At 66.4% G+C, this 115343-nt stretch carries 94 protein-coding genes and 2 tRNA genes (2 of these 96 cut by a window edge); 63 read left to right on the top strand and 33 right to left on the bottom strand.

All coding sequences use genetic code 11. The features are described from left to right. On the top strand, positions 1-686 hold the 3' portion of the coding sequence (locus tag HT136_RS03830; protein WP_214198008.1) for a TolC family protein. 580 nt of this gene lie to the left of the window's left edge; 686 of the gene's 1266 nt are visible here — the last part of the coding sequence; its start codon lies off the left edge, out of view; its stop codon occupies positions 684-686. A 13-nt stretch (positions 687-699) separates the two neighbouring features. On the opposite strand, the gene HT136_RS03835 is transcribed toward HT136_RS03830, so the two are convergent. Continuing rightward, entirely contained in the window at positions 700-1989 is a 1290-nt protein-coding gene (locus HT136_RS03835; RefSeq protein WP_214198010.1) for an MgtC/SapB family protein, read from the bottom strand. A 201-nt stretch (positions 1990-2190) separates the two neighbouring features. Here HT136_RS03835 and HT136_RS03840 point away from each other — a divergent pair, with 201 nt between their 5' ends. Continuing rightward, positions 2191-4977 carry a DUF3857 domain-containing protein gene (locus HT136_RS03840; protein WP_214198012.1) on the top strand — a complete coding sequence of 929 codons (2787 nt, stop codon included), beginning with the start codon at positions 2191-2193 and terminating at the stop codon, positions 4975-4977. Positions 4978-5031: 54 nt separating this feature from the next. Here HT136_RS03840 and HT136_RS03845 read toward each other — a convergent pair whose 3' ends face one another. Continuing rightward, positions 5032-6147: a zinc-binding metallopeptidase family protein gene (locus HT136_RS03845; protein ID WP_214198014.1), complete on the bottom strand. Its 1116-nt coding sequence runs from the start codon at positions 6145-6147 to the stop codon at positions 5032-5034. 235 nt (positions 6148-6382) lie between these two features. Between HT136_RS03845 and HT136_RS03850 the strand changes: the two genes are divergently transcribed. The 4 genes from HT136_RS03850 (at position 6383) to paoC (ending at position 12691) form a co-directional block, all read left to right on the top strand. Beyond that, entirely contained in the window at positions 6383-8659 is a 2277-nt protein-coding gene (locus tag HT136_RS03850; protein ID WP_214198016.1) for an FdhF/YdeP family oxidoreductase, read from the top strand. Positions 8660-8886: 227 nt separating this feature from the next. Then, on the top strand, positions 8887-9534 hold the full coding sequence (gene paoA, locus HT136_RS03855) for an aldehyde dehydrogenase iron-sulfur subunit PaoA (RefSeq protein WP_214198018.1): 648 nt from the start codon (positions 8887-8889) through the stop codon (positions 9532-9534). Next, on the top strand, positions 9531-10487 hold the full coding sequence (locus tag HT136_RS03860; RefSeq protein WP_214198020.1) for an FAD binding domain-containing protein: 957 nt from the start codon (positions 9531-9533) through the stop codon (positions 10485-10487). The genes paoA and HT136_RS03860 overlap by 4 nt, the downstream gene beginning before the upstream one ends. Then, a complete protein-coding gene (gene paoC, locus HT136_RS03865) occupies positions 10484-12691 on the top strand; it encodes an aldehyde oxidoreductase molybdenum-binding subunit PaoC (protein ID WP_214198028.1) in 2208 nt (735 codons plus the stop codon). The genes HT136_RS03860 and paoC overlap by 4 nt, the downstream gene beginning before the upstream one ends. Before the next feature lie 69 nt (positions 12692-12760). Here the strand turns inward: paoC and rlmN are convergent, their stop codons facing one another. Continuing rightward, entirely contained in the window at positions 12761-14074 is a 1314-nt protein-coding gene (gene rlmN, locus HT136_RS03870) for a dual-specificity RNA methyltransferase RlmN (protein WP_214198030.1), read from the bottom strand. A gap of 253 nt (positions 14075-14327) precedes the next feature. On the opposite strand from rlmN, the gene HT136_RS03875 reads away from it, so the two are divergent. Next, the gene (locus HT136_RS03875) at positions 14328-14999 is read left to right on the top strand and encodes an outer membrane protein (protein WP_214198032.1); all 672 of its coding nucleotides are present in this window, start codon (positions 14328-14330) and stop codon (positions 14997-14999) included. A gap of 75 nt (positions 15000-15074) precedes the next feature. Here HT136_RS03875 and HT136_RS03880 read toward each other — a convergent pair whose 3' ends face one another. Both HT136_RS03880 and HT136_RS03885 read right to left on the bottom strand, forming a co-directional pair. Next, positions 15075-15587 (bottom strand): hypothetical protein, encoded by a 513-nt coding sequence (locus HT136_RS03880; RefSeq protein ID WP_246543323.1) that lies wholly within the window; start codon positions 15585-15587, stop codon positions 15075-15077. 3 nt (positions 15588-15590) lie between these two features. Then, a complete protein-coding gene (locus tag HT136_RS03885; RefSeq protein WP_214198034.1) occupies positions 15591-16079 on the bottom strand; it encodes a GreA/GreB family elongation factor in 489 nt (162 codons plus the stop codon). Positions 16080-16206: 127 nt separating this feature from the next. On the opposite strand from HT136_RS03885, the gene HT136_RS03890 reads away from it, so the two are divergent. Beyond that, a complete protein-coding gene (locus tag HT136_RS03890) occupies positions 16207-17595 on the top strand; it encodes a glycoside hydrolase family 27 protein (protein ID WP_214198036.1) in 1389 nt (462 codons plus the stop codon). Positions 17596-17616: 21 nt separating this feature from the next. Here the strand turns inward: HT136_RS03890 and HT136_RS03895 are convergent, their stop codons facing one another. Next, positions 17617-19581, bottom strand: a complete 1965-nt coding sequence (locus tag HT136_RS03895) for a lytic transglycosylase domain-containing protein (RefSeq protein ID WP_214198038.1) — start codon at positions 19579-19581, stop codon at positions 17617-17619. A gap of 101 nt (positions 19582-19682) precedes the next feature. Here HT136_RS03895 and dapA point away from each other — a divergent pair, with 101 nt between their 5' ends. The 6 genes from dapA (at position 19683) to recA (ending at position 26292) form a co-directional block, all read left to right on the top strand. After that, a complete protein-coding gene (gene dapA, locus HT136_RS03900; RefSeq protein ID WP_214198040.1) occupies positions 19683-20564 on the top strand; it encodes a 4-hydroxy-tetrahydrodipicolinate synthase in 882 nt (293 codons plus the stop codon). Between the two features lie 149 nt (positions 20565-20713). Then, on the top strand, positions 20714-21196 hold the full coding sequence (smpB, locus tag HT136_RS03905; RefSeq protein ID WP_214198042.1) for an SsrA-binding protein SmpB: 483 nt from the start codon (positions 20714-20716) through the stop codon (positions 21194-21196). Continuing rightward, a complete protein-coding gene (locus HT136_RS03910) occupies positions 21193-21774 on the top strand; it encodes a DUF2062 domain-containing protein (protein ID WP_214198044.1) in 582 nt (193 codons plus the stop codon). Before smpB ends, HT136_RS03910 begins: the two co-directional genes overlap by 4 nt. After that, entirely contained in the window at positions 21771-22370 is a 600-nt protein-coding gene (locus HT136_RS03915; RefSeq protein ID WP_214198046.1) for a DUF2062 domain-containing protein, read from the top strand. The genes HT136_RS03910 and HT136_RS03915 overlap by 4 nt, the downstream gene beginning before the upstream one ends. Next, positions 22367-24814: a hybrid sensor histidine kinase/response regulator gene (locus HT136_RS03920; RefSeq protein WP_343222099.1), complete on the top strand. Its 2448-nt coding sequence runs from the start codon at positions 22367-22369 to the stop codon at positions 24812-24814. Before HT136_RS03915 ends, HT136_RS03920 begins: the two co-directional genes overlap by 4 nt. 404 nt (positions 24815-25218) lie before the next feature. Continuing rightward, positions 25219-26292, top strand: coding sequence for a recombinase RecA (gene recA / locus HT136_RS03925; RefSeq protein ID WP_214198048.1), 1074 nt, complete (start codon positions 25219-25221; stop codon positions 26290-26292). 111 nt (positions 26293-26403) lie between these two features. Here recA and HT136_RS03930 read toward each other — a convergent pair whose 3' ends face one another. From HT136_RS03930 to HT136_RS03945, 4 genes are read right to left on the bottom strand one after another with little or no spacing between them, the layout of a single operon-like run. After that, on the bottom strand, positions 26404-26658 hold the full coding sequence (locus tag HT136_RS03930) for a hypothetical protein (RefSeq protein ID WP_214198050.1): 255 nt from the start codon (positions 26656-26658) through the stop codon (positions 26404-26406). Between the two features lie 17 nt (positions 26659-26675). After that, positions 26676-27653, bottom strand: coding sequence for a threonine ammonia-lyase (locus HT136_RS03935; protein ID WP_214198052.1), 978 nt, complete (start codon positions 27651-27653; stop codon positions 26676-26678). Between the two features lie 15 nt (positions 27654-27668). Further along, positions 27669-28313: a class I SAM-dependent methyltransferase gene (locus tag HT136_RS03940; RefSeq protein ID WP_425516876.1), complete on the bottom strand. Its 645-nt coding sequence runs from the start codon at positions 28311-28313 to the stop codon at positions 27669-27671. Between the two features lie 5 nt (positions 28314-28318). Continuing rightward, the gene (locus HT136_RS03945) at positions 28319-29569 is read right to left on the bottom strand and encodes a BtaA family protein (protein WP_214198054.1); all 1251 of its coding nucleotides are present in this window, start codon (positions 29567-29569) and stop codon (positions 28319-28321) included. Positions 29570-29794: 225 nt separating this feature from the next. Between HT136_RS03945 and HT136_RS03950 the strand changes: the two genes are divergently transcribed. The 3 genes from HT136_RS03950 (at position 29795) to HT136_RS03960 (ending at position 33912) form a co-directional block, all read left to right on the top strand. Further along, positions 29795-31006, top strand: coding sequence for a saccharopine dehydrogenase family protein (locus tag HT136_RS03950; protein WP_214198056.1), 1212 nt, complete (start codon positions 29795-29797; stop codon positions 31004-31006). Positions 31007-31083: 77 nt separating this feature from the next. Continuing rightward, a complete protein-coding gene (locus HT136_RS03955) occupies positions 31084-32286 on the top strand; it encodes a carboxynorspermidine decarboxylase (RefSeq protein WP_214198058.1) in 1203 nt (400 codons plus the stop codon). A 396-nt stretch (positions 32287-32682) separates the two neighbouring features. Then, positions 32683-33912, top strand: coding sequence for a type III PLP-dependent enzyme (locus HT136_RS03960; RefSeq protein ID WP_214198060.1), 1230 nt, complete (start codon positions 32683-32685; stop codon positions 33910-33912). Between the two features lie 414 nt (positions 33913-34326). Here the strand turns inward: HT136_RS03960 and HT136_RS03965 are convergent, their stop codons facing one another. The 3 genes from HT136_RS03965 to murI all read right to left on the bottom strand — a co-directional run bounded on the left by HT136_RS03965 (position 34327) and on the right by murI (position 38028). Beyond that, entirely contained in the window at positions 34327-35433 is a 1107-nt protein-coding gene (locus tag HT136_RS03965; RefSeq protein WP_214198392.1) for an NADH:flavin oxidoreductase/NADH oxidase, read from the bottom strand. A 196-nt stretch (positions 35434-35629) separates the two neighbouring features. Then, complete coding sequence (gene hemA / locus HT136_RS03970) at positions 35630-36844, bottom strand: 5-aminolevulinate synthase (protein WP_214198062.1); 1215 nt, start codon at positions 36842-36844, stop codon at positions 35630-35632. A 329-nt stretch (positions 36845-37173) separates the two neighbouring features. Further along, positions 37174-38028 (bottom strand): glutamate racemase, encoded by an 855-nt coding sequence (murI, locus tag HT136_RS03975; protein WP_214198063.1) that lies wholly within the window; start codon positions 38026-38028, stop codon positions 37174-37176. A 146-nt stretch (positions 38029-38174) separates the two neighbouring features. Here murI and plsY point away from each other — a divergent pair, with 146 nt between their 5' ends. From plsY to HT136_RS03995, 4 genes are all read left to right on the top strand, one after another. Beyond that, positions 38175-38756 (top strand): glycerol-3-phosphate 1-O-acyltransferase PlsY, encoded by a 582-nt coding sequence (gene plsY, locus HT136_RS03980; RefSeq protein WP_214198065.1) that lies wholly within the window; start codon positions 38175-38177, stop codon positions 38754-38756. 19 nt (positions 38757-38775) lie between these two features. Beyond that, the gene (dprA, locus tag HT136_RS03985) at positions 38776-39912 is read left to right on the top strand and encodes a DNA-processing protein DprA (RefSeq protein ID WP_214198067.1); all 1137 of its coding nucleotides are present in this window, start codon (positions 38776-38778) and stop codon (positions 39910-39912) included. Between the two features lie 141 nt (positions 39913-40053). After that, positions 40054-42714, top strand: a complete 2661-nt coding sequence (topA, locus tag HT136_RS03990) for a type I DNA topoisomerase (protein ID WP_214198069.1) — start codon at positions 40054-40056, stop codon at positions 42712-42714. Between the two features lie 204 nt (positions 42715-42918). Next, complete coding sequence (locus HT136_RS03995; RefSeq protein WP_214198071.1) at positions 42919-43098, top strand: hypothetical protein; 180 nt, start codon at positions 42919-42921, stop codon at positions 43096-43098. A 57-nt stretch (positions 43099-43155) separates the two neighbouring features. On the opposite strand, the gene HT136_RS04000 is transcribed toward HT136_RS03995, so the two are convergent. From HT136_RS04000 to lepB, 4 genes are read right to left on the bottom strand one after another with little or no spacing between them, the layout of a single operon-like run. Continuing rightward, positions 43156-44208 carry an SGNH/GDSL hydrolase family protein gene (locus tag HT136_RS04000; RefSeq protein ID WP_214198073.1) on the bottom strand — a complete coding sequence of 351 codons (1053 nt, stop codon included), beginning with the start codon at positions 44206-44208 and terminating at the stop codon, positions 43156-43158. A gap of 40 nt (positions 44209-44248) precedes the next feature. Beyond that, positions 44249-45172 carry a GTPase Era gene (gene era, locus HT136_RS04005; protein WP_214198074.1) on the bottom strand — a complete coding sequence of 308 codons (924 nt, stop codon included), beginning with the start codon at positions 45170-45172 and terminating at the stop codon, positions 44249-44251. Continuing rightward, positions 45169-45837, bottom strand: coding sequence for a ribonuclease III (gene rnc / locus HT136_RS04010; protein WP_246543324.1), 669 nt, complete (start codon positions 45835-45837; stop codon positions 45169-45171). The genes era and rnc overlap by 4 nt, the downstream gene beginning before the upstream one ends. Before the next feature lie 2 nt (positions 45838-45839). Then, the gene (gene lepB, locus HT136_RS04015) at positions 45840-46730 is read right to left on the bottom strand and encodes a signal peptidase I (RefSeq protein ID WP_214198076.1); all 891 of its coding nucleotides are present in this window, start codon (positions 46728-46730) and stop codon (positions 45840-45842) included. Between the two features lie 198 nt (positions 46731-46928). Between lepB and pgi the strand changes: the two genes are divergently transcribed. The 12 genes from pgi (at position 46929) to HT136_RS04075 (ending at position 61797) form a co-directional block, all read left to right on the top strand. Beyond that, positions 46929-48449: a glucose-6-phosphate isomerase gene (gene pgi / locus HT136_RS04020; protein WP_214198078.1), complete on the top strand. Its 1521-nt coding sequence runs from the start codon at positions 46929-46931 to the stop codon at positions 48447-48449. 222 nt (positions 48450-48671) lie between these two features. Beyond that, positions 48672-50018, top strand: a complete 1347-nt coding sequence (gene gorA / locus HT136_RS04025; protein ID WP_214198087.1) for a glutathione-disulfide reductase — start codon at positions 48672-48674, stop codon at positions 50016-50018. A gap of 321 nt (positions 50019-50339) precedes the next feature. Next, entirely contained in the window at positions 50340-51866 is a 1527-nt protein-coding gene (locus tag HT136_RS04030) for an acyl-CoA carboxylase subunit beta (protein ID WP_214198088.1), read from the top strand. An 88-nt stretch (positions 51867-51954) separates the two neighbouring features. Beyond that, complete coding sequence (locus tag HT136_RS04035) at positions 51955-53136, top strand: acetyl-CoA C-acyltransferase family protein (RefSeq protein WP_214198090.1); 1182 nt, start codon at positions 51955-51957, stop codon at positions 53134-53136. Beyond that, on the top strand, positions 53136-53576 hold the full coding sequence (gene mce / locus HT136_RS04040) for a methylmalonyl-CoA epimerase (protein ID WP_214198092.1): 441 nt from the start codon (positions 53136-53138) through the stop codon (positions 53574-53576). Before HT136_RS04035 ends, mce (HT136_RS04040) begins: the two co-directional genes overlap by 1 nt. Further along, entirely contained in the window at positions 53573-54022 is a 450-nt protein-coding gene (gene mce / locus HT136_RS04045) for a methylmalonyl-CoA epimerase (RefSeq protein ID WP_214198094.1), read from the top strand. Before mce (HT136_RS04040) ends, mce (HT136_RS04045) begins: the two co-directional genes overlap by 4 nt. Next, entirely contained in the window at positions 54022-54801 is a 780-nt protein-coding gene (locus tag HT136_RS04050; RefSeq protein ID WP_214198096.1) for an enoyl-CoA hydratase-related protein, read from the top strand. The genes mce (HT136_RS04045) and HT136_RS04050 overlap by 1 nt, the downstream gene beginning before the upstream one ends. 1 nt (position 54802) lies before the next feature. Continuing rightward, positions 54803-56950: a methylmalonyl-CoA mutase gene (gene scpA / locus HT136_RS04055; RefSeq protein WP_214198098.1), complete on the top strand. Its 2148-nt coding sequence runs from the start codon at positions 54803-54805 to the stop codon at positions 56948-56950. 30 nt (positions 56951-56980) lie between these two features. After that, a complete protein-coding gene (locus HT136_RS04060; RefSeq protein ID WP_214198105.1) occupies positions 56981-57790 on the top strand; it encodes a heme-dependent oxidative N-demethylase subunit alpha family protein in 810 nt (269 codons plus the stop codon). Positions 57791-57798: 8 nt separating this feature from the next. Then, positions 57799-58851, top strand: coding sequence for a biotin synthase BioB (gene bioB / locus HT136_RS04065; RefSeq protein ID WP_214198107.1), 1053 nt, complete (start codon positions 57799-57801; stop codon positions 58849-58851). 65 nt (positions 58852-58916) lie between these two features. Next, positions 58917-60938, top strand: coding sequence for an acetyl-CoA carboxylase biotin carboxylase subunit (locus HT136_RS04070; RefSeq protein ID WP_214198109.1), 2022 nt, complete (start codon positions 58917-58919; stop codon positions 60936-60938). A gap of 64 nt (positions 60939-61002) precedes the next feature. Further along, positions 61003-61797: a thioesterase family protein gene (locus tag HT136_RS04075; protein ID WP_214198111.1), complete on the top strand. Its 795-nt coding sequence runs from the start codon at positions 61003-61005 to the stop codon at positions 61795-61797. A 13-nt stretch (positions 61798-61810) separates the two neighbouring features. Here HT136_RS04075 and HT136_RS04080 read toward each other — a convergent pair whose 3' ends face one another. The 3 genes from HT136_RS04080 to HT136_RS04090 all read right to left on the bottom strand — a co-directional run bounded on the left by HT136_RS04080 (position 61811) and on the right by HT136_RS04090 (position 64965). Then, on the bottom strand, positions 61811-63199 hold the full coding sequence (locus tag HT136_RS04080) for a peptide MFS transporter (RefSeq protein WP_214198113.1): 1389 nt from the start codon (positions 63197-63199) through the stop codon (positions 61811-61813). 81 nt (positions 63200-63280) lie between these two features. Then, positions 63281-64396 carry a 3-dehydroquinate synthase gene (aroB, locus tag HT136_RS04085; protein ID WP_214198115.1) on the bottom strand — a complete coding sequence of 372 codons (1116 nt, stop codon included), beginning with the start codon at positions 64394-64396 and terminating at the stop codon, positions 63281-63283. Further along, positions 64387-64965, bottom strand: a complete 579-nt coding sequence (locus tag HT136_RS04090) for a shikimate kinase (protein ID WP_214198117.1) — start codon at positions 64963-64965, stop codon at positions 64387-64389. Before HT136_RS04090 ends, aroB begins: the two co-directional genes overlap by 10 nt. A 58-nt stretch (positions 64966-65023) precedes the next feature. On the opposite strand from HT136_RS04090, the gene HT136_RS04095 reads away from it, so the two are divergent. The 3 genes from HT136_RS04095 to HT136_RS04105 are packed head-to-tail and all read left to right on the top strand — an operon-like array spanning position 65024 to position 67994. Beyond that, a complete protein-coding gene (locus HT136_RS04095; RefSeq protein WP_214198119.1) occupies positions 65024-65176 on the top strand; it encodes a hypothetical protein in 153 nt (50 codons plus the stop codon). Further along, positions 65173-67065, top strand: a complete 1893-nt coding sequence (locus HT136_RS04100) for a hypothetical protein (RefSeq protein ID WP_214198120.1) — start codon at positions 65173-65175, stop codon at positions 67063-67065. The genes HT136_RS04095 and HT136_RS04100 overlap by 4 nt, the downstream gene beginning before the upstream one ends. A gap of 35 nt (positions 67066-67100) precedes the next feature. Beyond that, positions 67101-67994 carry a tyrosine recombinase gene (locus HT136_RS04105; RefSeq protein WP_214198122.1) on the top strand — a complete coding sequence of 298 codons (894 nt, stop codon included), beginning with the start codon at positions 67101-67103 and terminating at the stop codon, positions 67992-67994. A 250-nt stretch (positions 67995-68244) separates the two neighbouring features. On the opposite strand, the gene HT136_RS04110 is transcribed toward HT136_RS04105, so the two are convergent. Together HT136_RS04110 and HT136_RS04115 are read right to left on the bottom strand one after the other, a co-directional pair. Beyond that, a complete protein-coding gene (locus tag HT136_RS04110) occupies positions 68245-68418 on the bottom strand; it encodes a Flp family type IVb pilin (RefSeq protein WP_214198124.1) in 174 nt (57 codons plus the stop codon). A 128-nt stretch (positions 68419-68546) separates the two neighbouring features. Then, on the bottom strand, positions 68547-68726 hold the full coding sequence (locus HT136_RS04115) for a Flp family type IVb pilin (RefSeq protein ID WP_246543325.1): 180 nt from the start codon (positions 68724-68726) through the stop codon (positions 68547-68549). Positions 68727-68812: 86 nt separating this feature from the next. Here HT136_RS04115 and HT136_RS04120 point away from each other — a divergent pair, with 86 nt between their 5' ends. The 5 genes from HT136_RS04120 (at position 68813) to HT136_RS04140 (ending at position 74010) form a co-directional block, all read left to right on the top strand. Continuing rightward, positions 68813-69280, top strand: coding sequence for a (deoxy)nucleoside triphosphate pyrophosphohydrolase (locus HT136_RS04120; protein WP_343222101.1), 468 nt, complete (start codon positions 68813-68815; stop codon positions 69278-69280). A 49-nt stretch (positions 69281-69329) separates the two neighbouring features. Continuing rightward, positions 69330-69406 (top strand) — tRNA-Arg (locus HT136_RS04125). Positions 69407-69457: 51 nt separating this feature from the next. Next, positions 69458-69534: transfer RNA gene (locus HT136_RS04130), tRNA-Arg, on the top strand. 635 nt (positions 69535-70169) lie between these two features. Further along, positions 70170-72569: a TonB-dependent receptor gene (locus HT136_RS04135; protein ID WP_214198128.1), complete on the top strand. Its 2400-nt coding sequence runs from the start codon at positions 70170-70172 to the stop codon at positions 72567-72569. A 49-nt stretch (positions 72570-72618) separates the two neighbouring features. Further along, positions 72619-74010 (top strand): sulfatase-like hydrolase/transferase, encoded by a 1392-nt coding sequence (locus HT136_RS04140; RefSeq protein WP_214198130.1) that lies wholly within the window; start codon positions 72619-72621, stop codon positions 74008-74010. A gap of 33 nt (positions 74011-74043) precedes the next feature. On the opposite strand, the gene HT136_RS04145 is transcribed toward HT136_RS04140, so the two are convergent. Both HT136_RS04145 and HT136_RS04150 read right to left on the bottom strand, forming a co-directional pair. Then, a complete protein-coding gene (locus HT136_RS04145; protein ID WP_214198132.1) occupies positions 74044-75348 on the bottom strand; it encodes a chloride channel protein in 1305 nt (434 codons plus the stop codon). A gap of 250 nt (positions 75349-75598) precedes the next feature. Next, a complete protein-coding gene (locus HT136_RS04150) occupies positions 75599-76177 on the bottom strand; it encodes a hypothetical protein (RefSeq protein WP_214198134.1) in 579 nt (192 codons plus the stop codon). A gap of 468 nt (positions 76178-76645) precedes the next feature. Here HT136_RS04150 and HT136_RS04155 point away from each other — a divergent pair, with 468 nt between their 5' ends. Both HT136_RS04155 and folE read left to right on the top strand, forming a co-directional pair. Next, complete coding sequence (locus HT136_RS04155) at positions 76646-78229, top strand: phospholipase D-like domain-containing protein (RefSeq protein ID WP_214198136.1); 1584 nt, start codon at positions 76646-76648, stop codon at positions 78227-78229. Then, entirely contained in the window at positions 78226-78834 is a 609-nt protein-coding gene (gene folE / locus HT136_RS04160) for a GTP cyclohydrolase I FolE (RefSeq protein WP_214198138.1), read from the top strand. The genes HT136_RS04155 and folE overlap by 4 nt, the downstream gene beginning before the upstream one ends. 81 nt (positions 78835-78915) lie before the next feature. Here the strand turns inward: folE and HT136_RS04165 are convergent, their stop codons facing one another. From HT136_RS04165 to HT136_RS04175, 3 genes are all read right to left on the bottom strand, one after another. After that, complete coding sequence (locus tag HT136_RS04165; RefSeq protein ID WP_214198140.1) at positions 78916-79395, bottom strand: peroxiredoxin; 480 nt, start codon at positions 79393-79395, stop codon at positions 78916-78918. A 159-nt stretch (positions 79396-79554) separates the two neighbouring features. After that, positions 79555-80853, bottom strand: coding sequence for a methyl-accepting chemotaxis protein (locus HT136_RS04170; RefSeq protein ID WP_214198142.1), 1299 nt, complete (start codon positions 80851-80853; stop codon positions 79555-79557). 25 nt (positions 80854-80878) lie between these two features. Continuing rightward, positions 80879-81766, bottom strand: a complete 888-nt coding sequence (locus tag HT136_RS04175; RefSeq protein ID WP_214198144.1) for a SphA family protein — start codon at positions 81764-81766, stop codon at positions 80879-80881. 228 nt (positions 81767-81994) lie between these two features. On the opposite strand from HT136_RS04175, the gene ahcY reads away from it, so the two are divergent. From ahcY to trxA, 8 genes are all read left to right on the top strand, one after another. Next, complete coding sequence (gene ahcY / locus HT136_RS04180) at positions 81995-83413, top strand: adenosylhomocysteinase (protein WP_214198146.1); 1419 nt, start codon at positions 81995-81997, stop codon at positions 83411-83413. 179 nt (positions 83414-83592) lie between these two features. Next, positions 83593-85947: a sensor histidine kinase gene (locus tag HT136_RS04185; protein ID WP_214198148.1), complete on the top strand. Its 2355-nt coding sequence runs from the start codon at positions 83593-83595 to the stop codon at positions 85945-85947. Positions 85948-85952: 5 nt separating this feature from the next. Continuing rightward, positions 85953-86411 carry a tRNA (adenosine(37)-N6)-threonylcarbamoyltransferase complex ATPase subunit type 1 TsaE gene (tsaE, locus tag HT136_RS04190; RefSeq protein ID WP_214198402.1) on the top strand — a complete coding sequence of 153 codons (459 nt, stop codon included), beginning with the start codon at positions 85953-85955 and terminating at the stop codon, positions 86409-86411. Continuing rightward, positions 86408-87406: an aminoglycoside phosphotransferase family protein gene (locus tag HT136_RS04195; protein ID WP_246543326.1), complete on the top strand. Its 999-nt coding sequence runs from the start codon at positions 86408-86410 to the stop codon at positions 87404-87406. Before tsaE ends, HT136_RS04195 begins: the two co-directional genes overlap by 4 nt. Next, positions 87403-88128 (top strand): nucleotidyltransferase family protein, encoded by a 726-nt coding sequence (locus HT136_RS04200; RefSeq protein WP_214198150.1) that lies wholly within the window; start codon positions 87403-87405, stop codon positions 88126-88128. Before HT136_RS04195 ends, HT136_RS04200 begins: the two co-directional genes overlap by 4 nt. Continuing rightward, positions 88118-91165 carry a PD-(D/E)XK nuclease family protein gene (locus HT136_RS04205; RefSeq protein WP_214198153.1) on the top strand — a complete coding sequence of 1016 codons (3048 nt, stop codon included), beginning with the start codon at positions 88118-88120 and terminating at the stop codon, positions 91163-91165. Before HT136_RS04200 ends, HT136_RS04205 begins: the two co-directional genes overlap by 11 nt. Further along, positions 91162-94662 carry a double-strand break repair helicase AddA gene (gene addA / locus HT136_RS04210; protein WP_214198155.1) on the top strand — a complete coding sequence of 1167 codons (3501 nt, stop codon included), beginning with the start codon at positions 91162-91164 and terminating at the stop codon, positions 94660-94662. Before HT136_RS04205 ends, addA begins: the two co-directional genes overlap by 4 nt. A gap of 79 nt (positions 94663-94741) precedes the next feature. Further along, positions 94742-95062, top strand: coding sequence for a thioredoxin (trxA, locus tag HT136_RS04215; RefSeq protein WP_214198157.1), 321 nt, complete (start codon positions 94742-94744; stop codon positions 95060-95062). A 64-nt stretch (positions 95063-95126) separates the two neighbouring features. Here the strand turns inward: trxA and HT136_RS04220 are convergent, their stop codons facing one another. From HT136_RS04220 to argJ, 3 genes are read right to left on the bottom strand one after another with little or no spacing between them, the layout of a single operon-like run. After that, the gene (locus tag HT136_RS04220) at positions 95127-95936 is read right to left on the bottom strand and encodes an inositol monophosphatase family protein (protein WP_214198158.1); all 810 of its coding nucleotides are present in this window, start codon (positions 95934-95936) and stop codon (positions 95127-95129) included. A 22-nt stretch (positions 95937-95958) separates the two neighbouring features. After that, positions 95959-96582 (bottom strand): glutathione S-transferase family protein, encoded by a 624-nt coding sequence (locus HT136_RS04225; protein WP_214198160.1) that lies wholly within the window; start codon positions 96580-96582, stop codon positions 95959-95961. Between the two features lie 5 nt (positions 96583-96587). Continuing rightward, complete coding sequence (gene argJ, locus HT136_RS04230) at positions 96588-97814, bottom strand: bifunctional glutamate N-acetyltransferase/amino-acid acetyltransferase ArgJ (protein ID WP_214198162.1); 1227 nt, start codon at positions 97812-97814, stop codon at positions 96588-96590. A gap of 96 nt (positions 97815-97910) precedes the next feature. On the opposite strand from argJ, the gene HT136_RS04235 reads away from it, so the two are divergent. Next, entirely contained in the window at positions 97911-98219 is a 309-nt protein-coding gene (locus HT136_RS04235) for a hypothetical protein (RefSeq protein WP_343222102.1), read from the top strand. Between the two features lie 130 nt (positions 98220-98349). Then, the gene (secA, locus tag HT136_RS04240) at positions 98350-101088 is read left to right on the top strand and encodes a preprotein translocase subunit SecA (protein ID WP_214198164.1); all 2739 of its coding nucleotides are present in this window, start codon (positions 98350-98352) and stop codon (positions 101086-101088) included. Between the two features lie 116 nt (positions 101089-101204). Here the strand turns inward: secA and HT136_RS04245 are convergent, their stop codons facing one another. Further along, complete coding sequence (locus tag HT136_RS04245) at positions 101205-101798, bottom strand: hypothetical protein (RefSeq protein WP_214198166.1); 594 nt, start codon at positions 101796-101798, stop codon at positions 101205-101207. A gap of 656 nt (positions 101799-102454) precedes the next feature. Here HT136_RS04245 and HT136_RS04250 point away from each other — a divergent pair. The 3 genes from HT136_RS04250 to HT136_RS04260 all read left to right on the top strand — a co-directional run bounded on the left by HT136_RS04250 (position 102455) and on the right by HT136_RS04260 (position 105966). Next, on the top strand, positions 102455-103438 hold the full coding sequence (locus tag HT136_RS04250; protein ID WP_214198168.1) for a sterol desaturase family protein: 984 nt from the start codon (positions 102455-102457) through the stop codon (positions 103436-103438). Positions 103439-103585: 147 nt separating this feature from the next. Continuing rightward, positions 103586-104215: a hypothetical protein gene (locus HT136_RS04255; protein WP_214198170.1), complete on the top strand. Its 630-nt coding sequence runs from the start codon at positions 103586-103588 to the stop codon at positions 104213-104215. 176 nt (positions 104216-104391) lie between these two features. Continuing rightward, the gene (locus HT136_RS04260; protein WP_214198172.1) at positions 104392-105966 is read left to right on the top strand and encodes a tetratricopeptide repeat-containing sulfotransferase family protein; all 1575 of its coding nucleotides are present in this window, start codon (positions 104392-104394) and stop codon (positions 105964-105966) included. Positions 105967-106075: 109 nt separating this feature from the next. Here the strand turns inward: HT136_RS04260 and HT136_RS04265 are convergent, their stop codons facing one another. Then, positions 106076-108505, bottom strand: a complete 2430-nt coding sequence (locus HT136_RS04265) for a TonB-dependent receptor (RefSeq protein ID WP_246543327.1) — start codon at positions 108503-108505, stop codon at positions 106076-106078. 216 nt (positions 108506-108721) lie between these two features. Beyond that, the gene (locus HT136_RS04270) at positions 108722-109678 is read right to left on the bottom strand and encodes a sterol desaturase family protein (protein WP_214198176.1); all 957 of its coding nucleotides are present in this window, start codon (positions 109676-109678) and stop codon (positions 108722-108724) included. Positions 109679-110179: 501 nt separating this feature from the next. On the opposite strand from HT136_RS04270, the gene HT136_RS04275 reads away from it, so the two are divergent. The 7 genes from HT136_RS04275 to HT136_RS04305 form a co-directional block, all read left to right on the top strand. Beyond that, the gene (locus tag HT136_RS04275; RefSeq protein WP_214198178.1) at positions 110180-110701 is read left to right on the top strand and encodes a CopG family ribbon-helix-helix protein; all 522 of its coding nucleotides are present in this window, start codon (positions 110180-110182) and stop codon (positions 110699-110701) included. Positions 110702-110837: 136 nt separating this feature from the next. Then, the gene (locus HT136_RS04280) at positions 110838-111920 is read left to right on the top strand and encodes a putative urea ABC transporter substrate-binding protein (protein ID WP_214198180.1); all 1083 of its coding nucleotides are present in this window, start codon (positions 110838-110840) and stop codon (positions 111918-111920) included. A 58-nt stretch (positions 111921-111978) separates the two neighbouring features. Continuing rightward, positions 111979-112794 (top strand): ABC transporter permease, encoded by an 816-nt coding sequence (locus tag HT136_RS04285; RefSeq protein ID WP_214198182.1) that lies wholly within the window; start codon positions 111979-111981, stop codon positions 112792-112794. Next, on the top strand, positions 112791-113558 hold the full coding sequence (locus tag HT136_RS04290) for an ABC transporter ATP-binding protein (RefSeq protein ID WP_214198184.1): 768 nt from the start codon (positions 112791-112793) through the stop codon (positions 113556-113558). The genes HT136_RS04285 and HT136_RS04290 overlap by 4 nt, the downstream gene beginning before the upstream one ends. A 27-nt stretch (positions 113559-113585) precedes the next feature. After that, positions 113586-114065 carry a CopG family ribbon-helix-helix protein gene (locus tag HT136_RS04295; protein WP_214198186.1) on the top strand — a complete coding sequence of 160 codons (480 nt, stop codon included), beginning with the start codon at positions 113586-113588 and terminating at the stop codon, positions 114063-114065. Continuing rightward, positions 114062-114886, top strand: a complete 825-nt coding sequence (locus HT136_RS04300; protein WP_214198188.1) for an urea amidolyase associated protein UAAP1 — start codon at positions 114062-114064, stop codon at positions 114884-114886. Before HT136_RS04295 ends, HT136_RS04300 begins: the two co-directional genes overlap by 4 nt. Positions 114887-114900: 14 nt before the next feature. After that, positions 114901-115343: the 5' portion of an urea amidolyase associated protein UAAP2 gene (locus HT136_RS04305; RefSeq protein ID WP_214198190.1), read on the top strand. Its footprint extends 193 nt past the window's final position; the window shows 443 of its 636 coding nt (coding positions 1-443); the start codon lies at positions 114901-114903; its stop codon lies off the right edge, out of view.

Consider the following 115343-nt stretch of genomic DNA (forward strand, 5'->3'; position numbering starts at 1 on the left):
GCGCGCAGCAGTCCGAGGGGCGCGAGGCGCTTGCCCGCGCGCGCCTGAAGGCGCAGTTTCCCGATCTGCCCCTGACGGACAGCGCACCGCCGGTGCCTCGGCCCGCATTGCCCGCCGAAGGCATCGCCGCGCTCGGCGAGAAAGTGATCCTCCATAGCCACGAGATCGCGGCGGCCGAGGCGGCGGCCGGCGGTGCAGACGCCTCGGCCGAGCGCGTGCGCGCCGATCGGCTGGCGGATCCCTCAGTCGGGGTGCGGTTGTTTTCCGAGCGGGGCGGGGACGAGAGGGGCGCCGGACTGCTCTTCTCGATGCCACTGGGCGGCGGGCATCGTTCGGCGCTCGCCGACCAGGCCGAGGCGGAAGCCGGGGCCGCGCGGGCAGAGGCCATGGCCACCCGCTTCGCCGTGCGCGAAATGGCCGAGGCCGACATGTCCGAGGCGCGCTATCGCCATGCCGCCTGGGCCAGCGCACGCGCCGGCCTCGATGCGCAAATGGCTGCGCTGGCCAAGTTGCGGCTGGGCTACAAGGCGGGCGAGATCGACCTCTCCGACGCGTTGCTCGGGGAGCGTCAGGTCCACGAGGCCTTCCGGATGGAAGTGCAGGCACGGACCGAGGCGATGCGCGCGCTCACTCGGCTGCGGCTCGATTCGCACGCGATCTGGATCGGCGACCCCGACGATCTGTAGGGCGCAAACGTCATCAGCCGATGAGCGGGACCGCAGCAAGGGCGAGCGAAACCAGCAGGACCACGAGGCTCGAGGTGAGCGCGAGGCCCGCACGGCGACCGGCCGCAAGCCCCGCGTTGACGAAGACGATGCCTGTCTTGAAGGCCATGTTGCTGGCCACCGTCCCGGCCAGCGCCAGCGCGGCGATGGCCTCGGCGACCGAGCCCTGTGGCAGGGTCGAATAGGCGACGAGCGCGGCGTCGACGTCGAAGCTTCCGGCCAGGAACAGCGAGAAGCCTCCGCCGGCCCCGCCGAATTCGGCCTGAGCCCAGCGCACCAGCAACGCGGCTCCGGCGACGGCGAGAAGGAAACCCAGCGCGGGGAGGAGTTCGAAGGGCTTGCCAGAGGCCGCCTCCGACTGCCCCCTTAGCGCGCGTTCCTGGCGCCAGACGAGCGCTGTGGCGATGCAGGCGGTAACCAGCGCGGGCCCCAGCAGCAACGCCATACGCGGCGCGATGTCGGGGGTCAGCAGCAGAGCCAGAATCAGCACGCGCACGTACATGACCGAGGAAGCGAGCGCGACACCCGTGGCGAGGGGGCCTTCGCCTCCCTTGCCCAACTGGCTGGCGAAGGCAGCGGTCACGGCGGTCGAGGAATAGGCGCCCCCGATCACCGCGGTCGTCAGCGTGCCCGCGCTCGCACCGATCACGCGTCGCGCGATGTAGCCCGCGATCGAGAAGCCGGTGATGAGGATCACGACGAGCCAGAGCTGGAAAGGGTTCCAGGCCTCGTAAGGGCCGAACCGGGCATCGGGCAGGAACGGCAGCACCGCGACGGCGATGACCGCGAAGCGCACCAGCGCGCGCAACTCTTGCGGGGTGAGTGCCTTGAGCGTGGCATGGGCTTGCTGGCGCAGCGAGAGCAGCAGCGCGACGACGGCCGCCAGCGCGAGGGCGAGGGCGGGCATCCCCGCGCCTGCCACCATGCCCAGCGCGGCGGTGCCAAGTGCGGCGACGGGTGTGGTCGCGTCGACCACGCGGCCTTTCGGGCGCGAGCGGAAGAAGGCGCCAAGCAGCAGTGCAAGCAGTCCGGCCAGCAGGATCGCGCCGAGCGCGCCCGAGATCTGTTGCGTTACGAGCGCGACGAGCCCGCCGACGACGCCGATCAGGCCGAACGTGCGCAGCCCCGCGACGCGCATGCCGTCGGCCGCCTCGCGCTGGCGCCAGCCGCGCTCGATGCCTACCAGAAGCCCTGCGGCCAACGCAGCGAGCAGGTCGCTCGCGATGCCGAGCTGATCCATCCAGTCGCCCGCATGTGTCGGCACTTGCGCAACCTTTCCCCGTCAAATCCCTCAAAAGGCTCTAAGCCGGTTTCGCATGGCGGGGGAAGAGGGGTTTTGCGAGAGGAGGCGGGCGCTTGCCCGGGCACGGCTTACAGGTTTTTCATGGTCCTGGTCCGGCGCGCGCCATTGCCTTGGCACAGTGTTGTTGCCAGAAACGGGGCGAGAGAGATTTCAGGGGGTAGAATGCGCATCGTTTCACTGTGCCTTGCGGGGGCATCCTTGCTGGCGGCGGGCACGGCCATGGCGGGCGAGGAGGTGCTCTATGCGCCCGCGCCGGGCTGGGTCGAGGAATACAAGTCGGCCGATATCGACACCGCGGCCAAGACGCCGCTCGCGCTCTACGACGTGCAGCAGAGGCTCGCGGACGGCACGCTTTCGACATATGTCGACCGGGCCTTCAAGCTCGACGCACCGCAGGCGCTGACGCAGGCGGGGACCAGCAGCGCGGCCTGGCAGCCGGGGCAGGGCGACCTTACCGTGCACCGGGTCGAGATTCTGCGCGCAGGCAAGGTCATCGACGTGCTGGCCGGCGGGGTGAAGTATACCGTCCTGCGTCGCGAGACCCAGCTCGAGCAGCGCTCGCTGGATGGCGCGCTGACCGCGACGCTGGCTGTTCCAGGGCTGCAACTGGGCGACATCCTGCGCATTTCCTATACGCAGACGATCCACGACCCGACGCTCAAGGGCAAGGTGCAGGTGAGCAACGCGCTGATCGCGGCGCCGCTCGAGGCCGGTTTCGCGCGCGAGATCGTATCCTGGCCGAAGGGCGATCCGGTCCGCTGGAAGGTGTCCCCGGCTGCGGTCACGGTCAAGGAGACGGACGTGGGCGGTGACCATCGCCTGACGATCGCGCTGCCGCTCGCCAAGCCCGAGGACATGCCCGAGGACGCACCCTTGCGCTACCGTAGCGGCTCGACCCTGCAGGCGGGCACCTTCGCCGATTGGGCGGACATCTCGCGCACGTTCGCGCCGCTCTACGCGACCTCGGGGCTGATCGGTGCGGGCAGCCCGCTTGCATCCGAGGTCGCCCGGATCAAGGCCACCTCGAGCGACCCCGTGACCCGCGCGGCGCTGGCGACGCGACTGGTGCAGGACAAGGTCAGCTACCAGTTCAACGGCATGGCCACAGGCAACTACGTGCCGCAGGCGCCGGACCAGACCTGGCAACTGCGCTATGGCGACTGCAAGGCCAAGACCCTGCTGCTGCTGGCCCTGCTCGACGGTCTCGGCATCGAAAGCGAGGCGGTTCTCGCCCATTCCACGATGAGCGATGCGCTTCCCGGGCTGCTGCCGATGCCGGGCGACTTCGACCACGTGCTGGTGCGCGCGACGATCGCGGGCAAGGAGTACTGGCTCGACGGCACGTCGGCGGGCACGCGCACGGCGAACATCGCCGATACCCCGCCGTTCCGCAACGTCCTGCCGCTGCGCGCCGAAGGAGCCGAACTTCTCGCCGTCGCGCCGCGCGTGCCGGGTGTCGCGCAAGCCGAGGTCCAGCTTACGTTCGACGAGCGCGGCGGGGTCGATCTTCCGGCGATCGTGCGGGCCAGCGCCCACCTTTCGGGGGTGATCGGGGTGAACGTTGGATCGGCGCTGAAGCAGATGGGCGAGGAGCAGAAGAAGCAGTTCATCGACCAGTTCGTCAATTCGACGCTCGAAGGCCTGGCGGTGACCACAAGTGCCGTCAGTTTCGACGAGGAGCGGGGCGTTGCCCGGATCGACGTCGAGGGCATCCGTACCAGTGGCTGGCAGCGCCAGGGCGCCCTGAAGCGGCAGAACTTCGGCGATCTGCCGAGCCAGGATGTCGCGTTCAGCCCCGACCGCGCGCGCCCGGCCTGGCGCGACCTGCCGGTCGACACCGGCTTTGCCAGCCTCCAGCAGACCGAACTCACCGTGCTCCTGCCCGAGGATGAGGAGGGCTATGCCCTGCGCGGCCGGGCAGACCTCGACATGTCGTTTGCCAACACCCGTTTCGTTCGCAAGGCGGCGCTCTCGGGCCATACCTTGACGGTGAGCGAACGCGTCGAGGCGCTGGGCGGTGAGGTTCCCAGCACGGCGATCGCGGCCGAGAAGGGCAAGGCCGCGCGCATCGCCAATTCGGCGGTCTACCTGCTCTCGCCCGCCAAGGCGGTGCGCCAGTGGCAGCTTGGTGACCCCAAGTACCGCGCCCGCATCGCGCCTTACGAAGCCGCCTACGCCAAGGCGATCGCGCGTGATCCCGACGAAGCGGCCTCCTACCTCAATCGTGGGCGTTTTCGCTGGGGCACCACCGACCTCAAGGGGGCGCTCGAGGATTTCGACAAGGCGATCGAGCTCGACCCGGCCGCCGACACCTACCGCATGCGCGGCGCGCTGCGCATGTCGCTGGGGCAATTCGACGGGGCTCTTGAGGAATACCGCAAGGCTTTCGAACTCGATCCGTCCGAGAGCTCGGCGATGGCTCTCGCCGGGGCGCTGGGTCGCACCGGTCACACCGACGAGGCGCTGGCGCTGGTCGACGAGTTCGACGACATGGGCAAGGAGCACCCGACCTACGTGCAGATCCGTGCCGAAGCGCTCGGCTTCGGCGGGCGTGCGCAGGAAGGGCTCGCCGCGATCGACGACCTTATCGCCGAGCGGCCCGATCAGGGCTATCTGCTCAACGCTTCGTGCTGGTACCGCGCGCGGTTCAAGGTGGGCACGCAGGCCATGATGGAAACCTGCGACAAGGCCGTGGAGCAGGCCGGGATGGGGGCCGCCTCGCTCGACAGCCGCGCGCTCGCCTGGCTGCAACTGGGCAAGCCCGACAAGGCCCTGGTCGATGCCAACGCCGCGCTCGCGCTTGCACCCGACCAGACCTCGACGCTCTACTTCCGTGCCATCGCGCTCGAGCGCATGGGCGATACCAGCGGCGCTGGCCTGATCGCCTATCTCGACCGGATTTGGCCGGGGCAGGCGCTCGATTACGCACGCTACGGCCTGAAACCCTGATCGCCGCGCGGGCCCTGCCACGGCCCACGCGGCCAGGGGTAAGGCTGACAGGGATCAGGCCGACAGGGGCTCCGCGGACATCGAAAGGGGCGGCGTGGCCTGACGGTTGGCGGCGACGAGACGTGCGATGAAGGCGAGCTTCGCGACGATCGCGTCGGAAAGGCGGAAGGGGTAGGCATCGCTCTGGCCCATCGAGCGGTTCATGCAGTTGAGCGCGAAGGCGAGCGGCTCCATGTGGCGAACAAGCGTCGCGGCGCTGGCGGTGTAGGGATCGAAGCGGACCTCGATCTCCTCGCTATCGGGGGCTTCGGGCAATTGCAGCGACAATTCGAGGCTTCCGGCGGTCGCGAGCAGGTCGACCATGTGCAGGTAGTGCGCCCAGGTCTCGGCGAAGTCCTCCCAGGGGTGCGAAGTCGCGTAGTAGCTGACGTAGGCTTCGGTCCAGACCACGTTCGAGTCGCCGTTGTAGTGGTTTTGCAGGGCCTGCTGGTAGTCGGCGCGTTCGTCACCGAAGATCTCGCGGAATTCCGCGAGCGCGGATGGGTCGTTCTCCACCAGCCGCGACCAGTAGTGGTGTCCCACCTCGTGCCGGAAATGGCCGAGAAGCGTACGATAGGGTTCGCCCATGGCCGCGCGGGTGCGTTCGCGTTCGGCGTCGTCGGCCTCGATCAGGTTCAGCGTGATGAGGCCGGAGTCGTGCCCGGTCATGACTTGCGGCCTGCCCTCCTTCTCCGCTGCGGGATCATAGAGGAAATCGAAGGCGAGGCCCTGGCGTCCCGGCGCCTCCTCGGCTTTGGTCTCGAGCGGCAGGAGCAGCTTCAGAAGCGTGTGGATCATGCGCCGCTTGGCCGCCTCGATCCGCGCCCAGCGCGGGGGCACGGAAGGTTCCGCAAGGTCGGGGATCGTGCGGTTGTGCCGACAGGCACGGCACAAGTGGCTGGGTTCGTCGGGTTCGACCAGCCAGTTGCAGATCGCGTGGTCGTCGTTGTTGGCGCAGACCACCACGTCGCGGGTTTCGCCCTGCGCGTCGCGCCAGAGGGTGGCCTCGTCGGCGAGGAAGCGGAACGCATCGGTCATTGGGTCGAAGCCGAGCGTGGCACCGCAATGCGGGCACAGGCGCGCTTCGAAATGGATTGGACGCTGGCAATTGGGGCAGGCGAACGCGTGCATGCTAGGTCTTCCTGATCGGGTGCTCACACCCCCTCGGTGGAGGTGCGGTCCCGATAACGCACCAAGACGCGGGTTGGTTCGCGTCTTGCGCACCGAAAAAACCACCCTCACGTCTTTCGGCAAGGGTGGAACTGCGTCTACCATTGTAACGGTTACCTCTTGCAGGTCCTTGCCGAAAGGTGGAACCAGCAGGGGGCGCTGCGCATTTTGCCCAAGGAATTACGGGAGAAAGTCGATGTCCAAGAGCCCCAAGGTCCAGAGCTACAAGGGATCGGCGGGGGGCTGGGGATCGCTCAAGGGCATTTCGCGCATCGAAAAGTCGCAGAAGGCGGGCCCCTCGGTGCTCGACACGCTGCGCCAGCTCAACAAGCCGGGTGGCACGATGTGCACCTCGTGCGCGTGGGTGAAGTCGGAAAAGCCCAAGCCCTTCGAATTCTGCGAGAATGGCGCCAAGGCAACACTCTGGGACCTCACCACCGACCGTTGCACGCCCGATTTCTTCGCCGCGCACAGCGTCAGCGAGCTTGCCACCTGGTCGGACTACGAGCTGGAGATGGAAGGGCGGCTGACCCATCCCATGCGCTACGACGCGGCCAGCGACCACTACGTTCCGGCGACCTGGGACGAGGCTTTTGCGGCAATCGGGGCCAAGCTGCGTACGCTCGATCCTAAGGGGGTGACCTTCTACGCCAGCGGCAAGGCCGCGCTCGAGCCGAGCTATCTCTACGCGCTTTACGCGCGGATGTACGGCAACAACAACCTGCCCGACAGCTCGAACATGTGCCACGAGACGACGTCAGTCGGGCTCAAGAAGGTGACCGGATCGCCCGTCGGTACCTGCCAGATGGACGATTTCGAGCACTGCGATGCGATCTTCTATCTCGGCCAGAATCCCGGCACCAATTCGCCGCGCATTCTTCATCCGCTCCAGAAGGCGGTGAAGCGGGGCTGCAAGATCGTGGTCTTCAACCCGCTCAAGGAAAAGGCGCTCACCGAGTTCCGCAGCCCGCAGAGCCCGGTGCAGATGACCTTCGGCAAGGCCACCCGCATGAGTCATCTCTACCTGCAGGTGCGCCCGGGCGGCGACATCGCGGCGCTGATGGGCACGATGAAGCGGGTAATCGAGCGCGACGAGCAGGCCAAGGCGCGGGGCGCGCGGCGTGTTCTCGACACCGCGTTCCTGGAACAACACACGCATGGGCTCGAACCCTTCCTTGCCAGGCTCACGGCTACCTCATGGGAGGAACTCGAGGAAGCGAGCGGGGTGACCCGTGTCGAGATGGAGGCGGCGGGCGACATCTACGCCGATGCCACCAAGGTCATCGGCATCTACGGCATGGGCCTTACCCAGCACGTGCACGGGAACCAGGCGATCGGCCTGCTGGTCAACCTGCTGCTGCTGGGCGGAAACATCGGGCGCCAGGGGGCCGGGTGTTCGCCTATCCGTGGCCATTCGAACGTGCAGGGCCAGCGCACCGTTGGGATCACCGAGAAAGTCGCGCTTGCCCCGGTCGAGAAATACCGTGAGATACTGGGGCTCGAAACCCCGCCAGAGGATGGTCATACCACCGTCGAGTTCCTCGAGGCGCTGCTGGCGGGGACCAACACCGGGTACATCGGCCTTGGCGGCAACCTCGCGCGCGCCATCCCCGACCACGACCGGGTCTACCCGCATTGGCGCGGCATGGAACTGACCGTCCACATTGCCACCAAGCTCAACAAGACGCATTGCATGCCCGGCAAGGAAGCCTGGCTGCTGCCATGCCTGGTACGCGCCGAGGAGGACATCCAGGCGACGGGCAACCAGTGGGTCTCGATGGAGGACAGCTTCAGCCACGTCTCGGCCTCGAAGGGCAAGCGCAAGCCCGCGAGCGAGCACCTGATGAGCGAGACCGCGATCATCTGCGAGATGGCCAAGGCGACCCTTGCGCCCAATCCGCGCTGGAAGTGGGATGCCTGGCGGGGAGACTATGCCCGCATCCGCGACCTGATCGCGCGTACGTATCCCGAGCAGTTCTACGACATGGATAGCCGCATGCACGAGGCGGGCGGCTTTTACCGCGGCAATGCGGCACGCGAGCGAATCTGGAAGACCGAAAGCGGCAAGGCCGAGTTCACCACACCCAGTGTCCTCAACGCCTGTGGCATCCGCGGCAATCCGGGCGGAATGCATCTCGTCACGCTGCGCTCGAACGACCAGTTCAACACCACGATCTACGGCTTTTCGGACCGTCTGCGCGGGCTCGAGGGTAATCGCATGATCGTGCTGCTCAGCCCTGACGAGATCGCGCGCCTGGGCCTTCGCGAATATCAGGAGGTTTCGCTGGTGACCGAAGTCGGCGACAACGTCGAGCGGCGCGTCTCGGGCCTCTCGGTGCGCGCCTACGACCTGCCCAAGGGCACTGTCGTCGGCTATTTCCCCGAACTCAATCCGCTCGTGCCGCTGTGGTACCATGACGAATTGGCCAAGACCCCGGCGAGCAAGGGGATTCCCGTTCGTATCGAGGATTGAACTTTCGCGCAGGGGTGGACACCCCGTCGCTGCGCGGGCAAACTGAAGGCACTTCGAAAAAATCACGACCCGATTTTGGCGCGATGCGGAACGCAGGCGCCCTTGAGGGCTTTCAACAGGGATGGGGGCACCGGAACGGCAAGGTTCTCGGGGCCCTTTCTCGTTTTGGGCAATGCGCCAGTCGGCGCGCCAGGTGCGACACACAGGACAAGAGAAGGTTTCTTCCCATGGATGAGCCCGGTTATTTCGCGGTTTCCCGGCGCGGGGTGCTGCAGAGCGGCGCGGCGGGGTTCGCTGCCGGCACGGTGCCCGGGGCCAGCGTGGCCTTCGCGGCGGAAAACAAGGCGGGCGCGATCGCCGTGTCGCGGATGCCGGTTCGGCTCGAGGTCAACGGCGAAGGCCATGACCTCACGCTCGATACGCGCACCACGCTGCTCGACGCGCTGCGCGAGCACTTGCACATGACCGGCACCAAGAAGGGCTGCGACCACGGCCAGTGCGGGGCCTGCACGGTGATCGTCAACGGCGAGCGGATCAATTCGTGCCTTTCCCTCGCGGTCATGCACGAGGGCGATGCGATCACCACCATCGAGGGGCTCGGCACGCCCGAGGCGATGCATCCGATGCAGGCCGCTTTCGTCAAGCACGACGGGTACCAGTGCGGCTATTGCACGCCGGGCCAGATCTGCTCGGCGGTTGCGGTGCTCAAGGAGATCGCGGCCGGGGTGCCCAGTCACGTGACCGAGGACTTGGGCGCACCAATGCAGGCCTCCAACATGGAAATGCGCGAGCGCATGAGTGGCAACATCTGCCGCTGCGGGGCCTATTCGAACATTGCCGAGGCGATGGCGCAGGTCGCGGGAGAAAGTGCATGAAGCCGTTCACCTTCGAGCGCGTCTCCAGCCCGGCGCAAGCCGCGGCTGCCGCCGCGAAGAGCCGGGGCGCCCGGTTCATTGCGGGTGGAACGAACCTGCTCGACCTCATGAAGCTCGAGATCGAGGCGCCCACGCACCTCATCGACGTGACGCAGACCGGGCTTGGTGAAATTTCGGCGACGGGTGATGGGGGGCTGCGCATCGGCGCGCTCGTCACCAACACCGCGCTCGCCGCGCACGAGCGGGTCAAGCGCGACTACGGCGTGCTCAGCCGCGCGATCGTCGCGGGGGCCTCCGGGCAACTGCGCAACAAGGCCACGACGGGCGGCAACCTGCTCCAGCGCACGCGTTGTCCCTATTTCTACGACACCAACATGGCCTGCAACAAGCGGGTGCCCGAGAGCGGCTGTTCGGCGCGCGGCGGCGTGAGCCGCCAGCTCGGCATCGTGGGCGTGAGCGAGGCCTGCATCGCGACCTATCCCGGCGACATGGCAGTGGCGCTGCGCGTGCTCGACGCGGTGGTCGAGACGGTCCGTCCGGACGGTTCGGCGCGGACAATCCCGATTGCCGAATTCCATCGCCTCTGGGGCGATACCCCGCATATCGAAACCGCTCTCGAGCCCGGTGAGATGATCACCGCGGTCGTCCTGCCCGCGCCGCTTGGCGGCACGCATCTCTACCACAAGGTGCGCGACCGGCGCTCCTATGCCTTCGCGCTCGTCTCGGTGGCGGCCGTGCTCGACGCAGAGGGGCGTGGCCGGGTCGCCGTAGGGGGTATTGCTCCGCGTCCCTGGCGGGTGGAGGCGGCCGACGCGGCCTTGCCCGACGCCGCCGCCGCCGCACGCGCTTTGACGCAAGGGGCGAGCCCCACCGACCAGAACGCCTTCAAGATCGCCCTCGTCGAACGCACGCTGGCCGGCGTTCTTGCCAAGGCTCGGGGAGAATTCGCATGAAGTACGTCGAACCCGTCGGCGAGACGCCGATCGACCGTCAGCGCGTGGTCGGTCGCCCGACCCCGCGCATCGAAGGGCCGCTCAAGGTCACCGGCCGCGCCCACTATGCCTATGAGCGCCACGATGTCGTCGAAGACCCGCTCTACGGCTTCGTCGTCGGCTCGGCGATCGCGCAAGGGCGCGTGACCGGCTTCGATTTGGCCGAGGCCAAGGCGCAGCCGGGCGTCGTCGAGATCCTCACCACGACCGAGATGGAGGCGCTGCCGCTCGGGCTGGGCAATTCCACAACGCTGTTTGGCGGCGATGTGATCCACCACTACCATCAGGCGATCGCGCTGGTGGTCGCGCGCAGCTTCGAGGAGGCGCGCGCCGCCGCCTCGCGGGTGCGGGTTTCCTATGCGCGCACGCCCGGGCACCACGATCTGGCGTCGATCGCCGACACCGCGCCCTTCGCCAAGGACGGCGACAAGGGGCCCGACGTCAGTGCGCTGGGCGATTTCGAGGCGGCCTACGCCAAGGCGCCGGTGCGCATCGACGCGACCTACACGACGCCCGACGAAAGCCATGCGATGATGGAGCCGCACGCGACCACGGCGCACTGGCAGGGCGACAAGCTGACCTTGTGGACCTCGAACCAGATGATCAGCTGGGGCAAGGATTCGATCGCCAATGTCCTTGGCCTGAAGCCCGAGAACGTGCGTCTGGACTGTCCCTATCTCGGCGGTGGTTTCGGCGCCAAGCTGTTCCTGCGCGCCGATGCCGTGCTGGCGGCGCTGGGCTCGAAGCGGACGCAGCGCCCGGTCAAGGTCATGCTGTCGCGCCCGCTCGTCTTCAACAACACCACGCACCGCCCGGCAACGATCCAGCGCCTGCGTTTCGGGGCGGACAAGGACGGGCGCATGACCGCCTTCTCGCACGTTTGTACCTCGGGCAACCTGCCCGGTGGCGACATCGAGAACGGCGTGTCGCAAAGCCGCCTGCTCTACGCCGCGCCTAACCGCTACACCGCGCACCGTCTTGCCGAACTGGACCTGCCCGAAGGCGCCTCGATGCGCGCGCCGGGCGAGGCGGCAGGCATGATGGCGCTCGAAGGGGCGATGGACGAACTGGCCGAGGCGCTCGGCATGGACCCTGTCGAGCTGCGCATCGTCAACGATACCCAGGTCGATCCCGAGAATCCGGAGCGCAAGTTCTCCAACCGCAAGCTGGTCGAATGCTTGCGCCGGGGGGCCGAGGCCTTCGGATGGGACGCGCGCAACACGACGCCGGGCGGACGGCGCGAGGGACGCTGGCTGATCGGGCACGGCATGGCGGTAGGCTTTCGCAACTCGATCCCGCGCAAGTCCGCGGCGCGCGTGCGTCTGTCAGGCAACGGCCAGGTCACCGTGGAGACCGACATGACCGACATCGGCACCGGCACTTACACGATCCTCGCCCAGACGGCGGCCGAAATGCTGGGCCTGCCGCTCGAGGCGGTTTCGGTGACGCTGGGCGATTCCGACCATCCCGCCGCCTGCGGATCGGGCGGGCAGTGGGGCGCGGCCAATTCGACCTCGAGCGTCTATGCGGCCTGCGTGAAAGTGCGCGAGACCGTGGCGACGCGCCTGGGCTTCGATCCGGCCAAGGCCGATTTCAGCGACGGTTCGGTGCACCAGGGAAGCGAGAGCCGTCCGTTGGCGGATGCGCTGGGCGCGGGCGAGATCGTTGTCGACGAATCCATCGAATACGGCGACTTGGCCGAGAAGTTCCAGCAGTCGACCTTTGCGGGCCACTTCGTGGAACTGGCCGTCGATGCCTATACCGGCGAGACGCAGGTGCGCCGCATGCTCGCCTGCTGCGAGGCGGGGCGCATCCTCAATCCGGTCTCGGCGCGTAGCCAGGTGATCGGGGCGATGACGATGGGCGTGGGCGCCGCATTGACCGAGGAGCTCGCGGTCGACACCCGTTACGGCTTCTTCGTCAACCATGACCTTGCCGGCTACGAAGTTCCGGTCCACGCCGACATCCCGCACCAGGAGGTGATCTTCCTTGAGGAGCTTGATCCCGTGGCTTCGCCGATGAAGGCGAAGGGCGTGGGCGAACTGGGCCTGTGCGGAGTGGGCGCGGCCGTGGCCAATGCGCTTTACAACGCGACCGGCGTGCGCGTGCGCGAATATCCGCTCACGCTCGACAAGTACCTCGACAAGCTGCCCGCCATCGCCTGACAACAGCAAAAAGGGCGGCCGGAATGTACGTCCGGCCGCCCTTTTCGTAGTCCTTGCCTGCGCTGTGCGTCATTCGGCCGCGGCGGCGAGTTCCTTGTCCTTTTCCGCGTAGAGGCGGTCCATCTCGGCGCGGCTCTTCTTTTCGGCGGCAGTCTTGAGCTGGCCGCAGGCGGCATCGATGTCGCGCCCGCGCGGGGTGCGCACAGGCGCCGAGATGCCCGCCTCGAAGACGATGTTCGAGAAGGCCTTGATGCGCTCGGGCGTCGAGCATTCGTAGGCGGCGCCGGGCCAGGGGTTGAACGGGATGAGGTTCACCTTGGCGGGCAGCTTGTAGTGCTTGAGCAGGCGCACGAGTTCGCGCGCGTCGGCGTCGCTGTCGTTCTTGTCCTTGAGCATCACGTATTCGAAAGTGATGCGCCGGGCGTTGCTGGCGCCGTGGTAGTTGGCGCAAGCCTCGAGCAGGGCCTCGATGCCGTACTTCTTGTTGATCGGCACGATCTCGTCGCGCACGTCCTTGGTCACCGCGTGCAGCGAGACCGCAAGGTTCACACCGATTTCCTGGCCGCAGCGCTCCATCTGCGGGATCACGCCCGAGGTGGAGAGCGTGATGCGCCGGCGCGAGAGCGCCAGGCCGTCGCCGTCCATCACGAGTTTCAGGGCATCGCGCACGTTGTCGAAATTGTAGAGCGGCTCGCCCATGCCCATCATCACGATGTTGGTGAGCAGGCGCCCGTCGGCCGAGTAGGAACCTTCATCCTCATCCTCGTCGAGCCCCGCCATCGTGGCCAGGCGGGTGTCGGAAGCGGACTTGGGCCATTCGCCCAGTGCATCGCGCGCGAGCATGACCTGGCCGACGATCTCGCCCACGGTCAGGTTGCGCACGAGGCGCATGGTGCCGGTGTGGCAGAAGCGGCAGTTGAGCGTGCAGCCGACCTGCGAGGAGACGCACAGCGTGCCGCGGTCCGCATCGGGGATGAAGACCATCTCGTAGTCATGGGCGTCCGCGGTGCGCAGCAACCATTTGCGGGTGCCGTCGCTCGAGTGCTGGGCTTCGACGATTTCGGGACGGCCCACGACGAAGCGCTCCGCCAGCCAGGGCCGCATGGTCTTGGCGATGTCGGTCATCGCCTCGAATTCGGTCACGCCACGGTGGTAGAGCCAGTGGTAGACCTGCTTGGCGCGCAGCTTGGCGGCCTTGGCATCGAGGCCAGCCCCCTCGAACAGTTCGGCGATGCGTTTCTTGGGCAGGCCGATGAGGTCGGTGCGGCCATCGGCGCGCGGCGTCACGCCATCGACGAGCGTCGGGCGGGGAACCGGCATCGGTTCGTTCGGACCGGGGATCGTCATGATCCCCCCGGCGGGCAGGGAATTCGTGTCTGTCATGATTGGCGCTGCCTATACGCGATTTTCGCCGGAAACGAAAGATGGGCCCGCCTTGGCGCGCGCAAACGTCGCGCAGGGCCTCTGCGTTCCCGCCACTCGTCGCGTGGAACACTCGGTGTGTCGTGCGAGTGTGGCAAAAAAACATCAATGATTTCGTTGTCTTACGTTCATGAAACTCCGGTCGAGGGCTGGGCATTTCACTGGTCCATGCCGGGTCGCAACCCTGCACACAAAAACAAGACTGGAGTTTGAGATGAAGAAGATCCTGTTCACACTTGCCGCCGGTACCGCGATCGCAGCCACGCCCGCGATGGCGCAGGACGTGGGTCCGGTCGGCCCGTTCGACGGCTTCCACGTCGAGGCCCTGGGCGGCTACGACATCACCCAGGCGGGCAGCAGCGTCGATGACGATTCCTCGATTGACAACGATCAGTCGATCGACGGCTTCACCTATGGTGTCGGCGCGGGTTACGACTTCAAGGTCGGTGACCGCTTCGTGGTCGGTCCCGAAGCCGAAGTGACCTGGTCGACCGCCAAGACCGAATTCAACGACGGCGACTGGGAAGGCTTCGGCATCGGCAACGTCAAGACCAACCGTGACCTCTACGTCGGCGCGCGTGCCGGCTACATCGTCGGGCCCAAGACCATGCTCTACGTGAAGGGCGGTTACACCAACGCCAAGTTCGACGTGAACAACGGCACCGACGGAACGCGCTACGGTCGCGACATCGACGCCGACGGCTGGCGCGTGGGCGCGGGTATCGAGCAGGCGGTGACCAACAACGTCTTTGCCAAGCTCGAGTACCGCTATTCGAACTATGAGAAGGGCGAAGTCGACTACACCGCCGACATCCCCGATAGCCAGCGCTTCGACCTCGACCTCGATCGTCACCAGATCATGGCTGGCGTGGGCGTGCGCTTCTAAGCGCCTGCGGTCTTCAACGAACCGAGTGGGAAGGGCGGGGCTGATGCTCCGCCCTTTTCGCGTGCGGTGTACGGCTTAGCGCAGGCGCGCGCAGCCCAGCAGCGCCGCGTCGATGGCCGAGGCCGCACCTGAAAGTTGCCAGGTGTTCGAAAAACGCCCGCCCTTGGCATCGCGCGCGCTCACGGTCATCGAGCTCGCCGAGCGCATGGCCGCGATGATCGCCGCGTTCTGCCGGTCGTCGAGAGGCCAGGCATCGCCGCCGCCGCCGGTCAGGGCAAAGCGCTCGCGCCCGATGCGCAGCGAGATCGGGCTCCCGGGGGCCATCTTGCGCGAGACGCGGAAATGAAGCTGGTTGCGCCGGTCGCGCCGCGGCCAGGTTCCGATCGCGGCAAAAGGCTGGTAGTCGCGCCACATCTGGCTGGGCGCCGCCTCGGCGATGGCATAGCAGCGCGGCACCACCGGATCGCGAAAGACACCCCAGTTCTCGTAGAGCCCGAGGCTCTCGCGCGCCTCGAGCGAAGGCGCGCCGATTGGAGCAAGGGCGAGGAGGCTGGCAAGGCCGGCGCACCACAGGCGGGGATGGCGCATTGGCTAGCGGGCCTCGGGATAGGTGATCGCCATCACCTCCCATTCCTTTTCGCCCGAGGGCAGGTGGACCTTGCGCAGATCACCGATGGCGGCGCCGCGAAGCGCCTTGGTGAGCGGGGCGCTCCAGCCGATGCGGCCCGCGCCCGCGTCCTGCTCGTCGTCGCCCACGAGCGTTACCACCTTGCGCGCGTCGTCCTCGTCGGCAAGTTCGACCGTCGCGCCAAAGAACACCTTGCCGCGCTCGACCTGCCGCGATGGGTCGATCACGCGCAGCTTCTTCATGCGCCGCGCGAGATAGCCCAGTTCGCGGTCGATCTCGCGCATGCGCTTGCGACCGTAGAGATAATCGCCGTTCTCCGAGCGGTCGCCGTTGCCCGCGGCCCACGAGACGATCTCCACGATCTCGGGGCGCTCCTTGCCGAGCAGGTGGTCGTAACGCGCGCGCAGCGCGGCAAATCCGGCGGGGGTGATCGGTGGGCCTTCGGGTTTCATTGCCCTATCCATATGCCGCCCCACCGGGCCCGCCAAGTGCACACAAGCGCCTCTCCCCGACTTGCGGAGGAGCATTTAGTCCGACAAAAGGGGCGCGAGAGAAAAACCGGGATCGAGGACCTGCCCCATGACCGACCAGTCGTTCCATCTATCGCGCCGCCAGACTTTCCTCACCGGTGCCGGTCTCGCGGGCGCCGCGCTTTCAGCCGGGGCGCTTGCCGCCGCGCCGGCTTCCACCGTGGCGCCAGCCGCGCCCGGTGCTACGCTCGCACCGCGGCCGCCGATGGGTTGGAACAGCTGGAACAGCTTCGCTGGTACGATCAACGAGGCGCAGGCGCTCGAGACGGCCCAGATCATGGCGCAGAAGCTGCTGCCCTTTGGCTATGACGTCTTCACCGTCGACATCCAGTGGTACGAGCCCGAGGCTTCGAGCTATACCTACAATCCCAACCCGGTGCCCGCGCTCGACGGTTTTGCGCGGCTCGTGCCCGCGCCCAACCGCTTTCCCTCCTCGGCGGGCGGCAAGGGCTTCGCGACGCTCGCCGCGAAAGTCCATGCGCTGGGCCTGAAGTTCGGCATCCACGTCATGCGCGGGATCGCGCGCCATGCGGTCAAGCTCGACCTGCCGATCGCGGGCACGAAATACACCGCGCGCGACATCGCCGATACCTCCAGCATCTGCCCGTGGAACCCGGATATGTACGGTGTCGACATGACGAAGCCCGGTGCCCAGGACTATTACGACGGGCTCTTCCGGATGTACGCCGAATGGGGCGTGGACTTCGTCAAGATGGACGACATGAGCCGTCCCTACGACGCCCACGCGCCGGAGATCGAGGCGGCGGCCAAGGCGATCGCGCGCTGCGGCCGGCCGATCATGCTCAGCCTCTCGCCGGGCGAAACCCCGGTGCCGCGTGGCGACCATGTCCGCCGGCACGCGCAGATGTGGCGCATTTCGGACGATTTCTGGGATGACTGGAAGCTGCTCGCGGCCCAGTTCACCCGGCTCGAGAACTGGAACGTGTGGATGGGGCCGGGCTCCTGGCCCGACGCCGACATGCTGCCGCTCGGGCGCCTTGCGCTGGGGGATCGCGACACCAAGTTCACGCCGGACGAGCAGCGGACATTGATGACCTTGTGGTCGATCGCGCGTTCGCCGCTGATCATGGGCGGCGACTTGCGCCACCTCGACGCGGCGACGCTTGCGCTGCTGACAAATCCGGAAGTCCTTGCCGTCAACCAGGCCGCGACGGGCGCCTGCCCGCATTTCCTGGCGGATGACCTCCGGGTCTGGACCGCGCGCGATGCACGGGGCTTCGCGAGCTACCTCGCGCTGTTCAACACCGCCGACACGGCGCGAGAGGTGTCGGTCGGGCTCGGCGCACTGGGCCTTGCGGGCAGTTTCGTGCAGCGCGATCTGTGGGCGCGGGCCCAGCTTGGCGACGTGAAGGGGCAAGTGACGGCCACGTTGCCCCCCCATGGATGCGCGCTCTACAAGCTCACGCCGCTCGTCTGAGACGGCGCGCGCCGGGGATCATTACCCCGGCGAACGCTTGCCCATCAGCTTGCTGAGGAGATTGGGGCCTTTGTAGTCGGCCTTCTCGGGGTGCATCGCGTCGTAGACGGTCGCGTTCTCGAGCACGCGCATGACGTAGTTCTTGGTCTCGTAGAACGGGATCTGCTCGATCCAATCGATCCAGTCGACCGAACCGGTGCGCGGGTCGCCATTGGCCGAGAGCCACTTGTTCACGTTGCCCGGCCCCGCGTTGTAGGCTGCGATGGCGAGCGGGCGCGCGCCGCCGTAGTAGTCCATCATGCGCGCGAAGAACCCGGTGCCCAGACGCACGTTGTAGGTCGGATCGGTGATCAGCGCGCTCTGCGAATAGGACAGGCCGAGTTTTCCCGCGGTTTCGCGCGCGGTCGCCGGCATGAGCTGCATCAGGCCGCTGGCGCCGGCGTGGCTGACTGCGTTCTGGGCGAACTGGCTTTCCTGCCGGGTGAGGGCATGGGCCATCGTCCAGTCGCTGCCGGCGGGGACGGGCATCGTCGGGAAGGCGATCTCGCCGAATTCGCCGTAGCCTTCGCCATGCGCGCTCTGGCCCAGGATCACGGCAAGGTCACGCCGGCCCAGTTCGCGGGCGAGGTCGGCGACAAGGACGTAGTCGGCCTCGGTCTCGGCCTGGTCGGCAATCTCGCGGAAGAACTGGACGCCCGTGCGCCAGTCGGCGCCGCGGGCGACATCGCGCACGGCCTTGGTGATCGGCTTGGCCAAGAAGGCAGAGCGCTGGGCGGGAGTGGGCCTTGCGGATGGACGCGTATCGAGATCGGGGAGCGGGCGCCCCAGACGCTCAAGCGAGAGCTGGCCGTAGAAGTAGTGGGGGTACTGCGCGGCCATCTCGAAGTAGCGCCGTGCGCCGCTCTCATCGCCAGCCTTGGAAAGCGCGCGGCCGGCCCAGTAGAACCCCTTGGAACGGGTGCCGGGCGTCTGTGCGGCCGCGCCATAGCGGTAGAAAAGCGGCGCGGCGCGGCGGGCATCGCCCAGTTGCCACAACGCCTTGGTGCCGCCCAGCCAGACCAGCGAGGTGTAGTCGTCGCGCAGGCGATAGGAGAGGCGACTGATGTCGGTTCCCGGCGCGAAGGCGTCGTCGATCGAGGCGGCGATCTGGACCGCGTTCGAGGCGCTTGTGCCGCGCGCGGCGGTCAGGAGTTCACGCACCCACTTCTCGGGCTCGGGCACGGGTTCGCGCAAGGTGGGGCGGCTGACGAGATAGGCGATGGCGCCGGGCAGGTTGCCGTTGCGCCGTGCTTGCGAGACGCGGTTGTAGACGTAGCCAGGGTCGGTGTTCACGCTGGTGGGCAGGTCGAGCCCGAGCGAGCCGGGGGCGGTGCCCTGAAGCATCGCCAGGCGCTCCATGAACACGGCGCGGCGCGCGGGCGAGACGAACGAGATCTCGCGCTCGGCCTGCGCGGTCTGGCCCTGCCAGAGCAGCGCGTTCATGCGTGCGTCGTGGTCGGCCTGGGTGAACTGGCTCTGGTAGAGCGAGAGCAGTGTTGCCTCGGCGTTGTCCGAGAGGCTGCCGCCGCGCCAGGCCGCGCGCGCCTTCTCCAGCGCGTCGCCGCGGCGGACCGAGGACAGCGCGGTGGCGTAGCGTCCGGCGGCGTCGTTGCCGAGCGGCGGGAAGCGGTCGAAAAAGGCGATCACCGTCTGCGGGGAGGGCGACTCGCGCAGCATTGCCTTTTCGGCGTAGCCGCGAATCTTCTCCTCCTGCGGATAGCCGGGATAAGTGAGCAGGAAGCCGGCATAGGTGTCGAAATTGAGTCGGTCGGTGGCGACCAGGCGGCTCCAGGTGTCGATCGACTGGTGCACGCGCGGGTCCATGCTCTGCGCCTGCTGGGCCCGCGCAATGTCCCATTCCCGCGCCTCTTGAGCCATTGCCGGGGTGGTCAGCGCCGCCAGCGCCACACTCGCCAGGAAAGAAGAAACACGTAACATACTGGACATCGTGGAGGGAGGCTCCTTATCAGGCGCTGAATGTAAGGCGCGATGAGGACGCATGTTCCCTCGCCGCTCCGGACAATTGCGCATCACTAGGGGTAAAGTCCATGTTCTCGGGTTCCATTCCGGCACTTGTCACACCGTTTCGGGACGGTGCCTTCGATGAAGCGGCGTTCCGCCGCCTGGTCGACTGGCAGATCGAAAGCGGTTCGTCGGCGCTTGTTCCGTGCGGGACCACGGGGGAAAACTCCACGCTTTCCAACGCCGAGCACCACCGCGTGATCGAGGTTTGCATCGAGCAGGCGGCGGGCCGCGTGCCGGTTATCGCGGGCTGTGGCAGCAACGATACGATGAACGCACTTCTCCACATGAATTTCTCCAAGAAGTGCGGGGCAACCGCCGCCTTGGTGGTCGCGCCCTACTACAACAAGCCCAGCCAGGAAGGCCTGCTGGCGCATTTCTCGTACCTCGCCGAGCATGCCGACCTTCCGATCCTGCTTTACAACGTGCCGGGCCGCACCGTGTCCGATCTCAAGCCCGAGACCGTGTGCGAACTCGCGCGACGCTACCCGGACAAGATCATCGGCATCAAGGATGCAAGCGGTGACCTGAGCCGTGTGACCGACCACCGCATGGGCATCGCCAAGGACTTCTGCATGCTCTCGGGCGATGACGAGCTGGCGCTGCCGTTCAACGCGGCGGGCGGCACGGGGTGCATCTCGGTGACGGCCAACGTCGCGCCCGCGCTGTGCGCCGAATTCCAGGCGGCCTGCGCGGCCAACGACCTGGCCAGGGCGCGCGAGCTCAACGACAAGCTCTACCCGCTGCACTATGCGATGTTCGAGGATTCCTCGCCGGGCCCGTGCAAGTACGCGCTTGCGCAAGTCCACGACTGGATCGAGAACGAGCTGCGCCTTCCGCTCGTGCCCTGCAACGAGCGCGCGCGCACCGCGGTCGACGAGGCGCTGGTCCACGCCGGACTGCTCTGAGCCCGGCGGCCGGGCGCCTTTTCCAAGGGCCCGGCGTCGCGCGCAGGCTGATCCAAGGGGAAGCGGCGGGGCGAGCAGTGCGACAATGTCGCTCATGTCGTTTTCAGCCGTTTCCTTTTGCGCTGCGGATCACTACATGCGCCTACATCATGGCACGTCCGCAACGCACAGAATTCGAAAAGACCAAGACCGTCGCCGAAAATCGCCGGGCCCGCTTCGACTATCACATCGAGGATAAGTTCGAGGCCGGGATCGCGTTGACCGGGACCGAGGTCAAATCGCTGCGCTTCGGCGAAGGTTCGATCGCTGAATCCTACGCCGAGATCAGCGGCGGCGAATGCTGGCTGATCAACGCCAACGTGCCCGAATTCAGCCATGGCAACCGCTTCAATCACGAACCCAAGCGGCCGCGCAAGCTGCTTCTGCACGAGCGCCAGATCGCCCGCCTGCAGGGCGCTGTGGAGCGCAAGGGCATGACGCTCGTCCCGCTCTCGGTCTATTTCAACTCGCGTGGGCGGGCGAAGGTCGAATTGGCCCTTGCCAAGGGCAAAAACGCGGCGGACAAGCGCAACACGGTCAAGGAGCGTGACTGGAAGCGCGAGCAAGGCCGGCTTTTGCGAGAACACGGATGAGCACGGCCTTCGGGCGTCTGGCAAGCTGGCTGCACCAGCAGATGCCAACCCATCAGCAGATCGAGGCGAACCGCTTCACCGCTCCCCTGGCGCGGCGCGGGGAGCTGTTCCGCTTCACGCGCCGGTCGGTTCCACGCGGCGTGGCGGCCGGTCTGTTCGTGGGAATCTTCGCGCTCATCCCGGGGGTGCAGATCATCGGCTCGGCGCTGACCTGCGTGCCGGTGCGCGGCAATATCCCGCTCGCGGTGGCGATGACCTTCGTGAGCAATCCCTTTACTACGCTCTTCGTGATCCTCCCGCTCGCGGTGACCATCGGCAACCTGTTCGGCTTCCACGCCGATATCGGCACGATCACGGTGATGATGGAGCACCACGCCAGCCTCGGCCAGTGGTGGCACTGGGTGCTGTCGGACACCGCGCCGGCGATCGTGCTCGGGCTGTTCCTCCAGGCCGTCGTGGCCTCGGTGCTCGGCTATGGCGTCGCGGCGGGCCTGTGGCGCCTGCGCATCGCGGGCAAGCACCGGCGCCGGCTTGCCCGGTCGGCTTCAAGCCCAGCCACGCAAAGCGTCGAGGCATGAGCACGCGTACGCTCCTCCAACGGATTTCGGGCGCGCTCCACAAGCGCCTGCCCAGCCGTGAGGACGTCGCCGCCAACAAGTGGCTGGCCCCGGTCGCGGGCCGTGCGCTCAGTCCCGAACTCTGGCGTTTTACCCGCCGCTCGGTCCCGCGCGGCGTGGCGCTGGGCCTGTTCGCGGCCTTCATCGTGCCGCTGGGGCAGATATTCCTCGCCTGCCTGCTGGCATTTCCGGCGCGCGCGAATGTCGCGGTCGCCGCACTGCTGACCTTCGTCACCAATCCGTTCACCTTGCCGTTCTGGTTCGTCGTCGCGAACCGTGTCGGGCATTTCTTCCTGCGTCCGGGAAGCGGAGACGAAATCGTCCAGTCGGCCGCGAACGGCAGTGCGGTGTGGAACGACATCAACTGGTTCGCCCATTCGGCGGGGCAGGCGGCGCTCGGCTTCGTGGTGCTCGCACTGGTCAGTTCGGCGCTCGGGCATCTTGTCGCGGGGTGGGTCTGGCGGTACTGGATCGGACACAAGCACCGCGAGCGGCGCCTGCGGCAGTCGCAGCCCCGGGTCGCCGCGGTTTCGGAAGGGACGGATAAGGGCGAGTGATCGGATCGGACGAAGCATCGCAACCTGGCGCGTCCAGGGCCTTTTCCGATCCGCTGGTCGTCCTGCTTGCCCTGGCGGCCAGCCTCGCGCTGGTGTGGGGCGTCTCGCGCGATCCGATCCTGACGGGCGTCTACGGCGCGGCGCTGCTGGGTCTGGCGGCGCTGGCCTGGTACCATTCGCGAAGGCGCGAGGACACCGTTCACCCCGACTTCGCGCCGCCGGACTGGTCGGTCACCGTGGCCGCGATCGACCATCCCGACGTTGCGGTCGCGATCACCGACAGGGCCGGGCGCCTGACGTGCGCCAACGCCACCTTCGAGGGGACGTTCGGCGTCGTCGCGGCACCGCCTGCGCTGGGTTTCGCGCCCGCCGTGCAGGACCGCCTCTCCGACGTCACCCGCATCGCGCAGCGCGACGGGCAGGCCTCGTGCGAAGTCTCGGACGAGCAGGGCACCTGCTGGCGTGCCGACGTACGCCGGGCCGGGCGCGGCGACGATTTCCTCGTCTGGAGCTTCACGCCGCTCTCCGCGCCAAATCTCGTCGATGACCTCATCGCCCGCCTTGAAGGTGGTCTCGGCCGAGCGCTGGCGCGCGCCGAGATCGCGGCCGCGCTGGTCGATCCGGACGGTACGATCCGCGCCACCTCCGCGCTTTTCGCCGAACGTGCCGCGGGGCAGGCCGAAGCCGTGCTCACGGGAACCGATTTCGTCGCGCTGCTCGCGCAGGACGAAAACGGCGGCATCGGCTGGGCCCGCGAGGGCGGGCATGGCGAACCACTCATCCTCTACCACGTGCCGGTTGCTTCGCCCGAAGCGCCCGATCCGCTCGACGAGGCGACCACGCCGTCGCTGATGCTGGCAGTCTCGGCGTCGCAGGGGATCGGGGCCGGCAGTGGCGCAAGCAGCGCCTCGCCGCATCTCGAGGCGCTGCTGGGGCAGCTTCCGCTCGGCCTCGCCATGGCCGATCGCGACGGCCGCCTGCTGTTCGCCAATGCCGCCTTCCTGCGCGCGGCGGGATGCGAGGGGCAGGACGCGCCGACTTATCCCACCGACCTCGTCGTGCGCGACGACAAGCGTGCGCTGTCCGAGGCGATCCGCCGCTTTGCCCAGGGCCCCGCGACGGCGGGCGACATCGCCGTGCGGCTTACCGCGCAGGCCGAGGATCCGGTCTCGCTCAGCCTTGCCGGTGTGCGCGGGCTTGGCGATGCCGCGGTGCTGCTCGGCCTGACCGACAATTCGGAGGAGACCCGGCTCAAGCGGCAGGTCGCGCAGGCCACCAAGATGCAGGCGGTAGGTCAGCTGGCGGGCGGGGTCGCGCACGATTTCAACAACGTGCTCACCGCGATCCTGGGCACCTGCGACCTCATGCTGATGCGCCACACGCCCGGCGATTCGGACTACGACGACATCCAGCAGATCCGCGCCAATTCGAACCGCGCGGCCTCGCTCACACGCCAGCTCCTGGCCTTCTCGCGCCAGCAGACGCTGCGCCCCGAAGTCATCCAGCTGCCCGACGTGGTGGCCGACGTCGCGCAGATGCTTCGCCGCCTGATCGGCGAGAAAATCGAGCTGGTGGTGAAGCACGACCGTGATCTGGGTCCGGTGCGCGCCGACCCGACGCAGCTCGAACAGGTGATCGTCAACTTGTGCGTCAACGCGCGCGACGCGATGCAGGCGCGCGGCGACGGTTCGGGCAAGCTGACCTTGTCCACGCGCAAGGTGGCGACCACCGAACTGCGCGCCCAGCGCAGCGAGATCATCCCGGCGGGCGACTACACCGCGCTCATCGTCGAGGACACCGGCGGCGGCATTCCGCCCGAAGTGGTAGGCAAGATCTTCGAGCCCTTCTTCACCACCAAGGAGCAGGGCAAGGGGACGGGGCTGGGCCTCTCGACGGTCTATGGCATCGTCAAGCAATCGGGTGGCTTCATTTTCGTCGAGAGTGAAGTGGGCAAGGGCACCCGCTTCATCGTCTATCTGCCGGTACATCACCTGGCCCCGGGCGCGTCGGCAGCGCCGGTCGCCGAAGCGGAACCCGAGGCGGAGCCCAGCCAGTGGGCCGGTGGCGGGCGCGTGCTGTTGGTCGAGGACGAGGTCACCGTGCGCATCATTGCTGAACGCGCGCTCCTGCGGCAGGGCTACGAGGTGACTTGTGCGCAGGACGGCGAGGATGGCCTTGCCATCGTCGAAGACGTGGTCGCGGCCGGCGGCGGCTTCGATCTCGTCGTATCCGACGTGGTCATGCCCGGGCTCGACGGACCCGGGATGGCGCGGGCGATCCGGGGCATCGTGCCCGGGCTGCCGGTGCTGTTCATGTCGGGCTATGCCGAGGAACAGCTGCGCAAGGAGATCGGCCTTGCCAACGCCTGGTTCATGCCCAAGCCCTTTTCGGTCCAGCAACTTTCCGAGAAGGTCGGCGACGTCCTGGCGAAGGCCGCGCGCTAAGGCTCGCGGCTGTGCGCGACGCATCGAAACAGTGGAAAAACGCTTAGGGCCTGCGGGCCGGGACAGGCAGGCCTTCTCGCCTGCTCAGGTGCGCATGCGCGCGTGGCGATCGTGATTGCGAGGTGGCGCGTCTAGGTGCTTTCGGGGCGGGCCCCGGGTGGCTTCATAGTGAACCCGCAAGGGCTGGTTCCCGCGCCCGCTGAGGCTTTTGCGTCGGTCATGCGGGGTGCGCGCGGACTGTGCCCCGCCGGGCTGCCAGCCTTGGTGCAGGGCGGTGCCGGGGGCGGGGATTAAAAATTGTCCATTCCTGCATGTTCTCATCTTGTTCACGTGGAACAAATGCGATACATGGCTCCCGGTGACGTTGACCTTTCCGGTCAGCCCGGTAGCAAAGGGGAAGTTTTATGGCTGCTCAGCTCAAGCTGATCCAGGAAGGCAAGGAAAAGGACGCAATGGACCGTCAAAAGGCGCTCGATGCGGCGCTCGCCCAGATCGACCGCGCGTTCGGCAAGGGTTCGGCGATGAAGCTGGGCTCGAAGGAGACGATGCAGGTCGAGGCGATCTCGACCGGCTCGCTCGGGCTCGACATTGCGCTTGGCGTGGGCGGTCTGCCCAAGGGCCGTGTGATCGAGGTCTATGGCCCGGAAAGCTCGGGCAAGACCACGCTCGCGCTCCACGTCATCGCCGAGGCGCAGAAGAACGGCGGCACCGCGGCCTTCATCGACGCCGAGCACGCGCTCGACCCGGTCTACGCCAAGAAGCTGGGCGTGGACATCGATGAACTGATCGTCTCGCAGCCCGACACCGGCGAACAGGCGCTTGAGATCACCGACACGCTGGTGCGCTCGAACGCGATCGACGTCCTGGTGGTCGACTCGGTCGCCGCGCTCGTTCCCCGTGCCGAGATCGAGGGCGAGATGGGCGACAGCCACGTCGGCCTGCAGGCCCGCCTGATGAGCCAGTCGCTGCGCAAGCTGACCGGTTCGATCAACCGTTCCAAGTGCATGGTGATCTTCATCAACCAGCTGCGCATGAAGATCGGCGTGATGTACGGCAACCCCGAGACGACGACGGGCGGTAACGCGCTCAAGTTCTATGCCTCGGTTCGTCTCGACATCCGCCGCACCGGCCAGATCAAGGACCGCGACGACATCATCGGCAACGCGACCCGCGTGAAGGTGGTGAAGAACAAGGTCGCGCCCCCGTTCAAGCAGGTCGAGTTCGACATCATGTACGGCGAGGGCATCTCCAAGATCGGCGAGATTCTCGATCTCGGCGTCAAGGCCGGCATCGTCGAGAAGTCGGGTTCGTGGTTCAGCTACGATTCGATCCGCATCGGCCAGGGCCGTGAGAACGCCAAGACCTTCCTTAAGGAAAACACCGAGGTCTGTGAGCGCCTGGAAAAGGCGATCCGTGGCCAGACCGAGGGCCTGTCCGAAGAGATGATGGTCGGCCCCTCGGCGGAAGACGAGGATTGATCGATCGGCAGATGCGGGAATGAGCCTGGTTTCGTTCCCGCTGGCCCCACGAAAAAGCCCCGGACGCAAGTCCGGGGCTTTTTCGTGCCGGTTGCCGAAGAACGCTGGAGCTCAGGGCGCCCGGTCGAGCAAGTCGAGGAAATTGCGCGCGGCCTCGCGCTCGGCCTCGTCCTTGAAGGCGACGTCGAGATCGGGCGCAACGCCGAGCATGTACATCAGCGCCCAGAGCGCGAAGCGCCGGCCGGGGTCCTGCTCGAGCCCGAAATCGACGCGCATCTTCTCGGTCGCGCTTTCGAAGGCGGCGGGGCTGATCGTGGTTGGATCGTCGGTGCCGAAATAGCGGCGCAGCTGGTCGTTGAAGTCCATGGGGCGGGGCTGGACGCTCAGCGGACCGGGGTCAAGACTTTTGCAAAGGCAGCCGCATCGGTGTTGCCGCCCGAAAGGATCACCGCAGTGCGTGCCGTCACTTCGAGCTTGCCCGCAAGAACAGCCGCCAGTGCCGCCGCGCCGCCCGGTTCGACAACTAGCCGCAGCTTCTCGAAGGCGAGGCGCTGGGCGGCGGCGACTTCGCGCGGAGTGACGACGAGGCCGAACGGGCAGCGTGCGGCGAGCACGGCGAAGTTGATCGGATGGGTGGCGGGCGTCTGCAGTGCGTCGCATGCGGTCGGCGGGGCGTCGGGAGCGACTGTCTGGATGGCGCCGGCTGCGAGACTGCGACAGACGTCATCCCAGCCTTCCGGCTCGACCGGCACGATCGCCGCGTCGGGACAGGCGAGCGCAAGTCCGGCGGTCAGCCCGCCGCCGCCGCAGGGCGAAACGACGAGGTCGGGGCCAGAGCCAGTCATGTGTTCCATCTGCCGGGCAAGTTCGATACCCGCCGATCCTTGGCCCTCGATGACCCAGGGATCCCCGAAGGGGTGCACCAGTGTTGCGCCCTTGTCGGCGCACAGGGCCTGCGCGACGGCATCGCGGTTCACCCCGCCGGGCCGGTCGTAGAGCACGACTTCGGCGCCAAGCGCGCGGGTGTTGGCGAGTTTCACCGCCGGCGCGTCGACGGGCATCACGATGGTGGCTGCGATGCCGAGCCGGCGCGCTGCCCAGGCGAGGCCCTGCGCGTGGTTGCCGCTGGAAACTCCGACCACGCCGCGCGCGCGTTCGTCTGCATCAAGCGCGCTCAGCCGGTGCCAGGCGCCGCGAATCTTGAACGCGCCGATCGGCTGCAGGCATTCGGCCTTGCACCAGATCGTGCGCCCCTCGATCTCCAGCGCGAGGAGCGGCGTTGCGGGCAGGATCGCCGCGACGGCGCGCGCGGCCTCGAGAACGCCGTCATGGGTGGGCGTGCGAAGTGGGGTCCGGGTCATCCCCCGTCCATAGCCTCAGCGGGTGAGCCGCACCAACTGGTAATAGCAGGCTGGGCCATGCACGACTTCGCAGCGCAGCCCATGGGCATGGGCGTAGCGCTGCGCGACCGAGGCGAGATCGGTGCGCGGGGTCACGTGAAAGCGCCTTAGCCACCCGAGGAGTGCGTTCCGGGCGGGACCCGGCAGGCCGCGCAAGTCTCCAAAATCGACCACCTGGAGCGATCCCCCCGGTGCGAGTGCGGCGCAGGCCTGGCCAAGGCAGGCTGGCCAGTCGGGGATCATCGAGATCGCGTAGGATAGGACGATGCGATCGAAGACGGCGCCGCCGAACAGCGTGCGGGCCTCAAAGCGCGTCGCATCGCCCTGCGCCAGCAGGACCTCGCGGGGGAGCCGTGCGCGCGCGGTCTTGAGCATTTCGCTGGAGATGTCGAGCCCGTGGCACTCGACGCCCGGCCAGACGCGCGCGATCGCGGCGAGGTTGCGCCCGGTGCCGCAGCCCAGTTCGAGGACGCGCATGCCCGGCTGCACGTCGAGCTCGCGGATCAACCGGTCGCGGCCGAACAGGTAGTACTTGCGCGTCAGGTCGTAGATCGGGCGCTGCCAGCGATAAATCGCGTCCATCAGCCCGGCGTGATCGCTCGTGGAAATCGGGCTCGCCACGTGGATCAGCCCTTGCGTACGTAAAGGTGGACGCCGCCGTAGATTGACGAGCGGTCATCCTGGGTCGCGCGGCGCGATTCGGCCTCGCGGTAGTCCCAGCCCTCGAGGATCGCCTCGGGGACCCGGCCGGGGAGGAGCGAGGGCGCGGCGGCGGTGCGGAACAGGACACGTGCGCCCGGACGCGACACGCGGGTCAGTTCGGCCCAGAGGTCGGTGAGTTGCCCGTCGCTCATCCAGTCCTGCGCGTCCAGCAGGATGAAGCGGTTGAACGCGCCGTTGTCGCTCGATCGCAGAACTTGCGTGAAATTGGCGTGGCGCACGGTGAGGCGTCCGAGCCGTGCGCGCACGCCGTCGATCTGGCCTTGCTGGAGGTAGGGGGGCAGCGGGGCCTCGTGGCCGCGCCCGTAGCCACGCGCGAAGGCCTGCCAGGCAAAGTAGTTGTCGTTGACCGGAAAGTCGCAGGCAAGCTTCTCGAGCCGCTCGCGCAGCACGTCGACCATGCGCTGCTCGCCGGCGAGCGCATCGTATTGCGCAGGAGGAATGCCGAGGCCGAACAGCGAGGCGGGATGGTTGGTCAGCCAGCGCACCAGACGGCGCTCGAAGACAGGGGCGAAGCGCGCCTCGAACAGGCGGCGTTGTTCGTCGAGGCTGCCCGCGCCCAGGATTTCGGCCGGGTCAAGCTTGTAGAGCCGGGCGATCACGTGCGCCGCGCCGATGAAGCCGCCGAGCAGACCCTGCTTGTAGATTCCACGCGTGAAGGCACGGATGCGGCGCCGGCCGACGAGGTCGCGGCCCTCCCAATAGCGGCGCGTGGTCTCGTCGAGGTGGGGCGCGATCCGTTCGCGGTAGAGCGCGAGGTTGCCGGGATGATCGGCCTCCGCGATGAACTGGCGCAATTGCGCGTAGTCGGTCAACTCGCGCAGCGCGACATGCTTGAGCTTGTTGAGCGCGATATGCGCGGTATTGAGATCGACCACGGTAATCGCGGCCGGATCGGCGGTGAGGTAGGAAAGGGCGTTGCACCCACCGCTCGCGATGGTGAGCACGCGGCTTTCGCCGTCGAGCGCGAGCGCGGCCATGTCGGCCACGGGGTCTTCCCAGATCTGCGCATAGACCAGCCCCTTGAAGGCGAGCGCGAAGGCCTTGTCGAGCAGCCGCGCACCGGTACGTGCCTCGCTGCGCACCACCGCGCGCTGGATCAGCTTTGAACCATCTTCGTGGCCGCGTCCGGCGCGTCTCGCCTGGTTGGGAAACATGGCTGCCTTGTCCTTCGTTCCTGCACTCGTGTGCTTTGGCGAAATGCCTCGCGCGCGTGACCGCGCAATGACGTCTCGATGGCAGTTTGTGACACTCTCGGAGGTGAGGCGCAGGCGTGACAGATGTGCACATCCCGGCCGCTGCGGGTCTCGCCGGAGTTGAGTTGTCACACAGGACCCCTATATGCGGTCCTTTCCCGAGAATTGGGCGCAGGAGACGAATTGGTGAGCAAGGTTCTGGTGATCGGCGCGGGCGGCGTCGGCTCGGTCGCGGTCCACAAGATGGCCATGAATCCGGATATCTTCAGCGATATCCATCTCGCCAGCCGCACGGTTTCGAAGTGCGAGGCGATTGGCGAATCGGTCAAGCAGCGTACCGGCGTCACGATCAGCACTTATGCGATCGATGCCGACGACGTGGCGGCGACTTCGGCCCTTATCCGCGAGATCGGCCCCGAACTCGTCGTCAACCTGGCGCTGCCCTACCAGGATCTCGCGATCATGGACGCCTGCCTGGCGACCGGCGTCAACTACATGGACACCGCGAACTACGAGCCCAAGGACGTGGCCAAGTTCGAATACCACTGGCAGTGGGCCTATCAGGAGCGCTTCAAGGAAGCGGGCCTCACCGCGCTGCTGGGTTCGGGCTTCGACCCGGGCGTCACCAGCGTCTTTGCGATGTGGCTCAAGAAGCACAAGTTGAAGACCATCCGCCTGCTCGACATCCTCGACTGCAACGGCGGCGACCATGGCCAGGCCTTCGCGACCAACTTCAACCCGGAAATCAACATCCGCGAAGTCACCGCGCCCGCGCGCCACTGGGAGAACGGCCAGTTCGTCGAGACCCCGGCGATGTCGAACAAGCAGGCGTTCGACTTCGAGCAGGTCGGCCCCAAGAACATGTACATGATGTACCACGAGGAGCTGGAAAGCCTTGCCAAGTTCCTGCCCGAGATGGAACGCGGCCGCTTCTGGATGACCTTTGGCGACGAGTACATCAAGCACCTCACCGTGCTGCAGAACGTGGGCATGACCCGCATCGACCCGGTCATCTACAACGGTGTCGAGATCATTCCGCTCCAGTTCCTCAAGGCCGTCCTGCCCGAACCCAGCTCGCTGGGGGCGACGACCAAGGGCAAGACCAATATCGGCGACATCGCGACCGGCGAAGCGCTCGACGGTTCGGGTGAGAAGACGTTCTACATCAAGAACATCTGCGACCACGAAGAATGCTACGAGGAAACCGGCAACCAGGCCGTCTCCTACACGACCGGCGTGCCCGCGATGGTCGGCGCGGCCATGCTGCTGACCAAGAAGTGGGAAGGGGCTGGCGTGTTCAACATGGAGCAGTTCGACCCCGATCCGTTCCTGGCGATGCTGGGCGATCAGGGCCTGCCCTGGACCGTCGAGGAGCTCGCCGAACCGCTTGCGTTCTAAGCTGTTCGAGGCAATTGCCAGACTGTAACGATCACCCCCGCCTTTGCGGGGGTGATGCTTTGTAGGTGTTGAGGAATATGGAAACCAGGGCCGGTGATCCGGGCGCCTTTGCCGACTTCGACCTGTCGCGCGTCGACAGCCCGGCCTTCGTGGTCGATGCCGCGAAGCTGAGGTCCAATCTCCAGATCCTGCAGGACGTGGGCGAGCGTTCGGGGGCCAAGGTGCTCTCGGCGCTGAAAGCCTTCTCGATGTGGTCGACCGCGCCGATCGTGGGCGAGTACCTCGACGGGGTGTGCACCTCGGGGCTGTGGGAGGCGCGGCTGGCGTCCGAGTTCTACGACGGCGAGATCGCGACTTATTGCGCGGCCTACAAGCCCGACGAACTCGACGAGATCTTGCGCCTTTCGGACCACGTGATCTTCAATTCGCCCCAGCAGATCGTGCGCTGCTCGGCGATCCTCGAGGCGGCGCGCGCGCGCGGCGAGACGTTCGACATCGGCCTGCGCATCAATCCGATGCACCCCGAGGGCGAAGTTCCCAAGTACGACCCCTCCGCGCCGCATTCGCGCCTTGGCTTCCCGATCGATCAGCTCGAGGAAGCGCACATCGAGATGGTTGACGGCATCCACTTCCACAACTTGTGCGAGCAGGATTTCGGCCCGCTCGAACGCACCTGGGACAAGGTGTTCGACTATCTCGAGCCCTATTTCGGCCAGCTCAAGTGGATCAACCTCGGCGGCGGGCACCACATTACCCGCGCCGACTACGAACGTGAGGAGCTGATTACCTTCCTCTCCGACATGGCCGAGGACACGGGCGCGGAAATCTACATCGAGCCGGGCGAGGCGGTCGCGCTCGATGCCGGGATACTCGTGGGCACGGTGCTCGACATCGGCTGGAACGGCATGCCCGTGGCCGTCGTCGACGTGTCGGCCACCTGCCACATGCCCGACGTAATCGAAGCGCCCTATCGCCCGGCGATGCTGGGCGAGCGGCCACTCGCCGAGGCGGGCATGGTCGACGAGGGAGAGGGCGGTGCGGTGCGCCTGGGTGGGCCCTCGTGCCTCGCAGGCGACGTGATCGGCGACTACCGGTTCCCCGAAAATCCGCAGCCGGGCACGCGTTTCGCGTTCCTCGACCAGGCTCATTACTCGATGGTCAAGACGACGACCTTCAACGGCGTGCCCTTGCCCTCGATCTGGCTGTGGGATTCCGAGACGGACTCGCTCGAATGCATTCGCCGCTTCGACTACGAGGATTTTCGCGACCGTCTGAGTTGAGCTTTGGTTGAAACGCGGGCGCGGGCTTGTTAGGCGCGCCGGCGTTCGGCTTGTCCCGCACGGCGTCCCGTTGAGCGGGGCCTATGCGAATCGCACGGATCGAGTCGTTAAGTCGCGTGTTTTATCCAGGTGGTAGAAACGCATTTCATGCGCTTGCGAGCTGGCTCAGGCCTGCTTCGAGCGGCTTAATCAAGGCTCTGGAAACGAAAGGAAAAATTCGGATCGCAGGCAGGGTTTCGCATGTCGCGCCCTAGCCGTGTGACGGTTTTGTGAAATCAGTGGTTTTTCACTTGCAGTTCAGCGCATCCGTCTTATATCCGCCCCTCGCTGCCCCATGGGGACTTCCAAACCGCAAGGCAGCTTTGTCGCTAACAATTTTGCTGGGGGTCCCTTGAATTGCTCCAACATCTTGACGCACCGGCCGTAGCGCGCGAACTCGCGCCCGACGAACCCGTTATCCTGAACCGTCCGCATGCTGCGGCGCGTGCAGCCCGATTCTTCGCCACGAAGTTTCCGGGCAAGTCGCTCTACGCGGTCAAGGCCAATCCTTCGCCGGATCTGATCCAGATCCTGTGGGACAACGGGATCACGCATTACGATGTCGCCTCGATTACCGAGGTGCGCATGGTGCGGGCAACGCTTCCTGATGCAACGCTGTGTTTCATGCACCCGGTCAAGACCGCGAGCGCGATCCGCGAGGCGTACTTCCAGCATGGCGTGCGGACCTTCAGCCTGGACACCCAGGAAGAGGTCGACAAGATCGTGGCGGCGACCACCGACGTCAATGGCAACCCGGCCAAGGACCTGCGCCTGTGCGTGCGTCTGCGTGTCTCCTCGGAGTATTCCGAGTTGAGTCTGGCCTCCAAGTTCGGTGTCGATCTCGTCGACGCCGGCACGCTCCTTCAGTCGACCCGTCAGGTCGCCGACTGGCTTGGCGTATGCTTCCACGTGGGCAGCCAGGCGATGACGCCGTTTGCCTACGTCCAGGCGCTCGAGCGTGCGCGCGCCGCGATTGCGGATGCGGGCGTGGTCATCGACATGATCGACGTGGGCGGAGGCTTTCCCTCGTGCTACCCGGGCATGGAGCCGCCGCCGCTCGAGGACTACTTCGCGATCATCCACCGCCACTTCGAGGCGCTGCCGATCGCCTATAACGCGGAGCTTTGGTGCGAACCGGGCCGCGCGCTGTCGGCCGAGTACAACTCGCTGATCGTCAAGGTCGAGAAGCGCCGCGGCGACGAGCTCTACATCAATGACGGGGCTTACGGCGCGCTTTACGACGCCGCGCACGTCGCCTGGCGGTTCCCGGTGCGGCACATCCCGCGCGACATGGACAACGACAACGCGGCGATCGACGCGGCGGAGCTGGAGTCCTTCTCGTTCTACGGCCCGACTTGCGACGATGCGGACTTCATGGAAGGCCCCTTCATGCTACCCCCGGGCATCAAGGCGGGTGACTGGATCGAAGTGGGCATGCTGGGCGCCTATGGTGCGGCGATGAAGACGGCCTTCAACGGTTTTGGCGGCGCCGAAGTCGTCGTCGTGACCGACGAGCCGATGGCCAGCCTCTACACCGGCGATCGCGCCGACCCGCGGGTTTCGGACAACGTTGTCTCGCTGCGCTGAACCCTTAGCGATGGCAAGAATGAAAAAGACCCCCGCAAGCGCGCTTGCGGGGGTCTTTTCGTAGCGTTCAGCGCACCAGGACGATCGATCCGTACCCGGACGTCGCCAGGCATCCTCGACCTGCTCCAGGGGGGCGATGTCGAGCGGAATGGTCCACCCTTCCTGCGCGGCCGCGCCAAACAGCACGCCGATCGAATGGAGCAGCCGGTCCATGGCGATGCTGCCAAAGCCACTGCCCATCAGCGAGGTCGTGTTCGAGCGCAGTACAGCACCGGGTAGCGCGATCTCGGGACCGGCCATCGTGCCGACTGGATCGATGGCGAGTTCGACGACCTCGTGCGGCTCATGGCCAAGCTGGGCCGGACGCTGCGCGAGGGCGGCGAACCGGGACGCCAGTGAGGATAGGCCCTCGCCTCAATCGGCGGAGGCGAAAAGGTCCTTGTAGGCGCGAGGCTGGCAGCGCAGGTATTGCGGGGAAGCGTTGACCTGCGCGCCGAGCGCGGCGGCCGCGTGCCAGGGCCAGCGCGGATCGTAGAGCACCGTACGGGCAAGGGCGATCATGTCGGCATCGCCGGTGGCGACGATCGCCTCGGCCTGTTCGGGCTGCGTGATCAGGCCGACCGCGATGACCGGTACGCCGATGGCGGCGCGGATCGCGCGGGCCAGCGGAACCTGGTAGCTCGGACCGACCGGGATCGCCTGGTCGACATGCAGTCCGCCCGAGGAGACATGCATGGCCGCGACCCCGCGCTTTTCCAGTTCGCGCGAAAAGGCGATCGATTGCTCGACGTCCCAGCCGCCCTCGACCCAGTCGGTGCCCGAGATGCGCACGGTGACGGGCTTCTCGGCGGGAAAGGCGGCGCGCACCGCGTCGTAGACCTCGAGGGGAAAGCGCATGCGGTTTTCCAGGCTGCCGCCGTACTGGTCGGTTCGGGTGTTCGAGAGGGGCGAAAGGAACTGGTGCAGCAGGTAGCCGTGCGCGGCGTGGATCTGGATCGAGTCGATACCCAGGCGCGCCGCGCGGTGTGCGGCCGCGCCGAAGGCGTCGCGGATTCGGGCGAGGCCGGGACTGTCGAGCGCGACGGGCGGGTTCTCGCCTGCTGCGAAGGGAATGTCCGAGGCCGAGACGGTCTGCCAGCCGTTGGGCTGGTGCGGTGCGATCTGCGCGCCGTCGTTCTCCCAGGGTTTGGCGGTGCTCGCTTTGCGTCCGGCATGGGCGAGCTGGAGGACGACCGGCATGTCCGACCAGCGCCGGGCCGATTCCAGTACGCGCGCCATGGCGGCTTCGGTGGCATCATCCCAAAGGCCGACGTCCCCGTAGGTGATGCGGCCCTCGGGCGTGACCGAGGTCGCCTCGATGGTGAAGGCGCCTGCGCCCGACTGCATCAACTGGCCCACGTGCATCGCATGCCAGTCGGTCATGCAGCCCTGTTCGGCCGAGTACTGGCACATCGGGGCGATGACGATGCGGTTGGCGAGGGTCAGATCACCCAGCGTGATCGGTTCGAACAGTTTGGCCATCATGGCTCCTCTAATCTGAATTCCCGAGGGGAGGGGCCCGAGGGGAGGGGGAGATGCGACCGGAGCGAGGGGGGAGATCGGTCGCGCGAAGCCTAGATGGGGCCTGCGCGGATCAATGTAAGGGGGCGGGCTTCAACGAAAACGACCCGTCGTCCCAAGGACGGCGGGTCGTTTTCGTTCCGGCTCGTGCGAAGGCTCAGGCGGCCTTGCGCATCTCCAGCCGTTCCCAGATCTCGACGAGGGCCTTGGTGAGGTCGTCCATCATCGCTTCGGTATGCGTGGGCCCCGGCGTGAAGCGCAGGCGCTCCTTGCCGCGCGGAACGGTCGGGAAATTGATCGGCTGCACGTAGGCGCCGTATTCGGCGAGCAGGATGTCGCTGATCTTCTTGGCCTTGACCGGATCGCCGACCATCAGCGGCACGATGTGCGTGGTCGAGTTCATGACCGGCAGGCCCGCTTCGCGGAACTTGGCCTTGAGCATTGAGGCCGACTTCTGCTGCGCCTCGCGCTCGACGTTCGAGCTCTTGAGGTGCTTGACCGAGGCGAGCACGCCCGCGACCAGAACCGGCGAGAGCGAGGTCGTGAAGATGAAGCCGGGCGCGTAGGAGCGGATGCAGTCGATGACCTTCTGGTCGGCGGCGATGTAGCCGCCCATGACGCCGAAAGCCTTGCCCAGCGTGCCTTCGATGATGTCGATGCGGTCGGCCGCCTCGTCACGATCCGAGATGCCGCCGCCGCGCGGGCCGTACATGCCGACGGCGTGTACTTCGTCGATGTAGGTCAGCGCGTTGTACTTTTCCGCAAGATCGCAGATCTCGTGGATCGGGGCGATGTCGGCGTCCATCGAATAGACCGATTCGAACGCGATCAGCTTGGGCACCGCGGGATCGGTCTCGGCCAGCAGTTCCTCGAGATGTTCGAGGTCGTTGTGGCGGAAGATCTTCTTCTCGCAGCCCGAATTGCGGATGCCCGCGATCATCGAGGCGTGGTTGAGTTCGTCCGAGAAGATCACGCAGCCGGGCAGGAGCTTGGCCAGCGTGGAGAGCGTGGCGTCATTCGAGACGTAGCCCGAGGTGAAGATCAGCGCGCCTTCCTTGCCGTGCAGGTCGGCCAGCTCGCGCTCGAGCTCGATGTGGTAATGGGTGTTGCCACCGATGTTGCGCGTGCCGCCCGAACCCGCGCCCACGTCGTGCAGCGCCTCTTCCATGGCCTCGATCACCTTGGGGTGCTGGCCCATCGAGAGATAGTCGTTCGAGCACCATACGGTGATCGGCTTGGGGCCGTTGTGGCCGGCAAAGCAGCGCGCATTGGGATAGGCGCCCTTGTTGCGCAGGATATCGATGAAGACGCGATAGCGACCTTCGGAATGGAGGCGGTCGATCGCCTGGTCGAAAATCTGATCGTAGTTCACGAAAGCCTTGTCCTGCTCTACGCCGTCATGCCTTTTGCTTTGCGCCGGCTTAGTCTTCGCCCTTATCCGCCTTCCGGTCCATTCCTTTTCGAAACGTCCCAGAGAAAGACGCACTCTACCCCGTACCGCGGGCCAATACATTATCCCTTGGTCCATGACCAGAACGTTGTCCCGTTTAGACTGATCGGTTTTGCAGGGAAGTGGACGCCTTGTCCTATCCGAAAAAACCTATCCGATGCCGGAGCCTATCGCCGCGATGGGCGCCGCGCACATTGATCGCCATCAAGAAATGCAAGGGTTTGCGCCGAAAGGGGCGCGCACGTGCGGTCTCAGAAGCGCTCGATCGCCTCGAGGCCGAAGCGGGTGAGCGCGCCGCGGTAGGCATCGGCGAACGAGGGATCGCCTGTGAACAGAGCGCGGTCGGGCGCGGTGCGTGCGAAGGGCTGGCCCTCGAGCAGGCGCGCGACCTGCCGCGCGATCCCCTGTGCGCCATGGACGAAGCCTACGCCCGGGCCGAAGGCCTCGGCAAGTTCGTCCTCGAGCAGCGGGAAATGCGTGCAGGCGAGCACGACGGTGTCGATGCGCGCGCCCTCGGGCATGGCGCGAAGGGCGTTTACCGCTTCGGCGATGGCGGCCGGATCGACCCTTTCGCCGCGCAGCTTGGCTTCGGCGGCGCCGACGAGGCCGGGCGCGCCATAGCGTAGCAGGCGCTGGTCGGCCGCGAATTCACGCTCGAGCCGGTCGACGTAACCCTGCCGGATCGTTGCCTGGGTTCCGAGCAGGCCGATCACGCCGCTTTGAGTAAGTGCAGCGGCGGGCTTGATTGCGGGGACGGTGCCCACGATCGGGGTCTCGAGCACATCGCGCACCATGCCCAGCGCGATCGTCGAGGCGGTGTTGCAGGCGATGCAGATGAGGCGCGGGCGAAAGCGTTCGGCCATGCGCCCGAGCAGCCCGGCGACGCGCGCGGCGACCTGCGCTTCGGTCTTGGTGCCATAGGGCAGGCCGGCGGTGTCGGCCGCGTAGAGGATCGGGGCGTCGGGGAGCAGGCGGCGCACTTCCTCGAGCACGGTCAGACCGCCCACGCCCGAATCGAACAAGAGCACGGGCGCACCCGCGTCGATGACCGGAGCCGGCGCCACCGGGGGACTGTCTGTCTGCGCTTCGAGTATCTCGGTTGCCATTGCCTTGCCCTGTACGTCCTTCCTGTTAGCCGCTTTGGGCCCTGGCAAGCAACGCACGAAGCGGCAACTGGTCGCGCGCGGCAGGCAACATGACCATGCAACGAGATATCTTCGCCTCGCGCCACAAACGGGCTATGGGCCGGGCCATGGATTGGATTCTCGCTCTATTCGTCGGCTACGGCTTCGGTTCGGTGCCCTTCGGTCTTCTGCTCACCCAGCTTGCGGGGATGGAGGATCTGCGCGGCATCGGCTCGGGCAACATCGGGGCGACCAACGTTCTGCGCACCGGCAACAAGAAGCTCGCCGCGGCGACGCTCCTGCTCGACCTCGGCAAGGGCTTCGCGGCGGTCTCGATGACCGCGGCGCTGTGGCCGCAGTGGACCTGGCTCACCGCGCTCGCGGTCTTCGTGGGGCACTGCTTTCCGGTCTGGCTGAAGTTCAAGGGCGGCAAGGGCGTGGCGACGACGGCGGGGATTGCCTTCGCCTATGCCTGGCCGATCGGTCTTGCCTACGCGGTGGCCTGGATCGGCCTCCTGGCGGTGGTGCGGATTTCCTCGGTCGCGGGAATGAGCGCGGCGGTGATCGCGCCGCTCGTCGCGTTGGCGCTGGGCCAAAGTGAAGCCGCAATGGTGCTGGGGGTTATTGCGCTTGTCGTGCTCTTCCAGCATCGTGCCAACATCGCCCGCCTGGTTGCCGGAACCGAGCCGAAGGTGGGCGCGAAGAAATAGACGGATCCAGCGGGGGCGAATGGACGAGGCGAGAGGGGTATGTGGCGAGAGGCGTGATCTCGCACCGGACGAGGCCTTCGCGCGGGTCCGGCTTTTGCGATCGCCCAATGTCGGTCCGGTCGCCTACCGCCTCTTGCTGGCCCGGTACGGGACCGCCAGCGCCGCGCTCGAGGCGCTACCGGGCCTCGTCAACCGTTCGGGCAAGCCTTACGGGGTGGCCTCGGCCAAGCATGTTCACGCCGAAACCAGCCGGATGCGCCACGTCGGTGCGCGCTATCTCTTTCACGATTTTCCCGATTATCCGCCCTTGCTCACGCATGTCAGCGGGGCTCCGCCGATCCTGACTTACCGGGGGGACCTGGCGATCTTGCACCGGCCCTGCGTCGCGCTTGTCGGGGCGCGCAACGCCTCGGCCGCCGCAATCCGCCTTGCCCGCGATTTCGCCTATGGTCTGGCCCAGGAGGGCTACACGATCGTCTCGGGCCTGGCGCGCGGGATCGACGGGGCGGCGCACCAGGGCGCGCTCGCGGCGGGCGGGGCGACCGTGGGGGTCATCGCCAGCGGCATCGACCTGGCCTATCCCCCCGAGCATGCCGATCTCCACGCCGAAATTGCCGAGAAAGGCCTGCTTCTGGCCGAGCAACCGGTCGGCACCGAACCGCTCGCGCGGCATTTCCCCACGCGCAACCGCATCATTGCGGGCCTCAGTGCAGGGACGCTGGTGGTGGAGGCAGCGCCCCGGTCCGGCTCGCTCATCACCGCCCGGCTGGCGGGAGAGATGGGCCGGGAGGTCATGGCGATTCCCGGCTCCCCGCTCGACCCACGCGCGCATGGCTGCAATGGCCTCATCCGCGAAGGCGCGGTTCTGGTGCAATCGGTCGCGGACGTGATCGAACTGCTCACCGCCTTCGACGGCACGCCCCGCTCGACTTTCCGCGAGGAGGCCGAGGATTGGGCTTGTGCCGAGGAAGGCGAGCTGGCGGAGCGCGCGCCGGAGGACATCGCGCAGCTTCTCACCACCGCGCCGGTGAGCGTCGACGAACTCATCCGGCAGACGGGTGCCCGCACTTCGGCGGTGCAACTGGCGCTGCTCGAGCTCGAACTGGCGGGGCGGCTGGTGCGCCACGCGGGCGGGCGGGTCAGCCTGTCGGGCTGAGGCGGGGCGCCGAGACGCTGCCACGGCCCTGTCATTGTTTGGTGCTTGACGAACCCCTCCAGTGATTCCCACCCTATGCGTACACACATACACGTGTATGTGCATGCGCACGCACGTGAGGGGCATACTAGAAAGTCTGAAATGCAGCTTGTTATCGTCGAGTCACCCGCCAAGGCCAAAACCATCGAGAAATATCTCGGCAAGGATTACAAGGTGCTCGCCAGTTATGGCCACGTCCGCGACCTGCCGCCCAAGGACGGCTCGGTTCGTCCGGACGAGGGTTTCGAGATGGACTGGGAGCTCTACGGCGACAAGCAGAAGCAGGTCCGCGCGATCACCGATGCGGCCAAGGAAGCCGACCGTCTGATTCTCGCGACTGACCCTGATCGCGAAGGCGAGGCCATCTCCTGGCACGTTCTGGAACTGCTCAAGAAGCGCCGCGCCCTGCCCAAGGAGGTCGAGCGCGTCACCTTCAACGCGATCACCAAGGCCACCGTGACCAAGGCGATGCAGGAGCCGCGCGAGCTCGACCAGGACCTGATCGACGCCTACCTTGCGCGCCGCGCACTGGACTACCTGTTCGGTTTCACGCTCTCGCCGGTGCTCTGGCGCAAGCTGCCCGGCGCCAAGTCGGCGGGCCGCGTGCAGTCGGTCGCGCTGCGCCTGATCGTTGATCGCGAGCGCGAGATCGAGGCGTTCAAGCCGCAGGAGTACTGGTCGGTCGCCGCCCTCATGGCGCACGACGGCACCGACTTTACCGCCAAGCTGGTGCAGTTCGAGGGCAACAAGCTCGATCGCCTGTCGCTTGGCGACGAGGGCATCGCGATGCGCGCCAAGGCCGCGGTCGAGAGCGGGGCCTTCAAGGTCGAGGGCGTCGAGACCAAGCCGCACCGCCGCAACCCGCAGCCCCCGTTCACCACCTCGACGCTCCAGCAGGAGGCCGCGCGCAAGCTCGGCTTCTCGGCCAGCCAGACGATGCGCGTGGCCCAGGGGCTCTACGAGCAGGGCGCGATCACCTACATGCGTACCGACGGCGTGCAGATGGACCCGAGCGCGATTTCGGAGTGCCGCAAGGCGATCACCGACCGCTTTGACGGCCATTTCCTGCCTGAAAAGCCGCGCCACTACGAGACCAAGGCGAAGAACGCGCAGGAAGCCCACGAGGCCATCCGCCCGACCGACTTCACCAAGGACAGCGCCGGTTCGGGCGATGCGGCGCGTCTCTACGACCTCATCTTCAAGCGCGCGATGGCCAGCCAGATGGCCTCGGCCCAGCTCGAACGCACCACCGTCACCCTGCGCGACGGCACCGGCCGCAACGAGCTGCGCGCCTCGGGCCAGGTGGTCAAGTTCCCGGGCTTCCTTGCGGTCTACGAGGAAGGGCAGGACAATAAGTCGGAGGACGACGATTCGGGCCTGCTCCCGTTCATGAAGGCGGGCGACATGCCCGCCAAGAAGAGCGTTTCGGCCGAGCAGCACTTCACCCAGCCGCCGCCGCGCTTCTCCGAAGCCAGCCTCGTCAAGCGCCTGGAGGAACTGGGCATCGGGCGCCCCTCGACTTACGCCGCGACGATCCAGGTGCTCAAGGATCGCGCCTACGTGCGCACCGAGAAGAACCGCTTCTTCGCCGAGGAAACGGGCCGTCTGCTCACCTCCTTCCTCGAGCGCTTCTTCGAGCGCTACGTCGCCTACGACTTCACGGCGGGCATGGAGGACGAGCTCGACGACGTTTCGGGCGGTCGCCAGGAATGGAAGGAGCTGCTCGAGGCCTTCTGGCGCGACTTCAAGCCCAAGTCCGACGAAGTCATGGAGAAGAAGCCTTCGGAAGTGACCGAGGCGCTCGACGAGTTCCTCTCCGATTACCTCTTCCCGCCCAAGGACGACGGCTCCGACCCGCGCCAGTGCCCCAAGTGCGGCGAGGGCCGGCTGTCGCTGCGTGGTGGGCGCTACGGCGCCTTCATCGCCTGCTCGAACTATCCCGAGTGCAAGTTCACCCGCAAGTTCGCGCAGCCCGGCGGCAGCGGCGAGGAAGCCGACGACCAGGAGCTGGGCAAGCATCCCGAGACGGGCGAGGAGATCGTGCGCAAGGTCGGTCGCTTCGGGCCCTACATCCAGCTGGGTGAGGGCAAGGAGGCCAAGCGCGCCTCGATCCCCAAGGACATCGAGGAGCTTGATCTCGACTGGGCGGTCAAGCTGCTGGGCTTGCCGCGCACGGTCGGTACGCACCCCGAGACCGGCGAAGAAATCGTCGCCAATATCGGACGTTACGGGCCTTATCTCCTGCACAATGGCAAGTACGGCAAGCTCAAGAGCACCGCCGACGTGTTCGAGACGGGCATGAACGCGGCGGTCTCGATCCTTGCCGAGGCGGCGGCGGGTCGTGGCGGTGCGCGTGCCAAGGCCGAGCCGATCAAGGTGCTGGGCAAGCACCCCACCAGCGAAGGCGAGATGAAGGTCATGGCCGGGCGCTTCGGGCCTTACGTGACCGACGGCACCTACAACGCCACGCTTCCGCGCGACGCCAAGCCCGAGGATCTCACCGACGCCGAGGCGATCGCGCTGATCGACGCCAAGGCCGCCAAGGGCCCGCCCAAGGGCAAGAAGAAGGCCGCGCCCAAGAAGAAGGCGCCCGCCAAGAAGGCTGCGGCCAAGGACGGTGAGGCGAAGCCCGCGGCCAAGAAGGCGCCTGCCAAGAAGGCGCCTGCCAAGAAGGCCGCCGCGAAGAAGGCTCCGGCCAAGAAGGCTTCGGACAAGGTGGAAACCGCGCCGGTCACCGACCTCGACGACGATCTTCCCTGGTAAGCCGGGGCACTCGCCGGAACCGCGCATCTCGTTTGCGCGGTTTCGTCGCGGGCGGGAGTTGACGTGGGGCGCCGAGCTCTCACTGCGGCGGAATTGGCCGCGACATCAGAAGGACCCGCAAGGACGCAAACGGATGATCGCTGGGCTTGGCGTAGCCGTCGTCAAGCTTCGTTTTGCGGTTCTGGGCAAAGAGAAGGAAATGCCATGAGCGAGAAGATCGCCAAGCACAAGCAACCCTGGAAGCCGGAAGAACTCCAGAAACTCCAGACCCTTGCAGGCAAGGGCAAGGGGCTGAAGGAAATCGCCAAGGCGCTCAACCGGACCGAGGAATCGACCAAGGACGCCGCGCGCCAGCACGGCTTCTCGATCGCCAAGGCCCGCTGAGTAACGATCCGCAATAGGATGCCGAGGCGCGCCGTGGTGCGGGCCTCGGCATGTTTGTCATCGGCGCAGCGGCGTCGAGAGTTCCGAACCGCTGCCCGCCTGCGGCAGGTCCTCATAGCGGGGCGGGTTGATTTCCTTGACCCCGCTGTTGACCAGCCACCACGAGATGTCCTGCGCGGTCGCGCGCATGCCGGCCAGGTTGAGGTGCCATTGCAGGCCCAGGCTGCCGTCGTAGCCGGCCGGTGATCCGATCATCCACGGCTCGGCATCGCACGGGGTGTGGTTGGCCGAAGCGATGTTCATTTCCACGACCAGTACGCCGCGCTCGCGCGCGACCTTGTCGGTGATCTCGGCGAGGCGCTTGCCGATCGTGCGCACGATCGCCGCGTTCTGCGGGCTGACCGGGGTCGCCTCACACAGCTTGCCTTCGGGCGGCAGCGGGGTGAGGTACTGCACCAGCACGATCCGTGCGCGCGGTGCCTGCGTGCGGATGCGGCGGATGATCTCGTTCATCTGCAATTCGACGCGAGCATAGTCCACGTTCTGCGGCACGCGCACCGCATTGCACACGCGCGGCTTGGTTCCGGCGGGGGCCGTCGCGTTGCGGTAGTGGCAGGTGGCCGAGAACAGGTTGCCGACGTAGGCGATGTCGTTGCCGCCGATCGTGATCGTCACCAGCCGCGTCTGCGGGGTCACGCTGTTGATCTGCGGCTCGATCTCCTTCCAGGGCCCAAGCACGTTGTTGGTGGTGGCGCCCGAGCAGGTGCGGTCGGTCAGGATCATGCCGAAGCGTTCGGCCACCAGCGTGGGATAGTTGTTCATGCTCTGCCCGCAGCGCGGCGGGGCGCCGAGCTTGGCCGGGCGCAGCAGCGGCCCCGCCGCGAACGAGGAGCCGATCGCGACGTAGCGCTCGCCCTGGAGGCTGACCGGTTCCGGCGGGGCCACGTTGACGATTGGCGCGGAGGCCGGCTCGGCGGGTGCCTGCGTGGTGCGGGCGGGAAGTGCCTTCTGGTCCTGGGTGCGGGCCAGTGCTTCGGCGCCCAGTGCCAGGCAGCCACCCAGCAGCAGCGCGGAAACCGCCAGGCGGCCCGCGCGTATCTTGAATTTCATCGTGCCCCCTTGGTGGTGGTGGTGGTCGGACCGGCCGGGTCTAGCGAACCCAGTCGAGTCCAATCTCTTCATAGATGTCGCGCGCCTCGGCCCAGTTCTCTTCCACCTTTACATGCAGGAAAAGGTGGACCTTCTGGCCCAGGATCTCGGACAACTCCTTGCGCGCGGCCTCGCCGATCGCCTTGATCTTGGCGCCGCGCTTGCCCAGCACGATGGCGCGCTGGCCGTCGCGCGCGACGACGATCTGCTGGCGGATCTCGACCGATCCGTCCTTGCGCTGGACATAGGCCTCGGGGCGCACCGCGCTGTCGTAGGGCAGCTCCTCGTGGAGCTGGCGGTAGAGCTGTTCGCGCGTGACCTCGCAGGCGAGCAGGCGCTCGCTGGCGTCGGAAACCTGGTCCTCGGGATAATGCCAGGGGCCTACTGGCATCAGGCTGGCGAGGTGACGCTTGAGTTCAGGCACGCCGTCGCCGGTCAGCGCGGAGACGAAGTAGACTTCCTCGAAGGAGACGGCCGCGGTGAGTTCCTCGGCCAGCTTGAGCAGCGGCTCCTTGGCGCAGGCATCGACCTTGTTGAGGACGAGCAGCTTGCGCTCGGACCGATCCTTGAGCGTTTCGAGCAGCGGCTGGAGTTCGTGGCGGCGCTGCTTGATCGGGTCGACCACGAGCAGGATGGCGTCAGCCTCCTGCGCGCCTTCCCAGGCGGCGGCGACCATCGCGCGGTCGAGCCGGCGCTTGGGCGCGAAGATGCCGGGCGTGTCGGCGAGGATGATCTGCACCGTATCCTCGAGCGCGATGCCCATGAGGCGCGCGCGGGTGGTCTGCGCCTTGGCCGAGGTGATCGCCACCTTCTGCCCGACGAGCGCGTTGACGAGCGTCGACTTGCCCGCGTTGGGCGCACCGATGACGGCGACGAGGCCGCACTTCTCCGCCTGGGTGTCCGAACCGGCTTGCGGGCTCGTCATGCAAATTTCCTCATGAATTCCTCGGCGGCGAGGGTTTCGGCTTCCTGCTTGGAATTCGCCGTGGCCTGCGCGCGCCCTACGTTGTGAATAGCGACCTCGACGGTAAATTGCGAGGCGTGATCGGGGCCGGAGCGGTCGACGAGCTTGTATTCGGGCATCCGCCGACGGTTGCCCGCGGCCCATTCCTGGAGCGCGGACTTGGGATGCTTGCGCTGGCCGGTCTTGCCCTCGAGCGTCGTTGCCCAGAGCCGCCGGACCATCTTCTGGGCCGCCTCGAAGCCGTGGACGAGGAAGCAGGCGCCGATCAGCGCTTCCATCACGTCGCCCAGGATGTTCTCGCTGTCCGCGCCGCCATCGTCGCGTGCCTGCTTGCCCAGCACCATGTGGGGGCCGAGGCCGATCGCCCGCGCAATGCTGGCGCAGGTCGCCCGGCTGACCAGCGCGTTGAGGCGCTGCGAGAGGCGGCCTTCGGCCTCGCCGCTGTGCTGGTAGAGCCATTCGGCCACAGAAAGGCCAAGCACGCGGTCGCCCAGGAACTCGAGGCGTTCGTAGTTGCGCTTCTCGCCGGTGCTGCCGTGGGTGAGGGCGGCCAGCCAGATCGTCTCGTCGCCGAGCGGCTGGCCGATGACGGGCTCGAGAAAGGCGCGGGTCGTCTCGCTAAGCAAGGTCAGAACGTCCCGCCGATCCGGTTCCAGCGCGCGGCGGTGAACCAGGTCCAGGGCAGCAGCCACTTGGCCGAGCCATCGGTGGAGAACATCATCAGCGCGGCCTTGCCCACCAGGTTGCCCTGGGGAACGATGCCGATGCCGCCACCCTCGATTGCCGGGAAACGGCTGTCGAGCGAATTGTCGCGGTTGTCGCCCATCAGGAACATGTGCCCCTCGGGCACGATGTAGACGCCGGTGTTGTCCTTTTCGCGGGTGCCCAGGTCGAGCACGTTGTAGCTCACGCCGTTGGGCAGCGTCTCGCGGAACTGGGGGTAGCGGCAGGCGTCGGTGCCGTCCTTGCGGGTGATCTCGAACTCGGGGTCGACGCAAGGCAGGCGCATCTCGGCCTTGGCGGCGTCGATCATGTTCTGCGTGACGGGCAGGATGAAGTCGTTGACCTTCACCTTGGGAATGGGCTTGCCGTTGAGGATGACCTGGCCGTTGACCATCTGGATCTCGTCGCCGGGCAGGCCGATGACGCGCTTGATGTAGTCGAGGTCGTTGCCCGGAGGGGCCTTGAAGATCACGACGTCGCCACGCTTGGGTTCGCTGGCGAAGAGGCGGCCGGGGATCAGCGGCGCGCTGAACGGCAGCGAGTACTTCGAATAGCCATAGGACCACTTCGAGGCGAACAGGTAGTCGCCGATGAGGAGGCGCGGCAGCATCGATTCGCTGGGAATGTTGAACGGCGAAATGATGAAGCTGCGCAGCACCACGACGCCCAGCAGCAGCCAGAACAGGAAGGCGAAGAAATTTTCGTCCTTCTTGGGCTTGGCGCCTGCGGCGGGAGAAGGGGTTTGCGGCGCCGCCTGGGGGGCCGTTTTGTCGGGAACGCTCTCGATTTCGCTCATGCCCGACCCATGTTGCGCAAGGGCCCAAAGGTCAAGCGAATTGCCGATGAAGCGCAAACTTGTGCCGACCGGGGGGCTGGGGCGAACGAGCCCGGCAGGCACGCGCGAAGGGCGTGCACAGGTCATGGAAACGTCTTGGTTTTCGCCCATGCAGCACCCATAAGGCGGAGCAATTGCGCCGTTAACGAGGAGATTGGCATGGCTGACGCGATCTGGGACAAGCTGAAGGGCCTTGAAAAGCCGAGCCTTGTCGAGCTGTTCGAGGGCGATCCGGCGCGTCTGGACGCGCTCTCCACCCGCTTCGAACTGGGCGAGGAAGAGACGCTGGGCGAGATTCGATTCGACTGGTCGAAGACGCATCTCGACGCCGCGCACATCGCCGCCTTCGAAGAACTGGCCGCAGCGATGGACTTCGACGCGCGGCGCGCGGCGCTGTTCGCGGGCGAGATCGTCAATCCCACCGAGGGCCGCGCCGCCGAGCATACCGCGCAGCGCGGCGTGGGTAAGGCCGAGAGCGTCGAACTCGCGCTCGATTACCACCACAAGACCGCCGCGATCGTCGAGGCGATCCTGCGCGGCGCGATGGGCGAGGTGAAGCACCTCATCCACGTTGGCATCGGCGGCTCGGCGCTGGGTCCGGCGCTCGCGGTCGATGCGCTCGCCGACGAAGGTTCGCTGGTCGACGTGCACGTGGTCTCGAACATCGATGGCGTCGCGCTCGAGCGCGCGCTCAAGGCCTGTGATCCGCAGACCACGATGCTCGCGATCGCGTCGAAGACCTTCACCACGATCGAGACGATGACCAACGCCGAGAGCGTGATGAACTGGCTGCGCGAAAACGAGGTCGAGGATCCCTACGGCCGTGTCGTCGCGCTGACCGCCGCGCCCGAAAAGGCGGTTGAATGGGGCGTCGACGAGACGCGCATCCTGCCGTTCTCGGAAAGCGTGGGCGGGCGTTACTCGCTGTGGTCCTCGATCGGCTTTCCGGTGGCGATGGCGCTGGGCTGGCCCGACTTCGCCGAGTTCCTGGCGGGCGCCGCCGCGATGGACGAGCATTTCCGCGACACCGACGGTGCGGCCAACCTGCCGCTGCGCGCGGCCTTTGCCGACCAGTACTACACGCGTCTGCGCGGCTGCCAGACCCGCGCGGTCTTCGCCTACGACCAGCGCCTCGCGCTGCTGCCCGACTATCTCCAGCAGCTGGAGATGGAATCGAACGGCAAGAGCGTGAAGGCCGATGGTACGCCTGTCGATGGGCCGACCGCGCCGATCACCTGGGGTGGGGTGGGCACCGATGCCCAGCACGCGGTGTTCCAGCTGCTCCACCAGGGTACCAACCTCGTGCCGGTCGACTTCATCGCCTGTGTGGCGCCGGGCGACGACCTTGCCGAGGCGCACCACCGCATCCTTTTGTCCAATTGCTTCGCGCAAGGCGCCGCGCTCATGGCGGGCAAGGCGAGCGAGGATCCCGCGCGCGCCTATCCGGGCGACCGCCCCTCGGCGACGATCCTGCTCGACGACCTGACGCCGGCCACGTTCGGCGCGCTCGTCGCCTTCCACGAGCACCGCACGTTTGCCAACGCCGTGCTCATGGGGATCAACCCGTTCGACCAGTTCGGCGTCGAGCTGGGCAAGGCGATCGCCAAGCAGATCGAGCAGGGCGGCACGCGCTTCGACCCCTCGACCGAAGCGCTGCTGGCCCAGGCCGGGATCGCTTGATCCGGCCCCCTTCGGCCCTGCCGGGGGCCTTGGGATGACGTGCGCGTTCGAGGGGGCGACCCCTCGAACGCCACATTGGCGCTCGCTTCGCTCTTGCATGCCCTAGATTGTTTGCTAGGCAAACAATCGGTGCGCGCTTGTCAGGCGCAGTCCCGCCGCCCCATATGCACGGGGCAACCCGTTTTCACGAAGCAAGGCCCTGGTGCCGGGAGCTTACAGTTCATGTCCGAATTCGATTACGACCTCTTCACCATCGGCGCCGGTTCGGGCGGTGTGCGCGCGAGCCGCGTGGCGGCCGCGCACGGCGCGCGCGTGGCGGTGGCCGAGGAGTTCCGGGTCGGCGGGACCTGCGTGATCCGCGGCTGCGTGCCCAAGAAGATGCTCGTCTACGGCGCCCATTTCGCCGAGGACCTGGAGGATGCGAAGCATTTCGGCTGGGAGATCGGCGAGGCGAAGTTCGACTGGGTCAAGCTGCGCGACAACGTCCTGGGCGACATCGATCGTCTGAACGGGCTCTACACGCAGACCCTCGAAAACAACAAGGTGACGATCTACCACGAGCGCGCCACGATCACCGGCCCGAACGAGGTCACGCTCTCGAGCGGCGAGGTGAAGACGGCCAGGGTCATCCTGATCGCGACAGGTGCGCGCCCCTTCGTGCCGGGCTTCGAGGGCCACGAGTACGGCATCACCTCGAATGAGGCGTTCCATCTCGACGCCATTCCGGGCCGCGTGCTGATCGCGGGCGGCGGCTATATCGCCAACGAGTTCGCCGGAATCTTCAACGAGTTCGGCGGCAAGGTCACGATCATGAACCGCTCGGACCAGATCCTGCGCGGTTACGACGAAGCGCTGCGCGACCGTCTCCTGCAGATCTCGCTCGCCAAGGGCATCGAGTTCCGCTTCGGCGCCGAGTTCGAGAAGATCGAGCCGAACACCGACGGTTCGCTCAAGGTGTTCATGACCAACCACGAGCCGATGGACGTCGATTGCGTGCTCTACGCCACGGGCCGCGTTCCCAATGTCGAGGGGCTCGGGCTTGAGGACGTGGGCGTGAAGACCAACAAACGCGGTGCGATCGCCGTGGACGACTACAATCGGACCAGCGTGGAAAGCATCTACGCGGTGGGCGATGTCACCGACCGGATCCAGCTCACACCGGTGGCCATCCGCGAAGGGCAGGCTTTCGCCGACACCGTCTTCGCCGACAAGCCCTCGACAGTGGACTATTCCTGCGTGCCTTCGGCGGTGTTCAGCCATCCGCCGATCGCTTCGGTGGGCCTTACCGAAGCGCAGGCCACCGAGCAGTTCGGCACCTGCAAGGTATACACCAGCGATTTCCGCCCGATGAAGAACGCGCTCGCGCATCGCAATGAGCGCGCGCTCTACAAGATGGTCTGCGAGGCCGAGACCGGCCGCGTGCTGGGCCTGCATATGATCGGCCCGGATTCGCCCGAGATCATCCAGGTCGCGGCCGTCGCGGTGAAGGCAGGGCTGACCAAGGCCGATTTCGACGCGACCGTTGCGGTCCACCCGACGATGTCGGAGGAACTGGTTCTGCTCAAATAAGAGCTGTCCACCATTGCACGCCATGCAAGGGCAGGGGGAAACTCCTGCCCTTTTTCTTTGGGCGTCCCAAACGTTCCACGCTGCCCATTGCAACGCATGCAAGCGCGGCGATCTTCGCGCCGCTCGCCTGTCGGATATCGCGTGCCGGATATTGTCGGAGTAGCTGGCCTGTTCGGTTTAACCGAGCGATTAAAACTGTTGACCTGAGCGTCTTGACCTGCCTTAGCACGCTCAGAACAATTTCTGCTCGAACCACCATGGATCGTATCCAGCGGCTGCGCGCCGCCATGGTCGCGGTCCAGGACTGCCAAGGGAAGTCGGATGTCAGCCAATATTGCCGAACTGGAGAAGCGTCGCGCAGCAGCCAAGATGGGCGGTGGTCAACGGCGCATCGATGCGCAGCACGCCAAGGGCAAGCTGACCGCGCGCGAACGTCTTGAGGTTCTGCTCGATGAGGACAGCTTCGAGGAGATGGACCTCTACGTCGAGCACGACTGCATCGACTTCGGCATGGAAGAACAGAAGATCCCGGGCGACGGCGTGGTGACCGGCTCGGGCACGATCAACGGCCGGCTTGTCTACGTCTTCAGCCAGGACTTCACCGTGTTTGGCGGCTCGCTCTCGGCGCGCCACGCGCAGAAGATCTGCAAGGTGATGGACGCCGCGCTCAAGGTTGGCGCGCCGGTTATCGGGCTCAATGATTCGGGCGGTGCGCGCATTCAGGAAGGCGTCGCTTCGCTGGGCGGCTATGCCGACGTGTTCCAGAAGAACGTGCTGGCCTCGGGCGTCGTGCCGCAGCTCTCGCTGATCATGGGGCCTTGCGCGGGCGGCGCGGTCTACAGCCCCGCGATGACCGACTTCATCTTCATGGTGAAGGATTCGTCGTACATGTTCGTGACCGGCCCCGACGTGGTGAAGACCGTCACCAACGAGGTCGTCACGCAAGAGGAACTGGGCGGCGCGATCACGCATTCGTCCAAGACCTCGGTCTCCGACCTCGCGCTCGAGAACGACATCGAGGCGCTGCTCGCCGCGCGCGATTTCATCGACTTCCTGCCCGCCTCGAACCGCGACGAAGTGCCCGAGCGCCCCAATTCGGATCCCTGGGACCGGATGGAGCACAGCCTCGACACGATCATCCCGCCCTCGGCCAACCAGCCCTACGACATGCACGAGGTGATCCGTAAGGTCCTCGACGAGGGCGATTTCTTCGAGGTGCAGCCGCTTCACGCCGGCAACATCCTGTGCGGCTTCGGGCGCGTCGAGGGGCGGACCGTGGGTGTCGTCGCCAACCAGCCGATGGTCCTGGCGGGTGTGCTCGACATCAACAGCTCGAAGAAGGCGGCGCGCTTCGTGCGTTTCTGCGATGCCTTCAACATCCCGATCCTGACCTTCGTCGACGTGCCGGGCTTCCTTCCGGGCACCGACCAGGAGCACAACGGCATCATCAAGCATGGCGCCAAGCTGCTCTTCGCCTATGGCGAGGCGACCGTGCCCAAGATCACCGTGATCACCCGCAAGGCCTATGGCGGCGCCTACGACGTCATGGCGTCCAAGCACTTGCGCGGTGACCTCAACTACGCCTGGCCCACCGCCGAGATCGCGGTCATGGGCGCCAAGGGCGCGGTGGAGATCATCTTCCGCGGGCTCGACCCCGAGGGCATCGCGGCCAAGACCAAGGAATACGAGGACCGCTTCGCGAATCCCTTCGTCGCGGCCAGCCGCGGCTTCATCGACGAAGTCATCTATCCGCACTCGACCCGCAAGCGGATCGCGCTGGGCCTCAGGAAGCTGCGCAACAAGTCGATCGAAAACCCCTGGAAGAAGCACGACAACATTCCGCTCTGACGCGGACATTCCCGGCCCTGGCAGATCGGCGAGGAGGAGCGCCGGCGCCGGGGCCGGACCCAAGACAGGCAGAGGACAGAGGCTACCCATGGAAGATATCTACATTATCAGCGGCGCGCGCACGGCCATCGGCACGTTTGGCGGCGCGCTTGCGGGTTTCCGCCCCGCGGAACTCGGCACCATCGCCATCAAGGAGGCCATCGCGCGCGCCGGGATCGACGCGGCGCGGATCGAAAACGTGGTGGTGGGCACGGTCGTCCCGACCCAGCCCAAGGACGCCTATGTCTCGCGCCTCGCCTCGGTCAACGCGGGCGTGCCGATCTCCTCGCAGGCGATGAACGTCAACCGCCTGTGCGGCTCGGGCCTCCAGGCCATCGTCTCGGCCGCGCAGGCCATCGCGCTGGGCGAGCACAGCTTCGCGATCGGTGCGGGCTGCGAGGTCATGTCGAATTCCACGCACATGACCAACGCCGCGCGCAAGGGCGTCAAGATGGGCGCGTTGACCTTCGAGGATGGCATGCTGGGCGCGCTGACCGATCCCTTCGCCGACATCCACATGGGTGTGACGGCCGAGAACGTCGCGGCGCAGTGCCAGATCACCCGCGAGGATCAGGACGCACTGGCGGTCGAAAGCCACCGCCGCGCGGCCGCTGCGATCGAGAAGGGCTACTTCAAGGAGCAGATCGTCCCGGTCGAGATCAAGACCCGCAAGGGCGTGACGGTCTTCGACACCGACGAGCATGTGCGCGCGGACGCCACGCTGGAATCGATGGCCAAGCTGAAGCCCGTCTTCCAGAAGGACGGCACGGTGACCGCGGGCAATGCCTCGGGCATCAACGACGGCGCGGCGGCGCTGGTGCTGGCGAGCGGTTCGGCGGTGGCCGAGCAGGGGCTCAAGCCCATGGCGAAGATTCTGGGCTGGGGCCACGCGGGTGTCGAGCCTTCGGTCATGGGTCTGGGGCCCGTGGCGGCGGTGCCCGTGGCGCTGAAGCGTGCGGGGCTCAGCCTCGATCAGATCGACGTGATCGAGAGCAATGAAGCCTTCGCCGCGCAGGCTTGCGGCGTTGCCAAGGAGCTGGGCTTCGATCCGGCCAAGACCAACCCCAACGGTTCGGGCGTGTCGCTGGGCCATCCGATCGGCGCGACCGGGGCGATCCTGACGATCAAGGCGATGTACGAGCTGAAGCGCACCGGCGGCAGGTACGGCCTCATCACGATGTGCATCGGTGGCGGGCAGGGCATTGCCATGGTCATCGAGGCCTGCGCCTGATGCAGCTTGGCCGGCTCAATCACGTAGGGATCGCGGTGCCCGACATGGAGACCGCGCTCGCGCATTGGCGCGACGTCATGGGCGCGCGCTGCGTCCATGAGCCCATCGTGATCGAGCGGGCAGGCCTGCTCATCCGTTTCGTCGACACCCCCGCGGATGGCTCGATGCACGGAACGCAGGTCGAACTGTTGCAGCCCTTGCGCGAGGACAGCACGGTCAGCGAATTCCTGCGCGCCAATCCGGCAGGCGGCCAGCACCACCTGTGCTTCGAGGTGCCCGACATCCATGCGGCGCATGCCTGGTTCACGCAGGCCGGCAAGCGCGTGCTCGGCGAGCCGCGTCCGGGCGCGCACGGCCATCCGATCTTCTTCGTCCATGGCGATGACATGGGCGGCGTTCTCACCGAAATACTCGAAACCCCCAAGGAACCTCAGCCATGAAACTGGGCCGCCTTAACCATGTGGGCGTCGCGACGCCCGACCTCGATGCCGCGATCGCGTTCTACAAGGACGTGATGGGCGCGGCCGTCGTTACCGAGCCTTTCGTGCTGGAAAGCCAGAAGGTACGTGTGTGCTTCGTCGAGACGCCGCAGGAAAGCGGCGCGCTCGGCACTGCCGGGGGCACGCAGATCGAACTGCTCGAGCCCACCGATCCGGCTTCGGCGGTGGGCAAGTGGCTTGAGAAGAACCCGCTCGGGGGCCAGCACCACATCTGTTACGAAGTCGAGGACATCCTCGAGGCCAAGGCCTGGTTCGAGGGTCTGGGCAAGCGTGTGCTGGGCGAGCCGCGCGTGGGTGCGCACGGCACGATGATCTTCTTCGTCCACCCCAAGGACATGGGCGGCCAGCTGACCGAGATCATGGAACGTCCCAAGGGGGCGCACTGATGTCGGATAGTCTCAGGATCGAACGCGAGGGTGATGTCGCGATCTTCACCCTTTCGCGCGAGGATCGCCTTAACGCGCTGACACCGGGGCTGCTGGTCGAACTGCGCGAGGGCCTCGAAGCCGCCGTCGCCGACGGTGCGCGCGCGCTGGTGCTGACCGGCGCGGGCCGGGCCTTTTCCTCGGGTGCGGACTTGCAGGCGGACGGTGTCGACGCGCTGTCGCCCGATCTGGGCGAGACGCTGGCGAGTTCCTACAATCCGCTGGCGCGCACTCTGGCCGAGCTCCCGGTGCCACTGGTCGCGGCGGTGAACGGACCGGCCGTGGGGGCGGGCATGGGCTTTGCGCTCGCGGGCGACATCGTCGTTGCCGACCGTTCGGCCTACTTCCTGCTCGCCTTCGCCAACATCGGCCTGGTGCCCGATGCCGGAGCGACCTGGATGGTGGCCAGCAGCGTGGGGCGCGCGCGCGCAATGGAGATGGCGCTGCTGGGCGAGAAGATTTCCGCCGAGGCGGCGCAGGCGATGGGCCTTATCGCGCGCGTGGTCGACGATGGTACGGCGCTTGCCGAGGCCAAGGCGATCGCGGCCAGGCTTGCGGCGGGGCCAAGCCTCGCGCTCGGGCTGATCCGCAAGCAGGTGCTTCATGCGCTCGACAACAGCTTTGCCGCCAGCCTCGAGCTTGAGGCGGCGCACCAGACCAAGGCCGGTTTCACCGACGATTTCCAGGAGGCCGTCACCGCCTTCCGCGAAAAGCGCAAACCCGAGTTCAAGGGACGTTGAGATGACGCAGAACCCCAACCTCGAAGACTGGAAGGCTCTTGCCGACAAGGAAGTGAAGGGCCGCGACCTGACCTGGCAGACGCCCGAAGGCATTGCCGTCAAGCCGCTCTACACCGCCGAGGACGTCAAGACCGATCCGGGCCTCCCCGGCTTCGCGCCCTTCACGCGCGGGGTGAAGGCCTCGATGTACGCCGGCCGCCCCTGGACGGTGCGCCAGTACGCGGGCTTTTCGACCGCCGAGGAATCGAACGCCTTCTACCGCCGCAATCTTGCCGCAGGCCAGAAGGGCCTCTCGGTCGCCTTCGACCTGGCGACGCACCGCGGCTACGACAGCGACCATCCGCGCGTGACCGGGGACGTTGGCATGGCGGGCGTCGCCATCGACAGCGTCGAGGACATGAAGATCCTCTTCGACGGCATTCCGCTGGGTGAAATGTCGGTCTCGATGACGATGAACGGCGCGGTGATCCCGTGCCTTGCCTTCTACATCATCGCCGCCGAAGAGCAGGGCGTTGCCCCCGACCAGCTGACCGGGACCATCCAGAACGACATCCTCAAGGAGTTCATGGTCCGCAACACCTACATCTATCCGCCTGAACCCTCCATGCGGATCATCTCGGACATCTTCGGCTACACCGCCGACCACATGCCCAAGTTCAACTCGATCTCGATTTCCGGCTACCACATGCAGGAAGCGGGCGCGACGCAGGTCCAGGAACTGGCCTTCACCATTGCCGATGGCATGGAATACGTGAAGTACGGCGTGGCCTCTGGCCTCGATATCGACAAGTTTGCAGGGCGTTTGTCGTTCTTCTTCGCAATCGGCATGAACTTCTTTATGGAAATCGCCAAGCTGCGCGCCGCGCGCACGCTCTGGTACCGTGCGATGACGCAGCTGGGCGCCAAGTCCGAGCGTTCGAAGATGCTGCGCACGCACTGCCAGACTTCGGGCGTCTCCTTGCAGGAGCAGGACCCCTACAACAACGTGATGCGCACCACGATCGAGGCAATGGCCGCGATGCTGGGCGGCACGCAGTCGCTCCACACCAACGCGCTCGACGAAGCCATCGCGCTGCCGACCGACTTTTCCGCGCGCATCGCGCGCAACACGCAGATCGTCATTCAGGAAGAGACCGGCATGTGCAATGTCGTCGATCCCCTGGGGGGCTCGTACTACGTCGAGGCGCTGACTAGCGAACTGGTCGACAAGGCCTGGGAGATCATCGAGCGCGTCGAAACCGAAGGCGGCATGGCCAAGGCTGTCGCGGCGGGCTGGCCCAAGGGCATGATCGAGGAAGCGGCCGCCGGGCGCCAGGCGCGTGTCGACAAGGGCGACGACGTGATCGTGGGCGTCAACAAGTACCGCCTCGCCGAGGAAGACCGCATCGAGACGCTCGAGGTCGACAACCACAAGGTGCGCGAGGCGCAGATCGCGCGCATCAACAAGGTGCGCTCCACCCGCGACGAGGCGAAGTGCCAGGCCGCGCTCAAGGCGCTGGCCGAAGGTGCGCGCGGGAACGGGAACCTGCTCGGCCTCGCGGTCGATGCCGCGCGCGAACGCGCGACGCTGGGCGAGATCTCGGCCGCGATGGAAGAGGTCTTCGGCCGCCACGGCACGATGCCGACCCCGGTCAAGGGCATCTACGGTTCGGCCTACGGGGGCGATGCGCGCTACAAGCAGGTGATCGCGGGTGTCGAGGCGGTTAGCCGCCGTCTGGGCCATGCGCCCCGACTCTTCGTCGCCAAGATGGGCCAGGACGGCCATGACCGCGGGGCGAACGTGATTGCCTCGGCCTTTGGCGACATGGGCTTCGACGTCGTCTCGGGCCCGCTGTTCCAGACGCCCGAGGAAGCCTGCAAGATGGCGCTCGACAACGAGGTCGAAGTCGTCGGCGCGTCCAGCCTCGCGGCGGGCCACAAGACGCTCATCCCCGAGATGATCGCGCATCTGCGCGAAGCGGGCCGCAGCGACATCAAGGTCGTCGCGGGCGGTGTGATCCCGCCGCAGGACTATGACTACCTCAAGGAGCGCGGCGTGCAGGGCATCTATGGCCCGGGCTCGAACGTGGTCGAATGCGCCGCCGACGTGCTGCGCCTGCTCGGCCACAACATGCCGCCCGCCGACGAGGCGCTGGAAGCGGCCGAGTAAGGCAAGAGGGCAGGGTAGGGCGCGCAGGCGATGGCATTGGGTTTCTCGGTGGAGGCATTGCTCCCCCAGGCACGGGTCGAAGGGCCCTTGCGCATGGGGCTGGTGCGCCTGTCGCAGGACGAGTGGCTCGATCCGTCGCCCAAACTCGCCGCGCGCGCGGCGGCCTTCGACGCGCATCCGGGAAGCGTGCTGGTACGCCCGGAAGCCGAACCGGCGATCGCTGAACTGGCGCAGCTGCTTGGCGTCGAGGGCGGGCTCGAGGCCTGCGCCCGCGCAGTCTGGGAGGACTTGTGCGTGATGGTCCAGGCCGAGCCCGGCGGTCCGTTCCACCTTGCGGCCGCGGCGGTCGCCTTTCCCACCGACTGGCGGCTGGAGGAAAAGATGGGGCAGGCCGTCCACGCGATCCACACCCCCATCGACGGCTATGCCGACGCGCTTTCGAGCGGGGTCGACAAGTTCATGGATGGCTTGCAGTCGTTCAACATCTTCGGGCGGACCAATGCCTTCGTCGTTGCCAGCGACGACTTGCGCTACTTGCCGAAGGACCCGCCTGAGACGCGTTTCGCGCACGTCACGCCCGACAATGCGGGCGAGGCGCTCTACGTGCGCTGCGAGCGGGAAGCCTTGCGGCGCCTGCGAAAATCGCGCGCGATCGTCTTTACCATCGGCATCTATCGCACGGCGCTGGGCACGCTTTCGGATGCGGGCGTCGCACGCATCGCACGTTCGGTTGAGGGTTTTGGTGGCTCGGAACTGGCACGAAGGGCCGGAGGGCATTATGGAGCGGCATTGAGTGCCTACGCGTCGCAGCGCGACAAGGCCCGGGCCGTACAAGGATGACACAGACAATGACCACCGCCCCCCAGAGCGAACCGCGCAACGACTGGACCCGCGAGGAAATCGCGCAGCTGTTCGATCTGCCCTTTACCGAACTGGTCTTCCGCGCCGCCGAAGTGCACCGTGCGAACCACAAGGCGAACGAGGTTCAGCTCTCCACGTTGCTCTCGATCAAGACCGGCGGCTGTCAGGAAGACTGCGGCTACTGCTCGCAGTCGGTCCACGCCAACAGTGGCGTCAAGGCGACCAAGCTGATGGGCGTTTCCGAAGTGCTCCAGCGCGCCGCGCAGGCCGCCGACCAGGGCTCGACCCGCTTCTGCATGGGCGCCGCCTGGCGCAACCCCAAGGACCGCGACATGCCCGCCATCATCGAGATGGTGAAGGGCGTGCGCGCGATGGGCATGGAAACCTGCATGACGCTGGGCATGCTGACCGCCGACCAGGCGGCCATGCTCAAGGACGCCGGGCTCGACTACTACAACCACAACATCGACACTTCGCCCGAACGCTATGACGAGGTCATCACCACGCGCACGATGGAGGACCGTCTCGACACGCTCTCGAACGTGCGCATGGCGGGCATGAACGTGTGCTCGGGCGGGATCGTGGGCATGGGCGAGACCCGCGCGGATCGCGTCGGTTTCGTCCACACGCTGGCGACGCTGCCCGATCACCCGCAGTCGGTGCCGGTCAACGCGCTGGTGCCGGTCAAGGGCACGGTGCTGGGCGACATGCTGGCCGACACGCCGCTCGCCAAGATCGACGACGTCGAGTTCGTGCGCACGGTCGCCGTTGCGCGCATCACCATGCCCCATTCGATGGTGCGGCTTTCGGCGGGGCGCGAATCCATGTCCGAGATGACGCAGGCGATGTGCTTCATGGCCGGCGCCAACTCGATCTTCACCGGCGACAAGCTGCTCACCGCCCCCAACGCGGGCGACGACAGCGACCTTGCCATGTTCGAACGCCTGGGCCTCAAGCCCATGGCGATCACCGAGACATCCGCCGAGGTCGAGGCTTCGCGCATGCCCAAGGGCTGCGCCAAGCTGGAGGCGGCGGAGTAATCCATTTCAGATAAGGCGCGGGCGGCCCCTGAGTGGGCTGGCCCGGCAAGTTGGAGGAAGACGGGTTGTTCAAGAAGATCCTGATCGCAAATCGCGGCGAGATTGCCTGCCGCGTGATCAAGACCGCGCGCCGTATGGGTATCCAGACGGTGGCCGTCTACTCCGACGCCGACGCCCAGGCTCCGTTCGTGAAGATGGCCGACGAGGCCGTCCACATCGGCCCGTCGCCCGCCGCTGAAAGCTACCTGCTGGCCGACAAGATCATCGCTGCTTGCAAGGCAACCGGGGCCGAGGCCGTGCACCCGGGCTATGGTTTCCTCTCCGAGCGCACCTCGTTCGCCGAGGCGCTCGCCAAGGAAAACATCGCGTTCATCGGCCCGCCCCCGGGCGCGATCGCGGCGATGGGCGACAAGATCGAATCGAAGAAGCTGGCCAAGGCGGCGGGCGTGAACGTCGTGCCCGGCTACGTCGGCGTGATCGAGGACACCGAGCACGCGGTGACGATCTCGAACGAGATCGGCTACCCGGTGATGATGAAGGCGTCGGCCGGCGGCGGGGGCAAGGGCATGCGCCTCGCCTGGTCGGAAACGGACGTGCGCGAGGGCTTCGAGGCGACGCGCCGCGAGGGTCTCAACTCCTTCGGCGACGACCGTGTCTTCATCGAAAAGTTCATCGAGAACCCGCGCCACATCGAGATCCAGATCCTGGGCGACAAGCACGGGACCATCCTCTACCTCAACGAACGCGAATGCTCGATCCAGCGCCGCCACCAGAAGGTCGTCGAGGAAGCGCCGTCGCCCTTCGTCAGCCCCGAAATGCGTAAAGCCATGGGCGAGCAGTGCGTCGCGCTGGCGCGTGCGGTGGATTACCACTCGGCGGGCACGGTCGAGCTCATCGTTTCGGGTGCGGACCCGACGGGCCAGTCGTTCTACTTCCTCGAGATGAACACGCGTCTCCAGGTCGAGCACCCGGTTACCGAAGCCATCACCGGCATCGACCTCGTCGAGCAGATGATCCGCGTCGCCTATGGCGAAAAGCTGGAGATGACGCAGGACGACGTGAAGATCGAGGGCTGGGCCATCGAGAACCGCGTCTACGCCGAGGACCCCTATCGCGGCTTCCTGCCCTCGACGGGGCGGCTCATCCGCTACAACCCGCCGGTCGACGGCTGGAGCGACGACGGCAGCGCCAACGGCCGGCGTGGCATCGACGGTATCCGCGTCGACGATGGTGTCTACGAGGGCGGTCAGGTCTCGATGTTCTACGATCCGATGATCGCCAAGCTGGTGACCTGGGGCGAGACGCGCGATGAAGCCGCCGACAAGCAGATCGCCGCGCTCGACGCCTTCGAGATCGAGGGCCTGGGGCACAACATCGATTTCGTGAGCGCGATCATGCAGCACGAGCGCTTCCGCTCGGGCGAACTGACCACCGGCTTCATCGCCGAGGAATATCCCGAAGGATTCCACGGCGCTCCGGCCTCGGCCGAGCTCAAGGTCAAGCTGGTGGCGGTAGCCGGTTTCATCGCGGCAGCCCGTTCGGACCGCGCGCGCCGGGTCGATGGACAGCTTGCGATGCCGCTCGACCCGCCGGGCGAATGGACCGTCACGCTCGACAAGGAGGCCTATACGGTCGTCGTCGAGGAGGACACGATCCTCGTCAACGACGTCGAGGTCGACATGGAGCTGGAATACACCCCCGGTGACCGCTTCATCGACGCCGACATCGACGGCGAGCCGATCACGATGAAGCTGGGCGTGACCCGCACCGGTTTCACGATGACGACGCGTGGGGCGATTCACAAGCTCGACTGTCTGCCCACGCGCGTGGCGCAGTACGCGCGCCATATGATCGAGAAAATTCCGCCCGATCTTTCCAAATTCCTGATCTGCCCGATGCCGGGTCTGCTGGTCTCGCTCAACGTGGGCGAGGGCGACAAGGTCGAGGCCGGCCAGCCGCTCGCGGTGATCGAGGCGATGAAGATGGAAAACATCCTGCGCGCCGAGAAGTCTGGGACGGTCAAGGCGCTCAACGCCAAGGCGGGCGACAGCCTTGCGGTCGACGCGATCATTCTGGAGCTGGAATAACCTTGCCGCGTTCCAGTGATGGAGCCCCCGTGACGGGGCTCTACGGCATGCGGCGGGCCTGAGCATGGCGGGTCTTGGAGCCATCCTCGCGGCGGCTCAGCCGCGCGATGGCGGCTTCGCGGTCGAGATCGGGCCCGACTGGCTGCAGGGCCGCACGGCCTATGGCGGGGTGAGTTCGGCGCTGGCGCTGGAAGCGGCTCGCCGGGTGCTTCCGGCCGAACGCGCGCTGGAGCTGCCCTTGCAGTCCGCGCAGTTCTCGATGATGGCCCCGCTCGCGGGCCGCGTCGAGGCGCGGGGACGGATCGTGCGCGAAGGGCGCAACGCGATCTGGGTCACGGCCGAGCTGGTGGGGGAGAAAGGCACCGGCTTCCTGGCCAATTGCGTGTTCATGGCCAAGCGCGCAAGTGCCCTCTCGCTCGCGGGTTACCCGATGCCTGAGGCGGTTATTCCGCTCGAACAGGCCTCGGGTTTCGAAGGGATCCGGCTTCCCGCCTTCATGGCCGAGCATTTCGAGACGCGCGTTGCGCTGGCGGGCCCGGATCTAGGGCAAGCGGACTTGTGCTGGTGGGTGCGCCTGCGCGATGCGCAAGGGCTGGCCCCCGAGGTCGAGGCGGTGCTGGTGGGCGATGCCCTGCCGACCGCCGTACTGCCGCTTCTGCCTGCCGGTACGCCGATCAGCTCGATGCAGTGGCACGTCAACATGCTCGATGCCGCGACGCGCCCGCGCGATGGCTGGTGGTTGATCCGCTCGACCTGCCGCCAGTCGGCAACGGGGCTCGCCAGCGAGGACATCGTGCAATGGCGCTCGGACGGCACGCCGGTGATCGCCGGCATGCAGTCCGTCGCCGTCTTCGGCTGAGCGCTGCTCGCGGTCAGGCCGGATCGGCCAGCGTCTTGCCCAGCACCAGCTTGAGCACCGCGAAGGCGACCAGCCCGAAGGCCGCGCTGGCGACGTGGAGCAGCCAGAAGTGCATGGTGTCCATCGAGGAGTACCAGCCGCCCACGATCCCCACCGCCTTGTTCGCGGCGAAGAAGGCCAGGTAGTAGAGCCCCACGACCGTGGCGTTGAGCGCCTTGGGGGCGACCTTGGTGAAGAGCGCGAGGCTGACCGGCATCAGGTGCGCAAAGCCGATCGAGTTGAAGAAGTGGAACATCACCGGCCAGAACAGGCCGACCTTGGCATCGCCGGGGGCCGTCGCCGCCGCGATCACCAGGCACATGCCGCCGATGATGATGAAGACCGAGCCGATCACCATCTTGCCCAGTTCGTCGGGCTCGCGGCCGGTGCGCTCGCCCTGCCACTTCCAGAACCAGGCGACCGCCACCAGCATCGTGAACGAGAGCGTGGCGTCGACGGTGATCATCCAGCTGGTGGGCAGGCGGGTGCCGAAGAAGGTCAGCGCGAACTTGTCGTCGGCCCAGACGAGGTAGGCGTTGAAGATTTCCTGGTTGGTGAGCATCGCAACCGCAAGGACCGGGATGAGCACGGCGAGCGCGCCCAGGCGCGGCAGATCGGCGCGGGTGAGCTTGCCCGAGGCGGTCTTCTCGGCCTTGGGGCTCTTGCCGTCCTCCGGGAGCCAGGGGCGGGCCTTGAGGTAGAGCACCAGGCCGATCACCATGACCACGCCGGCGGTCCCGAAGCCGTAGTGCCAGCCCAGTTCCTCGCCCGCCGTGCCCGCGATGAGCGGGGCGGCGATGACCGAGACGTTGATCGCGATGTAGAAGATCTGGAAGGCCATCGCGCGGCGCAAGTCGTTGGGTCCGTAAAGCTCGCCCACCTGGCTCGCGATATTGCCCTTGAACAGCCCGACGCCGACGATCAGCGACAGCAGCGCGAAAAGGAACATCCCCTCGAAGGCCATCAGGAAGTGGCCCAGCGACATGATCACGCCGCCCGCGATCAGCGCCGCGCGCCGTCCCAGCCAGCGGTCGGCGACGATGCCGCCAAGGACCGGGGTCAGGTAGACCAGCGAGGTGTAGTCGCCGAAGATCGCCGAGGCGAGCGGCTGGCCTTCGAGCCCGGCATAATGCCCCGCGCGCAGCCAGGCGAGCCCCACGACCTTGCCGATGTTTTCAGGCAGAAGCAGGTACTTGACCATGTAGAGCACGAGCAGTGTCTGCATGGAGTAGTACGAGAAGCGCTCGCAGCCCTCGACGAAGGAGAGATAGCCCAGCCCCTTGGGGTGACCGAGGAAGGCGCGGTCGTCACGGGAGGTATCCTCGTGAAATTCGAGTTCGGGTGTCGCTTCGGGTGCGGTCATGGATGCTCGCGTAACTTTGTTCTGGTTGCGGGCACCATTATCACGGTTTTCGGTAATGTCATGTGAATGGCGCGAAACCGCTTACGAAGGTGCCCGCACCAGTTCGTCGTCGAGGAACAGCGCGACGTCGTCGAGCTGGACCTGCTTGTCGAGATAGGTCTGGCCGATGCCCTTCATGAGGAGGAAGGGGAGGGTGCCCGCGTCCATCTTCTTGTCGTGGAGCATGTGGCGCACCAGTGCGCCACCGTCGCAGGAAAGGCCGAGCGTGGAGATCTCGGCGCGAAGACCCGCGTCGGCGATGTGGCGGGCCACCCGCTCCGCGCTCGCCGCGCTCATGTGGCCAAGGCGCGCCGAGTAACGCGCGGCGAGCACCATGCCGAGCGCAACGCCCTCGCCATGGAGCAGGCTTGCGGAAAAGCCGGTCTCGGCTTCGAGCGCGTGGCCGAAGGTGTGCCCGAGGTTGAGCAGGGCGCGCTTGCCGGTGGTCTCGAATTCGTCCTCGGCGACGATGCGCGCCTTTGCCGCCACCGAATGGGCGACCGCGTATTCGCGCAGCGCCTCATCCCCTGCGAGCATGGCCGCGCCATTGGTTTCGCACCAGGCGAAGAAGTCGGCATCGTCGATCAGGCCGTACTTCACGACCTCGGCATAGCCCGCGCCAAGTTCGCGCGGGGGAAGCGATTCGAGCGCGGCGAGGTCGGCGAGCACCAGCGAGGGCTGGTGGAAGGCGCCGACGAGGTTCTTGCCTGCGGGTGTGTTGATCGCGGTCTTGCCGCCGACGCTCGAATCGACTTGCGCGAGCAGGGTCGTGGGCACCTGGATGAACTTGCAGCCGCGCTTCAGCACCGCGGCGCAGAATCCGGTGAGGTCGCCGATAACGCCGCCGCCGAGCGCGATGACGTGGTCGCCGCGTTCGACCTCGAGATCGAGCAGCCAGTTGACCGTCGCGGCAAGTTCCTCCCACGACTTGGTCGGCTCGCCAGCGGGCAGGATGCGCCAGTGGACGCTGTGTCCGTGGGCGCGCAGCGAATCCTCGACGACCTGGCCCCAGGCCGCGTGCACGTTGACGTCGGTCACGATCGGCACGGCGGGTTTGCGCAGGAAGCCGCGGCACTGCGCGCCGATTTCGGCGAGAAGGCCGGTGCCCACGCGCACTTCGTAGGGACGCTGGGCGATGTTGACCGGGATCACTGCCATTGGGAAAGTTCCTGCAAGACCTTGTTGATTGTCTGGACGTGGGGGCCCTGGCCGCTGAGGATGTGGATCGGGGCCTGGGCGTAGAACGGACGGCGCGTTTCGCGCAGGCGCGTGAGCGTTTCGCGGGGGTTGCCGTCCTTGAGAAGCGGGCGATTGTCCTTGCGCGCGGTGCGCTCGACCAGCGTGTCCACGTCGCTGTCGAGCCAGATCGTCACCGCCTTGTCGAGGATGAGGGCGCGGGTCTCGTCGTTGATGAAGGCACCGCCGCCCGTCGCGATGACGATGCAGCCGCCGCCGTTGTCGGCCATCAGGCGGGCGATCACGCGCCGTTCCCCGTCGCGGAAGAACGCTTCGCCGTAGGCCTCGAAGATTTCCGGGATCGTCATCTGCGCCGAACGCTCGATCTCGTCGTCGGCATCGACGAAGTCGCAGTTCAGAAGCGAAGCCAGACGCTTGCCAACGCTCGACTTTCCGACGCCCATCATGCCCACAAGAACGATAGGCCGATCGATCCTGCGGGCGAGGGCGGCAATCTCCTGTGGAGAATAGCGGGTCTGTTGAAGGTCCATTGCCCCATCGCCTATAGTTGCGCTAGGTCGCAGCGCAAGCATCGGTGAAGGAAGGCGAGTGACGATTAGATTGCGTGGGCGTCCGGCCCTGGCCTTGGGGCTATTCGTTCTGGCCGGAGTTGCCGTGCTGGCGGTGGCCTGGATCGACGCCGGCCGCGAGCCCGTCAAGGATCAGGTCGTTTCGGTCGCGGTTCCGGAGCTGGGCAAATGAGGGCGGTCCATCTTCTTGCCGGGGCCGCGCTGACGCTGACCTCGGCCTGGGCGGTCGCGCAGGATTCGCCCGAATCGCTGCTTCCCAAGATGTTCCAGGATCCTGCGCCGAGCGCGGCGCCGACACCGCGTCCCGCGCCGCGCCCGGTCACACCGGCCCCTCGTCCTAGTGCAAGCGCGAGTGCGCAGGCGCGGCCGACCTCGGGGCCCGTGGTCCAGCCGTTGCCCCAGGCGGCCCCGTCGGATGCCGCGCTCGCAGCCGCGCCGACGCCGACGACCGACAGCGGTGTCCAGTTCAAGCGCCTGCCCACGCTCGAGGAACTCGCGCGCATGTCGCCCGAGGATTTCGAGAGCCTGATCGGGCGCAAGGTCGAATTCGACATGCCGCCCCAGGCGCGCCGGGCGATGGAACATGTCGGCCTGTTCGACGAGAGTGAGGGCGGACTTCCCGCGACATCGCTTGCCGGGGCCAATCCCGAGCTGATGCGCCTGGCGCTTTCGGGCAATCGCGGCGCGCTCGTATCGCGCTGGGGGCACATCGCGCTGCGGCGCGCGCTGCTCTCACGGCTCGATCCGCCGCAGGGCATGAGTCCGCAGGACTTCCTGGCCTTGCGCGTCGGCCTGCTGCTGCGCATGGGCGAATACGATGCCGCGCGCGCACTTTTGCAAGACGTCGACATCGCCAACTATTCGCCCGCGATCAGCGACGTGGCGCTCAGCGTCTACCTGGGGACTGCGGATATCACGGGCATGTGCCCAATCATGGCGACGCAGGGCTCGATGCGCGAGGACCCGGAATGGGACGCCGCGCGCGCGATCTGCGATGCCTTCCGGGGCAACAGCACGGCCGCGCTCGCCAAGCTTGACCGTTCGCTGTCGCACCGGGAAATGCCCCGCATCGACCTGCTGCTGGCGCAGCGCTACGCGGGAGCGGCCGGCAAGTCGCGCCGCGCGGTGACGATCGAATGGGATGACGTGAACGACCTGACGCCCTGGCGCTACGCTTTGGCGCGCGGTGTCGGGATCATGCCCCCGGCCGCGCTGATGAAGGCGAACGAAGGACGCTACGACGCCGTGACCGCGCTTGCACCGATGGTCGGGCTCGAGCAGCGGGCGGCGGCTTCGACGCGCGCAGGGGCCATGGGTATCCTGTCGAACGCGGCAATGGTCGACCTTTACGCGCAGATCTATTCCGATCCCGACACCGGGGCCGAATGGCAGGGGCGTGCGGAGCAATTGCGCGATGCCTATTCGCTGCCCTCTCCCGCCGCACGCATCAAGGCGATGCGCTCCTTGTGGAGCGACACGGGCGAAAGCGGCGGCGCCTATGCGGGCCGTGTGCTGACGGCCGCCGCCGCGGCGCGCATCTCGCCCAGTGCCGATCTGGCGAACGATGCGCCCGACCTCATCGGTTCGATGCTCTCGGCCGGCTACGATGCAAATGCTGCGCGTTGGTCCTCTGTCGTGGAGCGTGGTTCTGCCGGGTGGGCGCTGATCATGCTGTCGGCGCCGGGTGCCGGGCAGGGCGCGTCGAGCGGGGATGTCGACAGCTTCATCGATGCCGACGACAGTGCGGGCAAGCGCCGCGCGGCTTTCCTGGTCGCGGGCCTCGCAGGGCTGGGGCGCATCGATCGCAGCCGGGCGCGCAGCTATTCGAATGATCTTGCGCTCAATCTCGATGGCGACACGCGCTGGACGCAGGCCATCGACGCGGCGGCCGAACGCGGTGATGAGGCGAGCGTGGTCATCCTCGCCGGTTTCGGCATGCAGGGTGCGAACTGGCGCCTGATGACGCCGCGCTACCTTTACCACATCGTCTCGGCGATGAACCGGGTGGGCTTGGGCGCCGAGGCGCGCATGGTCGCGGCCGAGGCCATCGCGCGGACCTGAGTGGCAGGCTGCGGCAGCTCGCGAGGGGGAGGAGCATGACGCAAGGCGATGATCCTCTCGAGCGGTTCCTCTCGATGATGGCGGTGGAGCGCGGGGCGGCGGCGAATACGCTTGCCGCCTATCGCCGGGACCTCGAGGGCGCGCAGGCGGCGCTGGGCGACCTGGTGCGTGCCGATGGACCCCGCCTCGAGTCGCTTTCGGCACACTGGAGCGATCTTTCCGCGGCCAGTCTTGCGCGCAAGTGTTCGACCTTGCGCCAGTTCTACGGCTTTCTTGTTGACGAGGGCCTTCGCGAGGACGATCCCTCGCCCGCCTTGCCGCGTCCGCGCACCCGCCGCCCGCTGCCGCGCCTCCTGTCGCGCGAGGAGGTCACGCGTTTCCTCACCGTGGCCGAAGCCGAGGCCGAGTCGGGCGAGGCCCCGGCGGTGCGTCTGCTGGCGCTGCTCGAACTTCTCTACGGGTCGGGCCTGCGTGCGACCGAGCTGGTCTCGCTGCCACTGGCCGCCGTGCCGCGTGATGCGCCGTTTCTCCACGTCCGGGGCAAGGGGGGGCAGCAGCGCATGGTTCCGGTCAGCACGCGCGCGCGCCAGGCGCTGTCGCGTTGGCTTGCGGTGCGCGTTGGCACTCCCGGCTCCAAATTCCTGTTTCCCTCGCGCGCGAGCACTGGCCACCTGACCCGGATTCGTCTGTTCCAATTGCTGCGCGAGCTCGCGATTCGCGCCGATCTCGATCCCGAGCGGGTGTCCCCGCATGTGCTGCGTCACGCTTTCGCGACGCATCTGCTGGAAGGCGGGGCGGACCTGAGGGTGCTACAGACGCTGCTGGGCCATGCCGATATCGCGACGACCCAGATCTACACCCATGTCGACAGCGCGCGGCTGATCGAACTGGTGAACGCGCGCCACCCGCTGGCGCGGCGGACGAGCTAGCTGGCTTGTGGCCAGGAAAATTGGACGATCGGGCCGCTGAGGCGATATACGATCTCCAGATGTAAAATTTCCAGACAGTGCTCACTCTTGGGGCGGAGGCGCGATGGCAACGAAGCCCCTGGAAAAGCTCGCTGTTCCGGTCCCTGGAGGTAGTTCAAATATCGCGGGAAGGGTGACAAAAAAGGCGGCAGGTTGCCCTGCCGCCTCTTGAACTTCCGGCCGGGAGATCCGGCCGTCAGGTAGAGCGAACTTACTTGTTCGCGCCTTCGAGCGTGGTCGAGGTCTTGGTGAAGGTCGAGGTCAGCTGCGTGCCGAGGCCCTGCATGGCAGCAATGGCGGCAACGGCGATGAGGGCGGCGATCAGGCCGTATTCGATCGCGGTGGCACCTTCTTCGTTGCGGCGCAGCTTGGTGAGGAACTTCATCGTATGTCTCCTGATGAAAAGCAGTCTAGTGTGTACCCGGTCCGCTTTGCCGCAGTCTCACTTGGGCGCTTCGGACAGTGATCTTCCTAGGATGCAAGAGTTGAAAAAGACTTAAGCATGACCTTGCATCAGTTGCCTGCCATGGCCTCCGAGCTCTTCGAGTTGACGTCGCCCCACATGGCGATCGTCTGGTCGGCGACGCCCTGGATTGCAAAGACGATGACGAGAACTACCATCGCGAGGATGAGGCCATATTCGACGGCGGTGGCGCCGGCCTTGTCGCGCCAGGCGGCTTTCAGATGTTTCAACCAGCCCATTTTCGCCCCGCCCGATTGCATACCAAGCCCCAGAATCGATTGTCGGGCTTAAAGAGTGATTAAATGGAAGGTCGAATGTGGAAAAAAATCTGACACCTCTGCTCGTTGTGGCGGTTGCGCTGGTCGATGCGGAGGGGCGGGTGCTCCTGCAGCAGCGACCGTGCGGGACGATGCATGCGGGGCTATGGGAGTTTCCCGGAGGCAAGGTCGATGCTGGGGAAAGTCCCGAGGATGCCGCCGTGCGGGAGATGGAAGAGGAGCTGGGAGTTCGTCTCAAGGTCCGCGATCTTCTCCCCGTGGGATTTGCCAGTGGCCCCCTCGAAGGGGTGGGCGGCGCGGGTGTGGGGCGCTCGCTGGTGATTCTGCTTTACCGGGCCGATTGCTGGGAAGGTGAGCCGATGTCGCTCGAGGGAGGCGAGGCGGGCTGGTACGCGCCCGCGCGGATTGGCGACCTGGCGATGCCGCCGCTGGATTATCCGCTGGCACGGGCGCTCGAACGGGTGCTTGCGGGGGAGGTGCATGACGATTTTTCGAAAAAGAAGTGACATAGGTGTTGACCGCGGAGCAGTCCCTTTCTAAAGGCGCCTCTCCAACGCGCCCGTAGCTCAGCTGGATAGAGCATCAGACTACGAATCTGAGGGTCGGACGTTCGAATCGTTCCGGGCGCGCCACTTTCTCCAAGGTGGCCATCGTTGGATAAATTGGAGAAAAAATGTGCATGCGCGCCCGTAGCTCAGCTGGATAGAGCATCAGACTACGAATCTGAGGGTCGGACGTTCGAATCGTTCCGGGCGCGCCATACACTTTCCATGCGGTGCCCTTGAAAGCCTTTCGGTTTTCGAGGGTTTTTTATTGCCCAATCGAAGCTCACTCCGGACGCAGAGGCTGCAGACGAGGCCTCGCCCGGGCGTCGAGCGGTGCGGCCAGGTGCCGTTCAAGACGTGGTTGGGCATGGGCAGCACCCGAACGCCAATCGCGCACCTGAGGGAAGCCCGCAGGAGTGGCTCGAATATCCGACTATTGAAATAAGGATTTGCAGGGCAAGAAGTTTATTTTCGAGCATTTTCGATTGACTAATTCCCTACTAAATTGATAGGCATTTGGAGCGCCGGTGGCCAGTGGTCGAGAACTGCCGGATTTTGCGAATCTTCGACCCGCGGCATTTGATCGGGAAGCAGCTTGCTCCGCGTTACCAACCGCTAAAGCGCGCGATGCTGAGGCCACATGGCCAGGTTTCGTGATCTCCCCGTCTTGATGGGTGATACGATGCACGACAACGAACAGACCTGATCCGAACGCCACGTGCGTGGGCTCGCGCCGACGCATGACTTTCTCTGACCTCTTCGAACATTCGCCCGGTGCAATTCTGCGCCCACCTTGTCGCGCCTCTTGGGCGCGAGGGAAGAGCAGGCCGGGCCCATTGCCAGGATAGCCATGACTACTTTTCACTCGCATAGCGCGCGGGGCCTGCTCGCGCGCCTGCCCCTTGCCCTCTCCATTGCTCTGCCCGTCAGCGCGCACGCCGCGGAGGGGGACGCCGCGCTCGTTGCGGCCGCCGAGCCCGACGCGGCAACGGCGAGTGCGAGCCCCGACATCGTCGTGACCGCGCGTCGCCGCGAGGAGCGCAGCCAGGACGTGCCGATCGCGATCAGCGCCTATTCCGGCGCGCAGCTCGAGGCGAGCCGCACCTACAACTTGCGCGACATGCCCCAACTCACGCCGAGCCTCGTCGTGACCGTGACCAACCCGCGCAACACGAGCATCAACATCCGGGGCCTGGGTAACAACGTCTCGGTCTACAACGACGGGCTGGAGCCGGCGGTCGGGGTCTACCAGGACGGTGTCTATCTCGCGCGGCCGGGGCAGGCGGTGTTCGACATGGCCGATCTCGACCACGTCGAGGTCCTGCGCGGGCCACAGGGCACCTTGTTCGGCAAGAACACCTCGGCGGGCGCCGTCGTCATCCAGACCCGTGCCCCCAGCTTCGAGGCGTCCGCCGGCGGCGATGCGACGTTGGGCAATTATGGCCTGCGCCAGGTCCATGCGTTTCTCAACGGCCCGCTCGTGGCAGACACGCTCGCCGCGCGCCTGTTCGTCTCCAAGACCGATCGCGATGGCTTCACGACCAACATCCACGATGGCTCGCACGGGCAGGACTACCATGACTTCAACGCACGCGGGCAGCTTCTGTTCACGCCCGATGATCGCTTCAAGCTGCGGGTGATCGCCGATTACGGCAAGCAGCATAGCAACACGGCGGCGAGCGTCCTGGTGGGGCAGGTCGAGAACTACACCAACGGCACCGCGTTCCCGCTGACCTTCGCACAGCGCGCGGCGCTCGCCGGGTACACTCCGGTCAGCGCTTCGTGGAAGGATCGCGTGGTCGATGTCGATGGTCGCCAGAACTACCGGATGAACCAGCACGGGGGCTCGATCACGGCCGACTACGCGCTGGACGAGGCGGCGATTACTTCGGTCACGGCCTATCGCGCGTGGAACTGGTATCCGCACAACGACGCCGACAACACCAGCCTGGATGCCGGGCGCGATTCGCACCAGAGCAATCGGCAGAAGCAATTCAGCCAGGAACTGCGCATCGCCTCGTCCGGCACGCGCGCGCTCGATTACGTCGCGGGTGTCTACTACCTCTACCAGAAGATTGATGCCGAGGCGGTCAACCTGCTCGGCGAGGACGCCGGGGCCTGGTATGCGCCCACGACAAGCGCGCTCGTCGCCGATACCGCGCTCGACGGCTATTCGGTGGTCAGCCATTCGCAGCCGATCACGAACAGCTACGCGGCCTTTGCCCAGACGATCTGGCACGTGACGCCGCGGCTCGATCTAACCACGGGGCTCCGTTACACCTACGAGAGCAAGAGCGGCTGGTTTGAGCAGGTGGTGAGTGGCAACGACCTGTCCGGCCTCACGACCGAGCAGCAGGCGGCCGCGCAGACCTTGCGGGCGCGCTTCGGGACCGACAACGCCTACCGCGCAAAGACCAGTGCAGGGCGGCTGTCGGGGCAGGCAACGCTCTCGTGGAAGGTTGCCGACGATGTTCTGGCCTACGCCACTTATTCGCGTGGCCACAAGTTCGGCGGGCTCAACCTCTCCAACATCGTCACGACGGGCACCTACGCGGCCGATCCGGTGATCCGGCCCGAGACGATCGACAGCTATGAACTGGGTCTCAAGAGCACTTGGTTCGACGGGCACTTGGAAGCCAATCTCGACGCCTTCTGGACCGACGATTCGGGTTACCAGACGACCGTCGTCGACACGAGCCGCAACAACCAGAGCTACTTCACCAACGTGGGCAAGGTGCGCACTCGCGGGTTCGAGGCGGATCTGCGCGGCAGCCTGGGTGACTGGCTGACACTCTATGCCTCGGGGACGTACGATGACGCCTATTACGTCTCCTACGCCAATGCGCCATGCCCGCTGGAGATCACCGGGCAGGCTACTTGCGACATGAGCGGGCGGCCGCTGCCCGGTGTCTCGAAGTGGGCCGCGTCGGCAGGTGGCGAAGCGCATGCCGGGCTCGGACAGGCCTTCGGGCAGGCGGCGGAGGCCTATTTCGGCGCGGACTACAGCTATCGCAGCGGCTTCTACACGAGCGCCAACGATTCGCTCTATTCGCGCATTCCCGGCTACGCCCTCGTCAATCTGCGCTTTGGCGTGCGGGCCGAGAACGGCCGCTACGATATCCAGCTCTGGGCCCGCAACCTGGGCGATACGACCTATTTCCTAACCCGTTCCGCCGACAGCTACGGCGCCATTCGCGGCACGCTGGGGGACCCGCGCACGTACGGCCTCACCGTGCGCACGACCTTCTGAGGCCGCGCGCCGAGGCTCCCCCGAAGAGATTTTTCATAAGGACATATCCATGACCCGTCCCCGTTCTATCGACCGCCGCGCGTTGCTGGCGGCAGGCGCGAGTTCGCTTGCGTTGGCCGCGCTGCCCAGTCTGGCCCGTGCCGCAACTGGCCGACGCGCGCCCGACATCGTCTTCATCATCGCCGACGACCTGGGCTATGCCGATCTCTCTATCACCGGCTCGCACGCCATCCGTACGCCCGCGATCGATTCGATCGGCGCGGGCGGCGCGGTGCTGCACCAGGCCTACGCCAACAGCCCGGTCTGTTCGGCCAGTCGCACCGCGATCATCACCGGCTGCTACCAGCAGCGCTTCCGGGTCGGGCTCGACGAACCGCTTGCGCAGTTATCGGAGGGTCTCGGGCTGCCGGCGGATCGGCCCACGCTTCCGGGACTCCTGCGCAAGGCGGGCTATCGCACGGTGCTGGTGGGCAAGTGGCATCTGGGCCTGCCGCCGCAGAACGGTCCGCTGGAGCACGGCTACGATGCCTTCTATGGCATCGTCGAAGGCGCGGCGGACTATTTCCTTCATCGCGGGATCAGCAACGGCCAGGAAGTGGGCATGGGCCTGACGCGCGGCGATACGCCGGTCAAGGAGGCAGGCTACCTCACCGACCTGCTCGGCGAGGAGGCGGTGCGGCAGATCGACGCGGCGGGCGAGGCGCCGCTGTTCCTCAGCCTCCACTTCAATGCCCCGCACTGGCCCTGGGAAGGACGCGGCGACGAGGCCAAGGCGAAGACGCTCACCGACTTGCGCGACCGGGCGGGGGGCAATCTCGCCAAGTACGCCGAAATGGTCGAGACGATGGACGAGAACATCGGCAAAGTGCTCGAGGCACTCCGGCGCAACGGGCGCGAGGACGCCATCGTGGTCTTCACCAGCGACAACGGGGGAGAGCGTTTCTCCGAGACCTGGCCGCTCGTCGGTCAGAAGGGGGAGCTGCTCGAGGGGGGGATTCGCGTCCCCGCGCTGGTGCGTGCGCCCGGGCGCATCGCGCCGGGATCGACGCCTGGCCAAGTGATCGCGGGCATGGACTGGCTGCCCACGCTGCACGCCCTCGCGCTTGGCAAGCCAGCGCCGGGGCGTTTCGACGGCGTCGATCTCAGCGCACAACTGGCCGGGCGTTCGGCTCCGCTCGAGCGGACCTTGTGCTGGCGTTTCAAGGCCAACGACCAGGCCGCGATCCGCCAGGGCGACTGGAAGTACTTGCGCCTTGGCGGCAAGGCGCACCTCTTCAACCTCGCCGAAGACCAGCGCGAGCGGGCCGACCACATTGCCGATCAGCCCGAGCGCGCACGGTCACTGGAAGCGCTGTGGGACGCGTGGAATGCGCAGATGCTGCCTTATCCGCTGGGCAGCTTCTCCGAGGATCTGAAGAGTTGGTATCCCGACCGCTATTGAGCGCAGCCGGTCGGGATTTGCCCGCGTGGGCGATCAGGCCTGCTGTTCGCGCGGTTCCTCGGCCTGGCGCAGGAAGCCGTGCGAGAGACCGTGGTAGAGCTTGGTGTTGCAGACCAGCTTGCTGGCCGCATCGGCGATGATCGCGGTCAGGAAGAGCGGGAGGATCATGCCGCGATTGGCGGTTGTCTCCATGAGGATGATGACCGCCGTCAGCGGTGCGCGCACCACCCCCACGAAGTAGCCGGTCATGCCCAGCAGCACGACCGCGGGCATCGGATCGTCGGGAAAGGCGAAGGAGAGCAGTTCGCCGAAGCCCGCCCCGACCGAGAGCGAGGGGGCGAAGATGCCGCCCGGCGCGCCCGAGACGGCGGTGGCGGCGGTGGCGAGGAACTTGGCCGGGCCGAACCAGCCGGCGGGCATGCTCTGCCCCTCGATCATCTGCTTGGTCGTCTCGTAGCCGGTGCCCCAGGTGAGGCCGCCGGTGGCGACCCCGACGATGGCGACGACGAGGCCGCAGCCAAAGGCGGCGAGCACCGGGCGCTTGCGGATGGCGAGGAACCAGGGGTGGTGGCTAAGCGCGAAGGAGAGCATGATCTTGGAGAACAGGCCCCCGGCGATACCACCCAGGATTCCGGCGACGGGCGTGACGATGAGGACCGAGCGCAAGACGAGCCGGTCGTGCATCACGCCGAAATAGACGTAGTCCCCGGCGATGCCGAGGCTGACCATGCCCGAGATGACGACCGCGCCCATGACCAGCACGGCGACGCGCTGCTCGAAGGCGGAGGCGAGTTCCTCGATCGCGAAGGCGACCCCGGCGAGCGGGGTGTTGAAGGCGGCGGCGACACCCGCCGCGCCGCCCGCGATGAGGACGCCAGCCGTCATCGGCACGCGCAGCACCTTGTGGCAGGCCACCATGATCGCGGCGGCGATCTGGACCGTGGGTCCTTCGCGCCCGACCGAACCGCCCACGAGCAGGATCGCGACGGTCATGAGCAGCTTGAACAGCGCGGTCGGCAGCGAAAGAAGCTTGGTATAGGCGAGGTCCAGGTTCTTGGTCGCGGCCATGACCTGGGGAATGCCCGAGCCGCGCGCGGCGGGGCTGACCCGGTTGGTGAGCCAGACGACGCCCGCAAAGACGAAGGGCGTGGCGGCGAGGGTCAGGTAGATGTTGTGCGACTGGAAGCGGGTGAACAGTTCCTGCGCCTTGTCGCCCATCCAGGCGAAGCCGATCGCGGTAAGGCCCAGGAGCACGGCGCCGATCGCGGAGGCGGTACGGCGGCGGGCAAGATCGAAGGAAGGTTCGAAGTTGTGCGATGCCTCGACTATTCGTCTCATGCGCGCAGGGAGGGTCAACAGGGGTCCAATCGCATTAGGGTACGTTTGTCCCGGTCAAGGGGGGCTGGGACATTGCCGGGCCCTCTTGCTCCAAACATGCGATGAATCGCAAGGGATTTCCGGGAAAATTACCGGCACGGCAGTTGCCCGGTCGCAAACGCGACCACCGCTCAAATGCAAAGGGCCGGGATACCTGCGTATCCCGGCCCTTCCAAAAGCGTGCCGACCCGAGAGGGTGGCGACGATCGGATCAGGTGCCAGCCGGAGCTTCGGCGCCCGCGGCGGCGGTCTGCGGCGCAGAACCGCCCACGGCCTGGGCAAAGGCGTCGGCGGTCATGCCGATCGCAAGCGAGCCGTCGGGCATGAGGCCGATGTTGGCCTTCTTGAACAGCGCGGTGCGACCTTCGCCGTCGGCCAGTGTCATGGTCACGTCATCGCCCTCGACCTTGGCGATGGTGCCAATCACCTTGCCGTCGCTGCTCTTGATCGGGGCATCGACCACCATGGCCTTGGCCTTGGCTTCGCCGCTCTCGGCCTTGGCGCCCATGACGGCCGCCTCGAGCTGCGCCTTGGTCATGCCGATGGTCAGGCCCTTGTCGCGCATGGCAAAGGCGGTCTTGGGCAGACCTGCACGCGCAACTCCGGTGTTTACGGTCACGACGTCACCCGCAACGGCTTCAACGGCGCCGACTTCGTTTCCTTCCGGATCGAAGACCTTGGCGCCCACCGTCGGGGCAACCGACGCGGCCGGGGCGGCTTCCTGCGCCATCACGGCGACGGGAGACAGTCCTGCAGCGATGATCGCGGCGGCGATGAGCGAATTCTTCATGGCGTACTCCTTAATAACTCTTCCGGGCCATTCGAGCCGGACCGGAGGAGAAGGCCCTTGGTCTGAAAGGGCGTGAACTTATTTGTCCGGGACAGTTGTCCGGACAACGGGGCGGCCCCGAAGGGGCTGCGCGAGACCGCGGCGTGCTGCAATGCACAAGGGCGGTCCTCGAAATGCGATATATATACGCGTCAAAAGGAATGGCGGCTGAACGGTTCCAGATCAACTGCTAAAATGACACTTTTTCGCGGTGGGTCGCCTATTGCCATCCGGAGGCGACCCCAGGTGGATGAAAAACGCAAAGGGCAGACCGCGAATTTCACGCCGTTTTTCGCGCGAGCCGGCGGCGTTTCATAATGCGCCGCACAAATGGCAATTGGCTCCATTCGCTCCAGCCGAAAGGCTGGAACAACAGGAAGCTGAGGGGTTTACCACCATGGCGGTGTATCGTGGGCAGCAGGATCGGACATGGACAATGAGGACAGGGATGGGACGGCCTTGAACGAGGAGGATGGGCTGGCGCAATGCGACGAGGGCGTGTCGGCAACGGCCTGGCGCTTTGCCATGGCGACGAGGGCGCATGTCGTCGTCGACGCGGCTGACTACTTCCGCCTGGTGCGCGAAGCGATGGAGGAGGCGCGCCAGCGCATCTTCCTGATCGGATGGGACTTTGATTCCCGCATCTTGCTCTCCGACGGGCGCCGCTGGTGGCAGATGGGACGCAAGAAGCGCTTCCCCGCGCGGCTGGGTTCTTTCATTATCTGGCTGATCGAACACAATCCCCGGCTCGAGATACGGCTGCTGAAGTGGAATTTCTCGCTCTTCAAGTCGTTCCTGCGCGGCACGATGATGGTCGATCTCCTGCGCTGGGCGGCCCGCAAGCGGATCGACTTCAAGTTCGACGCGGCCCATCCGCTGGGGTGCAGCCACCACCAGAAGATCGTGGTCATCGACGACGTCTTCGCGGTCTGCGGCGGCATCGACATGACCACCGATCGCTGGGACACGCCCGAGCATCTCCCGCACGACCCGCGCCGCAAGCGGCCGACGGGGCGGCTCTATGGGCCCTGGCACGATATCACGATGATGATGGAGGGCGAGGTCGCCGCCGCGCTGGGCGAACTGGGGCGCGAGCGCTGGAAGGTGGCGGGGGGTAGCGGCTTCGCGCCTTGCGCTCCGCAGAGTGAAACACCCTGGCCCAACCGGCTCGAGGCTGAATTCGAGAATGTCGAGCTTGGCATCGCGCGCACGCGTGCGGCCTACCGCGACTGCCCGCAGGTGAGCGAGATCGAGGCGCTCTTCGTCGAGCAGATCCGCCGGGCCAAGCGCTTCATCTACGCCGAAACGCAATACTTTGCCTCGCGCGTCGTGGCCGAGGCGGTCTGCGAACGGCTGATGGAGGATGACCCGCCCGAGATCGTGATCATCAATCCGCTGACCGCCGACGGCTGGCTGGAACAGGTGGCGATGGACACCGCGCGTGTACGCCTGCTCGAGGTGGTCCAGGCGACCGAGCATCCCGAACGCTTCGCGATCTACTACCCGGTGACGAGCGAGGCCTCGCCGATCTACGTCCACGCCAAGCTGATGATCGTCGACGATGAAATCCTGCGCATCGGTTCGGCCAACATGAACAACCGCTCGATGGGGCTCGACAGCGAGTGCGACGTGTTCCTCGATCTCGCGCGTCCGGCCAATGCCGGGCGGCCCGAGCTCGGCGAGACGATTCGCGCCTTGCGTTGCCGTCTGCTCGCCGAGCATTGCGGCATTGAAGAAGGCGAGGTGGCCGCGATCCTGGCCGAGACGGGCTCGATGCACACGCTGATCGAGCGGGTAAACGGCGGCGAGATGGCAAACCGCAAGCATTTGCGCTTGTTGCCCTTGAAAGATCTGTCCGATGCTGAGAAGGCGCTAGGCGAGAGCGAGGTCCTCGATCCCGAGCGGCCTGACGAGATGTTCGAGCCGATCGAGCGTCGCGGTCTGTTTCGGCGCAAGGGAGCCCTGATGCGACTTCGCCTGAAGGAAAAGTGGAAAAGGAGAAGGCGGAAATGAGCTGTCTGGACGAGCCGGGCGAAGACAATCCGCTGGGTAAGCCCGATGTGCCCGAACACGTGCAGGAGGCGATCCGCACGCTCATCTCCTGGGCGGGCGACGATCCGACTCGCGAGGGCCTGATCGACACGCCCAAGCGCGTGGCACGGGCCTGGCTGGAATATTGCCAGGGCTACGAGGAAGATCCCTCGATTCACCTTAGCCGCGTGTTCGAGGAAGTGGGCGGCTACGACGAGGTTGTCCTGCTCAAGGACATTCCGTTCCAGTCGCACTGCGAACACCATATGGCGCCGATCCAGGGCAAGGCCGCGATCGCGTACCTGCCGCGCGATCACGTGGTCGGGATTTCCAAGCTCGCGCGCGTGCTGCACGGCTACGCGCGCCGCCTGCAGATCCAGGAGCGCCTCACCGCCGAAGTCGCCCAATGCATCTGGGACCATCTCAAGCCGCATGGAGTGGCCGTCGTGATCGAGGCGCAGCACGGTTGCATGACGGGACGCGGCGTGCGCACCCCGGGGGTGGGCATGATCACCAGCCGCATGATGGGCACGTTCCTCGAGGATCAGCGCAGCCGCAAGGAAGTGCTCAGCCTGATGGGTTATTGAGACCGCGAAACAGGATCCAGAACATGAAAAAGGGCAGCGCTGCATCGGCAGCGCCGCCCTTTTTCATGTGTGGGTCGGGGCTTAGAGCTTGCCGAGCATGTATTCGGCCGAGCTGACCTCGAAGGTACCGGGCGCCTCGACATTGATCTGCTCGACGACGCCGTCGTTGACGATCATCGAGAAACGCTGGCCGCGCGTTCCCATGCCGAAGCCCGAGCCGTCCATGGTAAGGTCCATCGCCTTGACGAGGTCGGCGTTGCCGTCGGCGAGCATGGTCACCTCGCTCGAACCCGAGGCCTTGCCCCAGGCGCCCATCACGAAGGCGTCGTTGACCGCGGTGCAGGCGATCTCGTCGATGCCCTTGGCCTTGAGGTCTTCGGCCTTGTCGACGAAGCCGGGCAGGTGCTTGGCCGAGCAGGTCGGGGTGAAGGCGCCGGGAACCGAGAAGAAGGCGACTTTCTTGCCGGCGAAGTAGTCGCCCGTCTGGATCGGCTCGGGGCCGGCTTCGCCCGCCTTCATCAGCTTCACGTCCGGGAATTTGTCACCAACGGCAATGGTCATGCGTGCATCCTTGTTTCGCGACAGTGCGTCACTCTGGCTCCCCGATATAGGGCCTGGACGTGACCCTGCAATGGCCCTTGGAACGGCAAATGGCCGGAGGTCCCGAACGCGGATCGGGGTCTCCGGCCAGACGCTGCACGAGAGGGGAGGGACGGCCCCCTAGCGCCGCGTGACGAAACGCTGGGTGAGGTGCGAGAGGTTGTTGACCTCTGTGCTGAGGTTGCGCGAGGCGGCCGAGGTTTCCTCGACCATCGCGGCGTTCTGCTGCGTGGCCGCGTTCATGGCGTTGATGGCGATGGCAACCTCGTCGATGGCGTTGGCCTGGGCCTGGTTGTCGCTGGCCATCGATTCGAGCAGCTTGTGGACGTGGCCCACGTTCTCGGTGATGTTCGAGAGCGCGCTGTCGACCCGTTGGACCGCGTTGACCGCCGAGCCGACCTCGTCCTGGGTGGTGGTGAGCTGGTCACGCGCGCGCTTGGCTTCCTCTTCCGAGCGCATGGCCAGCGCCGAAACGAGATCGGCGACGACCGCGAAGCCTCGGCCCGCTTCGCCCGCGCGGCCTGCCTCGACCGCCGCGTTCATGGCGAGGACGCGGGTCTGGAAGGCGATCTTGTCGAGCCCCTCGATGACCGTGTCGATACCCTTGGCGCTGTCGGCGACGCGCGCCATCGCGTTGACGGCCTCGTCGGTGATGGAGCGGCCGGTGTCGACGACCTTGATCGTCTCGTCGGCGCGCGCGACGGTTTGCGCGGCGTTGCGCGCGACGCCCTTGACGCGCCCGTCGAGCTCGCTCGTCGCCGCGGTTGTTTCTTCCAGGCTTGCCGCGTTGCTCTCGGTGCGACGGGCGAGGTCTTCCGAAGCCTCGGCAATCTCGATCGCGCCGGTGCGGATCGCGGAGGTGCTCTCGATGACGCCGCCCACGAGTTCGGACAGCGACTGGAGAGAGCGGTTGAAGGCTTCGCGCAAGGGTTCGTATTCGGGCAGGAACGGCGAGGTGATCGTCTTGGTGAGGTCACCTGCGGCAAGCGCGGAGAGGCCCTCGTTGAGGGCGTTGGTCATCGCGATCTGGTCGCTCAGGTCGTGGAGCTGGCACAAGATGCCGGTCTGCCCCTTGACCTCGACGACGGCGAGCGTCGCCAGCACCGGGACTTCCTGTCCGTCGCGGTGGAGGTGGGTCCATTCGAAGCGGTGGCGCCCGTTCTGAAGGGTTTGCCCGATCACCTCGTTGGCCTTCTCGGCCGAACTGGTCCCGCAGGGCTGCGTCGGGGGCGAGAGCACGTCGGGCTTGAGGCCGACGATCTGTTCGCGGGTGTAGCCCATCATGTCGGAATAGGCCGGATTGCACTCGACGATCACGCCGTCGACGATCAGATGCACCGCATCGAAGGTCTTCTGCATCAGTTCGGCGCCGGCGGCTTCGGCAAGCGACATTTCGGAATGACGTTTGAAGGGTATCATGGTCGAGACTCCAAGGTGCGCCGGGTCAGAAACGGACGTTGGCGCGCAGCCAGAACTTGTCGCCCTGGGGGCGGTTTTCGGTGTGGAATTCGTGCTGCCACTGGGCGAAGACGGGGACTTGGCCGAGTTGGTAGCGGACCATCGGACCCACCGCGAAAGCGCTGCCCCGATAACCGTCGGTGCCGACCTTGGCGCCATTTTGCGTGTCGTCGCCGAGCTGCTTGTAGACGTAGCCGGTGGCCGCAATGGCGATCGGGTTGAAATTGTAGCCGAGCGCGAGGTCGGCGTGGAATTCGGTGCCGCTCTTGTGGTCGGTGGCGGTGTTCCTGGTGTTGAAGTCCACCATCATCTTCGCGGAAGCCTCGAGACCTCCGGCCGGATCGAAGCGCGAGACCGCCACGATCGGCTCGAAAGTCCAGTAGTTGCGTCCGATGTTGGCGAGATCGCCCGCGCGGTAGGTGCCGATCGGCACGATCACGTCAAGTCCGGTGGTGAGCTGGTAGGGACCCTTGGTCCAGCTCAGGATGAGCGGGTCGACCACGAGATCGGCAAGTCCGGTCTTGGACTGGTGCGCGCCGGCGGCGTGCACGTCGAGCGTGGCGCCGGTGGCGATCGCGTGCATCGCCCAGGTCGCGCCGAGGATCTTGGTCCTGGTGACGTGGACGAAACGCAGCGACTGCGATGCGGCGTCGATGTCGAAGTCGGGGACAAGCGAATCCCCGGCGCCGTCGTTCAGCCGGTCGGCGTCGTAGAAGTTCGTGTAGCCGATCAGGTAGGTGCCGGGGGGCGGGATCGTGGCCGAGGCCAGCGTCTCGATGCCGTTCGGGTAGGCACCGCCACCGCCCTCGGTGGCCTGGGCCGGCGAAATGCAAACGATTGAACAGAAGGAAGTGAGAGCAAGCCCAAGCCGCATCGGGATTTCCTCTAGGATGTGAAAACGAATGCAATTCTTATAGAGGACTTGGTTGGCCGAGCGGGGCGTCGCACGCTTTTCTGATGAAAGGCGGGAGTGAAACGAAGGATATAAAGATTTCTTTATATTCGATTTGCGTTTTGCGCGTCGCTTCGGTAGGTCAGCATCATTCGCAGGTGCGTGCCTGCGTCGTCCATTCCAACCCGATCTTTCACCAGGAGCTTCCTCGTGGCCACAGTGCTTGACAGCAAAGACTACGCCATTGCCGACATTTCGCTTGCCGACTACGGCCGTGCGGAAATCGCGATCGCCGAGACCGAAATGCCGGGCCTGATGGCCCTGCGCGAGGAATTCGGCGCTGCGCAGCCGCTCAAGGGCGCGCGCATCACCGGCTCGCTGCACATGACCATCCAGACCGCCGTCCTCATCGAGACGCTGGTCGCGCTGGGCGCGGACGTGCGCTGGGCCACCTGCAACATCTTCTCGACGCAGGACCACGCCGCCGCGGCGATCGCCGCGCAGGGCATCCCCGTCTACGCCATCAAGGGCGAGAGCCTGGCCGACTACTGGGATTACGTGGGCAAGATCTTCGAGTGGAGTGTCGACGGCGATGAGGACCTCACCGCCAACATGATCCTCGACGACGGCGGCGATGCCACCATGTTCGCGCTGTGGGGCGCGCGCGTGGAAGCGGGCGAGGACCTGTTCGAGCCCTCGAACGCCGAAGAGATCGAGTTCGTCCGCTCGCTCAAGAAGTTCCTCAAGGAAAAGCCGGGCTACCTGACCAAGTCGGTCGCCGCGATCAAGGGCGTCTCGGAAGAGACCACCACCGGCGTGCACCGTCTCTACCACATCGCCAAGGACGGCAAGCTGCCGTTCCCGGCGATCAACGTGAACGATTCGGTCACCAAATCGAAGTTCGACAACCTCTACGGTTGCCGTGAATCGCTGGTCGACGCGATCCGCCGCGCCACCGACGTCATGCTTTCGGGCAAGGTTGCCTGCGTTGCCGGCTTCGGCGACGTCGGCAAGGGCTCGGCGCAGTCGCTGCGCAACGGCGGCGCGCGCGTCATGGTCACCGAGATCGACCCCATCTGCGCGCTGCAGGCCGCGATGGAAGGCTTCGAGGTCGTTACCATGGAAGAGGCTGTCACGCGCTGCGACATCTTCGTGACCGCGACCGGCAACGAAGGCGTCATCACCGGCGAGCACATGAAGGCGATGAAGGACAAGGCAATTGTCTGCAACATCGGCCACTTCGACAGCGAGATCCAGATTTCCGCGCTCGACAACTACGAGTGGAAGGAAATCAAGCCGGGCACCGATCTCGTCACGCTTCCCGATGGCAAGCAGTTGCTGATCCTCGCCAAGGGCCGCCTCGTGAACCTGGGCTGCGCCACCGGCCACCCCAGCTTCGTGATGTCGGCCAGCTTCACCAACCAGACGCTGGCGCAGATCGAACTGTTCACCAAGTCGGAGAACTACAAGAACGACGTCTACGTCCTTCCCAAGGTCCTCGACGAGAAGGTCGCCGCGCTTCACCTTTCGAAGCTGGGCGTGAAGCTGACCGAGCTCTCCAAGCGCCAGGCCGACTACATCGGCGTGCCGGTGGCAGGCCCGTTCAAGCCGGACCACTACCGCTACTGATCGGGCGCGGCCGCTCGCGGCTGCGAACCCGTGATCAACGGATGGCAGGGGAGGGCCGCGCGCACGCGCAGCCCTCCCTTTTCATTTTCGTCGTCATTCCCGTTTTTCGGCACGGTTTTGGCGCGTTCGGTGCGGCGGGGCATTGTCTTTGCGCACGCCGCGCACCATAGCCAAGGGCAATGGAGCCCGATCGTTTTCTCCCTCTCGTAGTCGGCATCCTGCTGGCGGCCTGGACGCTGGCGGCGGCCTGGATCATTCTCGTGGCACGAAAGCGCCAGAAGCGGGCGGAGGCGCAGTTGCGTTCGGCCCGGCGCCTGGCCCGGATGATCGAGGAGAGCCCGGCGCTTCCCCTGCTGGTGCGCTCGGACGGGCGGATCGAGGCCAGCCTGCGCCTCGCGCAGTGGCTCGGGCTCGACGGCGTGCCCCAGTATCTGACCGAACTCGACACGGGTGAGCGTGGATTGCCCGAGGACAAGCTGGCCGAACTGGCCGAAGCCGTGCGCCGTACGCAGAAGACCGCTTCGCCCTTCCGCATGGCGGTGACGCCGCGCAATTCCTCGCGCAGCCTGGCCTTGCGCGGGCACCTTGCCGATCCCCAGGTCTCGCCGGGCGGTGCGGCGCTGGTGTGGGTCTTCGATTTTTCCGACAGCGAAAGCGAACTCAGCCGCCTGCGCGAGGAAACCGCGCGCGCGCGTGGCGATTTCAGCGCGCTGGTCTCGCTGATCGAGGCCGCGCCGATGCCGATGTGGTTCCGCCGGCCCGACGGCGAACTGCAACTGGTCAACCGCGCCTATGTCGATGCCGTGGGCGCGCCCAGCGCCGAGCAGGTGGTGGCCTCGGGCATCGAACTGATCGAGACGGTGGAGGGTTTCACCCCGGCCGACGTCGCGCTCCAGGCGGCGGCGCGCGGGGTGCCCGTCGAGCGCGTGGTCTCGACCACGATCGACGGCCAGCGCCGCGCCCTGCGCGTCTCGGACCTGCCGCTCGGCGGGGAAGGGGTGGCGGGCTACGCGGTCGACATCGAGGACATGGAAGAGCTCTCGCGTTCGTTCCGCGCCTTTCGCGAGGCGCAGCGTGCCATGCTCGACCAGCTTTCGGCGGGTGTGGCCCAGTTCGACCGCCAGCGCCGGCTGGTTTTCGCGAACAAGTCGTTTCAGCACATGTTCGCGCAAGTCGGCAGCATGGAGCACGATCCGCCCGCCTTCGAGCGCCTGCTCGACGCCGCGCGCGAGGCCGGGCGCCTGCCCGAAGTGCGCGACTTTCCCGCCTGGCGGCGCGAGAAGACCTCCTGGTTCCTCTCCGACGCGACGCGCGAGGAAGCCTGGACGCTGCCCGACGGCACGCACATGCGCATCGTCGCGCAGCCGCTGCCCGATGGCGGGCTGCTCGTCATCGTCGAGGACCGCACCGAGCAGCTGCGGCTGTCGGCCATGCGCGACACCTTGTTGCGCACGCGCACCGCGATTGTCGACAGTCTATTCGAATCGATTGCGGTCTTCGCGCCCGATGGACGGATGCAGATCTGGAATCGGCGTTTCGCCAACGACTGGGGGCTCGAGAGTGATTTTCTCGACACCCACCCGCATGTCGAGACACTGCTCAAGAAGATCGCGCCGCGTCTCAAGCGCTCGGTGGAGGCTTCGGAAGTGGGCATGGTCGTACGCGCGGCGACGCTCGACCGCGCGCAGAAGGGGGGGCGCATCGCGCTGGCCGACGGGCGCATACTCGAATTCGCGGGCGTACCGCTGCCCGACGGCAACGGCCTTCTCGCCGTCCTCGACATCACCGATTCGCAGAAGGCCGAGGATGCCCTTCGCGAAAGCAACGCCGCGCTGATCGAGGCCGACGCGATCAAGACCCGCTTCCTGGCGAGCATGAGCTACGAGCTGCGCACCCCGCTCACCACGATCGGCGGCTTCGCCGAAATGCTCGATGCGGGGATTGGCGGTGAGCTCAACGAAAGCGGCCGCGAATACCTTGCCGCGATCCTCTCCTCGGTCGCCCAGCTTGGCGAGCATATCGAGAGCCTGCTCGACCTGTCGCAGAGCGAGGCGGGCATGCTTCCGCTCAAGAAGGAGCGCCTCGACCTCATGCCGCTGCTGCGCACGATTGCCGAGGAACGCATGGCCAAGCTCCAGGCCATGGACCTGACGCTCGACTTGCGCGCCGATGGGCTGCTGCGCCCGATCGAGGCCGATCGCAAGCGCCTGACCCGCGCGCTCGGCGCGCTTCTCGACAACGCGATCGAGGCCTCGCCGCGGGGCGCGCGCATCCTGCTCCAGGCGACGCGCAAGAAGACGGCCGAGGGCGAGGTCGTGCGCATCCAGGTCCAGGATCGGGGCAAGGGAATGGACAACCGCACGCTCGCCCGTGCGCTCGAAGGCATCAAGATGAGCGCCGACGGCCAGAGCATCGAGCGCCGTCAGGGGCTCGGCTTGCCGCTCGCGCGCCAGCTGATCGCCGCGCACGGCGGATCGCTCACGCTCGAATCCGAACCCGGACAGGGCACCAATGCGCTGGTGGAGTTGCCATGACGAGCATGACAATTGCGCTGCCCGACCTCGCCGCGATGGACGCCCTGGGGCGCGCCATTGCCGAGCGTTTGCAGCCCGGCGATGTCATTGCGCTCGAAGGCGGGTTGGGCGCGGGCAAGACCACGCTGGCGCGGGCGATCATCGCCGCGCTCGGCCACGCGGGGGAGGTTCCCTCGCCCAGCTTTTCGATCATCGAGGTCTACGAGCCGGGCGCAAAGGGGCAGGGTGTGCGCCTGCCACTGGTCCACGCCGATTTCTACCGGCTCGAACATCCCGACGAGGCCGACGAGATCGGCCTTGACGACTACCGCGAGGGGGCCGTCCTCATCGCCGAATGGCCGGGGCACGCCGGCGGGTTCGCGCATGAGCCGGGATGCCTCGCGCTCACGCTCGAAATTGCGGAACAGGGGCGTATCGCCATTGCCCGCGGGGGGGCGGATTGGCTAGGGCGGATGCCGCAATGACACAGGCTGCCATGACACTGCCCGAGGGGCTCGATTCGTTTGTCGCCAAGGCCGGCTGGGCCGACGCGAAAGTGGAGCCGCTTCCCGGCGACGCTTCGTTCCGGCGCTATTTCCGGCTGCGCAAGGGCGAGGATACTTGCGCGATGCTGATGCACGCGCCGCCGCCGACCGAGGATCCGGTGCCGTTCCTGCGCGCCGGGCGCTGGCTTGACGAGAACGGCCTTCGCGCACCGCACATCCTGGCCGAGGACGCGGCGCAGGGCTGGGTCCTGCTCGAAGACTTCGGCGATGCCCGCGTGCGCGATTACCTCGATCAGTGGCCGGACGACGAAATGGCGATCTACACCGGCGCGGTCGACGCGCTGGTGCAGCTCCATCGCTTGCCGTCGGGCCCGTTCAACGACTACACCTTGAGCGAGTACCTGCGCGAGGTGAAGCTGTTCATCGAGTGGTACTGCCCGGCGCAAAAGCTCTACGTCGACGTTGCCGGCTTCACCCAGGCGTGGGAGCAGGTGCTGGCCGACCTGCTGCCGCGCCAGCGCCCTGCCGTAACCGTGCTGCGCGACTACCACGCCGAAAACATCATGCTGCTCGGCGCGCTCGAGAGCCAGGGCCTGCTCGACTTCCAGGACGCGCTGGCCGGCCACCGCGCCTACGACCTGGTTTCGCTTTTGCAGGATGCGCGCCGCGACGTCTCACCCGAGGTGGAGCAGGCGATGATCACGCATTACGTGCGGGCGACGGGCTGCGATCCCGAAGTGCTGCTCGCCGACTACGCGCGCCTTGGCGCGCAGCGCAACGCCAAGATCGTGGGCATCTTCGTGCGCCTCTGGAAGCGCGACGGCAAGGACCGGTACCTTGCGATGATCCCGCGCGTCTGGGCCCACCTCGAGCGCGACCTCGCGCACCCGGCACTGGCCCCCGTTGCGCGCTGGTTCGAGGCCAACATTCCCGCCGAACTGCGCAGCGCCAGGGGAGGGCGTTTCGAAGCATGAACAGGGCACCCCTTGCCAGCGACACCGCGATGATCCTCTCGGCGGGTCTGGGCAAACGCATGCGGCCGTTGACTGCGACGCAACCCAAGCCGCTAGTGCGCGTGGCGCACAAGCCGCTGATCGACCACGCGCTCGACAAGCTCGAGGCGGCGGGGATCACGCAGGCCGTGGTCAACGTGCACTACATGGCCGATGCGCTCGAGGGGCATCTCAAGGTGCGCAAGAAAGGCCCGCAGACGCGCATTTCCGATGAGCGGGCACAGCTTCTGGAGACCGGCGGGGGCATGGTCCAGGCGGCCGGGATGCTGCCCGATCCCTTCTTTGCATTGAACAGCGACAACATCTGGCTCGACGGTCCGAGCGATGTCTTTGCCGAGTTGTCCAACGGCTGGGATCCCGAGCGCATGGACGCGCTCCTGCTGATGGTGCCGCACGCCCGCGCGCGCAACTATCGTGGCGACGGCGACTTCCACCTCGATGCCGAGGGCCATGTGGCGCGGCGCAAGCCGGGGCGTGTCGCGCCCTTCATCTACACCGGCATCCAGCTCGTTTCGAAGCGCCTCTTGCGCGAGGCGCCCGAGGGGCCATTCTCGACCAACCTCCTGTGGAGCCGGGCCATCGAGGAGGGCCGTCTCTTCGGCATTTCGCATATGGGCGAGTGGTTCGAAGTGGGCGAGCCGAGCGCGATCAAGCCGACCGAAGAGTATCTCCTTGGCGCCTGATCCCACGAAGACCGTTAGCGTTCCGACCGTCCATTCGCCTACCGTCTACTCGATCGCCGCGCACCGGGGGTTTGCCGATGCGCTCGTCGCAGGGCTTGTGCCGCGCTATGCGCAAGGAGACCTCGGTCTTGCCCGATTGACCCTTCTGCTGCCCAGCCGCCGCACGGTGCGCACGGTGACCGAGGCCTTCGTGCGCCACGCCGGAAGCGGGGACGGCGGTGACGGGGCGACCGGTCTGCTGCTGCCGCGCATGGTCGTGGTGGGTGATCTCGATCTCGACGAGGCGCTCGGGCCCTTGCTCGACCCGCTGGGGGCAGCCGATATTCCACCGGCTTGCGACCCGACCCGGCGCTGGCTGCGCCTTGCGCACTACTTGCGCCACGTCGAAGGCGATGCGGCGGGCAAGGGGCCGGCGCTGCTGCGCCGTGCCTTCGAGCTTGGCCGCACGATGGACCGCCTGCTGGTCGAGGGCATCGCGCCGATCGATCTGCTCTCCGACGAGGTGATCGCGATCGTCGGCGACCTCTCGCGCCATTGGGAGGACAACACCCGCACTTTCCTGAAAGTCCAGCAATACTGGATTGCCGAGCTGGCCGGCCGCGGTGAGATCGACGCGCCCGAGCGCCGCAACCGCCTGTTCGAGCACGCGGCACGGCGCTGGAAGGACGCGCCGCCCGCGTTTCCCGTCGTCGCGGCGGGCGTCACCAGCGCCTCGCCCGCGCTCGCGAAACTGCTGCGCGTGGTGAGCGAACTGGAGGACGGCGCGGTGATCCTGCCCGACCTTGACCTGACGCTGAGCGCGGAGGTGTGGGACGAGCTGGGCCATGCCGGAGTCCCCAAGGAGGCGGGCGATCTGCCGTTCGGGCCCCACGATGCGGTCACGCATCCGCAATACCATCTCAAGCTGCTGCTCAACCGCATGGGGATCGCGCGCGAGGAGGTGCGGCCCTGGCACCGCTCCGGCATGGCGGCGAGCGATCCCGTGCGCGGGACGGCCATTTCCAACCTTTTCCTGCCGCCGCGCGCCTCGGCGGCCTGGGTCAAGCTGCCCGCCGACAAGCGCCGCCTTTCCGACGTGCGGCTGATGGAAAGCACCCACCCCGGCGAGGAGGCGCAGGCGATCGCGCTGCTCGTGCGCGAGGCGCTCGAAGTGCCCGAGCGACGCGTCGCGCTGATCACGCCCGATCGCGGGCTTGCCGCGCGTGTGGTTTCACACCTCGCGCGCTGGGGCATCGCGGCCGACGACACCGCTGGTGAGCCGCTGCCGCAGACCTCGGCGGGGCGCCTGTTCTTGCTGCTCGCGCAAGTGCTGGCCGAGCAGGGCGCACCGGTGCCGCTTATCGCGCTGCTCACCCATCCATTGGCCGGGAACGGAGATCGGCGCGTGCGCTGGCTCGAGGCGGCGCGCCGTTTCGATCTCGCGCTGCGCGGGCCGCGCCCGGCGGCGGGTTTTGCCCCATTGGCCGCGCTGGCGAAGGAAAACCGGCTCGAGCGCTGGTGGGACGAGGTCGAGGCCTGCCTCGCTCCGCTCTTTGCGCTCCACGCCGGCGAGCCGCTCGGTAATGCGCTGGGCCTCCTGACCGAAGCGGCGGAGAAGCTGTGCGGCGAGGCGCTCTGGACAGGTCCTGACGGCCGCGCGCTGAGCGGCTTTATCGAGGACCTGCGCTCCGGGGCCGACAGCGCGGGCACGCTTGTCGATGCGCGCGACATTCACGCGATCTTGCGCGACGCGATGGATCGCACTTCGGTGCGCCCGCCCTGGGGCGGGCACCCGCGCGTTGCCATTTACGGCCTTCTCGAAGCGCGCATGAGCCGTGCCGATCTCGTTATCTGCGGCGGGCTCGTCGAGGGTGTCTGGCCCGCCAGTCCCGCGCAGGACGCGTTGCTGCCGCCCGCCGTGCTGCGTGCGCTGGGCGTTCCGGGCGCCGATTTCCGCATCGGGCTTGCCGCGCACGACCTTGCCGCCGCGCTTGGCGCGCCCGAAGTGGTGCTGAGCTGGGCGCAGCGCGACGAAGGCGGCCCGGTGATCCCCTCGCGCTTCGTCCTGCGCGTCAAGGCGATGCTGGGCGACCAGGCGCTGCGCCATGGCGAGCGCGCGGTGCCCCGCCTCGCGCGCCTGATCGACGACGCGACCCCGGTTCCCGCGCACCCTCGTCCTCAGCCGATGCCGAGCGCCGAGCAGCGCAAGGTCGACGTCTCGGTGACCGGGCTCGACCGCCTGCGCGGCGATCCCTACCAGTTCTACGCCAGCGCGATCCTGAAACTGCGCAGGCTCGACAGCCTGGATGCGGAGCCGAGCGCGGCCTGGCGTGGCGAGGTCGCGCACCTCATCATGCAGAAGTGGCACGAGGCGGGCGAACCCGAAAAGGGCCTTCACGCGATCGCCCGGCAGGTTCTCGACCAGGAAAGCGCGCACCCTTTGATGCGCGCCTTGTGGTGGCCGCGCCTTGCCGCCGCGCTCGAGACCTTCGAGGGGCTCGTGCTTACCGGCAAGGCCGAGGGGCGCCGCGTGCTCGGGGTCGAGCAGTGGGGCCACATGGATTACCGCGAAGTGCGTATTCTGGGCCGGACCGACCGGCTCGATCGCAAGCCTGACGGAACCATCGCGGTGGTTGACTACAAGACCGGCCAGCCGCCTTCGGGCACGCGCGTTCAGGAAGGCTTTGCGCTTCAGCTCGGCGTCACCGGGCTCATCGTCGAGGCGGGCGGCTTCGAGGGCGTTTCGGGTGAGGTGACCGGCTTCGAGTACTGGTCGATGGCCAAGACCAAGGAAGGCATGATCGGCTATAGGAACGAGCCGGTGCTCGAGGGGCGCAAGAAGTCGGGCATTCCCCGCGAAGAGTTCCTCGATCGTACGCGCGAATACCTCGACGATGCGCTCAATCGCTGGATTCTGGGCACCGAACCGTTCACCGCACGCCTCAATCCCGATCTCGATCTCTACTCGGATTACGACCAGCTCATGCGCCTCGACGAATGGATCACCACCATGGGCCGTAGCGAGCGGCGGCAGGCCGAGGAAGGAGAGGGCGCATGAGCGGTCCGGCCAGGGTCTATCCCCTTCACGGCAACCAGATGCCTGCGGTCAACCCGCTCGACACCGTCTGGCTTTCGGCCTCGGCGGGGACGGGCAAGACTCAGGTGCTCTCCTCGCGCGTGCTGCGCCTGCTGCTCGAGCCGAGCATCTCGCCCTCGCAGATCCTGTGCCTGACCTTCACCAAGGCGGGCGCGACCGAGATGGCCGCGCGCATCAACGGCACGCTCGCCGAATGGGTGCGGATGGAGGATGTCGAGCTGTTTCCGCGCCTCGAGGCGATCGGTGCGGCCACCGACGAGGCGACGATGGCGCGCGCGCGCACGCTGTTCGCGGCCGTGCTCGATTGCCCCGGCGGGGGCCTGCGGATCGACACCATCCACGCCTTCTCGCAGTGGCTCCTGGCGACCTTCCCGCTCGAGGCGGACCTCATCCCCGGCAGCCGTCCGATGGAGGACCGCGAACGTACCTTGCTGGCCAAGCAGGTGCTCGCCGACCTGCTCGTCGCCGCCGAGGAGGACCCGCTCGGTGACCCGCAACTGCTCGATGCCATCGCCGCGCTTTCGCTGCGCCATGGACCCGACGCGGTGATCGGCTTCCTCCTGCGCTGCGCGAGCGCGCGCGAGGTGTGGTTCGGAGCCGGAAGCTGGCAAGCGGGCGACATGCGCGCCCATGTCCTGCGCCTGCTCGACCTGCCGCCGCATGCCGATGCGGACATGCTCGCCGATCTGTGTTCGGACCAGCGCTTCGACGTCGCCTCGGTGCGCCGCTGCATGGAAGTGAACCATGAGTGGGGCACCAAGAAGGGGCTCGAGGCGGTCGATGCGATCAGCGAATGGCTGCTTGGAACGCCCGCGCAGCGCGTCGGGGCGATCGAGGGGCTGGCCAAGGCCTTTCTGACCCAGAAGGGCGAACCCAAGTCGAGCACCTCGCAGGAGAAGATCGATCCCTCCTACGCCGATTACGCCGCCCGCGTGGTCACCTCGATCGAGGCGGTGCGCTCGCTGCGCGCGATGCTCGACCTCGTCGACCATCTGGTGCCTTCGTTGCGGCTGGGGCGCGCCTTCGCAATCGCCTGGGACGAAGCCAAGGCGCGCGAGGGGCTGATCGATTTCGACGACCAGATCCGCCGCGCCGCCTCGCTGCTGCAGGACAAGGCGCAGGCCGACTGGATCCGCTACAAGCTCGACCGGCGCTTCGACCACATTCTCGTTGACGAGGCCCAGGACACCAACGAGCAGCAATGGGCGATCATCTTTGCGATGGCCGAGGAGTTCTGGGCCGGGATCGGCCAGCACGAGGAGCGCATGCGCACGCTTTTCGTGGTGGGCGACTACAAGCAGGCGATCTTCCGCTTCCAGGGCACCAGCCCGGAGAACTTCCGCAAGGCGGCCGACCGGGTGCGGCGCCTGATGCGCGCGGCGGCGAACAACGCGGCGCGCCTGCGTGCGCCCCATGCCCCGCGCGAGTTGCGCGAACTGGGGCTCGACCGCAGCTTCCGCACCGCGCAGCCGGTGCTCGACTTCGTCGACCGCGCGATCGCCGAGATCGGTCCCCAGCGCTTCGGTCTCGACCGCGCGGCCGAACGCCACGAAGGCGAACTGCGCCCCGGTTACGTGGCGCTGTGGCGTCCGGTGGGCGCCCAGGCGGCCGATGACGATGGCCCGAGCGAGGATGCGGGCGAAGGCGAGGACGGCGAGGAAACCTGGCTTTCGGGCCCGCAGCGCCGCATGGCCGATGCCATCGCGCAGCAGGTGCGCGACTGGCTCGACCCGCACGGGCCCGGCTTCACGCTCGACAAGGGCAAGCGCCGCCGCGCCACGGCGGGCGACATCATGGTGCTGGTGCGCCAGCGCAAGGAACTGGCGGGGCTCATCGTCGCGCGGTTGCACGCGGCGGGGGTCGCGGTGGCGGGCGTCGACCGCCTGCGCCTGGGCGCGCCGCTGGCGGTGAAGGACCTCGTGGCCGCGCTGCGCTTCGCCGCGCAGCCGCTCGACGACCTGAACCTCGCCAGCCTGCTCGTCTCGCCGCTGGTCGGCTGGTCGCAGGAGCAGCTTCTCGAACACGGGTACCGCGACAAGCACGTGCGGCTCTGGGATCACTTGCGTGCTTCCACCAAGGTCGAGGTGGGGGCGATGCTGATCCACCTGGGGGACCTGCTTGCGCGCGCCGATTATCAGCCGCCACACGCGCTGTTGCAGTGGATTCTGGTGGGCCCCTGGCAGGCGCGGCGGCGGCTCGTCGCGCGGCTCGGCAGCGAGGCGGGCGACCCGATCGACGAACTGGTCAATGCCGCGCGCGCTTATGCCGTCACCGATACGCCCAGCCTCGTCGGGTTCCTGGCCTGGTTCGAGGCGGGCGATGGCGAGTTGAAGCGCGAGGCCGACAACGCCGGCGGACGCGTGCGCGTGATGACCGTGCATGGCTCGAAGGGGTTGCAGGCGCCGATCGTGATCCTGGCCGACGCGACGGGCAACCCCGAGACCGCGCGCGAGGGTGGTGTGGCGCTGCCCGATCCGCGCGATGCGCGCCGCCGCGTGCCGCTTCCGCCGATCTCGAAGGCCGCCAAGGTCGGTCCGATCGCGCAGGAGATTGCGGCTGCCAAGCAAGCCGACGAGGAAGAGCACTGGCGCCTGCTCTACGTGGCGATGACCCGCGCCGAGGAAGCTCTGTTCGTCGGCGGGGCCCTGGGTCCGAAAGACAAAGGCCAGCCCGCGCCCAAGAGCTGGTACGCGCAATTGCGTGGCCTGTTCCCGGCCGAGGCCGAGCTTGCCGATCCGATCTGGGGCGCGCGCTGCGAGGAGGGGGCTCTCGCGCCTTCGGTCCCGCTGCGCGCAGGTCCCGCCGAATTGCCCCTGCGCGAGCCGCTGCCACTCTGGACCCAGCGCGCGCCGCCCGCCGAGCCGCGTCCGCCGCGCCCGCTCGCGCCGTCTTCGCTGGGTGAGGACGATGCACCCGATCCGCCGTTTCCTCCGGGTTCGGGACGAACGGCGGCGCGGCGTGGCACCGTGCTCCATGCCCTGCTCGAACGCCTGCCCGCGCTGGCCGCGGACGAGCGCAGGGAGGCGGGCGAGCGCTGGCTGACGCGCAACGCGCGCGATCTCGACGCGACAACCCGCGGCGAGCTCCTGTCCGATGTGCTGGGGGTCGTCTCCAATCCCGAATGGGCGGACCTGTTCGGTGCGCAGAGCCTGGCCGAAGTGCCGGTGGCGGCGGTCGTGGGCGAGCAGGTGGTGGCGGGCACGATCGACCGCCTTGTCGTCGAGCCCGACCGGGTTCGGCTGGTCGACTACAAGACCTCGCGCCGTCCGCCGACGTCGCTGGGCACCGTGCCGCGCGGGGTCTTGCGCCAGATGGGCGCCTATGCCGCCGCGCTAGAACAGACCTTTCCGGGCCGCAAGGTCGAGGTCGCCATTCTCTACACCGCGCTGCCGCTCATGATTCGGGTTCCGGACGATGTGCTCGACGCGCACAAGCCGGACTTGACCGCAGCGCAGTAATCCTTTCGGGAAGAGCCGTTGCCTCGCGGCGTTTCATCCCTAGATTGATCGTCAAACGAAGTTCTCAGGAGTTTGCCCAATGCCCACCATTGCCGTTACCGATTCCAGCTGGGAAGACGACGTTCTCAAGTCCGAGACGCCCGTGCTCGTCGATTTCTGGGCCGACTGGTGCGGTCCGTGTAAGATGATCGGCCCGGCTCTCGAGGAAATCTCGGACGAACTCGATGGCAAGGTGAAGATCGCCAAGATGGACATCATGGCCAACACCGATATTCCCGGCCAGATCGGCGTGAAGTCGATCCCGCTCATGGTTCTCTTCAAGAACGGCGAAGCGGTGGCCCAGAAGCTGGGTGCGGCTCCCAAGAGCGCGCTCAAGGGCTGGATCGAAAGCGAGATCTGATCCTCGTTTTCAACCGGTTATGCTGGTTTCCTGAACCCCTTTCGCACCTCGGTGCGGGAGGGGTTCAGTCCATCTGGAGCGCCAGTTTCGCGAAGGCGTCCCACAGCTCGGGCGAGGAGGCCCCGACGAGGTCGCGTCGCTCGTATTCGTCGACGCGGTAGGCGCTGCCGTCGGGACGCGCGGCCTTGCCACCCGCTTCGTTGAGGAACAGAACGCCCGCGGCATGGTCCCAGGGCAGCGTGCGGTTGAACATCGAGACGTCGTTGGTACCCAGCACCAGGCGCGGATACTGCTCGGCCGCGCAGCGCGGGATGTCGACGAGGCGGTAGTGCGGGGCGGCAAGGCCCATGAAGCGCTCGCGCGTGCCGGGTTCCATGAAGATCGTCGAGATCGCCGCAACCGGGGGTGTCTCGCCACTGGTGCGCGCGGTCACGCGGTAGTCGCCGATCCAGGCACCCGAGCCGAGCCCGGCATGGCAGAAGCGCCCGGTCAGCGTGTCGAGGATCCATCCGCCGATGGTCTCGCCCTTGTCGGCAAGCGCCACCAGTACGCCGAACGGGGCTTTGCCCTGCGAAAAATTCATCGTGCCGTCGAGCGGATCGACGATCCAGCACAGCTTGTCCTTGAGCTGCTCCATCACGCTGGGATCGGCGGCGACCGCTTCCTCGCCCACGACGGCGGCTTCGGGCAGGAGCTGGAGCAGGCGCGCGGTCAGGATCGCCTCGCTCTCCTGGTCGGCGATGGTGACGACGTCGCCCACGCCCTTGTCCATGATCTGGTCCAACTCGAGCTTGCGGTAGCGCGGCTTGATGGCGCGTTCCGAAGCTTCGCGCATGATGGTTTCGACCGCGGCGGTGAGGGCGGGGGTGATCATGGAAAAAGTCTCTTGCGAACTGTCAGGACAGGGCGGTGGCAACGTGCTCGGCGTAGGCCGGACGTGCGAGGAGTCGCTGGTAGAGGTCCTGGACCTGCGGCAGCGCGGCGCCGTCCGGGTTCAGCGTGAACCAGGAGTGGAGGAAAGGGCCCATCGCGATGTCGCCTACGCCGATCTGGTGGCCCGAAAGCCAGGCAAACTGGGCGAGGTGCGCCTCGAGAACGCCGAGCTGGCGCGCGCAGGCCTCGCGCGAGGCGGCGATGGCGGCCTCGTCGCGCTGATCGGCGGCCATGCGCACAAGGCCGAGGTACATGTCCTTCTGCGCCGCACCGTAGCCCGCCTGCCAGTCCATCCACCGTTCGGCGAGCGCGCGGTCGATGGGATCGGTGAAGTACCAGCGCGGTCCGCCATATTCGGCGGCCATGTAGCGCACGATCGTATTCGATTCCCACAAGGTCACCTTGCCGTCGCCGATCGTGGGGACGAGCCGATTGGGGTTGCGGGCAAGGTCCTCCTCGGAGAACCCGAAGCTTCCGCCCACGTCCACGCGGCGAAAGTCGAGGCCGAGTTCGGCGGCGAACCAGGTGACCTTCTTCACGTTGTGCGAATTGGGCCGCCCCCAGATGGTGAAGAACGGATCGCTCATGCCGCTCAGCTCCGGTAGTCGGCGTTGATCGAGATGTAGCCGTGGGTGAGGTCGCAGGTCCACACGGTGGCGGCGCCATCGCCAAGGCCCAAGTCGACCTCGATGGTCACGTCCTGGCCCTTGAGGTGCGCGGCGACGGGGGCCTCGTCGTAGTCGGCGAGCGGGAGGCCCTGCTTGGCCGCCCAGGTTCCGCCGAAGCCGATCGAGAGCCGGTCGCGGTCGGCGGGTTCGCCCGCCTTGCCCACGGCCATGACCACGCGGCCCCAGTTGGCGTCCTCGCCCGCGATGGCCGTCTTGACCAGCGGGGAGTTCGCGATGGCCATGCCGACCTTGCGCGCACTCTCGTCCGAGACCGCGCCCGAGACGCTGACCGCGATGAACTTGCTCGCGCCTTCCCCGTCACGCACGACGAGGTGCGCGAGCTGGCGGCACACGTCCTGAATTGCGGCGGCAAAGGCATCGGCGCCCGGGCTGTTCGCATCGATCAGCGGCGCGTTGCCCGCCTTGCCGGTGGCGAAGGCGAGAACGGTGTCGCTGGTCGAGGTATCCGAATCGACCGTGATGCACGAGAAGCTGCGGACGTTGGCCGCCGAGAGGCATTCCTGCAGGAACGCGGGGGAAACCGCCGCGTCGGTGAAGAGGTAACCCAGCATCGTCGCCATGTCGGGCGCGATCATGCCCGAACCCTTGATGATCGCGCTGATCGAAATTCGGGTCTCGCCGATCATCGCCGTCGCGCTTGCACCCTTGGCGAAGGTGTCGGTGGTGGCGATCGTGTTGGCCGCATCCTCCCACGAACAGGCCTCGGCGACGAGCGCCTTCGCGATCCCCTCGCGCGCCTTGTCCTTGGGCAGGGGCACGCCGATCACGCCGGTCGAGGAGACGAAGACTTCCTCTTTCGCGCAGCCGATGTGCGCGGCGACCTGGTCCATGATCTGCTCGACCGCCTCGCGCCCGCGATAGCCTGTAAAGGCATTGGAATTGCCGGCGTTCACGACGAGCGCGCGCGCCGAGCCCTGCGCGATGTTGGCGCGCCCGATCTCGACCTCGGAGGAGCAGCAAAGGTTCCTGGTGAAGACACCCGCGACCGCCGTCCCTGGCTCGAAGGTCACGTACGTGAGGTCGCATCGCCCCCAGTCCTTGTATCCCGCACGCACCACGTGCGGCGTGACGCCCGCGATCGCGGGCATTTCGGGGAAGGGCTGGGCGAGCGGGCTGACGGGATGACTCATGGCCTGAGCGGGTAACGCATGGCGTCCGCGCGTCAAGCGCCGGAGCGCAAGCGACGTGAAATTGGGACGAAATGCGCTTGGCAGTGGACACCTGCGGTGAGGCTCACTATCTCCCACGTCATGGCCAATCGCCTGCTCCTGACCCTGCTCGCGCTTCTGACGGGCCTTGCCGTGCCGGCGAGCGCTGCACAGGCGCGCGGAGCGCAGGTTTCGGCCGCGCAGCAAGTGGCCCTCATGGTCGAGCCGGGCACGGCGCAGGCACCCCGCGCGCCCGTCGCGCTGGCGCGCCTTCCCGAACCGGGCTTGCGCAACACGCGTATCGTCGCACCCCTGCTGCACGATGCGGTGCCCGAAGCGCCCGCTGTCGCCGCGATCCTGACCGGAATCGACCGCGCCCGCGAATAGGCGCGGCCGTCAGCCTACCTTTTCGGTGCCTTTCCGAAGGCGACCATTCGCGCGCGCTTTTTCGCAGCTTGTGCAACGCGCCGCGCAATCATGCATTTTCTCGTATTCACGAAAAACAGGGATTCCCGCCATGCTCGGCGCACTCGTCAAGAACATCTTCGGCTCGTCCAACGAGCGCTACGTCAAGTCCGTCCGCAAGGTCGTCGAACAGATCAACGCCTTCGAGCCCGCCATCGAGGCGATGAGCGACGAGGAGCTCTCCGGCCAGACCGCCAAGTTCCGCGAGATGCTTGCCAGTGGTTCGACGCTCGACGACCTCCTGCCCGAAGCCTTCGCCACCGTGCGCGAAGCCTCCAAGCGCGTCTTCGGCATGCGCCACTTCGACGTGCAGATGATCGGCGGCATCGTGCTCCATCGCGGCGAGATCGCCGAAATGCGCACCGGTGAGGGCAAGACGCTGGTGGCGACGACCGCGACCTACTTGAACGCGCTCGAGGGGAAGGGCGTTCACGTCATTACGGTGAACGATTACCTCGCCAGCCGCGACGCGCAGGAAATGGGCCGCCTGCACAATTTCCTGGGCCTCACCATCGGCGTGATCGTCCCTAATCTTGACGAGTTCCAGCGCCGCGAGGCCTATGCGGCCGACATCACCTATGGCACGAACAACGAGTTCGGCTTCGACTACCTGCGCGACAACATGAAGCACGAGCGCAGCCAGATGGTGCAGCGCCCCTTCAACTTCGCGATCGTCGACGAAGTCGACTCGATCCTGATCGACGAGGCGCGCACGCCGCTGATCATCTCGGGTCCGACCGACGACAAGTCCGAGCTCTACATCGCGGTCGACGCGGTCGTGAAGCAGCTCGCCGAGGAGGACTACGAGAAGGACGAGAAGACCAAGAACATCTCGCTCACCGAGGACGGCGCCGAGAAGGTCGAGCGCATCCTCGAAGAGGCCGGGCTGCTGGTCGGCTCGAACCTCTACGACGTCGAGAACACGCAGGTCGTCCACCACCTCGACCAGGCCCTCAAGGCTGTCCAGATGTTCAAGCGCGACACCGACTACATCGTCAAGGACGGCAAGGTCGTCATCATCGACGAGTTCACCGGGCGCATGATGGACGGTCGGCGCTGGTCGAACGGGTTGCACCAGGCGGTCGAGGCCAAGGAAGGCGTCAACATCGAGCCCGAGAACCAGACGCTCGCCTCGATCACCTTCCAGAACTATTTCCGCATGTATCCCAAGCTTTCGGGCATGACCGGTACGGCGGCGACCGAGGCCGCGGAATTCTACGACATCTACAAGATGAACGTGGTGACTATTCCCACCAACAAGCCGATCATGCGGATCGACGAAGAGGACGAGTTCTACAAGAACACGCTCGACAAGTTCGCCGCCATCGCCAAGCTGATCCGCGAGAAGCACGAGATCGGCCAGCCGGTCCTCGTCGGTACGGTCTCGATCGAGAAGTCCGAATTGCTCTCGGACTTCCTCAACAAGGAAGGCGTCAAGCACTCGGTCCTCAACGCCCGCTTCCACGAGATGGAAGCGCATATCGTGGCGCAGGCGGGCCGCCTGGGCGCGGTGACGATCGCCACCAACATGGCCGGGCGCGGCACCGACATCCAGCTCGGTGGTAACGTCGAATTCCGCGTCGAGGCCGAACTCGCGGAAACTCCCGAGGGGCCCGAACGCGATGCCGCGATCGCCGCGATCAAGGACGAGGTCCGCGCCGAGAAGGACAAGGTTCTCGCCGCCGGCGGCCTGTGCGTCATCGGCACCGAGCGCCACGAGAGCCGCCGTATCGACAACCAGCTGCGTGGCCGCTCGGGCCGCCAGGGCGATCCCGGCCTTTCGAAGTTCTACCTCTGCCTCGAGGACGACCTCCTGCGCATCTTCGGGCCGGACACGCTGTTCGCCAAGATGATGAACTCCAACCTTGCCGATGGCGAGGCGATCGGTTCGAAGTGGCTGTCGAAGGCCATCGAGACCGCGCAGAAGAAGGTCGAGGCGCGCAACTACGAAGTGCGCAAGCAGGTCGTCGAATACGATGACGTGATGAACGACCAGCGCAAGGTCATCTACGAGCAGCGCTCGGACATCATGGACGCCGAGCTGCTCGACGACGTGGTCGTCGACATGCGCCTCGACACGGTCAACACACTGGTGGCCGAGGCCTGCCCGATGGGTACCTACCCCGAGCACTGGAACGTCGAAGGGCTCAAGGTCCGTGCGCGCGATATCCTTGGCGTCGAGGCGCCGGTCGAGGCGTGGATCGAGGAGGACGGCATCGACCCCGAAGGCGTCGAGGAGCGCCTCAGCGCACTCGCGGATGCGCACATGGCCGCGAAGATGGAGCAGGACGATCCGGCAATCTGGCGCCAGGTCGAGAAGTCGATCCTGCTCGACCGTCTCGATCACCACTGGAAGGACCACCTCGCCACGCTCGACGCGCTGCGCCAGGTCGTGTTCCTGCGCGCTTATGCGCAGAAGACCCCGATTAACGAATACAAGCAGGAAGCCTTCGGCCTGTTCGATTCGATGCTCGGCGCGATCCGCGAGGACGTGACGCGCATTCTTGCCAACAGCGAGTTGCGGATGCCCGAGCCGGTCGCTCTGCCCGAGCTTCCCGATTTCCTGACCGGGCACATCGATCCGCTGACCGGCCTCGACAATTCGAACGACGGCGACGGTTCGGCGCTCGATCCCGCGCTGTTCGGCTCCCTCGCGGGCAGCCCGCAGGCGACCGCCAGCCCGGGCGGCACCGGCGAGGATCCCTATGCCGGCATGAACATCAGCCGTAACGCGCTGTGCCCCTGCGGCTCGGGCAACAAGTACAAGCACTGCCACGGCGCGCTCGTCTGATCGGTCCGGTGCCTGCCGCTCTGCCAGCGCAGGGCAAGGTGGGGTGATTTGAAGCGAAAGGCCCGGTTCTCCATGAAGGAGAGCCGGGCCTTTCCGCTATCGGGGTGGGTGACGTCTCAGGCCCGAAGGTCGAGAAAGGTGCCGTGTGCGATGGTGAGCAGGTAGCTCGAGGCGTCCTCGAAGCCATAGGCGCTGGCGACAAAGGGGATCACCGGGGTGTCGGGCGCGGTGGTGTAGCTGACTTGCGTCTCGCTGGTGCCGTCGTCGAAGAGGACGAGTGTGGTCTTCACGCCGTTCGCGATCGTCTCCGAGCGTGAGACCTCGGATTTGCCCTTAGCCGCCGACGCATTCCCCGATCCCGCCGCGCGCGTCCCGTTCGCGCCCTGCCGCGCGGCGGTCACGATCCCGGCTTGCGCGGGCACGGCGTCTTCGGCCTCGGCCGTGTCCTGCTTGTCCGTTAGCCCGAGCGCCCGCTTGATCCGCGTGCCGTCGCTTTGACTCAGTGTCCCGGCCGCGACGTCGCTGTCGATGCGCGCGGCAAGTGCGGTGCGGAAGGCGTCGTTGTCGAGCGTGCGGCGGGCGATCGTGGTCACCTGCTGCTCCAGGTCCTGGATCTCGTCTTCCACGATGGCGACCCTGTGCGCCGCCAGGCCGCTGCCGCGCAGCAGGCTGCTGATCTCGGTCCCGGATACGACAGCGCTGATGCCCATGTCCCACTCCTTTTCCGTTGCTCGTTGCGATGATGGCAACGCAAAAACCTTGGAAAGTGGTGAGTAGGGGGCTCCGCACAGAACCTGATCGCAGCACCGGTGAAGCGCCTTTCCTCGCGGTGCCTCGCCCGCCTTCGGTCAAGGAGGCGCGCTGTGGTCACCCTTCAAACCGGCGCCGCGATGGAACTTACGCGGTTTCCCGGAGCCTACTCCCGCCATCAGGGCATCTGCGTGGAATTGCTCGCCCGCCCGAAAGAGCCATCGTGTTCGCACCTGCAACGAAGTGCGCGAAGGAGCATGGCACGGCCCCTGCCACGCTCCGTATTCGCCGCGTGCCGGAGCGGACGAGGGCTTGCGAAGCCTGTGCGCGATTCGCGCAGACGCCGCGAGCGGCGTCAGAATTGTGACAAATGGAGGGAACTTTTTGCTCCGACGCGTTCGAGGCTTGTTTTCGCCGTGAAGTGTGGGACACTGCCGATCGGGTGTTCGCGGCGCGGAAATGCGCGAAAACGCTGGCCTTGCAAGCGGCGCTTACCCCTCGGCTGGCTCTCCAGTGAGCAGATGCAATATACTGTAGACGCGGCCGGGAGTCCGTATTACCATCGAATGTATTAGTATTACTGACATGGGCGACTAATTATTACGAGGGCAGGCGTATGGACGGAGTTCGCGTAGGAAAAAGAGTGATCGGCGCCGACGCGCCCGTCACGATCGGGTGGGAGAATATCCCGCGCGTCGAAGGCAGTCGCTTCAAGGTTCTATTCTTTACCTGGTTCCAGCCGGCGGTTCTCTTCGGTCTCCTGGCGTTCTGGTACTATGCGCCCAACTCCATCGCCAAGGCCTCGACCGTCATCGGCATCGGCATCGGCTTCAAGGTCCTGCTGCTCACGCTCGAATGGTTCTTCCCGCGCCACGAGAGCTGGAACCTGACCTGGAAGGAACTGACGACCGACCTGTTCTACGTCGGCCTCGGCTACACCGTGCTGCGTCTGGTCGACAACTACATCGGCGACGGCGTGATGATCGAGGCGATCCAGCATGCCTTCGCCTGGGACAAGTTCACCTGGTTCACCGGCCTGCCGCTGCTTCTCCAGGCTTTCCTGATCGCCTTCATCTTCGATTTCGGCCAGTACTGGATGCACCGCGGGATGCACAACTGGTACCCGCTGTGGCTGAGCCACTCGGTGCACCACTACATCACGCAGCTCAACATCAACAAGGGCGCCGTCGGCAACCCGACCGAGCTGTTCCTGATCGGCCTGGGCATCGGCGGATTCTTCGACTTCCTGCCGCGCGCCGCGATCCTCGCCGGTGTCTTCGGCATGGCGGTCAGCACCTACCAGCACATCAACGTGCGCTTCAACACGCCGCGCTGGTGGCGCTTCGTGTTCAACACGACCGAGCACCACAGCCTGCACCATTCGCAGGACTACGAGGCCAGCCGCAGCAATTATTCGGGCACCTTCATCTTCATCGACCGCATCTTCGGCACTTGCGTCGACGGTGAGGCCGAACTGCTCGGCATGGAAGGCGGCCGGCGCATGTCGATCCGCGAGCAGATGACCTACACCTTCACCGAAGGCTGGAAGACGCTGAAGGAGCGCTTCGGGCGCACCGCGACGGCGGTCCCGGCCGAATAAACCCTAAACGGTAATGCCGCAGCACGTGCGACCCGTCTGCCATGCGGCAGACGGGACCGGCCCTCCGCGTGCCCGGCGCCGGCTATCTGACCCTCGCGCTGCGTCCCGAGCGGTCGACCAAGCTACTCTTTCAAAAAAGGCGATCACGTGACTGCGCGTTTCTTCGACTGGATCTGGCATATCAGGGGCAGCCTGGCACTTTCTCCCGAGCAGACGAGCGAGGATGCCTTCGCGCGGCTCGATCCGCTCTTTCGCGAAACCGGCACCAGCCATGAGCGGACTGGGGACACGCTGACCTTCCGCAAGAAGGATCCGGCCGCACAGGACAAGATGTCGGTCTTCGACGGCGGTGTCCTGCAGATCGAGCGCGACGCCGCCGGGCCAGTCCTGCGCTATCGCCTCAAGAGCCGCGCGCTCCTGTTTTGCTTTTTCGCGCCTCTGCTGTTCCTGGCCTTCGGCCAGCTGACGGTCGTCCTTGGCAAGATGGACACGCCGGCCAGCGAGGAGAAGGAAAAGGAGGGCAAGGACGCCAAGACGTCGCCCGAGGCGACGATGAACCCGATCGACAAGTGGCTCGGTGCACCCGAGCCGGAGAAGAAGGACGACAAGGATGCGGACAAGAAGGGCGACAAGAAGGAGGAGGCGAAGAACAAGCGCTTCTCGCCGACGTCCGCCTATGTCTTCGCCGGGATCTTTGCCGTGCTCTATCTGGTCGGGCGCGTGCTCGAGGCGCGTCTCGTGAGGGGGCTGTTTCGCCGCAGACTGGCGGGACTGTGACCGGCCGTACGTTCCTCCCACGGTTTGTGCGATGCGCGTTGTAAGCTGTGCACGCAGCGATTAGGCTCGCCATCTGCCCACATCTGCGGGACCGATATCGGCGGAGTTTTTAGTATCTTGTCCAGAGTGATCAGAGGGCGCCGCGCCAGTCGAAGCGACGCCCGAGCGGCCGGGAAATGAACGGGGAGGAGAGGGCGAGGGACGCTCTGGCCCGAGGCGACCTCGCAGGCGCAACCCTGGCCGCGAATGCGCTTGTCGAAGCCGCGCCACAGGCCGGCGCGGGCTACTTCCTGCAAGGGCTTGTTGCCGCCGAGGCCGGGCAGATCGCCCGTGCAGTGCCGCTTCTCGAAGCTGCCGTCGAACGCGAACCTTGCGCCGAATACCTCGCCCAACTGGCCCGTCTGCTGATTCTCCTGCGCCGCGAGGGCGAGGCAGGTGTGGCCGCGCGCCGCGCGCTCGCGCTCGCGCTCGCACCCGGCGATGCGCTGACCTGCGACACCATCGGATGCGTCCTGACCCGCCTCGGCGATCACGAAGCCGCACTCGTTCCCTTCGGGCAGGCGGTGGAGGCAGAGCCGGACAACCTGGAATTTCGGTATAACCTGGCCGCGGCCTGCGGTTTTACCGGCAAGGTGGACGAGGCCCGGGCAAACTACGAAGCGATCCTGGCCGCTGATCCGGGCCACGCGCGCGCGCATTACGCGCTGGCCATCCTCTCGCGTCAAAGTCCCTCGGCGAACCACGTGCCGCGCCTGAAAGCCGCACTCGGCGCATCGCGACGGCCCGACGATGCCCTGCGCATCCGCTATGCGCTCGCCAAGGAACTCGAGGATATGGGCGAGGCGCGCGAGGCCTTCGGTTACCTCAGCGATGCCAACGCCGCGCACAAGCAGGCCATCGGCTACGACTTCGGGCACGATGAAGCCATCTTCGACGCGCTGCGCGATCTCTTCGAAGGTGGGGCCGAGGATCTGGTGAGGGCTCCGGGAAACCCCGATGCCGCGCCGATCTTCGTCGTCGGCATGCCGCGCACCGGGACGACGCTGGTCGATCGCATCTTGTCCTCGCACCCGGAGGTCGCTTCGGCGGGCGAATTGCAGGCGATGCCGCTTGCGGTCAAGCAAGCTACGGGTACGCCGTCGCGCCGCGTGATCGACGCGCCGACCGTGCGGGCGAGCGGGGCGATCGATCCGGCGCTGATCGGCGAAGCTTACCTGGCACGTGCCGCGCACCAGCGGCCAAAGGACAGCCCGCGCTTTGTCGACAAGTTGCCGGCGAACTTCCTTTACGTTGGCCACATCGCGCGCAGCCTGCCCAACGCACGCATCGTGTGCCTGCGGCGCCACCCGATGGACACGGTGTGGAGCAACTTCAAGAACCTCTTCGCCAGCCAGTCGGCCTACTATGCCTATTCCTACGATCTCATGGACTGCGCGCGCTACTACCGCGCGTTTGATCGTCTGATGGACTTGTGGGAGCGCGTCTTCCCCGGGCGCGTGCTGCAACTGGGCTACGAGACGCTCGTGGCCGACCAGGAGGGGCAGACGCGCGCACTGCTGGCGCATTGTGCGCTTGACTGGGACCCTGCGTGCCTTGCCTTCCACGAGAACCGGGCGTCGGTGGCGACGCCGAGCGCCGCGCAAGTGCGCCGCAAGCTCAACGCCGATGCGGTCGGGCGCTGGAAGACCCACGCCGAGGGATTGGCCGAAGTCGCGGCCTATTTCCGCGCCGAGGGCATCGCCATCGACTAAGCGCACGCCATGGGGTGGTCCCGGCAACACGAAAGAGCGCGCAAACCTGGGGTTTGCGCGCTCTTTTCTTTAGGCGCTACGCCGGACCCCGAAGGGCCCGGCGCAGTGATCAGAAGCGGACGGTGCCCTGCAGGCCGATCGTGCGCGGCTGCGCGACCGAACGCCCGTAGTAACGCGAAACCACGCCATCGTTGATCAGCCCCGCACGGGTCAGGTCGCCGCTGACGCCGGTGACGGCATACGTGTCGAAGATGTTGGTTGCGTAGAGGCCGACGTCGTAGTGCTCGGTCTTGTAGGTGATGTTGGCCTGGTGCATCCAGTAGTCGGGCAGCGTTTCGCCCCCGGCGCGCGCGCCCACGCGGGTGAGGATGTTGCCGGTGTAGGCGGCGGTCCAACCAAACGCGAGTTCGTTCTCGCCCATCGGCAGCGTGTAGGTCGCGCCGATCGCGCCCTTGTTCTTGGCCGATCCGGGCAGGCGGTCGCCCGGTTCGGCGTCGACCATGCCGTCGTGGGTGGAGAGCAGCTCGGCCACGCCCTCGGTGAGGTGCGCGTCGAGGTAGGAGTAGTTGCCGCGGATCGACAGGCCCTCGATCGGGCGCGCCTCGAACGAGAAGTCGATGCCCTTCGAGACCGCCTTGCCGCCGTTGGCGGTGATGCCAATGGCGCCGTAATACGTCTGGCCTGCAAGCTGGATGCCGTCCCAGTCGATGTGGAAGGCCGAGAGGCTGAAGTTCAGCTTGTTGTCGAGAAGCTGGCCGCGCACGCCGATTTCGGCGTTCTTGGTCTTGTCGGGGCCGTATTCCAGTTCGTTGGGCAGGGCGCAGAGCGTCTGGCCATCCTGCGGTTGGCCGGCGTTGTACTTGTCGATCACGTCCTGGCTGCACGGCGCCACGCGGTTCACGCCGCCGATGCGGTAGCCGGTCGACCAGGTGCCGTAGACCATGAACTCGGGCGAGATGTTCCACGAAGCGTTGATCTTGTAGACGAGGCCGTCCTTCGAGGTCGAACCCGAGCGCGAGCTGTAGTCGTCGTCCCAGAGCGGGAGGTACGATCCACCGAGAACGTCGGCCGTATATTTGTAGTAACGCAGGCCGCCGGTGAGCTGGAGGTCGTCGGTGAAGTGGACCGAAGCCTCGCCGTAGAGGCCCTTTTCATCGTTCGAGCTGCGCACGAACGAAGAGTATTCATGCGCGTATTCCGGATCCGAATGGTCGGTGATGAACGAGGTGTCCCAGTTGTCGGGGTCGTTCGCCCATTCGGGGAAGCCGGGGACGTACTCGTCGTAGTTCGAGCGGTAGTGCTGGCGGTTCCAGAACGCGCCGGCCACGAAGCTGAGCGGCCCTTCGAAAGTCGAGACGAAGCGCAGCTCGTTGGTGAACTCGTATTCCTTCTGCTGGGACTTGTTGTAGCTCGAGAAGGCGGGGAACGCCTCGTAGCCATAGTCGAGGTCCAGCAGCAGGTCGGTGTTGTCGGCCTGGTACTTGGTCTTGCGCTGGGTATAGGCCGAGACGAACACGACGTTGAGCGCGTCCGCCACGTTGCCCTCGACTTCAAGGCTGAGCAGGTCGCCCACGCGCTTGGCCGGCTCGAGGTAACGCCAGGGGCTCTCGTACTTGCCTTCGCCCACGTAGCCGCCGCCGTTGGCCGACTGGCCTTCAGTCTTGGTTTCCTGGTGCGCGTAAGTGACGTAGGCCTTCAGGTTGTCGGCGTAGAAGGCAAGCTGGTTGCGCGTGGTGAAGGTGCGCTCGAAATTGGCGTCCTTGCGCGACTTGAAGTTCGCGGCCTTGTCGGCGTCCGTACCGAGCGGGTTGCTGGCGTCCCCGGGCTGGGGAAGCGAGACGCCCGGCTCCTGGAGCAGGTAGTTGTAGTCCATGTAGCCGGGGGTGAAGTAGTACCCGGTGACCGAGCGGAACGCGATGTGGTCCTGGACGATCGGGATGTTGACGACGCCGTAGCCGTTGTACCCGGTGTCCTTCGAGTGGGCCATGTCGAAGACCTGGCCGTGGCCTTCGAACGAGTACTTCGAGGCGTCGGGACGATTCGGCATGTTGCGCATCGCGCCCGCCAGCGTACCCAGACCATAGAGCGTGCCCTGGGGGCCGAGCAGCGTTTCGACGCGGTTGATGTCGATCAGCTTGAAGTCGTAGTACATCGGCACTTCGCCGAGGTACATGCCGACCGCCGAGTTGGAGTTGTTGCCGGCACTCGCATCGGTGTCGCTGGCCGAAAGGCCGCGCATGATGATCGTGCCCGCGCCGCGCGGGCCGGTGTCGAGGATCGTCACGCCCGGGGTGAAGGCCCCCAGGTTGCGCATGTCGTCGATGTGCTGTTCCTGCAGATCGGCGCCGCCGATGGCGCTGATGTTGATCGGCGTTTCCATGATCGTGGTGTCGCGGCGCGTGGCCGAGACGATGATCTCGCCGCTGCCCGAGGCGCCGGCCGGATCAGCGGCGTCGGCCGCTTCGTCAGCCAGAACCGGCGTGGCCAGTGCGATGCTCGAAAACATGGTGGCGGACAGAAGTCCCGCCCTGATATTCATCCGGTATGCCATACGCTACCCCCTTTATTTGGATGAAGTCTGCCCCTGGCCTTGCGACACCTCGCAAGGACCTGAGCCAATTTCTGCATTGAAAAACCTGTACGTGCGTCCTCTGCCCGCCGTGTCGGGGCTATCGTCGGTGCACGTGCGTCGTGTGTGTCATGAATTGCCCGAAGCCTGCGTCCCTGGTTTGCGGCTTCGGGGGCATTGCGCTGTTCAGCGGGCCGGGGTCCCCCGGTCGGTTTGGTTGGCGTGAAGACGGTCGATCAGCGGCTGGACCGGAAACAGGAACTGCTCCTTGATCGACAGTCGCTTGCGTTCATCCTGCCCGACCACGCTGGCCTCGCCTTCGCGGAACGTCCCGAAGATGCGGTCGAGCACGATCAGCGAGTTCGCGTAGTTGCAGCGCGTGGACTTGTAGTCGGTCGAATGGTGCAGGCTGTGGTGGCGGATCGTGGTGAAGAAGAAGGAATAGAAAAGCGGCGGATTCGAGCGCACGTTGGCGTGCGCGAAGCCCGAGATGACGCCCAGCGCGTTGATCGCGCAGAAGACGGCCGGCGTCGAGAGATCGAACAGCGACACGACACTCAGGCTGATCAGGAACAGCTCGACCGGATTGCCGACGTAGCCCTTGGCGGCGTTGAGCTGGGTGATGTGGTGGTGCGGCGCGTGGGTCAGCCAGAACGGGTGCACGTTGTGCATCAGTCGGTGCATCCAGTACTGCCCGAACTCGATCAGGAAGATGACGAGGGCGACTTGCGCCAGAAACGGGAGATGGAGCGCCCAGGGCGTGGAAAGGCCCATGCTCGCCTTGAGTGCCAGCAGCGGCTCTTCGGCCAGCGTGTTCGTGACCCAGGAAATGGCGGTATAGCTCAGCACCACGTAGAACAGGTCGGTCGCGAATTCGCGGGCGTTCATGCGCCAGTCGCGGTGGCGCTCGAAGCGCAGCTCGAGCAGCTGGATGAATGCGGTGGTCGCCGCGCCGGCGATGACGAGACTCCAGGGAGCCTGCGTCCAGCTTTCGGGGGCGAGCATCCAGAACAGGACGACGGCGGCGAGCGTGGCGACGGGCAGGAGATCGACGAGGGCCGCCGCAGGACTGCGCGTATCCCCTGCGAGCGGAGCGGGCTCCGAACGGGAGAGATCAGTGTCGCAGGCCGGCAAGTGATCCATAGAAAATCTCCTTATCGGGCCGAAAACGACCCAATGTTCCAGAAATTCTCTCCCGTGGCTTACCGCTCTGCCTGGCGATGAGACACACGGTATTGATATTACAGAATGCGTCAAGTGTATTAATTTGCCTTGCTCATGGTCACATCGATCCGGCTGAAAAAGAGAGAAAAGCTCGATTTTCCGGCATCTCGCGCAGTTTGCTATGGCGCTGGGACATTATTGCGCGCGGGACTCGCAAGTGGGGCGGGAACTTGCGGTGTGGCTGAAATGGTACTGATTCGTGGGGCCTGTGGCCAACCTGTTCGCGTGCGTTCCCGGGGCCGAGCACCTATCGCACGGCAAGGACCGGATGGGGCTATCCTCGGAGGCATCTCGCGGTAAGATGGGTTAGCCCGGCCGCGAAGCCCGGGCGGTCCTTCGTCCGGCCGTGATCCGGCTGTGCGGCGGTGCTGCACCTACAAAAGTGTTGTATCGGGGCGTTTTGCGAATAGTGGAGGGCTCATGAGCACCGAACCTGCCAGTCTCGCCCGGCTCAGCATGAGCCTTCCCGCCGAACTGTTCCGCCGATTGGACGTGATGGTCGAGGAGCGTGGACTGCCTTCGCGCTCACAGCTGATCGCCGAACTGATCCGTCACGCGCTCGCCGAACACGAGGCGCTGACGCGGCCTGAAGAGATGCTCGCGGGCACGATCACGCTGGTCTATCGTGGCGATCGCGGGCGGGTGCGCCAGCAACTGGCGGAAAGCCAGGCCGAGTACCTCAAGGAGGTGATCTCCTCGCAGCACGTCTTCCTCGAGGACGACCAGTCGCTCGAGGTTCTGCTGGTCCAGGGGCCCGCGATTCGCCTCAAGGGATTGTGCGATGCGCTGCGCGCGATTCGCGGGGTCACCCAGTTGCGCCTCGTCACCACGACGGCGCTGCTGCCCCCCTTGCACGAGCAGGAGGGGCTCGGCCGCGATGCCCTCGCAGCCGTCGGGTCGCCGCTCGGCAAGGAACGGGCGGGCAAGGATCCGGTCGCCTGAGTCAGTTGCGCGCCGGGCAGGGCCGGCACGTCTGCGGCTTCCGGTTACGTATTACAAAAATTTTGAAGAGTAATATTTTTCGGATGGACAAGCCCTGCGATTGTCGCAATGCTGCGATGCGAAAGGGGACTCAGTCATGTTCGTATCCGTCCGGAACGTCGCGAAGGTAGCATTGATGGCAGGGACGCTGCTTGCCGTTTCCTGCTCCGGACCTTCGAACGAGGCGCCCAAGCCCAAGAGCGAATTCAACATCGGCTGGTCGATCTACGCCGGCTGGATGCCCTGGCCCTATGCGCAGCAGGCCGGCATCGTCAAGAAATGGGCCGACAAGTACGGCATCAAGATCAACATCGTGCAGGTCAACGACTACGTCGAATCGGTGAACCAGTACACCGCCGGCAAGCTCGACGGGGTGACGGTCGCCAACATGGACGCGCTGACCATTCCCGCCGCGGGCGGCAAGGACACTAGCGCGATCATCGTGGGAGACTATTCGAACGGCAACGACGGCGTGATGCTCAAGGGATCGGACGATCTCAAGGCGATCAAGGGCCAGTCGGTCAACCTCGTCGAACTGTCGGTCTCGCATTACCTGCTGGCGCGCGCGCTTAATTCGGTGGGCATGAAGCTGACCGACGTGAAGACGGTCAACACTGCCGATGCGGACATTGTCGGCGCTTTCGCCAGCCCCGACGTCAAGGCGGCGGTCGCCTGGAATCCGCAGCTCTCGGTAATGAAGGGGCAGGCGGGCGCGCACGAAGTATTCAGCTCTGCCGACATTCCGGGTGAGATCCTCGACCTGCTCTGCGTCGACACCGCCACGCTCAAGGCCAATCCCAAGCTGGGCAAGGCGCTCGCGGGGATCTGGTACGAGACCGTCGCGCTGATGCAGCGCAAGGACGCCGAAGGGCAGAAGGCGCGCGCCGCGATGGCCAAGCTTGCAGGTGCGACGCCCGAGAACTTCGACAGCCAGCTCTCGACCACCTACCTCTATTCCGATCCCAAGGCGGCGGTCGCCGCTGCGGACTCGCCCAAGCTCGTCACCACCATGACGCTGGTGCGCGACTTCAGCTTCTCCAAGGGTCTGTTCAACGGGGCGACTTCGGCCGACGCGGTGGGCATGGCCTTCCCGGGCGGCAAGACGCTCGGCGATGCCCAGAACGTGACGCTGCGCTTCGACGACAGCTTCATGAAGATGGCGGCCGACGGAAAGCTCTGATCGTAGGAGCGCGACCGGCGCTTCCTGCGACCCGTTTCCTCTAGCTGATGGACTGCACATGCGCTGGGTAAATCGTCACGTTCGGCGAGGGGAGGGCGTGCTCCTCGGGGCACTTCCGATCCTGCTGGCCGTCCTCGCCTATCTTGTCGCCGCGGCGCAGCGCCATGCGCAGAACCCGGCGGACAAGATCCTGCCGCTGCCGGGCAAGATGGCGGACTCGATGGCCGCGCTGCTGTTCGACGCCGACCCGCTCTCCGGGCAACTGGTGTTCTGGGCGGATACGCTGGCGAGCCTCGAGCGCCTGGGTCTTGGCATCGGTATCGCGACGTTGATGGCACTTGTGGTCGGCCTCGCGCTCGGCGCCTTGCCGCCGGTGCGCGCGACCTTCGGGCCGCTTGTCACGGGCATCGCCGTCATTCCCCCGATCGCATTGCTGCCGATCCTGTTCATCGCGCTGGGGCTGGGCGAGACCGCCAAGGTCGCGTTGATCGTCATCGGCATTGCGCCGGTCATGATCCGCGACATCACCGCGCATGTCTCCAGCCTCCCGCGCGAGCAGATCATCAAGGCGCAGACGCTGGGGGCGAGCAGCTGGCAGGTGATCATCCGCGTCGCCTTGCCGCAGGCCATGCCACGCTTGTTCCACGCGGTGCGCCTGGCGCTGGGCCCGGCCTGGGTCTTCCTGATCTCGGCCGAGGCGATCGCGTCGGACGTCGGCCTTGGCTACCGCATCTTCCTGGTGCGCCGCTATCTCTCGATGGACGTGATCCTGCCCTATGTCGCCTGGATCGCGCTCCTTGCCATCGTCATGGATCTCGCGCTCACCTTCGTGAATCGCCGGATGTTCCCATGGGCCCATGGAGAAAGCCATTGAGCACGCTTCTCAGCCTTCGCAACGTCTGGGTCGAATACGGCGACCGGATCGTCATCGAGAAACTCAGCCTCGACATTGCCGCGCAGTCGTTCGTGTCGGTGGTCGGGCCCTCGGGGGCGGGCAAGAGCAGTTTCCTGCGCCTGATCCTGGGCCAGGAGGCGCCGAGCCAGGGCAGGATTCTGCTCGACGGGGAGCCGCTCACGCCTGAATGCGGGCCCGATCGCGGCGTCGTGTTCCAGCGCTACTCGGTGTTCCCGCATCTCTCGGTGCTGCGCAACACGATGTTCGGGCTCGAATGCCCCAAGGCGCCGTTTTCGGCACGCCTGTTCGGCTCGGCCCGCAAGGCCGCGCGCGAGGAGGCGGTGGCCATGCTCGAGGCGGTTGGCCTGGGGCACAGCCTCGATCTCTACCCCGCGCAGATGTCGGGCGGCATGCAGCAGCGCCTCGCGATCGCGCAGGCCCTGGTGATGCGCCCGCGCATCCTCCTGCTCGACGAGCCCTTCGGCGCGCTCGATCCGGGGATCCGCGCCGATATGCACGCGCTGATCACCAAGCTCTGGCGCGACTACCAGCTCACCATCGTGATGGTGACGCACGACATTCGCGAGGCCTTCTCGCTCGGCACCCGCGTCCTCACGCTCGACAAGCGTCGGCACGATCCCCACGCGCCGCACCGTTTCGGCGCGACCGTGGTCTACGACCTTCCGCTCGACAAGAAAGAACAACTGGCCCTTGCTGAACAGCGCAGTATTACTGTTGACTAGTTTGGTAATAACTGACAGGAGTCAGGCATGAGCTCCGAATCCGCGCCTCTGGCCAGGCTCAGCATGAGCCTTCCCGCCGAACTCTTCCGACAGCTCGACACCATGGTCGCCGAGCGCGCGCTTCCCTCGCGTTCGCAGCTGATTTCCGAGCTGATCCGCCACGCGCTGGCCGAACACGAGTCGCTCACTCGCCCCGACGAGATGCTCGCGGGCACGATCACGATCGTCTACCGGGCCGAGCGCGGACGGGTGCGCCACCAGCTCTCGCACACCCAGGCGAGCTACCTGAAGGAAGTGATTTCCTCGCAGCACGTCTTTCTCGAACACGACCAGTCGCTCGAGGTCCTGCTGGTGCAGGGCCCGGCGGTGCGCCTCAAGGAACTGTGCGACGCCATCCGGCGCATCCGCGGGATCCAGCAGCTCGAACTGGTCACCACCACATCTCTCCTTCCGCCCCTGCACAAGCAGGACATCGGATTCTACGCAAAGATCGGAGACAACGCATGACCGGGACACTCGCCAATCCTCTGGCCGCGCGCGACCACGCCCGCGGCATGGAAGGAACCGTCGTCGAGAGCATGCCGGTGCTTCCGCCGCGCGCCGACGATCTTCCCTCGGGCGTGTCCTCGGCCGACCTCCTGTGGGAGGAGACGATCGCGGCGGGCGGCTACGCCACGCGCCGTCTCGCCCGGGGTTCGCGCCTGCGCCTGATCGATCTCAAGGGCGATGCCTGCGCCTCACTGCTGGTGTTCAACGCCGAGATGCCGACCGAGCGTCTCAACGTCGCCGACACGGTCAAAGTCCAGTGGAACGCCTATCTCGAGACCGGGCGCCTGCTGCTTTCGGACATGGGCCGGGTGATGATGAGCCTCGTCGAGGACGAGGCCGGCACGCATGACTGTTTCGCGGGCACCTCGAACGCGGCCACCAACGCGGCCAAGTACGGCGAGGGCGCCAATAGCGGGGCCTGCCCCAACGGGCGCGACCGTTTTCTGCTTGGCGCGGCCAAGCATGGCCTGGGCCGGCGTGACGTGCATCCGTGCATCAATCTCTTCAAGGGTACCCGGATCGAGGAGGACGGGACGATCACCCCCGTCGTCGGTCCCTTCGATCCGGGCCGCCAGGTGGTGCTGCGCGCCGAGATGGACGTGATCCTGGTGATCGCGAACTGCCCCCACGTCCTCGATCCCCGGGACGAGTGGTCGGTGACCCCGCTGCGCGCCACCGCCTGGCGAGGCGCCGTCACCAGCGAGAGCGATGCCGTGCGCACCGCGACGCCCGAAGGCCTGCGCGCCTTCCTCAATGTCGAAGACTACTTCCGTCGCTGAAAGGACCGGCCGTCATGACTGCAGACCCCTACCTGGCTGACCTCCCCGGCGCCGTCGTCCACGACGAGATCGTTCCGGCGCGCGCGCCCTGGCTCCACCACATCGCGGCGGGACAGACGCTGCGCATCGTCGATCTGGAAGGCAACCAAGCCGTCGACTTCCTGCTCTATGCCGAGGCTGACGACGCCGAGCGCTACAGCGCGCAGGACACCGTCGCCGCGCAGGGCAACCTGTTCCTGCGCGCGGGCACCGTGCTGCGATCGAACGAAGGCAATCCGATGATGACCATTGCGGCCACCTCGGTCGCCTACCACGACACGATCGGTGGCGCTTGTTCGTGCGAATCCAATACCTTGCGTTATGGACATCACACCAAGTCGCAACACGCCTGCGTTGAGAACTTCCTCGAGGCGAACCTTCTGGAAGGGCGTTCGAAGCGTGACATCGTCTCGAACAT

The sequence above is a fragment of the Novosphingobium profundi genome (assembly GCF_018491765.1).
GTDB lineage: Bacteria > Pseudomonadota > Alphaproteobacteria > Sphingomonadales > Sphingomonadaceae > Novosphingobium > Novosphingobium profundi.

Coding starts and splice junctions, on each gene's coding strand:
- HT136_RS04175 (WP_214198144.1), bottom strand. CDS start 81,766: ATGCGGCTTGGGCTTGCTCTCACTTCCTTCTGTTCAATCGTTTGCATT.
- HT136_RS04150 (WP_214198134.1), bottom strand. CDS start 76,177: ATGAAGAATTCGCTCATCGCCGCCGCGATCATCGCTGCAGGACTGTCT.
- HT136_RS04145 (WP_214198132.1), bottom strand. CDS start 75,348: ATGAGACGAATAGTCGAGGCATCGCACAACTTCGAACCTTCCTTCGAT.
- HT136_RS04075 (WP_214198111.1), top strand. CDS start 61,003: ATGGCGGGTCTTGGAGCCATCCTCGCGGCGGCTCAGCCGCGCGATGGC.
- HT136_RS04110 (WP_214198124.1), bottom strand. CDS start 68,418: ATGAAGTTCCTCACCAAGCTGCGCCGCAACGAAGAAGGTGCCACCGCG.
- HT136_RS03965 (WP_214198392.1), bottom strand. CDS start 35,433: ATGGCCAAACTGTTCGAACCGATCACGCTGGGTGATCTGACCCTCGCC.
- HT136_RS04135 (WP_214198128.1), top strand. CDS start 70,170: ATGACTACTTTTCACTCGCATAGCGCGCGGGGCCTGCTCGCGCGCCTG.
- HT136_RS04270 (WP_214198176.1), bottom strand. CDS start 109,678: ATGGATCACTTGCCGGCCTGCGACACTGATCTCTCCCGTTCGGAGCCC.
- HT136_RS04060 (WP_214198105.1), top strand. CDS start 56,981: ATGGCATTGGGTTTCTCGGTGGAGGCATTGCTCCCCCAGGCACGGGTC.
- HT136_RS04195 (WP_246543326.1), top strand. CDS start 86,408: ATGACACAGGCTGCCATGACACTGCCCGAGGGGCTCGATTCGTTTGTC.
- gorA (WP_214198087.1), top strand. CDS start 48,672: ATGTCCGAATTCGATTACGACCTCTTCACCATCGGCGCCGGTTCGGGC.
- HT136_RS04170 (WP_214198142.1), bottom strand. CDS start 80,853: ATGATACCCTTCAAACGTCATTCCGAAATGTCGCTTGCCGAAGCCGCC.
- murI (WP_214198063.1), bottom strand. CDS start 38,028: ATGGCAACCGAGATACTCGAAGCGCAGACAGACAGTCCCCCGGTGGCG.
- lepB (WP_214198076.1), bottom strand. CDS start 46,730: ATGAGCGAAATCGAGAGCGTTCCCGACAAAACGGCCCCCCAGGCGGCG.
- mce (WP_214198092.1), top strand. CDS start 53,136: ATGCAGCTTGGCCGGCTCAATCACGTAGGGATCGCGGTGCCCGACATG.
- HT136_RS04165 (WP_214198140.1), bottom strand. CDS start 79,395: ATGACCATTGCCGTTGGTGACAAATTCCCGGACGTGAAGCTGATGAAG.
- HT136_RS04000 (WP_214198073.1), bottom strand. CDS start 44,208: ATGAAATTCAAGATACGCGCGGGCCGCCTGGCGGTTTCCGCGCTGCTG.
- plsY (WP_214198065.1), top strand. CDS start 38,175: ATGGATTGGATTCTCGCTCTATTCGTCGGCTACGGCTTCGGTTCGGTG.
- HT136_RS03995 (WP_214198071.1), top strand. CDS start 42,919: ATGAGCGAGAAGATCGCCAAGCACAAGCAACCCTGGAAGCCGGAAGAA.
- paoA (WP_214198018.1), top strand. CDS start 8,887: ATGGATGAGCCCGGTTATTTCGCGGTTTCCCGGCGCGGGGTGCTGCAG.
- paoC (WP_214198028.1), top strand. CDS start 10,484: ATGAAGTACGTCGAACCCGTCGGCGAGACGCCGATCGACCGTCAGCGC.
- HT136_RS04295 (WP_214198186.1), top strand. CDS start 113,586: ATGAGCTCCGAATCCGCGCCTCTGGCCAGGCTCAGCATGAGCCTTCCC.
- HT136_RS04105 (WP_214198122.1), top strand. CDS start 67,101: ATGACGCAAGGCGATGATCCTCTCGAGCGGTTCCTCTCGATGATGGCG.
- dapA (WP_214198040.1), top strand. CDS start 19,683: ATGTTCTCGGGTTCCATTCCGGCACTTGTCACACCGTTTCGGGACGGT.
- pgi (WP_214198078.1), top strand. CDS start 46,929: ATGGCTGACGCGATCTGGGACAAGCTGAAGGGCCTTGAAAAGCCGAGC.
- addA (WP_214198155.1), top strand. CDS start 91,162: ATGAGCGGTCCGGCCAGGGTCTATCCCCTTCACGGCAACCAGATGCCT.
- HT136_RS04030 (WP_214198088.1), top strand. CDS start 50,340: ATGTCAGCCAATATTGCCGAACTGGAGAAGCGTCGCGCAGCAGCCAAG.
- HT136_RS04265 (WP_246543327.1), bottom strand. CDS start 108,505: ATGAATATCAGGGCGGGACTTCTGTCCGCCACCATGTTTTCGAGCATC.
- argJ (WP_214198162.1), bottom strand. CDS start 97,814: ATGAGTCATCCCGTCAGCCCGCTCGCCCAGCCCTTCCCCGAAATGCCC.
- HT136_RS04140 (WP_214198130.1), top strand. CDS start 72,619: ATGACCCGTCCCCGTTCTATCGACCGCCGCGCGTTGCTGGCGGCAGGC.
- HT136_RS04300 (WP_214198188.1), top strand. CDS start 114,062: ATGACCGGGACACTCGCCAATCCTCTGGCCGCGCGCGACCACGCCCGC.
- scpA (WP_214198098.1), top strand. CDS start 54,803: ATGACGCAGAACCCCAACCTCGAAGACTGGAAGGCTCTTGCCGACAAG.
- HT136_RS03840 (WP_214198012.1), top strand. CDS start 2,191: ATGCGCATCGTTTCACTGTGCCTTGCGGGGGCATCCTTGCTGGCGGCG.
- tsaE (WP_214198402.1), top strand. CDS start 85,953: ATGACAATTGCGCTGCCCGACCTCGCCGCGATGGACGCCCTGGGGCGC.
- HT136_RS03860 (WP_214198020.1), top strand. CDS start 9,531: ATGAAGCCGTTCACCTTCGAGCGCGTCTCCAGCCCGGCGCAAGCCGCG.
- HT136_RS04035 (WP_214198090.1), top strand. CDS start 51,955: ATGGAAGATATCTACATTATCAGCGGCGCGCGCACGGCCATCGGCACG.
- HT136_RS03930 (WP_214198050.1), bottom strand. CDS start 26,658: ATGGACTTCAACGACCAGCTGCGCCGCTATTTCGGCACCGACGATCCA.
- topA (WP_214198069.1), top strand. CDS start 40,054: ATGCAGCTTGTTATCGTCGAGTCACCCGCCAAGGCCAAAACCATCGAG.
- HT136_RS03875 (WP_214198032.1), top strand. CDS start 14,328: ATGAAGAAGATCCTGTTCACACTTGCCGCCGGTACCGCGATCGCAGCC.
- trxA (WP_214198157.1), top strand. CDS start 94,742: ATGCCCACCATTGCCGTTACCGATTCCAGCTGGGAAGACGACGTTCTC.
- HT136_RS03885 (WP_214198034.1), bottom strand. CDS start 16,079: ATGAAACCCGAAGGCCCACCGATCACCCCCGCCGGATTTGCCGCGCTG.
- HT136_RS04260 (WP_214198172.1), top strand. CDS start 104,392: ATGAACGGGGAGGAGAGGGCGAGGGACGCTCTGGCCCGAGGCGACCTC.
- HT136_RS04285 (WP_214198182.1), top strand. CDS start 111,979: ATGCGCTGGGTAAATCGTCACGTTCGGCGAGGGGAGGGCGTGCTCCTC.
- era (WP_214198074.1), bottom strand. CDS start 45,172: ATGACGAGCCCGCAAGCCGGTTCGGACACCCAGGCGGAGAAGTGCGGC.
- aroB (WP_214198115.1), bottom strand. CDS start 64,396: ATGGCAGTGATCCCGGTCAACATCGCCCAGCGTCCCTACGAAGTGCGC.
- rlmN (WP_214198030.1), bottom strand. CDS start 14,074: ATGACAGACACGAATTCCCTGCCCGCCGGGGGGATCATGACGATCCCC.
- HT136_RS04225 (WP_214198160.1), bottom strand. CDS start 96,582: ATGAGCGATCCGTTCTTCACCATCTGGGGGCGGCCCAATTCGCACAAC.
- HT136_RS03890 (WP_214198036.1), top strand. CDS start 16,207: ATGACCGACCAGTCGTTCCATCTATCGCGCCGCCAGACTTTCCTCACC.
- HT136_RS03935 (WP_214198052.1), bottom strand. CDS start 27,653: ATGACCCGGACCCCACTTCGCACGCCCACCCATGACGGCGTTCTCGAG.
- folE (WP_214198138.1), top strand. CDS start 78,226: ATGAGCTGTCTGGACGAGCCGGGCGAAGACAATCCGCTGGGTAAGCCC.
- HT136_RS03845 (WP_214198014.1), bottom strand. CDS start 6,147: ATGCACGCGTTCGCCTGCCCCAATTGCCAGCGTCCAATCCATTTCGAA.
- HT136_RS03910 (WP_214198044.1), top strand. CDS start 21,193: ATGAGCACGGCCTTCGGGCGTCTGGCAAGCTGGCTGCACCAGCAGATG.
- HT136_RS04080 (WP_214198113.1), bottom strand. CDS start 63,199: ATGACCGCACCCGAAGCGACACCCGAACTCGAATTTCACGAGGATACC.
- mce (WP_214198094.1), top strand. CDS start 53,573: ATGAAACTGGGCCGCCTTAACCATGTGGGCGTCGCGACGCCCGACCTC.
- HT136_RS04250 (WP_214198168.1), top strand. CDS start 102,455: ATGGACGGAGTTCGCGTAGGAAAAAGAGTGATCGGCGCCGACGCGCCC.
- HT136_RS03895 (WP_214198038.1), bottom strand. CDS start 19,581: ATGTCCAGTATGTTACGTGTTTCTTCTTTCCTGGCGAGTGTGGCGCTG.
- HT136_RS04155 (WP_214198136.1), top strand. CDS start 76,646: ATGGACAATGAGGACAGGGATGGGACGGCCTTGAACGAGGAGGATGGG.
- HT136_RS03945 (WP_214198054.1), bottom strand. CDS start 29,569: ATGTTTCCCAACCAGGCGAGACGCGCCGGACGCGGCCACGAAGATGGT.
- HT136_RS04090 (WP_214198117.1), bottom strand. CDS start 64,965: ATGGACCTTCAACAGACCCGCTATTCTCCACAGGAGATTGCCGCCCTC.
- HT136_RS03955 (WP_214198058.1), top strand. CDS start 31,084: ATGGAAACCAGGGCCGGTGATCCGGGCGCCTTTGCCGACTTCGACCTG.
- bioB (WP_214198107.1), top strand. CDS start 57,799: ATGACCACCGCCCCCCAGAGCGAACCGCGCAACGACTGGACCCGCGAG.
- HT136_RS03915 (WP_214198046.1), top strand. CDS start 21,771: ATGAGCACGCGTACGCTCCTCCAACGGATTTCGGGCGCGCTCCACAAG.
- HT136_RS04280 (WP_214198180.1), top strand. CDS start 110,838: ATGTTCGTATCCGTCCGGAACGTCGCGAAGGTAGCATTGATGGCAGGG.
- smpB (WP_214198042.1), top strand. CDS start 20,714: ATGGCACGTCCGCAACGCACAGAATTCGAAAAGACCAAGACCGTCGCC.
- HT136_RS04185 (WP_214198148.1), top strand. CDS start 83,593: ATGGAGCCCGATCGTTTTCTCCCTCTCGTAGTCGGCATCCTGCTGGCG.
- HT136_RS04200 (WP_214198150.1), top strand. CDS start 87,403: ATGAACAGGGCACCCCTTGCCAGCGACACCGCGATGATCCTCTCGGCG.
- HT136_RS04100 (WP_214198120.1), top strand. CDS start 65,173: ATGAGGGCGGTCCATCTTCTTGCCGGGGCCGCGCTGACGCTGACCTCG.
- HT136_RS04245 (WP_214198166.1), bottom strand. CDS start 101,798: ATGGGCATCAGCGCTGTCGTATCCGGGACCGAGATCAGCAGCCTGCTG.
- HT136_RS03880 (WP_246543323.1), bottom strand. CDS start 15,587: ATGCGCCATCCCCGCCTGTGGTGCGCCGGCCTTGCCAGCCTCCTCGCC.
- HT136_RS04275 (WP_214198178.1), top strand. CDS start 110,180: ATGAGCACCGAACCTGCCAGTCTCGCCCGGCTCAGCATGAGCCTTCCC.
- secA (WP_214198164.1), top strand. CDS start 98,350: ATGCTCGGCGCACTCGTCAAGAACATCTTCGGCTCGTCCAACGAGCGC.
- HT136_RS03850 (WP_214198016.1), top strand. CDS start 6,383: ATGTCCAAGAGCCCCAAGGTCCAGAGCTACAAGGGATCGGCGGGGGGC.
- HT136_RS04220 (WP_214198158.1), bottom strand. CDS start 95,936: ATGATCACCCCCGCCCTCACCGCCGCGGTCGAAACCATCATGCGCGAA.
- HT136_RS04050 (WP_214198096.1), top strand. CDS start 54,022: ATGTCGGATAGTCTCAGGATCGAACGCGAGGGTGATGTCGCGATCTTC.
- dprA (WP_214198067.1), top strand. CDS start 38,776: ATGGACGAGGCGAGAGGGGTATGTGGCGAGAGGCGTGATCTCGCACCG.
- recA (WP_214198048.1), top strand. CDS start 25,219: ATGGCTGCTCAGCTCAAGCTGATCCAGGAAGGCAAGGAAAAGGACGCA.